The organism is Pseudomonas sp. GL_091 (assembly GCF_057837725.1).
The window spans coordinates 3,346,218-3,461,560 of sequence record NZ_CM174451.1 but is presented as its reverse complement, the minus strand read 5'-3'; the positions used below and the strand labels follow the sequence as shown (position 1 = coordinate 3,461,560).

97 protein-coding genes and 1 pseudogene (2 of these 98 cut by a window edge) are annotated in these 115,343 nt (G+C 59.3%); 55 read left to right on the top strand and 43 right to left on the bottom strand.

All coding sequences use genetic code 11. The features are described from left to right. Positions 1–34: the 3' end of a MalY/PatB family protein gene (locus tag AC3ITY_RS15810; RefSeq protein WP_489310564.1), read on the top strand. It extends 1,121 nt beyond the left edge of the window; 34 of the gene's 1,155 nt are visible here — the last part of the coding sequence; its start codon lies off the left edge, out of view; its stop codon occupies positions 32–34. Positions 35–47: 13 nt separating this feature from the next. Here AC3ITY_RS15810 and AC3ITY_RS15805 read toward each other — a convergent pair whose 3' ends face one another. Together AC3ITY_RS15805 and AC3ITY_RS15800 are read right to left on the bottom strand one after the other, a co-directional pair. Then, on the bottom strand, positions 48–2,390 hold the full coding sequence (locus AC3ITY_RS15805) for an ATP-dependent DNA helicase (RefSeq protein ID WP_489310562.1): 2,343 nt from the start codon (positions 2,388–2,390) through the stop codon (positions 48–50). Next, on the bottom strand, positions 2,387–4,054 hold the full coding sequence (locus AC3ITY_RS15800; RefSeq protein WP_489310560.1) for a VRR-NUC domain-containing protein: 1,668 nt from the start codon (positions 4,052–4,054) through the stop codon (positions 2,387–2,389). The genes AC3ITY_RS15805 and AC3ITY_RS15800 overlap by 4 nt, the downstream gene beginning before the upstream one ends. A gap of 196 nt (positions 4,055–4,250) precedes the next feature. Between AC3ITY_RS15800 and AC3ITY_RS15795 the strand changes: the two genes are divergently transcribed. Further along, complete coding sequence (locus AC3ITY_RS15795; RefSeq protein WP_489310558.1) at positions 4,251–4,475, top strand: YgdI/YgdR family lipoprotein; 225 nt, start codon at positions 4,251–4,253, stop codon at positions 4,473–4,475. A 137-nt stretch (positions 4,476–4,612) separates the two neighbouring features. Beyond that, entirely contained in the window at positions 4,613–5,284 is a 672-nt protein-coding gene (locus AC3ITY_RS15790) for an MliC family protein (protein ID WP_489310883.1), read from the top strand. A 46-nt stretch (positions 5,285–5,330) separates the two neighbouring features. Here the strand turns inward: AC3ITY_RS15790 and AC3ITY_RS15785 are convergent, their stop codons facing one another. Genes AC3ITY_RS15785 through AC3ITY_RS15770 form a run of 4 tightly spaced genes read right to left on the bottom strand, consistent with a single transcriptional unit; the run spans position 5,331 to position 9,133 of the window. Continuing rightward, the gene (locus tag AC3ITY_RS15785; RefSeq protein ID WP_489310556.1) at positions 5,331–6,416 is read right to left on the bottom strand and encodes a polyamine ABC transporter substrate-binding protein; all 1,086 of its coding nucleotides are present in this window, start codon (positions 6,414–6,416) and stop codon (positions 5,331–5,333) included. Positions 6,417–6,475: 59 nt separating this feature from the next. Further along, complete coding sequence (locus AC3ITY_RS15780; RefSeq protein ID WP_489310554.1) at positions 6,476–6,817, bottom strand: cupin domain-containing protein; 342 nt, start codon at positions 6,815–6,817, stop codon at positions 6,476–6,478. A gap of 43 nt (positions 6,818–6,860) precedes the next feature. Continuing rightward, positions 6,861–8,267, bottom strand: a complete 1,407-nt coding sequence (locus AC3ITY_RS15775; protein ID WP_489310552.1) for an NAD(P)/FAD-dependent oxidoreductase — start codon at positions 8,265–8,267, stop codon at positions 6,861–6,863. A gap of 50 nt (positions 8,268–8,317) precedes the next feature. After that, positions 8,318–9,133 carry a helix-turn-helix transcriptional regulator gene (locus AC3ITY_RS15770; protein ID WP_489310549.1) on the bottom strand — a complete coding sequence of 272 codons (816 nt, stop codon included), beginning with the start codon at positions 9,131–9,133 and terminating at the stop codon, positions 8,318–8,320. 265 nt (positions 9,134–9,398) lie between these two features. Between AC3ITY_RS15770 and AC3ITY_RS15765 the strand changes: the two genes are divergently transcribed. Next, entirely contained in the window at positions 9,399–9,671 is a 273-nt protein-coding gene (locus AC3ITY_RS15765; protein ID WP_095942234.1) for a DUF1652 domain-containing protein, read from the top strand. A 102-nt stretch (positions 9,672–9,773) separates the two neighbouring features. On the opposite strand, the gene AC3ITY_RS15760 is transcribed toward AC3ITY_RS15765, so the two are convergent. Further along, positions 9,774–12,248, bottom strand: coding sequence for a UvrD-helicase domain-containing protein (locus AC3ITY_RS15760; protein ID WP_489310547.1), 2,475 nt, complete (start codon positions 12,246–12,248; stop codon positions 9,774–9,776). Between the two features lie 279 nt (positions 12,249–12,527). On the opposite strand from AC3ITY_RS15760, the gene AC3ITY_RS15755 reads away from it, so the two are divergent. After that, entirely contained in the window at positions 12,528–13,223 is a 696-nt protein-coding gene (locus AC3ITY_RS15755; protein ID WP_489310545.1) for a pirin family protein, read from the top strand. Positions 13,224–13,333: 110 nt separating this feature from the next. Here AC3ITY_RS15755 and pgm read toward each other — a convergent pair whose 3' ends face one another. The 4 genes from pgm to AC3ITY_RS15735 form a co-directional block, all read right to left on the bottom strand. After that, positions 13,334–14,980, bottom strand: coding sequence for a phosphoglucomutase (alpha-D-glucose-1,6-bisphosphate-dependent) (pgm, locus tag AC3ITY_RS15750; protein ID WP_489310543.1), 1,647 nt, complete (start codon positions 14,978–14,980; stop codon positions 13,334–13,336). Positions 14,981–15,093: 113 nt separating this feature from the next. Next, positions 15,094–16,494, bottom strand: a complete 1,401-nt coding sequence (locus AC3ITY_RS15745) for an aminotransferase-like domain-containing protein (protein ID WP_489310541.1) — start codon at positions 16,492–16,494, stop codon at positions 15,094–15,096. 40 nt (positions 16,495–16,534) lie between these two features. After that, entirely contained in the window at positions 16,535–18,025 is a 1,491-nt protein-coding gene (locus tag AC3ITY_RS15740) for a hypothetical protein (RefSeq protein ID WP_489310539.1), read from the bottom strand. Positions 18,026–18,576: 551 nt separating this feature from the next. Then, the gene (locus AC3ITY_RS15735) at positions 18,577–19,599 is read right to left on the bottom strand and encodes a zinc-dependent alcohol dehydrogenase family protein (protein ID WP_489310537.1); all 1,023 of its coding nucleotides are present in this window, start codon (positions 19,597–19,599) and stop codon (positions 18,577–18,579) included. A 269-nt stretch (positions 19,600–19,868) separates the two neighbouring features. Between AC3ITY_RS15735 and AC3ITY_RS15730 the strand changes: the two genes are divergently transcribed. The 4 genes from AC3ITY_RS15730 to AC3ITY_RS15715 all read left to right on the top strand — a co-directional run bounded on the left by AC3ITY_RS15730 (position 19,869) and on the right by AC3ITY_RS15715 (position 26,973). Further along, positions 19,869–20,786, top strand: a complete 918-nt coding sequence (locus AC3ITY_RS15730; RefSeq protein ID WP_090455287.1) for a LysR family transcriptional regulator — start codon at positions 19,869–19,871, stop codon at positions 20,784–20,786. A 320-nt stretch (positions 20,787–21,106) separates the two neighbouring features. Further along, on the top strand, positions 21,107–22,360 hold the full coding sequence (gene mexE / locus AC3ITY_RS15725; RefSeq protein ID WP_223453876.1) for a multidrug efflux RND transporter periplasmic adaptor subunit MexE: 1,254 nt from the start codon (positions 21,107–21,109) through the stop codon (positions 22,358–22,360). Between the two features lie 12 nt (positions 22,361–22,372). Next, entirely contained in the window at positions 22,373–25,552 is a 3,180-nt protein-coding gene (locus AC3ITY_RS15720; RefSeq protein WP_489310534.1) for an efflux RND transporter permease subunit, read from the top strand. Next, positions 25,552–26,973, top strand: a complete 1,422-nt coding sequence (locus AC3ITY_RS15715) for an efflux transporter outer membrane subunit (protein WP_489310532.1) — start codon at positions 25,552–25,554, stop codon at positions 26,971–26,973. The genes AC3ITY_RS15720 and AC3ITY_RS15715 overlap by 1 nt, the downstream gene beginning before the upstream one ends. Positions 26,974–27,187: 214 nt before the next feature. On the opposite strand, the gene AC3ITY_RS15710 is transcribed toward AC3ITY_RS15715, so the two are convergent. The 4 genes from AC3ITY_RS15710 to AC3ITY_RS15695 all read right to left on the bottom strand — a co-directional run bounded on the left by AC3ITY_RS15710 (position 27,188) and on the right by AC3ITY_RS15695 (position 34,768). After that, positions 27,188–28,135: an HlyD family secretion protein gene (locus tag AC3ITY_RS15710; protein WP_489310530.1), complete on the bottom strand. Its 948-nt coding sequence runs from the start codon at positions 28,133–28,135 to the stop codon at positions 27,188–27,190. 4 nt (positions 28,136–28,139) lie between these two features. Continuing rightward, the gene (locus AC3ITY_RS15705; protein WP_032829912.1) at positions 28,140–28,340 is read right to left on the bottom strand and encodes a DUF1656 domain-containing protein; all 201 of its coding nucleotides are present in this window, start codon (positions 28,338–28,340) and stop codon (positions 28,140–28,142) included. Beyond that, positions 28,330–30,465, bottom strand: a complete 2,136-nt coding sequence (locus AC3ITY_RS15700; RefSeq protein WP_489310528.1) for an FUSC family protein — start codon at positions 30,463–30,465, stop codon at positions 28,330–28,332. The genes AC3ITY_RS15705 and AC3ITY_RS15700 overlap by 11 nt, the downstream gene beginning before the upstream one ends. A gap of 109 nt (positions 30,466–30,574) precedes the next feature. Continuing rightward, positions 30,575–34,768, bottom strand: a complete 4,194-nt coding sequence (locus tag AC3ITY_RS15695) for a hypothetical protein (protein WP_489310526.1) — start codon at positions 34,766–34,768, stop codon at positions 30,575–30,577. Between the two features lie 200 nt (positions 34,769–34,968). Here AC3ITY_RS15695 and AC3ITY_RS15690 point away from each other — a divergent pair, with 200 nt between their 5' ends. Both AC3ITY_RS15690 and AC3ITY_RS15685 read left to right on the top strand, forming a co-directional pair. Next, the gene (locus AC3ITY_RS15690) at positions 34,969–36,024 is read left to right on the top strand and encodes a tetratricopeptide repeat protein (protein WP_489310524.1); all 1,056 of its coding nucleotides are present in this window, start codon (positions 34,969–34,971) and stop codon (positions 36,022–36,024) included. Positions 36,025–36,250: 226 nt separating this feature from the next. Beyond that, positions 36,251–37,921 (top strand): ATP-binding protein, encoded by a 1,671-nt coding sequence (locus tag AC3ITY_RS15685; protein WP_489310522.1) that lies wholly within the window; start codon positions 36,251–36,253, stop codon positions 37,919–37,921. 4 nt (positions 37,922–37,925) lie between these two features. On the opposite strand, the gene AC3ITY_RS15680 is transcribed toward AC3ITY_RS15685, so the two are convergent. From AC3ITY_RS15680 to AC3ITY_RS15660, 5 genes are all read right to left on the bottom strand, one after another. Further along, entirely contained in the window at positions 37,926–38,303 is a 378-nt protein-coding gene (locus AC3ITY_RS15680) for a response regulator (RefSeq protein ID WP_007970583.1), read from the bottom strand. A gap of 77 nt (positions 38,304–38,380) precedes the next feature. Then, positions 38,381–39,562 carry a hybrid sensor histidine kinase/response regulator gene (locus AC3ITY_RS15675; protein ID WP_489310519.1) on the bottom strand — a complete coding sequence of 394 codons (1,182 nt, stop codon included), beginning with the start codon at positions 39,560–39,562 and terminating at the stop codon, positions 38,381–38,383. Then, on the bottom strand, positions 39,556–40,149 hold the full coding sequence (locus AC3ITY_RS15670) for a chemotaxis protein CheB (protein ID WP_489310517.1): 594 nt from the start codon (positions 40,147–40,149) through the stop codon (positions 39,556–39,558). Before AC3ITY_RS15670 ends, AC3ITY_RS15675 begins: the two co-directional genes overlap by 7 nt. Next, entirely contained in the window at positions 40,146–40,979 is an 834-nt protein-coding gene (locus tag AC3ITY_RS15665; protein WP_489310515.1) for a CheR family methyltransferase, read from the bottom strand. Before AC3ITY_RS15665 ends, AC3ITY_RS15670 begins: the two co-directional genes overlap by 4 nt. Further along, positions 40,979–44,470 carry a response regulator gene (locus AC3ITY_RS15660; protein ID WP_489310513.1) on the bottom strand — a complete coding sequence of 1,164 codons (3,492 nt, stop codon included), beginning with the start codon at positions 44,468–44,470 and terminating at the stop codon, positions 40,979–40,981. The genes AC3ITY_RS15665 and AC3ITY_RS15660 overlap by 1 nt, the downstream gene beginning before the upstream one ends. A 257-nt stretch (positions 44,471–44,727) precedes the next feature. On the opposite strand from AC3ITY_RS15660, the gene AC3ITY_RS15655 reads away from it, so the two are divergent. The 13 genes from AC3ITY_RS15655 (at position 44,728) to AC3ITY_RS15595 (ending at position 57,748) form a co-directional block, all read left to right on the top strand. Then, a complete protein-coding gene (locus tag AC3ITY_RS15655) occupies positions 44,728–45,090 on the top strand; it encodes a response regulator (RefSeq protein WP_489310511.1) in 363 nt (120 codons plus the stop codon). Between the two features lie 74 nt (positions 45,091–45,164). Next, positions 45,165–46,463 (top strand): glycosyltransferase, encoded by a 1,299-nt coding sequence (locus tag AC3ITY_RS15650; RefSeq protein WP_489310509.1) that lies wholly within the window; start codon positions 45,165–45,167, stop codon positions 46,461–46,463. A gap of 109 nt (positions 46,464–46,572) precedes the next feature. After that, the gene (locus AC3ITY_RS15645) at positions 46,573–47,478 is read left to right on the top strand and encodes an AraC family transcriptional regulator (RefSeq protein WP_489310507.1); all 906 of its coding nucleotides are present in this window, start codon (positions 46,573–46,575) and stop codon (positions 47,476–47,478) included. A gap of 53 nt (positions 47,479–47,531) precedes the next feature. Then, positions 47,532–47,993 carry a hypothetical protein gene (locus AC3ITY_RS15640; RefSeq protein WP_477783892.1) on the top strand — a complete coding sequence of 154 codons (462 nt, stop codon included), beginning with the start codon at positions 47,532–47,534 and terminating at the stop codon, positions 47,991–47,993. Positions 47,994–48,185: 192 nt separating this feature from the next. After that, a complete protein-coding gene (locus tag AC3ITY_RS15635; RefSeq protein WP_477783891.1) occupies positions 48,186–49,496 on the top strand; it encodes an ABC transporter substrate-binding protein in 1,311 nt (436 codons plus the stop codon). Positions 49,497–49,679: 183 nt separating this feature from the next. Next, the gene (locus tag AC3ITY_RS15630) at positions 49,680–50,606 is read left to right on the top strand and encodes a carbohydrate ABC transporter permease (protein ID WP_489310504.1); all 927 of its coding nucleotides are present in this window, start codon (positions 49,680–49,682) and stop codon (positions 50,604–50,606) included. Between the two features lie 8 nt (positions 50,607–50,614). Further along, positions 50,615–51,445 carry a carbohydrate ABC transporter permease gene (locus AC3ITY_RS15625; RefSeq protein WP_223461317.1) on the top strand — a complete coding sequence of 277 codons (831 nt, stop codon included), beginning with the start codon at positions 50,615–50,617 and terminating at the stop codon, positions 51,443–51,445. Between the two features lie 132 nt (positions 51,446–51,577). After that, positions 51,578–52,681: an ABC transporter ATP-binding protein gene (locus tag AC3ITY_RS15620; protein WP_489310502.1), complete on the top strand. Its 1,104-nt coding sequence runs from the start codon at positions 51,578–51,580 to the stop codon at positions 52,679–52,681. Between the two features lie 16 nt (positions 52,682–52,697). Beyond that, on the top strand, positions 52,698–54,170 hold the full coding sequence (locus AC3ITY_RS15615) for a mannitol dehydrogenase family protein (RefSeq protein WP_489310500.1): 1,473 nt from the start codon (positions 52,698–52,700) through the stop codon (positions 54,168–54,170). 74 nt (positions 54,171–54,244) lie between these two features. Further along, complete coding sequence (xylB, locus tag AC3ITY_RS15610; protein ID WP_489310498.1) at positions 54,245–55,741, top strand: xylulokinase; 1,497 nt, start codon at positions 54,245–54,247, stop codon at positions 55,739–55,741. A gap of 13 nt (positions 55,742–55,754) precedes the next feature. Beyond that, positions 55,755–56,699, top strand: a complete 945-nt coding sequence (locus AC3ITY_RS15605; protein ID WP_489310496.1) for a carbohydrate kinase family protein — start codon at positions 55,755–55,757, stop codon at positions 56,697–56,699. A 295-nt stretch (positions 56,700–56,994) separates the two neighbouring features. Continuing rightward, positions 56,995–57,261, top strand: a complete 267-nt coding sequence (locus AC3ITY_RS15600) for a DUF2790 domain-containing protein (RefSeq protein WP_489310494.1) — start codon at positions 56,995–56,997, stop codon at positions 57,259–57,261. A gap of 91 nt (positions 57,262–57,352) precedes the next feature. Continuing rightward, positions 57,353–57,748, top strand: a complete 396-nt coding sequence (locus tag AC3ITY_RS15595; protein WP_489310492.1) for a hypothetical protein — start codon at positions 57,353–57,355, stop codon at positions 57,746–57,748. On the opposite strand, the gene AC3ITY_RS15590 is transcribed toward AC3ITY_RS15595, so the two are convergent. After that, complete coding sequence (locus tag AC3ITY_RS15590; protein WP_489310490.1) at positions 57,745–58,011, bottom strand: DUF1652 domain-containing protein; 267 nt, start codon at positions 58,009–58,011, stop codon at positions 57,745–57,747. The genes AC3ITY_RS15595 and AC3ITY_RS15590 overlap by 4 nt on opposite strands. A 278-nt stretch (positions 58,012–58,289) precedes the next feature. Here AC3ITY_RS15590 and eco point away from each other — a divergent pair, with 278 nt between their 5' ends. Further along, positions 58,290–58,772 carry a serine protease inhibitor ecotin gene (gene eco / locus AC3ITY_RS15585; RefSeq protein WP_489310488.1) on the top strand — a complete coding sequence of 161 codons (483 nt, stop codon included), beginning with the start codon at positions 58,290–58,292 and terminating at the stop codon, positions 58,770–58,772. An 89-nt stretch (positions 58,773–58,861) separates the two neighbouring features. Here eco and ilvA read toward each other — a convergent pair whose 3' ends face one another. The 4 genes from ilvA to lpxO all read right to left on the bottom strand — a co-directional run bounded on the left by ilvA (position 58,862) and on the right by lpxO (position 62,791). Beyond that, the gene (ilvA, locus tag AC3ITY_RS15580; protein ID WP_489310486.1) at positions 58,862–59,875 is read right to left on the bottom strand and encodes a threonine ammonia-lyase, biosynthetic; all 1,014 of its coding nucleotides are present in this window, start codon (positions 59,873–59,875) and stop codon (positions 58,862–58,864) included. A 204-nt stretch (positions 59,876–60,079) separates the two neighbouring features. After that, positions 60,080–61,243, bottom strand: a complete 1,164-nt coding sequence (locus tag AC3ITY_RS15575; protein WP_489310484.1) for a PQQ-dependent sugar dehydrogenase — start codon at positions 61,241–61,243, stop codon at positions 60,080–60,082. Positions 61,244–61,310: 67 nt separating this feature from the next. Continuing rightward, positions 61,311–61,658, bottom strand: coding sequence for a hypothetical protein (locus AC3ITY_RS15570; protein WP_489310482.1), 348 nt, complete (start codon positions 61,656–61,658; stop codon positions 61,311–61,313). Between the two features lie 233 nt (positions 61,659–61,891). After that, positions 61,892–62,791, bottom strand: coding sequence for a lipid A hydroxylase LpxO (lpxO, locus tag AC3ITY_RS15565; protein WP_489310480.1), 900 nt, complete (start codon positions 62,789–62,791; stop codon positions 61,892–61,894). Positions 62,792–63,279: 488 nt separating this feature from the next. Here lpxO and AC3ITY_RS15560 point away from each other — a divergent pair, with 488 nt between their 5' ends. Both AC3ITY_RS15560 and AC3ITY_RS15555 read left to right on the top strand, forming a co-directional pair. Beyond that, positions 63,280–64,866, top strand: a complete 1,587-nt coding sequence (locus AC3ITY_RS15560; RefSeq protein ID WP_489310478.1) for an ABC-F family ATPase — start codon at positions 63,280–63,282, stop codon at positions 64,864–64,866. 226 nt (positions 64,867–65,092) lie between these two features. Then, entirely contained in the window at positions 65,093–66,280 is a 1,188-nt protein-coding gene (locus AC3ITY_RS15555) for an MFS transporter (RefSeq protein WP_489310476.1), read from the top strand. 21 nt (positions 66,281–66,301) lie between these two features. Here the strand turns inward: AC3ITY_RS15555 and AC3ITY_RS15550 are convergent, their stop codons facing one another. After that, entirely contained in the window at positions 66,302–67,339 is a 1,038-nt protein-coding gene (locus AC3ITY_RS15550; protein ID WP_489310474.1) for an alpha/beta hydrolase family protein, read from the bottom strand. Between the two features lie 168 nt (positions 67,340–67,507). After that, positions 67,508–68,119 carry an FMN-dependent NADH-azoreductase gene (locus tag AC3ITY_RS15545; RefSeq protein WP_489310472.1) on the bottom strand — a complete coding sequence of 204 codons (612 nt, stop codon included), beginning with the start codon at positions 68,117–68,119 and terminating at the stop codon, positions 67,508–67,510. Positions 68,120–68,250: 131 nt separating this feature from the next. Between AC3ITY_RS15545 and AC3ITY_RS15540 the strand changes: the two genes are divergently transcribed. Together AC3ITY_RS15540 and AC3ITY_RS15535 are read left to right on the top strand one after the other, a co-directional pair. Further along, the gene (locus AC3ITY_RS15540; protein ID WP_223457124.1) at positions 68,251–69,159 is read left to right on the top strand and encodes a LysR substrate-binding domain-containing protein; all 909 of its coding nucleotides are present in this window, start codon (positions 68,251–68,253) and stop codon (positions 69,157–69,159) included. Further along, the gene (locus AC3ITY_RS15535) at positions 69,156–69,515 is read left to right on the top strand and encodes an MmcQ/YjbR family DNA-binding protein (protein ID WP_223457121.1); all 360 of its coding nucleotides are present in this window, start codon (positions 69,156–69,158) and stop codon (positions 69,513–69,515) included. Before AC3ITY_RS15540 ends, AC3ITY_RS15535 begins: the two co-directional genes overlap by 4 nt. Positions 69,516–69,526: 11 nt before the next feature. On the opposite strand, the gene AC3ITY_RS15530 is transcribed toward AC3ITY_RS15535, so the two are convergent. Continuing rightward, on the bottom strand, positions 69,527–69,955 hold the full coding sequence (locus AC3ITY_RS15530) for a DUF1294 domain-containing protein (RefSeq protein ID WP_489310469.1): 429 nt from the start codon (positions 69,953–69,955) through the stop codon (positions 69,527–69,529). After that, the gene (locus AC3ITY_RS15525) at positions 69,952–70,782 is read right to left on the bottom strand and encodes an undecaprenyl-diphosphate phosphatase (RefSeq protein ID WP_223533437.1); all 831 of its coding nucleotides are present in this window, start codon (positions 70,780–70,782) and stop codon (positions 69,952–69,954) included. Before AC3ITY_RS15525 ends, AC3ITY_RS15530 begins: the two co-directional genes overlap by 4 nt. A 415-nt stretch (positions 70,783–71,197) precedes the next feature. On the opposite strand from AC3ITY_RS15525, the gene pnuC reads away from it, so the two are divergent. The 8 genes from pnuC (at position 71,198) to fapF (ending at position 77,465) form a co-directional block, all read left to right on the top strand. Next, the gene (pnuC, locus tag AC3ITY_RS15520; RefSeq protein ID WP_489310467.1) at positions 71,198–71,761 is read left to right on the top strand and encodes a nicotinamide riboside transporter PnuC; all 564 of its coding nucleotides are present in this window, start codon (positions 71,198–71,200) and stop codon (positions 71,759–71,761) included. Next, positions 71,758–72,282, top strand: coding sequence for an AAA family ATPase (locus tag AC3ITY_RS15515; protein WP_489310465.1), 525 nt, complete (start codon positions 71,758–71,760; stop codon positions 72,280–72,282). Before pnuC ends, AC3ITY_RS15515 begins: the two co-directional genes overlap by 4 nt. A 356-nt stretch (positions 72,283–72,638) precedes the next feature. Next, positions 72,639–73,076, top strand: a complete 438-nt coding sequence (locus AC3ITY_RS15510) for a hypothetical protein (RefSeq protein WP_489310463.1) — start codon at positions 72,639–72,641, stop codon at positions 73,074–73,076. Between the two features lies 1 nt (position 73,077). After that, a complete protein-coding gene (gene fapB / locus AC3ITY_RS15505) occupies positions 73,078–73,659 on the top strand; it encodes a fibril amyloid subunit FapB (protein WP_489310462.1) in 582 nt (193 codons plus the stop codon). 64 nt (positions 73,660–73,723) lie between these two features. Next, a complete protein-coding gene (locus tag AC3ITY_RS15500) occupies positions 73,724–74,575 on the top strand; it encodes a heme utilization protein (protein ID WP_489310461.1) in 852 nt (283 codons plus the stop codon). A gap of 67 nt (positions 74,576–74,642) precedes the next feature. Beyond that, positions 74,643–75,323, top strand: a complete 681-nt coding sequence (locus AC3ITY_RS15495) for a C39 family peptidase (RefSeq protein ID WP_223457100.1) — start codon at positions 74,643–74,645, stop codon at positions 75,321–75,323. Positions 75,324–75,349: 26 nt separating this feature from the next. Continuing rightward, complete coding sequence (fapE, locus tag AC3ITY_RS15490; protein WP_223457098.1) at positions 75,350–76,111, top strand: fibril amyloid subunit FapE; 762 nt, start codon at positions 75,350–75,352, stop codon at positions 76,109–76,111. A 46-nt stretch (positions 76,112–76,157) separates the two neighbouring features. Continuing rightward, positions 76,158–77,465, top strand: coding sequence for a fibril amyloid transporter FapF (gene fapF / locus AC3ITY_RS15485; RefSeq protein WP_489310458.1), 1,308 nt, complete (start codon positions 76,158–76,160; stop codon positions 77,463–77,465). A 60-nt stretch (positions 77,466–77,525) separates the two neighbouring features. Here the strand turns inward: fapF and AC3ITY_RS15480 are convergent, their stop codons facing one another. Next, a complete protein-coding gene (locus AC3ITY_RS15480; protein WP_223457094.1) occupies positions 77,526–78,851 on the bottom strand; it encodes a sigma-54 dependent transcriptional regulator in 1,326 nt (441 codons plus the stop codon). 342 nt (positions 78,852–79,193) lie between these two features. Between AC3ITY_RS15480 and AC3ITY_RS15475 the strand changes: the two genes are divergently transcribed. The 3 genes from AC3ITY_RS15475 (at position 79,194) to nhaB (ending at position 82,617) form a co-directional block, all read left to right on the top strand. Beyond that, positions 79,194–79,460, top strand: a complete 267-nt coding sequence (locus AC3ITY_RS15475) for a hypothetical protein (protein WP_007970062.1) — start codon at positions 79,194–79,196, stop codon at positions 79,458–79,460. A 286-nt stretch (positions 79,461–79,746) separates the two neighbouring features. Then, a complete protein-coding gene (locus AC3ITY_RS15470) occupies positions 79,747–81,036 on the top strand; it encodes an NHL repeat-containing protein (RefSeq protein ID WP_489310456.1) in 1,290 nt (429 codons plus the stop codon). Positions 81,037–81,114: 78 nt separating this feature from the next. Further along, a complete protein-coding gene (gene nhaB / locus AC3ITY_RS15465; protein ID WP_489310454.1) occupies positions 81,115–82,617 on the top strand; it encodes a sodium/proton antiporter NhaB in 1,503 nt (500 codons plus the stop codon). A 77-nt stretch (positions 82,618–82,694) separates the two neighbouring features. Here nhaB and AC3ITY_RS15460 read toward each other — a convergent pair whose 3' ends face one another. Genes AC3ITY_RS15460 through gnd form a run of 3 tightly spaced genes read right to left on the bottom strand, consistent with a single transcriptional unit; the run spans position 82,695 to position 86,013 of the window. Then, complete coding sequence (locus tag AC3ITY_RS15460) at positions 82,695–83,516, bottom strand: HAD family hydrolase (RefSeq protein WP_489310452.1); 822 nt, start codon at positions 83,514–83,516, stop codon at positions 82,695–82,697. Continuing rightward, a complete protein-coding gene (gene zwf, locus AC3ITY_RS15455) occupies positions 83,513–85,036 on the bottom strand; it encodes a glucose-6-phosphate dehydrogenase (RefSeq protein WP_489310450.1) in 1,524 nt (507 codons plus the stop codon). Before zwf ends, AC3ITY_RS15460 begins: the two co-directional genes overlap by 4 nt. Further along, entirely contained in the window at positions 85,033–86,013 is a 981-nt protein-coding gene (gene gnd / locus AC3ITY_RS15450; RefSeq protein ID WP_223457085.1) for a phosphogluconate dehydrogenase (NAD(+)-dependent, decarboxylating), read from the bottom strand. Before gnd ends, zwf begins: the two co-directional genes overlap by 4 nt. A gap of 272 nt (positions 86,014–86,285) precedes the next feature. Here gnd and AC3ITY_RS15445 point away from each other — a divergent pair, with 272 nt between their 5' ends. Beyond that, a complete protein-coding gene (locus AC3ITY_RS15445) occupies positions 86,286–86,468 on the top strand; it encodes a DUF6026 family protein (protein WP_046042083.1) in 183 nt (60 codons plus the stop codon). Positions 86,469–86,669: 201 nt separating this feature from the next. After that, positions 86,670–86,879, top strand: coding sequence for a hypothetical protein (locus AC3ITY_RS15440; RefSeq protein WP_223457083.1), 210 nt, complete (start codon positions 86,670–86,672; stop codon positions 86,877–86,879). A 64-nt stretch (positions 86,880–86,943) separates the two neighbouring features. On the opposite strand, the gene AC3ITY_RS15435 is transcribed toward AC3ITY_RS15440, so the two are convergent. The 3 genes from AC3ITY_RS15435 to zapE all read right to left on the bottom strand — a co-directional run bounded on the left by AC3ITY_RS15435 (position 86,944) and on the right by zapE (position 89,279). Beyond that, positions 86,944–87,435: a GNAT family N-acetyltransferase gene (locus AC3ITY_RS15435; RefSeq protein ID WP_489310447.1), complete on the bottom strand. Its 492-nt coding sequence runs from the start codon at positions 87,433–87,435 to the stop codon at positions 86,944–86,946. Positions 87,436–87,552: 117 nt separating this feature from the next. Further along, positions 87,553–88,134: a DinB family protein gene (locus AC3ITY_RS15430; RefSeq protein WP_489310445.1), complete on the bottom strand. Its 582-nt coding sequence runs from the start codon at positions 88,132–88,134 to the stop codon at positions 87,553–87,555. A 26-nt stretch (positions 88,135–88,160) separates the two neighbouring features. Further along, complete coding sequence (gene zapE, locus AC3ITY_RS15425) at positions 88,161–89,279, bottom strand: cell division protein ZapE (RefSeq protein WP_489310443.1); 1,119 nt, start codon at positions 89,277–89,279, stop codon at positions 88,161–88,163. A 159-nt stretch (positions 89,280–89,438) separates the two neighbouring features. Between zapE and AC3ITY_RS15420 the strand changes: the two genes are divergently transcribed. Continuing rightward, a complete protein-coding gene (locus AC3ITY_RS15420) occupies positions 89,439–90,491 on the top strand; it encodes an aldo/keto reductase (RefSeq protein WP_489310441.1) in 1,053 nt (350 codons plus the stop codon). 115 nt (positions 90,492–90,606) lie between these two features. Here the strand turns inward: AC3ITY_RS15420 and AC3ITY_RS15415 are convergent. The 3 genes and pseudogenes from AC3ITY_RS15415 to AC3ITY_RS15405 all read right to left on the bottom strand — a co-directional run. Then, a pseudogene (locus AC3ITY_RS15415) lies at positions 90,607–90,822 on the bottom strand (arginase family protein); the annotation flags it as partial. A 247-nt stretch (positions 90,823–91,069) separates the two neighbouring features. Then, positions 91,070–92,608 carry an FAD-dependent monooxygenase gene (locus AC3ITY_RS15410; protein ID WP_489310439.1) on the bottom strand — a complete coding sequence of 513 codons (1,539 nt, stop codon included), beginning with the start codon at positions 92,606–92,608 and terminating at the stop codon, positions 91,070–91,072. Continuing rightward, the gene (locus AC3ITY_RS15405) at positions 92,598–93,212 is read right to left on the bottom strand and encodes a class I SAM-dependent methyltransferase (RefSeq protein ID WP_489310437.1); all 615 of its coding nucleotides are present in this window, start codon (positions 93,210–93,212) and stop codon (positions 92,598–92,600) included. Before AC3ITY_RS15405 ends, AC3ITY_RS15410 begins: the two co-directional genes overlap by 11 nt. A 609-nt stretch (positions 93,213–93,821) precedes the next feature. Here AC3ITY_RS15405 and AC3ITY_RS15400 point away from each other — a divergent pair. From AC3ITY_RS15400 to AC3ITY_RS15355, 10 genes are all read left to right on the top strand, one after another. After that, entirely contained in the window at positions 93,822–96,740 is a 2,919-nt protein-coding gene (locus AC3ITY_RS15400; protein ID WP_489310435.1) for an amino acid adenylation domain-containing protein, read from the top strand. Beyond that, positions 96,665–96,910, top strand: a complete 246-nt coding sequence (locus AC3ITY_RS15395) for a phosphopantetheine-binding protein (RefSeq protein WP_489310881.1) — start codon at positions 96,665–96,667, stop codon at positions 96,908–96,910. Before AC3ITY_RS15400 ends, AC3ITY_RS15395 begins: the two co-directional genes overlap by 76 nt. Positions 96,911–96,923: 13 nt before the next feature. Next, positions 96,924–100,115 (top strand): non-ribosomal peptide synthetase, encoded by a 3,192-nt coding sequence (locus tag AC3ITY_RS15390; protein WP_489310433.1) that lies wholly within the window; start codon positions 96,924–96,926, stop codon positions 100,113–100,115. Between the two features lie 3 nt (positions 100,116–100,118). Then, positions 100,119–104,417, top strand: a complete 4,299-nt coding sequence (locus AC3ITY_RS15385) for an amino acid adenylation domain-containing protein (protein WP_489310431.1) — start codon at positions 100,119–100,121, stop codon at positions 104,415–104,417. Between the two features lie 28 nt (positions 104,418–104,445). After that, entirely contained in the window at positions 104,446–105,498 is a 1,053-nt protein-coding gene (locus AC3ITY_RS15380) for a hypothetical protein (RefSeq protein WP_489310429.1), read from the top strand. Positions 105,499–105,563: 65 nt separating this feature from the next. Continuing rightward, positions 105,564–105,749: an MbtH family protein gene (locus AC3ITY_RS15375; RefSeq protein ID WP_489310427.1), complete on the top strand. Its 186-nt coding sequence runs from the start codon at positions 105,564–105,566 to the stop codon at positions 105,747–105,749. Positions 105,750–105,810: 61 nt separating this feature from the next. Next, the gene (locus tag AC3ITY_RS15370) at positions 105,811–106,878 is read left to right on the top strand and encodes a methyltransferase (RefSeq protein ID WP_489310425.1); all 1,068 of its coding nucleotides are present in this window, start codon (positions 105,811–105,813) and stop codon (positions 106,876–106,878) included. Between the two features lie 84 nt (positions 106,879–106,962). Then, the gene (locus AC3ITY_RS15365; protein ID WP_489310423.1) at positions 106,963–108,006 is read left to right on the top strand and encodes a methyltransferase; all 1,044 of its coding nucleotides are present in this window, start codon (positions 106,963–106,965) and stop codon (positions 108,004–108,006) included. Positions 108,007–108,091: 85 nt separating this feature from the next. Continuing rightward, positions 108,092–108,631 carry a dihydrofolate reductase family protein gene (locus AC3ITY_RS15360; protein ID WP_489310421.1) on the top strand — a complete coding sequence of 180 codons (540 nt, stop codon included), beginning with the start codon at positions 108,092–108,094 and terminating at the stop codon, positions 108,629–108,631. Between the two features lie 58 nt (positions 108,632–108,689). Then, positions 108,690–110,207, top strand: a complete 1,518-nt coding sequence (locus AC3ITY_RS15355) for a M28 family metallopeptidase (RefSeq protein WP_489310419.1) — start codon at positions 108,690–108,692, stop codon at positions 110,205–110,207. 67 nt (positions 110,208–110,274) lie between these two features. Here the strand turns inward: AC3ITY_RS15355 and AC3ITY_RS15350 are convergent, their stop codons facing one another. The 4 genes from AC3ITY_RS15350 to AC3ITY_RS15335 all read right to left on the bottom strand — a co-directional run bounded on the left by AC3ITY_RS15350 (position 110,275) and on the right by AC3ITY_RS15335 (position 113,304). After that, complete coding sequence (locus AC3ITY_RS15350) at positions 110,275–110,601, bottom strand: hypothetical protein (RefSeq protein ID WP_489310417.1); 327 nt, start codon at positions 110,599–110,601, stop codon at positions 110,275–110,277. Then, the gene (locus AC3ITY_RS15345) at positions 110,588–111,106 is read right to left on the bottom strand and encodes a DUF4158 domain-containing protein (protein ID WP_489310415.1); all 519 of its coding nucleotides are present in this window, start codon (positions 111,104–111,106) and stop codon (positions 110,588–110,590) included. Before AC3ITY_RS15345 ends, AC3ITY_RS15350 begins: the two co-directional genes overlap by 14 nt. A 126-nt stretch (positions 111,107–111,232) precedes the next feature. Beyond that, positions 111,233–112,192: an agmatinase gene (gene speB, locus AC3ITY_RS15340; protein WP_489310413.1), complete on the bottom strand. Its 960-nt coding sequence runs from the start codon at positions 112,190–112,192 to the stop codon at positions 111,233–111,235. A 20-nt stretch (positions 112,193–112,212) separates the two neighbouring features. Beyond that, positions 112,213–113,304 (bottom strand): polyamine ABC transporter substrate-binding protein, encoded by a 1,092-nt coding sequence (locus AC3ITY_RS15335; RefSeq protein WP_489310411.1) that lies wholly within the window; start codon positions 113,302–113,304, stop codon positions 112,213–112,215. A 101-nt stretch (positions 113,305–113,405) separates the two neighbouring features. Between AC3ITY_RS15335 and AC3ITY_RS15330 the strand changes: the two genes are divergently transcribed. Further along, a complete protein-coding gene (locus tag AC3ITY_RS15330) occupies positions 113,406–114,299 on the top strand; it encodes a LysR family transcriptional regulator (RefSeq protein ID WP_489310409.1) in 894 nt (297 codons plus the stop codon). Positions 114,300–114,463: 164 nt separating this feature from the next. Beyond that, positions 114,464–115,343: the 5' portion of an enoyl-CoA hydratase/isomerase family protein gene (locus AC3ITY_RS15325; RefSeq protein ID WP_489310407.1), read on the top strand. The gene runs 227 nt beyond the window's last position; only the first 880 of its 1,107 coding nucleotides appear in the window; its start codon is at positions 114,464–114,466; the stop codon falls past the right edge of the window.

The following is a 115,343-nucleotide window of genomic DNA, read 5'->3' as shown; positions in this document are numbered from 1 at the left end:
GATGGAGCGCAGCTTGCGCCATCTCAAGGCCTGATACTCCCCTCAGGTCAAAGGCAATCCCTTGTGGGAGCAGGCTCACTCCCACAGGGCGGCAACCCGATGCTGTGATGCTCCGAATCATTGAACCGATGTGAGCCTGCTATGGCCCACCAACGCGGCAGCAACTGCCTGACCTTGCTCTCGCCAAAACGGTCGTCGATCAACATCACCACCCCTTGATCCTGTTGGGTACGGATGACCCGTCCAGCGGCCTGCACCACTTTCTGCACACCGGGAAACAGGTAGGTGTAGTCATATCCGGCACCGAAAATGGCGGCCATGCGCCGTTTCAGTTGTTCGTTCACCGGATTGAGCTGCGCCAGCCCCAGCGTGGCGATAAACGCGCCGATCAACCGGGCGCCGGGCAAATCGATGCCTTCACCGAAGGCCCCGCCCAGCACCGCAAAGCCGATACCCTTGCCGTCGGCGTGGAACTGATCGAGAAACGCCTGACGCTGCGCTTCGCCCATGCCTCGGGACTGTGACCACAGAGTGATGTGCGGATGTTTCTCGGCCAGCAACTGCGCCACCTGCTGCAAATAATCGAAGCTGCTGAAAAACGCCAGATAATTGCCAGGGCGCTCGCAGAACTGTCTGGCGATCAAGTCCACGATCGGTTCCAGAGACGACTGGCGATGCACGAACCGCGTGGAGATCTGGTCGACGATGTGCACTTGCAGTTGATCGGCGTGAAACGGCGACTCGACGTCGATACACACCGTGTCCGCCGGTGTTCCCAGTAAATCCGCGTAATAGTGCCGGGGGCTGAGGGTCGCGGAAAACAGCACCGTGCTACGCGCGGCGGTCAGGCGCGGGCGGATGAACCCGGCGGGGACCACATTGCGCAGGCACAGTTGGGAGAGGTTGCGCTGGCGCTCGAGGTCGCGCTTGCTGATGTCGAACAGGAACTGCTCATCGAACAGTTCGGCGACCCGGCAAAAGTGCAGCATGTCGAAGTAGAACCCCTGCAGTGCGCTATCCAGGCCTTGTGGGTGATCGTTGAGGTAGTCACCGATGCTGGCGCTGCACGATGACAGTGCCTGAAGGAGCTTTTCCGGCGCCTTGTCATAGGCCTGATAGGCGCCGGTTTGCGTGTTATGCAGGGCATTCCACTCGCGGTTGACCCGCTGCAGCGGTTTTTTCAGCACTTCCGGCGCGGTTTTGCGCACGCCGTTGAAGGTCGCCTGATCAAGGCTGGCGCTGTACATCTGCCGGCCGCGTTCCACCAGGTTGTGGGCTTCGTCGACCAGCACCGCGACCTTCCAGTTGTTGGCCTGGGCCAGGCCGAACAGCAACGCGCTGAAATCGAAGTAATAGTTGTAGTCGGCAACCACCACGTCGGCCCAACGCGCCATTTCCTGGCTCAGGTAATACGGGCAGACATCGTGCGCCAGGGCAACCTCGCGCAAGGTGCTCTGGTTCAACAGGCTCAATTGACTGGCCGCCTGCCGTGCGGCGGGCAGGCGATCGTAGAAACCCCGTGCCAGTGGACAGGACTCGCCGTGGCAGGCTTTGTCCGGGTGTTCGCAGGCCTTGTCCCGGGCGATCATCTCCAGCACCCGCAACGGTGGCGCACCGGCGCTGGCAAGAATCACTTGCGCGGCGTCCAGGGCCAGTTTGCGTCCCGGGGTTTTCGCCGTCAGGAAGAACACTTTATCCAGTTGCTGCGGCGCCAGGGCCTTGAGCATGGGGAACAAGGTGCCCAGGGTCTTGCCGATGCCCGTGGGCGCCTGGGCCATCAGGCAGCGCCCCGTGCTGACGGCCTTGAACACCGACTCGGCCAGATGACGCTGCCCCGGTCGAAAACCGGCATGGGGAAAGGCCAGGCCCTGGGCGGCAAGATTGCGCCCTTCTCGATGGGCGACTTCCTGTTCGGCCCATTGCAGGAATAGCGCGCAATGCCGTTCGAAGAACTGTTGCAGCTCGGTGGCGTCGAAAGGCTCGACCAGGCAGGTCTCCTTTTCGCTGACGATGTCGAAGTACACCAGCGCGAGGTTGATCTGCGGCAGATCCAGCTTCCGGCACATCAACCAGCCATAGATTTTCACCTGGGCCCAATGCAATTGGCGGTGGTTGGCCGGCTGTTTGCTCAAGTCGCCGCGGTAGGTCTTGACCTCTTCCAGGCAGTTTTGCCCGGGGTCATAGCCATCCGCCCTGCCCTTGACCGTCAAGGTCTGATACTGGCCCTCAAGGGCGACTTCGCTTTGATAGCCCTCGCTGCGCCGCGAGGCCACCGTACGGTGCCCGACGATGCCTTCCTGCGCGGTCGGTGACGGCGTGAAGCGCAGATCGAGGTCGCCGACCTTGGCGGTGAACTCGCACAGCGCCCGCACCGCAATGCTGTAGCTCAATCGCCCTGCTCCGCCCATTGCACGTAGCACACGGCGATCGGCATCTGGTGTTCATGGCAGAACTCCAGCCAGCGCAACTGGTTGTCCTGCAAGCGATCGCCTGGGCCTTTGACTTCGATCATGCGGTAGGTCTTGTGCTGCGGCCAGAACTGGATCAGGTCGGGCATGCCGGCGCGATTGGCCTTGATGTCCAGCAACAGGCGGTTGAACCAATGCTTGAGGTGCTCGGCCGGGAGGCAATCGAGGGCTTGCTCCAGCAACTCTTCGCTGAGCACGCTCCAGAACACGAACGGCGACTGCACGCCCCACTTGGCGGCATAACGTTCGCGGATGGTCTGCCGATAGCGCCCGTCGTCGAGTTCGGCCAGGCACGCCTGAAACAGTTCGGCCCGGCGGACCTGGAAGTCTTCGCTGAGCAGGTCCACCGGCCCGCGCTGGAACGGGTGAAAAAACGCTCCCGGCAAAGGCGCGAAAATCGCTGGCCAACACAGCAGGCCAAACAGTGAGTTGACCAGGCTGTTTTCCACGTAGTGCACTGGCGCCGACTCTTGCGCCAGGTGCGCCTGAACGTAGAACTCCACCGATAACGCCGGGTCTGTCCTGGGCAATTGCAGGTCCAGGCGCTGCATTTCCCGCGGTGCTGTCCGCTTGATGGGCGGCCCGCCGAGCTTGCGCCGCAGGCGTGGCAGCACGCGGAGCAACTGCTGGTGTTCGGCGGCGCTTTGCGGTGCCTGTTCGGCCTGCTCGGCCAGGTCCAAGGCCTGCTCAAACTGGCCGCTGCGTTCCAGCACGCGAATGAGCCGCGCACGCGCACCCGGATAAGCGCATTCACGGTAGAGGTTCAGGGCCATGGAGAAATCGGCGATGCGTTCGCAGTACTGGGCCATCTGGAACAGCAGCTTGCCGCGCCGGCGTTGCAACCACGGATTATCCAGCGCCAGGCCCTTGATCCGCTCGGCCACCTCTTCCAGTGCTTCACCGGCCTCGAATTGTTGCTGGTACGCGTGCAGAAGGACGCAGGCATCCACGTCTTCGCGGCTACGCAAGCCACGGGACTCGGCGCAGAATTCGACTTTTTCGTAGGTGTAGATACCGAGGTCGGCGAGCACGAACTCCGACCAGTCCTGATACAGGTTGCCGAAAAACATCAGCCGCAGGCGATCACACAATTGCATGATGGTCAGGCTGAACAGGCGCTCGTCCAGGGTCGGGCACCAGTCGTTGAAGCTTTGTACCTGGGGAAACTGTTCGCACAGCGCTGGCAACCAATCGGCCTTCTTGCCTTTGGGTTGATCGATTGCCGGGCCAAAGGCCTGGAGGATTTCACCCTTGAGCAGCACCTCGAACAGCGTTTCGATCGCCAAAGGCATTCGCTCATCGACCCAACCGAGCGCTAACAGCGGCCCGACGGCGCTGCCGGTATCACCAATTTCGTCGTAGTGCAGTTTGCCCGCCCTGAAATGAACGCCCTTGCGCATCACCATTCTGACCAGCAGTGCCTGCGATTCACGGGGCAACCGCTTAAACTCATGAATGAAACACTGCTCGTCGACGCTCAGCACATCGGCAAAGCGCTGCTCAAGCCAATCAAGCACTTGCATGAAGTTGTTCAAGTAATAGAACGGATCGTCGAGGGGATTTGCGGTCACTGGAAAATGGGCCATGGCGAGCGGATACTGGTTATGCGTACAGATACCAGTTCTACGCTGCGCGGTGCAATCGGAAAAGGATAAATGGCGGCGCTGTACGGAATTTTCCCCAGGCAGTCGAACTTTCTGCCCCCTGGCGGCACCAACCGCCATACAGGTGCAGTGACAGCCTCGGGCTGATGGCGCTGCTTTAAACGAACGGGAGGTGATCATGGACATCAAGACTTTGGGCTTGCCCCTGGCTGCAGCGGCCCTGCTGGCGCTAGCCGGTTGCTCGACGCCAACGGTAGTGACACTGCAGAACGGCACTCAATACCTGACCAAAGACATGCCGAAAACCAAAACCAAGGACGGGTTCTTCGAGTTTGAGGACATTTCCGGTGCGACGGTAAAAGTCAGGGCCGATGATGTGGCGACGATTCGCGAGGAAGACTGACGTTTCTCCTGGCACGATGTGGCAGGTTTCGAGCACTGCTTTACACTCGATAGACCCCGTGCGACCGAATGACTGTGCAACGCTTCGACACAGGCGTTGCAATACGGGCATCACGCAAAGACTCAGGTGACGCCGAAATGAAAATGGTCATGCCACTTCTGGCCTCTGTGCTCGCCGTCAGCGCGTGCGTGACGGCGAGCGTGTGTGACGCCGCCAAAAAGGCCAAGCCAAAGCCCTTGCCAACATACAAAACCAGTTTCGATTGCGCCACGCCCCAGGCATCCGCCGAAAAGCTTATCTGTCACGACGCTCAACTGGCGCGCATGGACCTGGAACTCAATCGCCTTTATCTCCTGGCGCTCAGCGACGAACATTCAGTGCCGCGCCCGAATAAAGTCGAGATTGATCAGCGGTTCTGGCTTGAGTCGCGTAACCAGTGTGATGGCGGGACTCAAGCCAAGGCGTGCGTCGCGCGAAGTTATGCCGAGCGTGCGTTCCAACTGCGCCAGGGTTCGGCCATTGCGAGAACCAAGGACCCAAGCCGGCTCACGGAAGGCCCGTTGGCTTATCGTTGCGCAGGGTTTAACGCATTGGTTGCCGCTACCTTCTTTACGGTCGAACCGGGCGTGGTGTTCCTGAAATGGGCCAACACCTCGGTGACGCTGAACCAGGTGCCGAACAATTCCGGAACCCAGTACACGGGCAAGGATTACAAAGGCAGCTACAGCTTCTGGCAAATCGACGATGAGGTTTTTTTCCAGATACCCGGCTCAGGGCAGATGAGTTGTGCTGCTGAGCCGACCGGTTGATCACTCTGGCAAGGGGACGTCCTGTCCCGATGACCAGATCAACCCTTTAGCTGCCGGTGCGAATCTTGTTCCACACTCGCGTGCGAATCCGGTCGATACTCAACGGCATAGCTTGCAGGGCAAACAGCTTGCCCATCATTTCCGGGCTTGGGTAAACCTTGGTGTCGTTCTTGATGGCCGGGTCGATCAGGCTGTCGGCCTGTTCATTGCCATTGGCGTAATGCACATGGTTACTGATGCTGGCCATGACGTCCGGACGCAGTAGGTAGTTCATAAAGGAGTAACCGGCCTTTTCATCCGGGGCATCGGCCGACATGGCAACCATGTCGAACCAGATCGCTGCGCCTTCCTTGGGAATCGAGTAGCCGATGTCGATGCCGTTCTTGGCTTCCCTGGCGCGGTTTTCCGCCTGCAGGATGTCACCGGAGAAGCCGACCGCGACACAGATATCGCCATTGGCCAGGTCGCTGGTGTACTTGGACGAGTGGAAATAGCTGACATACGGCCGCACTTTCATCAGCAGGGCTTCGGCCTTCTTGTAGTCTTCCGGGTTCTTGCTGTGATGCGCCAGCCCGAGGTAGTTCAATGCGGCCGGCAGCAACTCCGGACCGTTGTCGAGGATGGCCACCCCGCACTTCTGCAACTTCTGCATGTTCTCGGGCTTGAAGATCAGGTCCCAGGAGTCCACCGGGGCGTTGTCCCCCAGCACAGCCTTGACCTTGGCAATGTTGTAGCCGATGCCGGTACTGCCCCACAGGTATGGGAAGCCGTGCTCGTTGCCCGGATCGTTGGTCTGCAACGCCTTGAGCAACACAGGGTTGAGGTTCTTCCAGTTCGGCAGCTGACTCTTGTCGAGTTTCTTCAGCGCGCCGCCTTCAATCTGCCGGGCCATGAAGTGGTTGGACGGGAACACCACGTCGTAGCCGGATTTGCCGGTCATCAACTTGCCATCGAGGGTTTCGTTGCTGTCATAGACGTCATAGGTGACGTCGATGCCGGTTTCTTTCTGGAAGTTTTTCGTGGTGTCTGGCGCGATGTAATCCGACCAGTTGTAGATCTTGACGGTTTCGGCGGCCTGGCTGATCGATGCAACCAGCATCAGCGGGGCCAGAGTCAGTGTCTTTCGGAGCATGAGTCGATTCCTGTAGGTTTTTTTTGTTGGCAGGCAATCAAAGGATCAAAAATGAATATTCAAAAAATCAGCACGTAGGTCTTGCGCACGGTTTCCTGGATGTCCCAGATGCCGAGGCTGTTGGCCGGCAACATCAGTGCGTCTCCGGCTTCTATGTGCAGGGGCTCGCCGCCGTCCGGGGTGAAGGTGCAGCGGCCCTGAATGAAGTGACAGAATTCCTGGGCGACGATCTGCCGGCGCCAACGCCCGGGGGTGCATTCCCAGACGCCGGTCTCGACGCCGTCGTCGCGTTCGACGCTAGTGGTCGACGCCACGGCCACGAGGGTACCCAGGGGCACGGCGACCGGATTGGATTCTTCCAGCTTCAGGGTTGCGGAGTTCTTGAATTGCGTGATGCTCATGGGAATACCTGTCGATGTAGCCTGTAGATGAAGAGCGCGCCGTTTAGTGCATGAAACCTTCCATGAAACCGGCCACCCCGCTGGCCAGCTTGCGCCGCCAGGGCGCAGTGGCCGGGTTGGCCAGGGTCTGGTCCTCATGGACAAAGCTGCGGATGATCGCGTTGTAGCCGAGCCAGCGGATCGGCTCCGGCTCCCAGGCCCGCAGTGCGTCGAGGCCACGCTGGGGGATGACCCAGGGCTGGCGCACCAGGTCGGTGTCGCGCCCCAGGATCAGGTCGGCCAGCGTGCGGCCGCCCAGGTTGCTGGCGCCAACGCCCTCCCCGCCATAACCGCCAGACAGGGCAATGCCGTTGGCCTGATCGCAAAGCATGTGCGGCTGGAAATGCCGGGACATGCCCAGGTTGCCGCCCCAGGAATGGGTGACCTGCACGTTCTTCAACTGCGGGAATAGTTCACCGAACAGGTAGCGCCGCAGGTGTATTTCGTCAGCAGTCAGGTCGAAGTCATGCCGCAGCTTGCCGGCGAACTGGTACCCGCCCCGGGCGCCAAAGATCAATCGATTGTCAGCGGTGCGCTGACCGTAGGTGACCTGGCGACTGGCCTCGCTGAACGCCTGGCCGCGACTCAGGCCGATTTCGTCCCAGGTGGCCGCAGACAATGGTTCGGTCGCGACAATCAGGCTCTGCACCGGCATCTGATAACGCCCCAATGGCGGCAGCGTGACCGAGTAGCCTTCTACCGCCGGCACCACCCAGCGACCGCGCACCGAAGCTTTCGCCGTGCGCAGGCTACCGGACTGCCAATGGGTGACCGGGCTGTTTTCGTAGATTCTGACGCCCAGGCGCTCCACCGCCCGGGCCAGCCCTCGTACCAGCTTGGCCGGGTGGATGGTCGCCACGTGCGGCGCGTAGATACCGCCGTAGGGTTTGGCGACGCGGATCTGTTGCGCCAGTTGCTCCGGGGTAAGCCAGCGATAGTGGCTGTCGTTGAGGCCCTGGCGATGGAGATCGTCCAGGTAGTGACGAAGGCTGGTCTCCTGCTCCGGATAGCGTGCGGCGCAATACAGCACCCCGCCTTTACGGTAATCGCAGTCGATCCCCTCACGTTCGAGGACAATTTTCACTTCATCCGGAATGCTGTGCAACAAAGCGTAGGAGGCGCGGCGCTCTTCGGCCGACAGATTGGCCAGCAGGCGATCTTCACCCAGCAAATTGCCCATCAGCCAGCCGCCATTGCGCCCCGATGCGCCGAAACCGGCGGTTTGCGCTTCGACGATGGCGATGTTCAGGTCTGGTTTGTGTTGCTTGAGGTAGTACGCGGTCCAGAGACCGGTATAACCCGCACCGATGATCGCCACGTCGACATCCAGGTCCCGCTCCAGCGCCGGACGCGCCAATAGCGGCTCGTCGAGCTGGTCCATCCACAAACTGATAGTGCGCCACGCCGGCATGCAAGACTCCGCCACTCAAACTTCGATGGCGTCGATCCTAGTGCGTGGGCTCAGGCGCTGTCTTGCGCGCGTGCACGCAAAGAAATTTGTTTGACGTAGGCCTTGGGGGACTGGCCGGTGTGCTGGCGGAAACAGCTGTAGAACGCCGACAGCGAATTGAATCCGGCAGCGAAGGCCAGCTCATCGATGCGCAGTGGCGGTGTGGCGGCATCCAGCGCTGCAAGCAAATGTTGCAGGCGTGCCTGGTTGACGTAGCGGTAGAAGCTCTGGCCGAGCACCTGATTCAACAGGTAGGAAATCTGATTGCGGCTGTAGCCACACTCCTTCGCCACTCGTTGCAGATCGAGCTCCGGGTCCAGATAGGGCTGTTGACCCTGGAAATACTGCTGCAGGTCATCGGCCATGAAGCTCAATTGGCGCGGCGACAGGCCGAGCCGGCTAACCGCCGGGCGTTGGTTGTTGGAAGCTTTGTTGCCGGGTTGTTCGTGAACCAATGAAGCATACTCATTGACCCGCCAGATCAGCCCGTCCTTGACGGTGATCGCTTCGCTGGCGCGAAACGACACCAGCCCTTCACCGCCGCGCAGGGTGATGCGGTACTGAATGAACGCGGTGTTGCCGTCCAGTCGAATGCGGTCGGAATGCTCCAGCGCTTCATCCGGATCCCGGGGCATGCTGCTGCGCACGTACTCGCGCAACTCGGCCAGGCCCATGACCCGGTTCTGGAAAAAGTCGTTGTACTGGACTTCAGGGTGATAAAGCGCCATGACGCCATCCAGGTCCCGGTGCTTCCAGCGCAAGTGATAGCGCATGACCGTCTCGCCCGTGGCCTGGGTTTGCAGCGGGCCATCATCATCGGCGTGCATTGGACATCTCGACGGGAAAACACCGAGCTTGCCCAACTTGCGCTTTGTCTTCAACGACTAAACCGATGAAGGCTGGTGCGCGCAAGTTGCCGATAGGAGTGAGCCGAATCAAAAAAATGTCGGCAATCGCCAAACGACCTGAAAACTCCACATTATTTTCACATCCGGATGCTACTTTTAAAAACTGTCACTGGTTGAACCAATGAAGGTTCTTCCCTCCTACCATGAGCTAATGGACGCGCTCGATAATGAAGGCGGGCAACACATGAATAAAGGGTTCAGTAAGGTCACGTTTCCAAACGCCTGCCAGCTGATGCGCTGGCATTTTCATCCCATGGGTTTCGAGGCGAGCATGGACGCGCCGGGCAGCATGATTGCCCGTCTGTTTGATCGTGCCACTGGCGAGACCATGATCGCCATTGCCGGTATTCCGTGCGCCACCGTCATGAATGCTGCGGATGTAGAACTGATAATCGAAGCGGTGGAGGATGAACTTGAAGCCTTCGTACCACCACAAGCCCTCCGGAGTTATGCCTGAAGGCTCAGATGTTAAAAAAGCCCACTTCAAGTGGGCTTTTTGTTGAGCGCCGTTCCGTGTAGGAGCGAGCTTGCTCGCTCCTACAAAGTCCCGATTCAGAAGTCAGGCGCTGATTTGGCTTTTACGATGGTCGACAAAGAACGCTTTGCCCTTGCCGATCCGGTCGGAGGCCTTGGGCATGTTCGCGGCCTGGGTGTCCTGTGCATCGACGTACCAGTAGCAATGGCTGACGGCGCGGGTAATGCCCACGTAGGCCAGTCGCAGGATCTCGTCCTTCTGGGCGTTGTCGTAGGGTTCGCTGTCGCCTGCCTTGCCCAGGCCCGCCATCCGGTAGACCTGATTCTTGTAAGGCGAACTGGTCAGGTGCTGGCAGTCGCCCAGCAAAAACACCGCATCAGCCTGGAGGCCCTTGGCACTGTGATACGTCAGTTGCTTGAGTCTGCGAGACTCATACGGCAAGCTCGAATCAACATTAACTACAGCCTGAATATGCTCTGTTATCAATGATTTATCGCTACTTTTTCGATAAAGCATCAAGATCGAATCGCCCTTTCGGTAATGTTCCATCAGGCGTTGGGCCATGCCCTGGTCATCACGATCGAGGACGTTCACCGGCAGCAATGCCTTGGGTTCACCGCTGGCCTTGGCTTTCTTCCCGGCAATGGCCGGTGCTGCACGCACGATGTGCTCGGCGGCATCGATGATGTACTGGTGGCTGCGGTAGTTGTCGCTGAGCATGACCTTGGTGGTGCTTGGTGACGGGAACTCCTTGTTGAACTCCATGAAGTAGGTCGGCGAACTGCCGCGCCAACCATAGATGGACTGCCAGTCATCGCCCACACAGAGCAGCGAGGAACGCTGGGCTCCGCGCCCGACGTGCATGGCCGGTCCGCGACTGCGGATCTCTGCCAGGCTGGCCCTGATCCAGGAGACGATCTGCGGCGAGACATCCTGGAATTCGTCGATCATCAGGTGTGACAGCGGCCGCAGCAGATCATCGCCGAGCAGTTTGAGGTTCTCCGGCGAATGCTCGCTGAACAGGGCGAACATCCGGTTGTAGGTCATGATCGGCGGTTTCTGATCCAGCAAGTGATCTTCCAGCGCCCGCCAGTAGAGACTCAAGGCTTCGAAGAAGAACCGGTCGGGATCGTCCTTGGCGAAACTCATCTGAGCCACGGCGCCCGGCACATCCAGCCCGAGGTTTTCGATGAACCCGGCGGCGGCGACAAAGCAATCGAGCAGCGGCGCTGAAGCGAGCTCGCCCTTGACCTTGTAATCGAAGCCCGGCCCGGCGCTGGCATCGCCGGCGAGCGAGGCCAAGACGCGTTTTGATGATTCATAACTATCCAGCCATATCAAAGGCTTACGACAGAAAGCTTGAAACAGGGTGCGTTTTACTGCCCACTCTGCGCGCACCGTCAGCTTGGCGTTTGGTCGCGTGACCTGCGGGTTTTCCCGAGGATCGAACCCCAGCACCACCCAGGCATCCAGGGACGGGATGTAGCCGTGACAATGGAATGTGGAACCGTTGATATCGAACGACTGGCGATTCGGTTCGATGCCCTTGATGGGCCAGGCACCGGCGCGAAACCACAGGTCCTCGATGGCGTCGCACAGTTCTTCATCGCGTTTGGCCGCCAGTTCGGTAACGCCCATGCGTTTCTGCACATCCGGGTGATCGCGCTCCAGCTCCTTGAGTTGCAGGGCATGCCGGGACAACGGCTTGATCAGCGCGCGAAAACGTTCATCGTCACTGTGCAGACGGTGATAGCAGGCGTTGAGCTGCTGGCGTTGAGCGTCGTTGATGCGCAGATCGAACGGATTGCTGTCGGCCTCCTCATCACCCTGTGCGGCCCGCAGGCTGAGGTTCTCGAAAGCCTGCAAACGCTCGAAACCGGGAAGGCTGCGCACCATCGGCAGGATCCGCGAGTGAAAGGTGCGCACCAGATCCCGCGCCTCCTTGAAACTGATCGCGCGGCCCCAGAGTGCAAACAGTTCGATCAGCTTGTTGATGAAGTCCTTGCGCGACTCGCGGGTGAAGGTCACCACCGTCATTGAACTCAGTTCAAAGCCCAGGTAATGGGTCAACAGCAAGATACGCAGCACCAGGGTGGTCGATTTGCCTGCACCGGCACCCGCGATCACCGAGGTGGATGGGGTGTCGCTGAAGATCATTTTCCACTGTGCGGCGCTGGGTTGGGCATGGGCCGGCAACAAGCGGGCTACATCGGCCTTCATGCGCTTCTTCAACTCGGCGCTCAACGGCAGGCGCCAGTCGTCGAACAGCAGGTCATCGACATTCGGCGGTCGGTGTTCAGTGCTGCGCGAGTCGCGGATCAGCAGGACCTGCCGACCCTCCTCCAGCCCTTCGAGCTTGCCTTCCTTGTAGCCGTAATCGACCCCGGCGCTGTGACCGCTGCGAAAACCGTCGGCCTGGCCATGCAACCACGACGCACGATGCTGTGCGTGCAGGCGGGTCAGGCTGTAGCCGAAGAATCGGGCGAGCAAGCGCTTGATCAGCGGCATCTCGGCCAGGGGGCGAAGTTCAGGAGGAAGATCGGGGGTGTGTTGCGGCACGCGGACTGACTCCAGGGTGTGAGGCTGTTGAACGCTATGGTGTCTGCATTTGCCGTCGAGTTCTAGTCAATTGCTTATGACTCATTGGCTTATGCGATGAAGTGAAGGCTGGATGAGAACCTTTTCAGGTTATTTAACATCAAACAATTCGATGGGAATGCTGCATTTTTTACGCTTTTTATCGATTGTTGCCTGTTGGATGATTGCCGTCATCACTCACCGGTCTCGCTTCGTGGCTCAGGCACCTGGCCCCATGACGAACCTTTTCTGGAGACGATCATGCTTGAACTCAGACCTTTCAACTCGCTCGGCGGCGCTCACCACGGCTGGTTGGATGCTCACCACCATTTTTCGTTCGCCGAATACTACGATCCCAAGCGCATGAACTGGGGCAACCTGCGGGTCTGGAACGACGACGTGATCGCTCCCGGCACCGGTTTCCCGCAACACCCGCACCGTGACATGGAAATCATCACCTATGTCCGCGAAGGCGCCATTACCCACCAGGACAACCTTGGCAACAAGGGCCGGACCGAAGCCGGTGACGTCCAGGTCATGAGTGCCGGTACCGGGATCGCCCACAGCGAGTTCAACCTGGAAGCCACGCCGACCAGGATTTTCCAGATCTGGATCATCCCGAACGAGTCTGGCCTGGCCCCGTCCTGGGGCGCCAAGCCGTTCCCGAAGGGCAACCGCGAAGGTTTTGTCACCCTGGCCAGCGGCAAGGAAGGCGACGATCAGAGCTTGCGTATCCGCGCCGATGCCCGGCTGGTAGCGGCTAACCTGAAGGCCGGCGAGTCCGCCGAATACCCGCTGGACAAGGGGCGTCGTGCGTACCTGGTGCCGGCCACCGGGGTCATTGAAGTCAATGGCTTGCGTGCACAAGCTCGAGATGGTGTCGCGGTTGCCGATGAGCAGGTTTTGCGAGTGACTGCCATCGAGGACAGCGAGATCGTTCTGGTGGACCTGGCTTGATCTGCTGAGCGCAATTGCAAAAAAGGGGCGACCGTATTGGTCACCCCTTTTTTCGATGCTTGAAATCCTTTGTGGCGAGGGGGCTTGCCCCCTCGCCACAGTGCCTGCGATCACTTCGCGGAAATGGCACCATCCACCAGCGTTTGCGCCTCGGCCACCAGTTGCTTGAGGTGGTCGTCGCTGACAAAGCTTTCGGCGTAGATCTTGTAGATGTCTTCCGTGCCCGACGGCCGTGCCGCGAACCAGCCGTTCTCGGTCATGACCTTGAGACCGCCAATGGCCTGGTCATTGCCCGGTGCGTGGCTGAGGATGCTCTGGATCGGCTCGCCGGCCAGTTGGGTCGAGGTGACCTGTTGTGGCGACAGCTTGCTCAACAGTGCTTTCTGCTCCGGATTGGCCTTGGCGTCGACCCGCACCGAGAACGGCTCACCCAGTTCGTCGGTCAAGGCACGATACGCCTGGCTCGGGTCGCGACCGGTCCGGGCAGTCATCTCGGCGGCCAGCAGGGCCGGAATCAAACCGTCCTTGTCGGTGCTCCAGACGCCGCCGTCCTTGCGCAGGAACGAGGCACCGGCGCTTTCTTCGCCGCCGAACCCCAAAGAGCCATCGAACAGGCCGTCGGCAAACCATTTGAAACCGACCGGCACTTCGTACAGGCGGCGACCCAGGCGCTTGGCCACGCGATCGATCAAGCCGCTGCTGACCACGGTTTTACCCACGGCAGCATCGGCGCGCCATTGCGGACGGTTCTGGAACAGGTAGTCGATGGCAACGGCAAGGTAGTTGTTCGGCGCCAGCAAACCACCGGACGGCGTGACGATGCCATGGCGGTCGTGATCCGGATCGCAGGCAAACGCCACGTCGAAGCGTTCTTTCAAGCCGATCAGGCCTTGCATGGCGTGGCTGGACGATGGGTCCATGCGGATCTGGCCGTCCCAGTCGACGGTCATGAAACGGAAGGTCGGGTCGACCTCTTTGTTCACCACATCCAGGTCCAGGCGGTAATGCTCGGCAATCGCCGACCAGTAGCGCACCCCCGCTCCACCCAGCGGATCGACACCCAGGTGCAGCTTGGCATCGCGGATGGCGTCGAAGTCGATCACGTTGATCAGGTCGGCGACATAGGTATTGAGGTAATCGTGACGATGGGTGGTGCTGGCCTTCAGTGCCTGCTCGTAGCTGATGCGCTTGACGCCAGCGAGCTTGTTGGCCAGCAGTTCGTTGGCCTTGGCTTCGATCCACTTGGTGATGTGGGTATCGGCCGGACCACCGTTGGTTGGGTTGTACTTGTAGCCACCGCTTTGCGGCGGGTTGTGGGACGGCGTGATGACAATGCCGTCGGCCAGGCCTGTGGTGCGACCGCTGTTGTAGCAGAGAATCGCATGGGAAATGGCCGGTGTCGGCGTGTACTCGTCGCCAGCGGCAATCATCACGGTCACGCCGTTGGCCGCCAGCACTTCGAGGGCGCTGGCGCCGGCCGGTGTGGACAGCGCGTGGGTGTCGATACCGACAAACAGCGGGCCATCGATGCCTTGAGCTTCGCGGTACAGGCAGATCGCCTGGCTGATCGCCAGCACGTGCCATTCGTTGAAACTCAAGTCGAACGAACTGCCCCGGTGCCCGGACGTGCCGAAGGCAACGCGCTGGGTCGAAATCGCAGCATCAGGCTGGCCGGTGTAATAGGCCGTTACCAGTCGCGGGATGTCGACCAACAATTCTGCCGGTGCCGGTTTACCCGCAAAAGGACTGAGTGTCATGCAAAACCTCTGGAATAGAGTGGTTCAGGAATTGGGTCGCAGTTTACTGGCAGTTTCACCACAAGGCGATGGGATCGATCCAACGGAGTCAAGGGTGTTATTTTTTGTCTCACTCACTCGATCGATTCCAGTCGCAGCGCATCCCCCAACAAGCCAAGTGCGACAGCCAGATTGTGATCGCCGCCGAAGGTATGACTCAAGCGCAAATGCTGTCCGTGCAGACCGTGAAGGCTGAACAGTTCGCCCGGCGCGATGACCACTTGATGGGCCAGCAGGCGCTGGAACACACGACGGACATTGACCCGACGCAACGAGCACACCCAGATCGTTGCTCCGCCTTCAGGCTCGACGAAATGCAAGGCATCTCCCAATCGCTCCTGCAATAGCAGGGTCATTTGACTCTTGCGCTCCTTGAGTAACCGCCGCAGCACCTGCAGGTGCTGATCAATGCGACCGCTGCTGTACAAACGGGCGATGGCTTTCTGGCGAATCGGCGAGAGACGGAAGGAACGCAGCAGAAAGTGCCGTTGCAGTTCAGCGCTCAAATGCCTTGATAGCAGATAACCATAGGGCGCTTCAGGCCCGATGATTTTCTCGAACGTGGAAAACACCATCAGCCGTTGAGGGTCCAGCAAGTCGCGAAAGCGCACGCCGCCCAGGTCGAATCCGAGTTCGCCATAACAGTCGTTCTCCAGCACCCAACTGTCATGCGCGGCCAAAAGCCGGGCAATGGCCTGCCTGTTTTCGTCAGGCGCCAGGCTGCCGCGGGGCATATTCAGGGCCGATGAAAGCATCACCAACCTTACCGGTTCGGTATCCAGCAGCATGTTGAGCCGTTCCGGATCCAGGCAGCCATCGGCTTGCACAGGCAATTCAATCACCCGCACGCAGGCGGCTTGAAACAAACGCAGGATCGTCCAGTCGCACGGCGATTCGACCACCACTGTGGCATCTTTCAAGCCCAGCACGGCGATCAGGATTTCCAGTACACCGCGAAGGTCGGCGCCGATATAGACATCATCGGCGTGCCAGTAACGCATGGGAGACGTGGTGTAGCGGGCTGCCAGGGCGGTGCGCAATTCGAGCTCGCCGCAGGGTTGCGAAGGCGACTGCGGCTGGCGGGGATACTGGCGCAGCAGCTCTCGCTCCAAAAGCAACAAAGGACTGTCGAGCGGCTGCAGCAACGCCGGTTCATCGGTGCTCAGGACCAGCATCCCCGGGCGCCTGGCATTGACATAGACGGCTTCCAGCAGATCGCTGCCGCTGTCCTGCAGGTTGATCGAGGACACTGGCAATGCGTAGTAACCGGACTTGGCCACCGAATAGACGCGCCCTTCTTTCTCCAGCAGCGAATAGGCGTACTGAATGGTCGAGATCGACACATTGAGACGTTCCGCCAGATGCCGCAGCGACGGCAGGCGGATGCGCGAATCCCCTTCAGACTCGTTGATCAGGCTGACCAGGTATCGATAAACCGCCTGATAGGCAAAATCCGTTTCTCGTGGACCTTTCATGGGCGAAGGCCAACCGCACTGGCTGAAAATCCGCCCACGCTCAGTGACCCGCTGACCATTCATCCACCAACGTGATGCCGGCGTCAGGATCGCCCGCAGTATTTTGCGACGCGCCCCTCTGGATGGGTGCTTCAGGCGCCCCGCCAGCGCTTGCGGGCGTCCACGCCATGCGATAAAGCTGGCCAATCAGGCTGACGGGCAATCCGCTGACATCAATCATCCATTGCATGATCTGTTCGGCGACCGGATGCCCCTGCATGGCCCGATGCAACTCGGGCATGGCCACCAGCATGCCGGGATGGCACTGACGCAGGAAACGCTCAAGCCCCGCACCTTTTTCGATGAAAGGAGAAAAAAGCAGGCACACCAGCTGTGCTTCGCTCAGGCCCAGGTTCTTTTGCGCTTCGGCCGCCGCTCGGGCGCGCTGCTCGGTCAGTGTCGCCGGGTTGCCGAAGACCTCGATGGCCTGCTCGCACAAACGCTCGGGCAAGTGCTTGCGGCGCATCATCACCAAAGCGCGTTGCAGGTATTGCGCAATGCCGGACTCGTAATTGCGGCCCTGTACGTAGCACGCCTGCAACCCCCTGACGTGCGCCGAGATCAACGGGCTGACGAATTCGTTGTCGCTGATCTGCGCGGACAGTTCGTCCGGCTGGAACCGGAGAAACTCAGTCAGCAATGGCCAGCGCTCTTCCAGGTTGCTGACCAGCAGGTCGTGAATGTCGATGCAGGCCGTACGACGACAGGTCTCAAAGCGCTCTTGCGGGCGCCACGGGGCCTGGCCGTAATCGGCGTAGAACGCGTGATAACAGTCGCTGCCCAGTTCATCGAGCAATGCAAACAATCCCGCATAACCGGCCTCGCCCGCGGGCGAAGGCTTGAGCCCTGCCTTGGTGGCGGCACGCTTCAAACCGTCGATGAACTGCTTCTGCTGACGCGGCGTGTCACTGATGAGCAACGCGTCGACACCACCGTCCCAGCGGGCGATTTGTCCATAGAACTCTCCCGTGGCCAGATAACCGTCATCCCACAGGTCGAACCCATCCCGCCACTCCCGGCGATGGCCGATCAGCAGCAGGTTCAGGCGACTGTACTCGCGACCGGCGTCGGAGATCAGCGTCAGGGGGTTGAACGGCAAGACTTCCCGATCATCGACCATCAACACCTCGACCCGGGGATCGTCATAGACAAACAATGCGCTGTTGGTCCGGTGCATGTTTTCCATGGCCGCGCCGTTTGCCCCGTTCAACCGCAACGAGGCTATGCGCAACTGGAATGTCGCCGGCGACCGAGTGGCAATGGTCAACTGCGCAGCACGCAGCAGCGCCAAGGTGTAGCAGTTGTCACGGGCCCCGGACTGGATCGCCAGCACCTTGTAATCGCCAATGCGCTCCATACCCCCCGCCGCTACCGCCAGACGCTGAATCAACAATTGCAATGCAGTGCGTTCGGCACGGGAGAAAAAACCCAGCAATCGCTGCAGCACTTGTTGATAGACATAGTTCATCGCTTGGTCATGGATGCTGGTCATCGTTATTTACCTGATACTCGTAAGTTCAACATCGCGCAGACAGCAAATCCCGTTGGACTGTCTGCACGAATGGAGTCATGGACTTTATTGCCAAATGCTAACACTTGAATTTTCTTGAAATCATTTGAAACGATCGCAGCGCCTCCTCGGTTTAACGACGAAGGCAAGGCTGTAGCGCCCGGCTGGCAGGGGTTTACCCGATTGAAAGCGGAGTCCTAGGAAATGTCCGACAAAGTCCCACAGACACTTAATACAAGAAATAAAGAAGGAAGTTGTCGCTGTGTTTTTGGCAACTAAACAACAACAAACTAATTTGGAGATTTGCACCGATGGCGCACATTGAAAAGTTTCAGCCTGACACTCAGCCATGACTCATTCCTTGAGATGAAAGTAATCATTCAATTATCAGGGCTTAGTGGCTGATTAGAAGCTACAGATTACGAGCAAAAACCAGTTCAGTTGCTGGACCGGCCTGCGGATCGACGGGTTTCGGAGGCTGAAACGAAAGAGTCCGTGTGGGCACGGACTCTTGGAGGGCTCTCGGGTAAGTATTACGCCGGTTCGACCTGCAGCGCGACCCGTTCGCGACACGGACATTCGTCCATGTAGCGGTGTGCTTCGACAAACTCGGCAAACGGGAAGACCCGAGTCTTGAGCGGCAGCAGAACGCGGTCGGCGGTCAGCTGATTGATGTCGCGCAAGGCACGTTGCAGTGCGACCTGGTCCTGGGTGATGCCCAGTTCCGGCTTGCCAGTGAAGTTGCCGATGCAGTGCACGAAGAACTGAATATTCTTCTGGAACGCTGCGCAGGCCGGGAAAGGCGTCTGGTTGCCACCTTGCAGGCCGTACAGCACCAGGCTGCCGCGAGGTGCCAGCACATCGCCAAGCAACGACATCTGCGGACCGCCCAAACCATCGAACACCACATCCACGCCGCGGTTATCGGTGATTTTGTTGACCCGCATCAGCAGATCTTCTTCCTCGGTAACGATGACTTTCTCGGCCCCCAGCGACAGCAGGTACTCACGCTCTTCTGCTGACTTGGTTGCGGCAATCACTCGAACACCCAAGGCCTTGCCCAGTTGTACGAACGAAGGTCCGGCGCAATGGCTGGCGTCGGTCACCAGGGCAAACTGCCCGGGTTTGACCCGTGCCAGATCCGCATAGGCGAAATAGGCAATCAACAACGGCGTGTAGTGCACGCTGGCTTCAATCGGGCTGAGAATGTCCGGATAACGGGTGACCGCCGAGCGCGGCAGAACGATCTGTTCGCCGTAAACCGGGTAGTCGTTCGGGCTTTGGGCCGGAAAACTGGCAACCTTGTCACCGACTTCCAGGTCATCGACGCCATCACCGACAGCGGTGACGATACCGGCCATCTCCTGACCAAGGCCTGATGGCAGTCGGGCATGGGACGAGGCCAGGTTCTGGCGCCAAAGGGTGTCATACCAACTGATGCCGATCGCCTCGACGCGCACCTGCACTTCGCCCGGTGCAGGCAGAGCCGCCGCATGCTCTTCGCATTTGAGCACCTCGGCTGGACCAAACTTGTGAAAACGGATCGTGCGGGACATCGCAAACCTCGCCAAATGAACCTCTAATGCCTTGAACTCTAGCTGGGCTTTCAACCCAACACTATCTGTGGCTATTAATAGTCGACATGCCTGTCATTGATTCCGCAGCAGCGGCAACATCGTCAAATGTCGTACGAAACTGGAGCTGCCTTTGCAGGAAATCTGAATTACCCGGTGCAGAGTACCAGCCTTTCCCCGTAATATTCCTGCTGGCCATTGTTCTCATATGGCCGCCCACGTCAAGTTTGCTGACTCTGCCAGGACTCCAGATGAATCGTAATGACCTGCGTCGTGTCGACCTGAACCTGTTGATCGTTTTCGAAACATTGATGCACGAACGCAGCGTGACCCGTGCTGCGGAAAAACTGTTCCTCGGCCAGCCAGCCATCAGTGCGGCGCTCTCGCGCCTGCGCGGCTTGTTCGATGACCCATTGTTTGTGCGTACCGGCCGCAGCATGGAGCCGTCCGCCAGGGCGGTAGAGATCTTCGCCCTGCTCTCGCCGGCACTGGATTCAATTTCCACCGCCGTCAGCCGTGCCGCCGAGTTCGATCCTGCCACAAGTACCGCCGTGTTCCGCATCGGCCTTTCGGACGATGTCGAGTTCGCCTTGCTGCCAATGCTGCTCAAGCGCCTGCGTGCCGAATCGCCGGGGATTGTGCTGGTGGTGCGCAGGGTCAACTACATCCTGATGCCGGGGTTGCTGGCATCCGGCGAGATATCCATTGGCGTCAGCTACACCACCGACCTGCCGGCCAACGCCAAGCGCAAGGTACTGCGCCGCAGCCAGCCGAAGCTGTTGCGCGCCGACACCGTGCCGGGGCCGTTGAGCCTGGATGATTACTGCGCCCGCCCTCATGCCCTGGTGTCGTTCGCCGGCGACCTCAGCGGCTTCATTGATGAAGAACTGGAAAAGCTCGGGCGCAAACGGCATGTGGTGCTCGCAGTGCCGCAGTTCAACGGCCTGAGCACTCTGCTCGCGGGTACTGACATCGTGGCTACGGTGCCGGATTACACCGCCGATGCACTGACTGCCGCGGGCGGTGTGCGGGCCGAAGATCCGCCGTTGCCGGTGCGCAGTTTCGAACTGCACATGGCTTGGCGCGGGTCGCAGGATAACGATCCGGGGGAGCGCTGGTTGCGCTCGCGGATTCAGATGTTTTTTGGGGATCCGGACAGTCTGGCCTGATCCTGTTTTTGCATGAGGGCTTCTGGCCCTATCGCGAGCAGGCTCGCTCCTACATTGGGCTCAGGGTGCTCACAAACCTCCTGTAGGAGCGAGCCTGCTCGCGATGGCCGCACCTCGGGCTCCCGCCAAACTATTGCATCCAATGCAACACACAATTGTCATCAGTCCAGTTGATCACGACCGAACGCAAGGCGCAGGCTAGAGGGCTGGCTTGGGTCTCATATCATTCCGAATGATAGTTACCTTCGCCCCATTCGATTCGTGAGATACAAACCCGCCGCGCATCATTCGCCAATCTCAACACATTGGCGGATGCATCCATGGAACAGTCACTCAAACATTTGCGCTTCCCGTTGGCTTTGTTGGCCGTAGTGGTGATCAGCGCTTGCGGCAAGGCCCCGGAAACCGCCGCCAGCATGCCAGCAGCCAAGGTCAGCGTGGCCAAGGTGCTGGAACAACCGGTCAACGAGTGGGACGAATTCACCGGCCGCCTCGAAGCGCCGGAAACCGTCGAGATTCGTCCACGGGTCTCCGGCCAGATCGATGAAGTGGCGTTCACTGAAGGCGCCCTGGTCAAGAAAGGCGACCTGCTGTTCCAGATCGACCCGCGTCCGTTCCAGGCTGAGGTCCGCCGCCTCGAAGCCCTGGTTGCACAATCGCGCGCCAATGCCACCCGTAGCGAAAACGAAGCCCAGCGCGGTGAGCGTCTGCGTACCAGCAACGCCATTTCCGCCGAACTGGCCGACTCGCGTACCAGCGCCGCCCAGGAAGCCCGCGCCGCCGTCGGTGCCCTGCAAGCGCAACTGGATCTGGCCAAGCTGAACCTGAGCTTCACCCGCGTCACCGCACCGATCAGCGGCCGCGTCAGCCGTGCGGAAATCACCGCCGGCAACCTGGTGACCGCCGATACCACGCCACTGACCAGCGTCGTTTCCACCGACAAGGTGTACGCCTACTTCGACGCGGACGAACGTGTGTTCCTCAAGTACACGGAGCTCGCTCGCCAGGGCAAACGCGGCGCCACCACCCCGGTCTACATGGGCCTGTCCAACGAGGACGGCAACCCGCACCAGGGCGTGATGAACTTCGTCGACAACCAGGTCAACCCGAAGACCGGCACCATCCGTGGGCGCGCCGTGTTCGACAACAGCGATGGCAGCTACACCCCGGGCCTGTATGCACGCCTGAAACTGGTGGGCAGCGGCACCTACAGCGCCATGCTGATCAACGATGAAGCGGTCGGCACTGACCTGGGCAAGAAGTTCGTGCTGGTGATGGATGGCGACAACAAGACCGCCTACCGCGCGGTGGAGCTGGGTCCGAAGATCGAAGGTCTGCGCATCGTGCGCAACGGCCTGAACAAGGACGACACCATCATCGTCAAGGGTTTGCAACGGGTACGTCCTGGTTCACCGGTCACCCCTGAAGTGATTCCGATGGCCAGTGAACAAACCCTCGCGGCACTCGCACAACAACGCCAAGCGCTGGAAGCCAGCAACCTGCCCCAAGTCGCGCCTGCCAAGGTTGCGCCGGGTACGGCTGTGAAACTGGCTGCCACGACCCCACGCGGTTAAGGGATTTTTACGATGAATTTTTCCCAATTCTTCATTTCGCGGCCGATCTTCGCAGCGGTGCTGTCGCTGCTGATCCTGATCGCCGGTGCGATCTCGCTGTTCCAGCTGCCGATCAGCGAATACCCGGAAGTGGTGCCGCCGACCGTGGTGGTCCGCGCCAACTTCCCGGGTGCCAACCCGAAAGTCATCGGCGAAACCGTGGCCGCTCCGCTGGAGCAAGCCATCACCGGCGTCGAGAACATGCTGTACATGTCCTCGCAATCCACCGCTGACGGCAAGATCACCCTGACCATCACCTTCGCCCTGGGTACCGACCTGGACAACGCCCAGGTGCAGGTACAGAACCGTGTGACCCGGACCGAGCCGAAACTTCCCGAGGAAGTGACGCGCATCGGTATCACCGTGGACAAGGCGTCGCCCGACCTGACGATGGTGGTGCACTTGACCTCGCCGGACAAACGCTACGACATGCTGTACCTGTCCAACTACGCCCTGCTCAACATCAAGGATGAGCTGGCGCGCCTGGGCGGTGTCGGTGATGTCCAGTTGTTCGGCATGGGCGATTACTCGCTGCGGGTGTGGCTCGACCCGAACAAGACTGCTTCGCGCAACCTGACCGCGACCGATGTGGTCACCGCTATTCGTGAACAGAACCGTCAAGTGGCGGCCGGCGCACTGGGTGCACCTCCGGCACCGAATGCCACGGCATTCCAGTTGTCGGTCAACACTCAGGGCCGTCTGGTGTCCGAGGAAGAGTTCGAGAACATTATCATTCGCTCTGGCGACAACGGTGAAATCACTCGCCTCAAGGACATCGCCCGCGTCGAGCTGGGCTCCAGCCAATACGCCCTGCGTTCGTTGCTGAACAACCAGCCGGCGGTGGCGATCCCGATCTTCCAGCGTCCGGGTTCCAACGCCATCGAAATCTCCAATGAAGTCCGGGCCAAAATGGCCGAACTGAAGAAGAGTTTCCCCGAAGGCATGGACTTCAGCATCGTCTATGACCCGACGATCTTCGTGCGCGGCTCCATCGAGGCGGTGGTTCATACCCTTTTCGAAGCGCTGATCCTCGTGGTGCTGGTGGTGATCCTGTTCCTGCAAACCTGGCGTGCCTCGATCATTCCATTGGTGGCGGTGCCGGTATCGCTGATCGGTACCTTTGCCGTGATGCATCTGTTTGGTTTCTCGCTCAACGCCTTGTCGCTGTTCGGCCTGGTATTGGCGATCGGTATCGTGGTGGACGACGCCATCGTGGTGGTGGAGAACGTCGAGCGGAACATCGAGCTTGGATTGACCCCGGTTGAAGCCACCAAACGCGCCATGCGTGAAGTGACAGGTCCGATCATTGCGACGGCGCTGGTGCTGTGTGCGGTGTTTGTTCCGGCGGCGTTCATCTCCGGTCTGACCGGCCAGTTCTACAAGCAATTCGCCTTGACCATCGCGATTTCCACGGTGATCTCGGCCTTCAACTCCCTGACCCTGTCGCCGGCTCTGGCCGCGGTATTGCTCAAGGGCCATGACGCGTCGAAAGACCGTTTCTCCAAGGTGCTGGACAAGATTTTCGGTGGCTGGCTGTTCCGTCCGTTCAACCGCTTCTTTGAAAAGGCCAGCCATGGTTATGTCGGCACCGTTGCCCGCGTGATCCGCTCCAGCGGTATCGCCCTGCTGCTGTATGCCGGCCTGATGGTCCTGACCTTCTTCGGCTTCTCCAGCACTCCGACCGGTTTCGTACCGGGCCAGGACAAGCAATACCTGGTGGCCTTCGCGCAACTGCCGGATGCCTCGAGCCTGGACCGCACCGAAGACGTGATCAAGCGCATGTCCGACCTGGCCCTGAAACAGCCTGGCGTGGAAAGTGCCGTGGCCTTCCCTGGCCTGTCGATCAACGGCTTCACCAACAGCCCGAACGCCGGCATCGTGTTCGTGACCCTGAAACCGTTCGACGAACGTAAAGACCCGAGCATGTCCGCCGGTGCGATTGCCGGTGCCTTGAACGGCCAATACGCGAACATTCAGGAAGCCTACATGGCGATCTTCCCGCCGCCGCCGGTACAAGGCCTGGGCACCATCGGTGGTTTCCGCCTGCAGATCGAAGACCGGGGCAACCTGGGCTACGAAGAGCTGTACAAGGAAACCATGAACATCATCAACAAGAGCCACAACGTGCCGGAACTGGCCGGCCTGTTCACCAGCTACACGGTGAACGTGCCCCAGGTCGATGCCGCCATCGATCGGGAAAAAGCCAAGACCCACGGCGTGGCCGTCAGCGACATCTTCGACACCCTGCAGATCTACCTGGGTTCGCTGTATGCCAACGACTTCAACCGCTTCGGTCGCACCTATCAGGTCAACGTTCAGGCCGAGCAACAGTTCCGCCTCGAGTCGGACCAGATCGGCCAGCTGAAAGTGCGCAATAACAAGGGCGAGATGATTCCGCTGGCGACCTTCATCAAGGTCAGCGACACCTCAGGTCCCGACCGCGTGATGCACTACAACGGCTTCATCACTGCTGAAATCAACGGTGCCGCCGCCCCCGGCTACAGCTCCGGCCAGGCCGAAAAAGCCATCGAGAAACTGCTCAAGGAAGAACTGCCCAACGGCATGACCTACGAATGGACTGACCTGACCTACCAGCAGATCCTGTCCGGCAACACCGCGCTGTTCGTGTTCCCGCTCTGTGTGCTGCTGGCGTTCCTGGTACTGGCGGCCCAGTACGAAAGCTGGAGCCTGCCGCTGGCGGTGATCCTGATCGTACCGATGACCCTGCTGTCGGCCATCACCGGTGTGATCGCTTCCGGTGGCGACAACAACATCTTTACCCAGATCGGTTTGATCGTATTGGTGGGCCTGGCCTGTAAGAACGCGATCCTGATCGTCGAGTTTGCCAAGGACAAACAGCTGGAAGGCCTCAACCCGCTGGCGGCGGTCCTGGAAGCTTGCCGCCTGCGTCTGCGGCCGATCCTGATGACCTCCTTCGCGTTCATCATGGGCGTTGTGCCCCTGGTGTTCTCCAGCGGTGCCGGTGCCGAAATGCGCCACGCCATGGGTGTAGCGGTGTTCTCCGGGATGCTCGGGGTGACCTTCTTCGGTCTGTTGCTGACGCCAGTGTTCTACGTATTGATTCGTAACTTTGTCGAGCGCGGCCAAGCGCGTAAAGCCGCCAAGGCCGCCCTGAAGCTGGAGTCGCACTGATGAGTTTGAAAGCCTTCCTGCCGAGCCTGCTGGTACTGGCCCTGAGTGCCTGTGCCGTGGGCCCGGACTACAAGACGCCAACCACCGAGCCGGCCCACATCACGGCCGTCACCGATGGCGCCGCCGGCCAGAAGAACTTTGACCGTTCGCGTTTCGAAGGCATCTGGTGGCAGCAGTTCGAAGACCCGACCCTCAACCAGCTGGTGACGCAATCCCTGCAAGGCAACCGTGATTTGCGCGTCGCCTTCGCCCGCTGGAAAGCCGCACGGGCGATCCGCGACGACGTCAGCAACGACGCCATGCCGACCATCACCAGCCGCGTCAGCAGTGACCTGGGCAAAGGCCAGATTCCGGGCCAGAGCACCGACCGGGTCAACACTGAACGCTATGACCTGGGCCTGGACATGGCCTGGGAAATTGATCTGTTCGGCCGCATCCAGCGCAACCTGGAGTCGGCCAACGCCGAGCAACAGGCGTTCGAGGCCGATCTGTACCAGCTGCAAGTCACCATGATTGCCGAACTGGTGGATTCCTACGGTCAACTGCGCGGCGCGCAGCTGAGGGAAAAGATCGCACTGGCCAACCTGCAGAATCAGCAGGAGTCGCGCAAGATCACTGTCAGCCTGCGTGATGCCGGCGTCGGCGATCAGCTCGATGTGGAGCGCGCCGATGCGCGACTGGCGTCGGTTGAAGCCAGCGTGCCACAACTGCAGGCCGAACAGGTTCGGCAGAAAAACCGTATCGCCACCCTGCTGGGTGAACGTCCGGACAAGCTGACCGTGGACCTGAGCCCGAAAGACCTGCCGGCGATCGCCAAGGCATTGCCGATCGGTGATCCGGGTGAATTGTTGCAACGCCGTCCGGACATTCGCAGTGCCGAGCGCCAATTGGCGTCGGCCACGGCACGTATCGGCGTGGCCAAGGCTGATCTGTTCCCACGGGTCAGCCTCAGTGGCTTCCTTGGCTTTACGGCCGGGCGCGGTTCGCAGATCGGTTCCTCGGCGGCCAACGCCTGGGCACTGGGCCCGAGCATCACTTGGGCAGCGTTTGACCTGGGCAGTGTCAAGGCCCGGTTGCGCGGAGCCGACGCCGATGCCGAAGGCGCCCTGGCGACCTACGAGCAGCAAGTGTTGCTGGCCCTGGAAGAATCGGAAAACGCCTTCAGCGACTACGGCAAACGCCAGCAGCGCTTGATCTCGTTGATTCGCCAGAGCGAGTCCAGCCGCTCGGCTGCCGACCTGGCGGAAATCCGCTACCGCGAAGGCACGGCCGATTTCCTCGTGTTGCTCGATGCCCAGCGGGAACGCCTGGCGGCCGAAGACACCCAGGCCCAGGCCGAAGTCGACCTGTATCGAGGCATCGTCGCGATCTACAAGGCCCTCGGTGGCGGCTGGCAGCCGGAGACGGTCGCGAGCAATTAACCCGATGTGTTGAAGTGCTCCTTTGGTTGGCCGCAACCAACCAATTTCTTTGCCCTGCGTCTCATTCGGTCGCGGGGCTTTTTTTCCTCTCAAAAACACCGCCTGCCCCTTGTAGGAGCGAGCCTGCTCGCGATGGACGTCAACGATGACGCGACAAACCTGATTCGCCTCGTCGTCATCGGGTTTGTCGCGAGCAGGCTCGCTCCTACAGGGGTTAGCGGTGTTCTTCGACGGTCACAGTGGCCGTGGTCCCCGCCCTCAGGTTGTTTTTACCCGCATAGTCGGCATCGATCTCGATCCGCACCGGCACCCGCTGCGCCAGTTTGATCCAGGTGTAACTGGGGTTGATGTTGGCCAGCAGGCGGCCACCGGGCAGGTTTTCCCGGTCGGCAATGGCGAAGGCAATGCTCTGCACTTTGCCGCCGAACGTTTCGCCACTCATCAACTCGATCTTGACCCGGTCGCCTTCTCCGATCCGCGGCAACTTGGTTTCCTCAAAGTAACCGCTGACATAGAACGAGTCGCTGTCCACCAGCGCCAGCAATGGACCGCCGGCCGTGGCATAGTCGCCCTCCCGGGTCAACAGATTGGTGACATAGCCGGTCACCGGCGAAACGACGTGGGTACGCTGCAAATCGAGCTCGGACTGGGTCAACGCCGCGATGGCCAGTTGCACATTGGCCTGGGCCAACACCAGATTGGCCTGATTACGCAGCAAGTCAGCCTGGGCCACCGACACATCGGTGTTGGCCTTTTCCCACTCTTCACCGGAAATCGCCGAACGATCCTTGAGCGTGCGCCGGCGCTGCTCCTCGCTCTGACGTTGTTTGAGCAAGGCTTCGCTGGCGGTAATGGTCGCCTGGGCCTGCCCGAGCGAGGCTTTCGCCACCTCTACCGCGCGTTTGGCATGCTCCACCGCCAGGATGTAACGCGCCGGATCGATCTCCAGCAGCGCCTGGCCTTGATTCACATGTTGGTTGTCCTGCACGGCCAGACTGACGATTCGCCCCGAAACATCGGCGGACAAGGTCACCACATCGGCACGCACCCGGGCATCCCGGGTCCAGGGCGCGCGGGTGTAATGCTCCCAGGCGAACCACCCCAGGATGAAGGCCAGCAGGACCACCGCCACCGTCGTGAGTCGGGAAAGGATGTTCTTCAAGGCATCAGGCTCCCATGACCAGAATCAACGTGGCGCAGACGCAGGCGTACAACGCGCCTTCGAACAATGCCTCGTGCCAGACAAACTGCAGCACACCGAGGCGCCGCAACGTCCAGTCCAGCAACAGAAAAATCGGCAAGCCCAGCAGCAGCGCCTGAGCAATCGGGGGCAGATAGGCACCCCCCACTTCCAGATCAATGGGCAAGGACAGGGTCTCCTTCAAGGCCTGAGGGTTGAAAGTAGCCACGATAGCGTTCCACGAACGACACCACGATCAACAGCGCCACACGCATCCGGAACACCGACCACAAGCGCTCATGAACATCGGTATGCAGGGCATCCAGGTCGTCGCCCAAGGCGTGGAGGCTATCAAGCACCTGCGCCACTTCGACCCCGGGGCGACCGGCGACCAGCCTTCCCGTTTCCCGGACTGTCGAAAACAGGCGACGTTGCAGATCCGGACTCAGTAGCGTGTTGTTCTGCCCCTGCTGCCTGAGCTGATTCAAGGCAGTACCCAGTGCCATGCAGCCCAGGCTGACCTGGAACCGCTCACGTGATTGTGGCTCCCGGGTCGCCGGCAGCAACCCCAGCATCATGGTCAGGCGATCTACCATGCGGCTCTCGAAGGCAAACTGCTGCTCATCGGTCGCCGGGGTTTTCAGCAAGGCGTACACCTGCTCGCAGTTCTCTTTATGGAGCCGGCGCATGCGCAAATCAGGCATGAACGGAAAGATCAGCGCGTAGACACTCAATGCCAGCACGGTCGCGCAGGTATAGGCACCAGCAAACTCGAACCACTGGATGGCGGTGTTTTGCCCAATCCCCACGTTCAACGGGCCGAGCAACAGAAAGGTCGTGAGCCCCAGACCAATCCCGGTACCTGTTGTGGGTGGACTGGCCAGCCCCACCGCAACCGCGTAGAGCAAGGGCGCCAGCAGCAAGGCAAGCATCTCGAAATTGCTGATCATCGGCACAAACATGAACTGGAGGAGCGCCGAGGCCACCAGTGCCAGCCCGAATCCCCTCGCGTAGCTTTGAACGGCCAGCAGCGGCCGTGGAAACGTCGACATCAGCGAGCAAAGGATGCCCACCAGCACCATCCCGCCTCGCGCACCGTCCCAACCGGTTTCGATCCAGATCAGGCCTGCGATCAACAGCGCGGAAAAGGCCCGGACGGCATTCATGGTCGCCAGGGTGAAGTCCAGGTGCAGCGGGTTTTCCCGCCCGCGAAACACGCTGCTGGCTGGGCGCCCGCTCTGGATGGCATCGCTCAATTCCAGAATCTGCTCCAGTTGCTGCAGCAGGCGCGCCTGCTCCCAGCGCAGCGACCAGGCCAGCGAACGCAAGGTGGCTGGCAGTGGCTCAGTCAATTGTTCGGCCCTGTAGGCCAGCTCATCAAAGCGATGTTGCAGCGAAGTGAAATAGTGGCGCTTGTCACTGGACAGCGAACGCCCCTCCCGCGCCAGTTCATCGAGAAAGGCCAGTTCTTCGGCACGCAGCCGTTGAATTTCTTCAGGCAACTCGCCCTCCCAGCGCTCGGTCAACAGCAGCCGCTGGTGGCGCAAGGCGGTCAGCCGTGCGGTCAATAACACCAATTGGTTGCCCAGCAGTTGCACCAGACCGTTGGCACTGCGTAACCGTGGCGCATCGAAGTACATGTGTCGGCGCACGCCCTCCAGGCCGCTGATCTGCCCCAGCAGTTGCATTTGCCGCTGCTGGAAATCGGCTTCGCTCTCTTCGGTGCGGATGACGGCGCTGGCATGGGTGGCCAGCAACCGGGTGATTTGATCGATCCTGGCGAAGTAATCCCGGGCCACGGCTTCGGGCCTGGCGGTAAGCAGGCTGACCACGCACACACAGGCAACCGCCAGCAGCGTCTCGGTGACGCGGGTCACCGCCAGCAAAAACATGCCGTCCTGGTCCGGCACCGCCAGCAAGGCCACCACCACGGCGGTGTAGCCGCTGAGGACAAACGCCCCGGAACTGGTATAGCGCAACAAGGTGCCACCAGCGGTGCACAACGCCAGCCACAACGCCAGGGTGGTGATGAACGGCAGCGGCGCCTGGGGAAAGATCGCCATGATCAGCACCGCCACGGCCGCGCCCGTCGTGGTGCCGATCACCTGGCCAAAGCTGCGCGCCAGCACCATGCCGCCCAGTGGCTGGCTGATGATGACCACGGCCATGATCGACCACTTGGGCTGGTCCAGATCGAACAAAAACGCCAGGTACAAGGTCAACAACCCGGCCGCCATGGTTCGCAAGGCGAACAGCAACACCCCGGACCCGGGGTTGAGCATGGCCTTGAAGTACTGCAACAACGCTTGCATGGGAAGGCTCTTGAAAACATCTCCTGCAAGCGTAGTCACTGCTTGGGGGCAACGAGAGGTTTCGGCTTCGGCGAAATCTCTCATCAGCTTCGTTTATCAGTGTCTTGAGTTACTTTGGCTTATGGGGTAATGAGGTCGAGTTACCCTTCGGTAAATGCTTGAGCAATCGACCCTTGCTGAGATCCAGATCACCGATACTTTGCTTGACACTGTTTTCCAGTGCCTTGGGGTTTGGGAAGAAAACACCTTTGCTGTCGTACGCTCCCAGTATCCTGCCAGCCGGGATGTCCTTGCCGTAGTTGATTTCCAGCGGCTTGAAGCCAAGTTTGGATGGATTGGCGCTACCAAAATTATGATTTTTATACAGGTCGTAGCCCTTGAGCTTCCTGCCATCGATTACGTATGTGTAACCCCCTCTACCGCCGCCATAATGAAAAGCGCCTGCGCCACTGTCCTTATAGTAAGCAGACGTTGAAATGCCCATGCCGTCCATGTCCAGCGCGTCTTTGCCACCCCCAAAACCGCCTTTCATGCCATTGACCTGTTTGACATCGGTAATAGGCGTGCGCAATTTGAAGCCATTTTTAAAAACCTCCTGGGGCGGTCGCATATCACCCCGCATGACAAATCCTTTATAGACATAGCCATCTTTGGCACCCGAAAAATAGACATGCCGCGCTTTATTCATCAGTTTTTGAGCGATATGCGGTCCATCACCCAAATGATTCAGCCTATTGATGACTTGTGCGTTTTTAAACTTGAGTTGCATGCTACGCAGCGTATTTGAATAGTCCTTGAACTTTGGCGGAAGCCATTTCGGAATTCCCTTGGATTGCTTGACGATAGTTTTAGACAAGCCTTTTGCGCTGAATCGTTGAAGGACGCTTCGAGCAATGCTCAGGCGGCTGAGCCTGGACAGTGACTTACCCACTATCTTCCCCGCCAAGGGGCCGGCGAATTCGGATACCGCACCGAACAGCGCGTTTGTCCTGTGTTCCTCCGCAATCGCCGGATCATCCGCGACGATCGCGCGCAACGCATCCATCCCCGAAGACGCAATGCCCAACAATAACGCGGCAGCTGCACAAGCGGCGGCTGATACAGCGGTTCCAACCATGGGTATCAAACCGACTCCGATGGAGATGGCTTGAAGCAAGTGACCCGAAATGGTCAACACGGTATCCGTCAAAAGCTCCCCGCTCGTGGCTACCAACGCATCGATATCAAGAAGGACCTTTTCCACCTGTATGAGGTGAAGCCGATCCATGACCGCCTCGGGCGGCGTCTCTGTCGTAATAAAGGGTTCGTACCCCGGTTGCGATGCTTTAGCTGACGGGACTGAAACATAATCGTCGTCGACACGATCATGGTTGTACTTAAGGGCGATGCGTTGCCAGATGTCTTCTTTCAGTGTTGCTAACGCTTCGGGGGTGTATTTCGGCGCCGAATCATAGGACAACTCGACAACTTTGCCTTCCCCACCCAGCAATACCAACAAAGCCTTGTGAGGGCCTCCGGCGAGATAAACTGCGTTGGAAATCGGGACGGCTGCATAAAAACCACGCCTGGAATTGGCAATCGCCAGGCTCGGACGAACATTACCACTGAGAAAGTCATTGGCGATTTTAGCCGCGCCAGCAGAGCAGTTGCCGGTGCTCAGATGCTGTTTAACAACACTCTCGATTTCCTGTTCCTTCGTCAGTTTCCAGAGTTCAGCGACATCCGGGCGATTTAACGTCGATGAGATGAATGTTCGGTAGCTTTCCTGAAAGTCCGCGTTTTCTATGGCAGTTTTCAGTTGCTCGGACATGCCATCCGGCCAAATGATCGATGGCAGTTCCAGGAGCGGAACACCTTTGCGATGTGCCTTGATACACAGATCGGTCAACGTGAAATTATTGGTTTCAGGTACCCCCAGTACTGTGCGCAGATTAGCCCCCTGATACTTCACATCAACAACCGTATCCGGATTGATTCCAGCCTTTATATCCGACGCAGTGCCGGCTTCGGAAAACAGGGCTGAAGCGGCATTTTTTATGTATGTGACAGGGTCAGCCATTTCAGCGGCGGCTTCAAACGTGGCGTAAATCTTTTCCACGGTCTGTTCAAGGGTAAAACCGGGCGCGATTTCCTCCTTTGAGTGCATGGCAACACTGGCGCTGACCTCGATTGCGCCATATTCAATCACCGCTCTGACTATTTTCTTATCGACACTGCCTGACTCCAGGCTTCGTTTCACGCGAGCCCCCGACATGGCCACATTATCCGGGAACGAGCCAAGCAAAACGTCAATCGGTGCTTCAGTCGCGACGTCGCTTTCTTCAGCCGATTCATCGGCTGCCTCCTGCGCCTCTTGTGCCGCAATCGCCTCCAGGTAACTCAGATAGGTTGCACCTGGGATGCCCGGAAAGGGTTGCTGCAAAAGCGCCTCGATATCTTCAGAAAGTTGAGGATCGTCGCTTGGGTCAAGGTATTCGGACTGGTTGACAAGCTGCGCAACAGCCTCGGCAAAATCAGGTTCGTCGTCAAACAACTCCTCGACATCATTGAGAATATCGGTGGGGTCTTGCTCGATTATGGTCACATCAGAATGCTCGGGCTCGACCGCTTCTGGTTCAGGCAAAAACCACTGGGCGTAAAGATTGGTCAGCGCCACGTACAGACTGAATGCGGCGACAGAACGCCCCGGATTGCGCTCGATCAATTCACCAGTACGGCTCATGACTGCGACGCCGGTACTGACCAGGGTACCGCTCATTCGGCCAAGCCAGTTTTGCAAATGTTCTTTGAAATCCTCCATTGAGGGCAGCCTGTTGCCGAGGGAACCGGGCGGCCCGCCCTCTAACGGAGCGGTTGTTAGCTGATTCACCTGCGTGGGCGCCAACAAGTCCTCCATTTCCACTATTACAGTGGCATTAGCACTGTCCCACGGCATCATTTTCCCGACGATCTGGTGAACAACGTCATCGAGTTGCGCTGCGAACTGACTCAGTGACGCTGGGAGCTCTTGCTGTTGCTCCGGCAATGGAATGAATGGCTGCGCCGGAAGCTCGCTCGCGCCATTTTTCCAGGCTGGCTGGTTCGGTTCGGGATTAGGACGAGAGCTGGGACTGGGGCTGGGGCCAGATGTCGAAATATGACTGTGGTCCAACTTCAACGCCCCGAAGGCATCGAGCACGTTGCAGGCGTATAAAAACTTCCCGGCAATACCTTTGGGGATTCGTGGGCCGTCAAGGGTGATGTTCGAGAAAAAATCGGCGTTACGCTCGATGGTCTGCAAGTGCGACAGCAATGTTGGGCCACGCTCGGCCGACGGTCGCTCCGTCTCTCCTTTTGAGCTAATCATCATGACCAGGAATGCGCCCGCCCCTTGGGAAAAACTTTCCAGCAAGCAGGGGCCGGCGAGCCACTCCAACCAGGCCTGTGGGGGCACTTCAGCAGGCCTTATTTGAGCAAGGACGGATTCGACTCTCTCTGGAAACTTTGGGTGCCAACGCTTGCGCACGTCGTCCGTAGGGTTCTTGAGTTCCTCTATGAATTCGGACAGTGCCTGGCGTGCTTCTTCAGGGGTGGGGCGTACGATACGCATGTCTTCGAGCATCATCAGCTTGCCGTCAAGCGTGCTACCGCTTGCACGGATATCGGAACGCGCCCGTTTGGCAATCTGCTTGATGGCTTCCCATTGGCTATCCTCCACCAGGCCGCCGTTTGCAATCCGTTCATCCCGGTGCTTACTTGAATGGTCCAGCTGTTTCTGGATAACCCCTGCAACGCCCTCTGTACTGGGTCCACTGATAAATCTTGTGTTTTCCCCGAATGCGGATTGCCATAGAGCGGGTGGCAAATGACAAATCACGTTTACGATTTCTCGCAGTCGCGTGTGTGTCAGCTCCCCAACCGGACTTATCGAGCGCACTATCGCGTCAGCCAATAACCCGGCAAGCGCCTTACCTGTCTCTGTTTGCAGGATGCCACTGCTCAGTACTTCCAGCACATCCTGCTCGCAAAGGCTTGTAGTTCTCAAATAGTCCTTGAGCGCTGACCATTCGCGATCAAGGTGCGCCTGATCGGCAAAATCCCCATAGGACTCAATAAATGCCGGGCATGCCAACACTGGCGCTGCCAAGTCGGCATTCAACCCTGGAGCATTTGCCTGGGGCTCGATGTTGATGTTCAGTGTCTGCGATCCATTACTCGCGCCTGAATACTCCTGAGAGAGTCGGTTTTGCGGCTGCTGGTCGTTAAACAGGAAATGCAACCTCGGCGAACCCGAGACAGACGTGGCATTACTGGAAGGCAGCATCGAATTTTTTCCGTTGGGGCAGGACTATTTCCGTCCAGCTTAAATAGCTGCCTCCCGGACTTCTTTTAAAAAACGCCTATTGCGTTACGCTGCCGAATAATCAATCGAGGGCACCCTGCCCCGACTCAAGGTTTGACTCAAAGCCTGGCCTGACCGAAGCTGGCGTCTTTGCAAAAGCTTGCCAGCTTCCGGATTCCTGCATGCCCAAGTCCCGCCGCTATCTGTTTATCAGCCTCTTCGCCCTGCTCGTCATCGGTCTTGCGTGGTTTTCCCTGCGCGGTACCACCCCGGTGGTTCCCGAAGCCATCCAGCATGGCTACAGCGAAGCGCTGGCGGCAGCCCGGGCCGGCAAACCAGGTGCCGCGCGGGTGCTCTATCAGCAACTGGCCCGTCCGGACCTGTCCCCCAAGCGTCGTGTCTGGTTGCATGCCGAACTGCCCAACTACCCAAGTTCGGTGGCCCTGAAACTGGCGGATGCCGACTTGCAGAACGAGTCGCCCGAAGTGCGTATCGCAGCGATCAGGAGCATCAGCGGCCTGGTGCCGAATGGCCAGCGCAGTCTGCTGCTGGGGCCATTGCTCGATGACAGCGAACAAAGCGTGCGGTTGGCGGCCATCAATGCGCTGCTGGGGTTGTCACCGGATGACCTGGGTTTGTATTTCGGGCCACTCGAGCAAGCCATCGATGCCTGGGAGCAAGTGCTCAAGAGCGCGCCGCAAAGCGCCGAAAATCAATACCAACTGGCCCGGCTGCACCTGCACAATGCCGAGCTAAAGGAAGCGCAACAGGCGCTGGACAACACCCTGCGCCTGGCGCCGGACAACCTGCCGGCGCTGGTGCTGCAAATCGAGGTGCTGGATAAACAGGGCCAAAACGACACCGCCCGGCAACTATTGGCCAGGCAACTGCAGGCACAGCCCAACTCAGCCTACTTGCAACACGCTTTGGGGCTCTGGCTGCTGCATCACGAGCAAAGTGAATTCGCCCTGCTCGGCCTGTCCAAGGCCGTTGAACTTGAGCCCAATAACCGGGATTACCGCTACGACCTGGCCACCACGTTGCACGGTGAGCAAGAGCTCGAAGCGGCACAGAATCAGTTGCAGGAAATCGTTCAGCGCCATCCGAACGATCGCAAGGCTCGGGTGCTGTTGATCAATTACTGGAAAGAAAGCGGGCAGTTGCAAAACGTGCAGATCCTGTTGGCCCAACTCGAACAGATGAACCCCGATGATCCGTCGTTGCAACAAGGGCTTTGACCCCGCCTGAAATTTCGTTGAACCGTCGTCCCGGCCCAGGGTCAAGTGAAAAGGCAGCCCGTTGCGGCACTTCGCAGCGGCTGCCTCGTTGACCCTGGCCATGTGAGGACGCTTGCTTGTCTCTATCCAACGATTTGAACCGAGCCAAGGCCGCCACCGGTATCGAAGGTCTGGACGCTATCCTCGACGACGGATTGTCCCTTGGATGGCAGCTGGACAATATCCCGTGAAGGCCGTGCAAGCGACACCCGAACGCGCCATCATCCTTGCACCGCGGGCACGCGACGGCCAGATGACCTTGATGATGCTCAAAAAGGCAGGGCTCCACGGGGTGATCAGTCGCGACCTGCCGGGATTGTGCGTCGAGCTGGAACAGGGTGCCGGCCTGCTGCTGATCTCTTACGAGGCGCTGCTGGGTGCTGATCTCGAACCGCTGGTCCGGCTGATTGAACAGCAGCCCGCGTGGTCGGACCTGCCGATCGTGTTGATGACACACCATCGTGGCCCGCAACAGAACCCGGCATCACGCTTCGGCGCGCAATTGGGCAACGTCACCTTCCTCGAACGGCCTTTTCACCCGGTCACACTGATCAGCCTGGTCACCACCGCCTTGCGCGGGCGTCGACGACAGTACGAAGCCAGGGATCGGCTGATCGACCTGAGCCAGAGCGAGTTGCGCCTGCAAAACACTCTCGAGACCCTTGAGCAGCAGGTGGAAGAGCGCACCGCGCAATTGCGCCACAACGAAGAAGCGTTGCGCCAGTTGCAGAAAATGGAAGCCGTCGGCCAGCTCACCGGCGGCATCGCCCATGATTTCAACAACATGCTCACCGGCATCATCGGCAGCCTGGAATTGTTGCGTCGACGCCTGGCCCGGGGGCGAACCGAAGACCTGGACAGCCTGATAAATCTGGGGGTGACTTCGGCCAACCGCGCGGCGGGCCTGACTCACCGCCTGCTGGCGTTTTCCCGCCGCCAGTCGCTGGACTCCAAACCCGTGGAGATGAACGCCCTCGTGATCTCCATGGATGAACTGCTGCAGCGCAGCATCAACGAAAGCATTCGTCTGGACATGCAACTGGACGAGCAACTGTGGGTGGCCGAAGCCGACCCCAATCAACTGGAAAGCGCCCTGCTCAACCTGGTGATCAATGCCCGCGATGCCATGCCCAATGGAGGCAGACTGGTGGTCTCTACCTCGAACCAGCACTTTGATGAGGACTTCACCCAAGGCCAGAGCAATCTCGATGCGGGTGACTACGTGGTGCTCAGCGTGACCGACACCGGCTGTGGCATGCCACAAAGCACCATCAACCGCGCCTTCGACCCGTTCTTCACCACCAAGCCCATCGGCCAAGGCACCGGCCTCGGGCTATCGATGATCTACGGTTTCAGCAAACAGTCGGGTGGCCACGTCGCCATCCACAGCGAAGTGGGCAAAGGCACCACGGTGAGTCTGTTTCTGCCGCGCTTTGGCGGTGACCTGCCCCGGGACCATCCACTGGACGTCGAACATTCGCCCATCGCCAATAATGGCGAGACGGTGTTGATTGTCGAGGACGATCCGGCGGTGCGGGTCCTGGTCAGTACGGTGTTGAGCGATCTGGGTTATGCCTTCGTCGAGGCCTGTGATGGTGATAGCGCCGTGCCGATACTCGATTCGCCTCAGCGCATCGACCTGCTGATCAGCGATGTCGGCCTGCCCGGCATGAATGGCCGGCAACTGGCGGAAATCGGCCGGCAACTGCGGCCCGATCTCAGGGTGCTGTTCATCACCGGCTACGCCGAGCACGCCGCGGTGCGCGGCGGGTTCCTCGATCCGGGCATGCAGTTGATCACCAAGCCGTTTACCTTTGATCTGTTGACGGCGAAGGTCAGGGAGATGATCAGCGCCTGAACACTTACGAAAGCATGTCCTGCATCAATTCCTGCAATTTATCCAGATCGAACGGTTTGTCCAGGATCGGCGCCTTGCGCGTGATCGGGCTGTCGGTCTCACGGATTTCCTGGGCATAGCCGCTGATGAAAATCACCTTGAGTTCCGGTCGCAGCTTCACGGCGGGCTCGGCGATCTGCACGCCGGAGATTCCACCGGGCAGGCGGAAGTCGGTGATCATCATGTCCAGGTGCGGTTTGCTCGCCAGGATTTCAAAAGCCTGTTCGCCGTTTTCGGCCTGCAACACGCGGTAACCCTCGCCCGACAGATAAGCGGACAGCACCATCAGAATCGAGGGATCGTCCTCGACGACGAGTACTACATCTTGTGCATCTTCGCTCATGGGAAGCCTTTGTTCGGTCAATTGCTGCTGATACGACCGTGGGGTCGATCAGAGGTTGCGTTTATCTGGCTGTTTTCCTACAGCGGCAGACAAACGCGAAACAAGGCGCCTTCGCCAATCCTGCTCTGGACGGTAATAGTACCGCCATGGGCGGTGACAATCTGTTCTGAAATAAACAATCCCAGGCCCAGCCCGGCGACGGCATGCTTGGCCGATACCCGCTCGAACTGCTGGAAAATCCGTTTCTGGTTTTCTTCGCTGATGCCGATCCCTTGATCCTGCACGTCCACCAGCGCCTGGCCACCTTCACTGTAGACCTTCACCGAGATCGGGCTCTTGGCCCCGTAGCGCAAGGCGTTGGTCAACAGGTTGGATATGACCTGTTCAATACGAAATTCGTCCCAGTTTCCGATCACCGGTTGCGCGGCATCAAGGGTGACCGACGCCTCGGCGGCGTCGATCTGCTGGGAAAAGTTATGTAACAGGTGGCGAACCAGCGTCGAAAGATCGATGCGCGTTGGCCGGATCGACAAATTTCCGGTGCGAATGCGCGAGACATCGAGCATGTCTTCAATCAAGCGAATGAGGCTTTTGATCTGCCGCTCGTCGCGGTCGACCATGGCATGCATCTTGTCCAGGGTGAAGGCGGCGGCGTTGTCCCGAGCCAGGTGCATCTTGCGCAACTGGGTTTCAAGGATCAGACCATTGAGCGGCGTGCGCACTTCGTGGGCGACGATGGACATGAAGTCATCGCGCATGCGCACCGCCTGTTCCAGTTCCAGCTGGGTGTTTTGCAGCTGCTTGAGCAGGGTCTCCTGTTCACGGCGACTTTGCTCAAGGGCCAGCACTTGTTCCTTCATCGCCTTGCTTTGGCGATACAGGTCGACGAACACATTGACCTTGCTCTTGACCGCCTGGATGTCCAGCGGTTTGTGCAGGAAGTCCACGGCACCGCTTTCATAGCCCTTGAACGCGTAGTTCAGTTCACGCCCGGCGGCGCTGACGAAAACGATCGGAATGTTCCTGGTTTTTTCCGTGCCACGCATCAACTCGGCCAGCTCGAAGCCATTCATATCGGGCATCTGCACATCGAGGATGGCCAAGGCGAATTCGTGTTGCAACAGCAGGGATAAGGCTTCGTCAGCGGACAGCGCCTTGTAGACGATGCGGTCCTCACGCTTGATCAGCGCTTCAAGCGCCAGCAGATTCTCTGGCAGATCGTCCACGATCAGCAGTTTGGCCTGAATATTACTTAGCATGCGATTCGTTCCAGCTCGACAAGCAAACGGCCGATGCCGCGTACAGGAAGTATGTGATCCGGCTGGTGCATATCCAGCGCAGCCTGGGGCATGGTGGCGACCTGAGCCTCTTGCGGGTCTTGCACGATGGTCAAGCCACCGCGCAGCTTGACCTGAGCCAGCCCACGCGCGCCATCGCGGTTGGCGCCGGTGAGCAATATCGCAGCCAGATTGGCGCCGTACGCATCGGCGGCCGATTCGAACAGGTAATCGATAGCGGGTCGCGAATGATGCACACGAGGCTCCAGGCTCAGGGAAAAGCTGCGGTCCTGCTCCACCGACAGGTGATAACCGGGCGCCGCGAAATACAGCGTGCCGGCCTCGACCGGGGTCTTGTCGCACGCCTCCAGCACCGGCAGGGCAACCCGGCGGGAAAACACGTCCGCCAGCTGGCTGCGGCGCTCGTCCGGCAGGTGCAGCACAACAATGATCGGCAGTGCGAAGCCTTCGCGCAGCGGGCCGAGGATACTCAACAGCGCCTCGACGCCACCGGCGGAGGCACCGATCACGATCGCTTCGATAGCCGGCAATTTCGTTGCACTGTTCATGATTTTCGATAGATCCGTTCTTGTTTGACCAGCGGCTCGAACTGATTGCCGAAGGCTGAGAAATCCGGGGTTTCCTTACTGCCCAGCACCAGAAAACCGCGATGGCAGAGGGACTCATGAAACAGTCCGAATGCCCGATCCTGAAGTTTTTTATTGAAATAAATCAATACGTTACGACATGAAATTAATTGAGTTTCGGAAAATACGCTGTCCGTTGCCAAACTGTGATCGGCGAAGGTCACGTTCTCGCGCAGGGTCTTGTCGAAAATCGCGTACCCATAGGCCGCCGTATAGTAGTCGGCAAACGAGCTCTGGCCACCGGCCTGCTGGTAATTAGCAGTGTAGGCGCGGACGTTCTCCATCGAGAAAATCCCTTGCTTGGCTTTTTCCAGTGAGCGCGGATTGATGTCGGTGGCGTAGATGATGGTACGGTCGAGCAGGCCCTCTTCGCGCAGCACAATGGCCATCGAATACACCTCTTCACCGGTGCTGCATCCGGCGATCCAGACCTTGATCGAAGGGTAGGTTCGCAGCAGCGGCACCACTTCCTTGCGGATGGCCAGGAAGTGCGAGGGGTCGCGAAACATCTCGCTGACCGGAATGGTCAGCAATTGCAGCAGTTGCATGAACGCGGCGGGATCGTGCAGGACCTTATCCTGCAATGCCGAGATGGTGTTGCACTCGAACTGACTCAACGCATGGTTGACCCGGCGCCTGATCGAGGCGCCGGAGTAATCGCGAAAATCGTAGCTGTACTTGAGATAGATCGCCTCGATCAACAACCGCAATTCGATTTCGCTGTTTCGCTCCACTGAAAAATTGCGCTCCACTAGATCCGTTCCATCTTCGGTAACCACACACGAATCAGCGAAAACAGGCGATCGAGGTCGATGGGCTTGGCCAGGTAATCGTTGGCGCCGGCCTGCAGGCAGCGCTCCTGATCGTCCTTCATGGCCTTGGCCGTCACCGCGATGATCGGCAGCTTGCGCCAGCGCGGGTCCTTGCGGATTTCAACGGTGGCTTCAAAGCCATCCATCTGCGGCATCATCACGTCCATCAACACCAGATCGATGTCTTGCACCTCATTCAATCGTTCAATCGCTTCACGGCCGTTGCGGCCAATGACCACGACTGCGCCCTTTTGCTCCAGCGCGCTGGTGAGGGCGAAAATGTTGCGCACATCGTCATCCACCAGCAGCACCTTGCGGCCCTCGAAGACCTTGTCCCGACTGCGGGCGACCTTGAGCATCTTCTGCCGTTCATGGGACAACCGTGATTCGACTTTGTGCAAAAAAAGCGTCACCTCATCCAGCAAGCGCTCCGGCGAGCGTGCGCCCTTGATGATGATCGACCGCGAATACTTGCGCAGTTCGGCCTCTTCATCCCGGGTCAGGTTGCGCCCGGTATAGACGATGACGGGCGGAAAGGAGCAGATATCTTCGGTGGACATGCGCTTGAGCAGGTCATTGCCGAGCATGTCCGGCAGTTTGAGATCGATGATCATGCAATCGAAGACGGACGTGCGCAGCAGGTCCAGCGCCTCCTGCGCCAGGCCAACGGCAGTGATCTCGATGTCATCGTCGCCGATCAGGCGGGCAATGCTGTCGCGCTGCAAGTCGTCGTCCTCGACCAGCAGCACGCGCTTGACCTTCTGGGTCAGCTTGGCCTCGAGGCGTGCAAAGACGTCCTTGAGTTCCTCGCGGGTGGTCGGTTTGACCGCATAGCCAATGGCGCCCATGTGCATCGCCGCTTCGACCCGGTCCTCGACCGAAATCACATGCACCGGGATGTGCCGGGTTTCGGCGTGTTCCTTCAGGCGTTGCAGCACGGTCAGGCCGGAATGATCCGGCAGGCGCATGTCGAGCAGGATCGCATCGGGGATGAACGCCTTGGCCAGGTCGTAGCCTTCGTCGGCGCCGTGGGCCACCAGGCACTGATAACCCAGTTCATGGGCCAGGTCGTAGAGGATGTGCGCAAAGTTCGGTTCATCCTCCACCACCAGAATGCAGCGGCTGGTGAACGGCCCCTTGTTGCGATCGTCGTCGAAACGCGGAATGTCGACTTCGGCCACCAGTGGCGACAACGTGGGCGGCAATACACTCGACGTGGCTGTCACAGGAACGGCTCGCATCGGTTCAACAGGCACTTCGCCCGGTTCCACGTACTGCCGTGGCAAGACCAGGGTAAACACACTGCCCTGCCCCGGCGTGCTGCTCACGCTGATGGAGCCGCCGAGCAAGGCCGCCAGGTCACGGGAGATCGACAACCCCAGCCCGGTGCCGCCGTAACGCCGGTTGGTGGTGCCATCGGCCTGACGGAACGCTTCGAAAATGCTTTCGTGCTGATCCGTTGCAATTCCGATCCCGGAATCGCGGATGCTGAACGCGATGCCGTCGTTCGGCGCAGTGTCGACGGACAGGCTGACGCTGCCCCTTTCAGTGAATTTCACCGCGTTGGACAACAGGTTCTTGAGGACCTGCTCCAGGCGCTGGCGGTCGGTGAACAGCATCAGCGGCGCACCGTCCTGCATATCCACCTGGAAATCCAGTTGCTTGTCCGTGGCCAACGGCTGGAACACGCCGCGCAGGCCATCCACCAGACGCACCACGCTGGTGTTCTCCGGACGGATTTCCAGCTTGCCGGCCTCGACTTTGGAAATATCCAGAATGTCGTTGATCAGGTGGAGCAAGTCATTGCCGGCGGAGTAGATCGACTCGGCGAATTTGACTTGCTCGTCAGTGAGGTTTTCCTCCTGGTTTTCCGCCAGCAGCTTGGCCAGGATCAGCGAGCTGTTCAGCGGCGTGCGCAGCTCATGGGACATATTGGCGAGGAATTCGGACTTGTACTTGCTCGAACGCTGCAATTCTACTGCGCGCTCTTCGAGCTGAATCTGGACCTGATTGAGCTCGGTATTCTTCAGATCCATGGCGTCGCGTTGCTCGGCCAGTGCTTCTGCCTGCTTGGCGAGTTGTTCGTTGGTCTGCTCCAGCTCCACCTGCTGGGTTTCCAGGTGCGCCTGGGACTCCTTGAGAATCCGCGACTGCTCTTCGAGCTCTTCGTTGGCGGTCTTGAGTTCTTCCTGCTGAACCTGCAATTCTTCGTTGAGTTGCTGGGTTTCGGCCAACACCTCCTGCAAACGCTGGCGATAGCGTGCCGCCTCGATCGAGGTGCCAATGTTGCCGGCTATCAGCTCAAGCAATTCAACGTCACGGTCCGTCAGTGGACGCAGAAAGCCCAACTCGATCACGCCGTTGACCCGCTCGTCGTCGCTGGTTGGCACCACCAGCACACTGCGCGGCAAACCGTCACCGAGGCCGGAGCTGACCTTGAAGTAATCTCCCGGCACATCGTCCAGGCGAACCAGCCGTGCCTGCTGCGCCACCTGGCCGACAATGCCTTCGTCGCTGTGGATCTGCTGTTCACGCTCCTCCTGTTCGCGAGAGAAGCCGTAGGTAGCGATGCGGTTGAGGCCACCGTCGTCTTCGCGCACATAAATAGCCGCCACGACGGTGCCCAGGTACTGCGCGCAAAATTGCAGGATGTTGCGACCCAGCATGTTCAGGCTCAATTGCCCCAGCACCTGCTCGGCCAGCTCGGTCTGGCCGTTGCGCAGCCAGGCCTGCTGCTCCAGACGACGGGCGCTAGCTTGCTGGGCGGCAAGGTTGACGCTGTAGTTCTGCGTCAGCGTCAACAAATCGCGGCGCCCGACATACGCCAGCAACCCGCTGACCCCGGCAATGAACAACAGGTAGAGACTGATGCTCACGACGGTGGTACGTCGCACTTCATCATTGCGCGATGCGCGCAACTGTTGCTCGGCGTCGATCACCTCCTCGAACTGCTTGCGAATTTCATCGGTCAGCCGTTTACCGCGTCCGGCCTTGACCACAGTGCGATAGTCCCCGCTGCGGCGCTGCAAATCGATCATCGATTGTGCATAGTCGCTCCACTCCTGCTGCAAGGCCTGCAACCGCAACAAGCGATCGGTCTGCAGGGGGTTGTCGGCGGTCAGTTCGAGCAAGGTGTTGAGCGCCACGGCGATGCGCGGCTTGGCGGTTTCGAAGGGATCGAGGAAATGTTCGTCGCCACTGAGCAGGAAACCGCGCATCCCGGTTTCCAGATCCACGGTCAGCTTGACCGCTTCATTGGCGTTATTGATCACCCGGTCGGTGTGCTCCACCCACTGGATCGTCGACAGTAAATAGGTGATCAGCGACACGAAGAACACGGCGCTGATGAGACCCAGGCCCAAAGGCAGGCTGATGTTGCGGCTCAGGAGTTTACGAAATCGTTGTTCATCAACCGAGGACGCGGAGGACATGGGGCAGGCCTTGTCGAACTGTCAGAATGCAAGGAGTTTGCCCCAAAACCGGCACATTGATCCAATTTTCTGACATGTTTGCGCGCAAGGTCCTACATTGCGCTGCGCCCGTTCCAAGCCACGGGTTATCCTTGCGTGGCCTGCACTGCAATTCTTTTTTACAACGTTGGGAACTTGTCGGGATCCGCCACTTACTCATGCAAGAGGCCGACGATTTCCAGCGACCGGCAAAGCCAATCTTTTTCGAGAGTTCGACTATGTCATCCGCCAACGCCTCCACCATCCTTGTCGTCGAAGACGATGCCATCGTGCGCATGCTGATCGTCGACGTACTGGAAGAACTGGAATTCAAGGTGCTGGAAGCCGATGGCAGCGAACAGGCGCTGGAGACCCTCAAGGATGTGAACCAACACATTGACCTGATGATGACTGATGTTGGCCTGCCGGTCATGGACGGCCGCGAGCTGGCCAATCAAGCACGCGCGTTACGTCCAGCCCTTCCAATTCTGTTTGCCAGCGGGTATGCCGAAAACATCGACGTGCCTCAAGGCATGCACTTGATCGGCAAACCCTTCTCCATTGATCAGTTACGCGACAAGGTCAAAAGCATTCTCGGGTGACACTGCGCTGCGCTGTGGTTTAATGCGCGCCTTTTTCGTCCCTGCCCTGTCTTCGCTTCAAGGAATTCCCGTACATGATTGAGCCCTGCGCAACCAAAGTCCTGGTCATTGGTTACGTCTGGCCCGAGCCCCGCTCTTCGGCGGCCAGCGGGCATGTCATGCAGATTCTCGACGTTCTCCTGGAACAAGGCTGGGACATCACGTTCAGCAGCCCGGCAGGCTTCGGCGAGCAACGCGCAGACCTGACGGCGTTGGGTATTCGCGAAGTCCCCATCGAGCTGAACAACAGCAGTTTCGACGCTTTCATCAGTGAACTGGCGCCGGACATCGTGCTGTTCGATCAATTCATGATGGAGGAACAGTTCGGCTGGCGGGTCGAGAAGTATTGCCCCGATGCCTTGCGTGTGCTCGAAAGCTGCGACCTGCAAAGCCTCCGGCAGGGTCGTCATCAACGTCTCAAGGAGCGTTTGAAGGCCAGTGACGACAACAATGACTTCAGCGACCTGTTCGCCCAGGCGTCGCGCGAAGAATTCGAACATATGGCCAATACCGATATGGCGAAGCGCGAAATCGCCTCATTTTATCGTTGTGATTTGACGCTGATGGTTTCCGAAGTGGAAATCGAATTGCTGGTCGAGCAGTTCAGGTTTGCGCGCAACCTGTTGCACTGGTGCCCGTTGATGGTCGATGTTCCGACCCGTGCGCCGGTACCGTTTGAAGACCGCGCACACTTTCTTCATATCGGTAACTTTCGCCATGCGCCCAATTGGGATGCCGTGCTCTGGTTGAAAACCGCCATCTGGCCGCTGATTCGCGAGCAGATACCCGGCGCTCAATTGCATATCTATGGTGCCTACACACCACCCAAGGCAACTGCCCTGCATAACCCTGCCCAGGGTTTTCATGTGATGAACTGGGCAGAAGACGCCCTGCAAGTCATGTCGTCGGCGCGGGTATGTATGGCGCCTCTGCGTTTTGGCGCGGGAATCAAGGGCAAGATTGTCGATGCGATGCTCTGTGGCACACCGAATGTGACGACGCCAGTGGGTGCCGAGGCGATGCATGGCGAAGAGGCATGGCCCGGTGCAGTGACTCGTTCGGCACGCGAGTTCGCCGATCATGCCGTGCAACTCCATAACGACAAGACGCGCTGGCTGGACGCCCAGGCCCACGGGCAAACCCTGCTTGTCGGCCGTTACCAGAAATCCGTTCATGGCCCGGCGCTGATCCAGCGACTGGTCGATTGCCAACGGGATCTGGCCAACATCAGACGAGATAATTTTACCGGCAGCATGCTGCGTCATCACCAGCACAAGAGCACTCAATACATGGCGCAATGGATTGAGGCGAAGAACCGCCTTAATCTGGAGTAGCCCACCCTCCTTGCGCGCACCTTGCATGAACAGACGCACCGGCGGTAGTAGCGTTAGCCCTGCGGCAAGAGGCATGATCGGGGCGGGATAACAACATAAGCGCCCTGACATGACCCGCACCGCCAGAGTCACCGATCCTTCCTATGAGTTGATGGACGACCACAACGGCTTGTCCATCATCTACCGCCAGCATGGTTTCCCCTGCCCCCTGGTGCGCTGGCATTTCCACAAGGAATACGAACTGCACCTGATCGTCGCCAGTTCTGGCAAGGTGTTCATCGGCGACTACATCGGCAACTTCTATCCTCAGACACTGTTTCTCACCGGCCCCAACCTGCCCCACAACTGGATCAGCCAGGTAGCCGAGGATGAAGTGGTGCCCAAGCGCGACATGCTGGTCAACTTCACCGACGAGTTGTTCGACAGCGGCTATCAGGTATTCGGCGAACTCAAGGCCCTGGCGCCGTTGCTGGAACGCGCGCAGTACGGCATCGAATTTCGCTGCAAGCACACCATTGGCAAGGCGATGGATCTGATGCAGCGCATTGCCGACACCACCGGTGTGACCCGGCTCGGGCACTTTTTCATTCTGTTGGAATTGCTTGCGGCCACCGACGATTACCAATTGCTCTCTGGCGCCACGACCCCGCAACTGGCCGACGAGCACAACATCGATCGCACCAACCGCGCAGTGGATTACATTTTTGCCCACTACGCCCGGGACTTGACGCTGGAGGAAGTCGCCGATCATCTGGGCATGAAACCGACTTATTTCAGCCGGGTGTTCAAGCAGGCCACCGGACGCAATTTCATTGAATTCGTCAATCGCCTGCGTATCAGCAAGTCCTGTGAACTGCTCGCCGATGGCGACAAGCCGGTCACTGACGTGTGCTTCGAATCGGGCTTCAACAATATTTCCAACTTCAACCGGCGCTTCCAGCAACTCAAGGGCATGACCCCGTCGCACTACCGGCGGTTGGTGGTGCAGCGGTTGACTGAGCAAAACCAGGGATAGCCGCTGGTCGGAACTGGTAGTTTTGACAGTGGTTTGGCCGTGATGGGTTATCCATGCTTGCAGCAACCCAGCCATCCACATCGAGACCTCAGACCATGTGCCCTGATTCCTCACAAGATTGCGCCGCCTCAACAAACATCGACGAGAACGCACGCTTCGACACGCCGGGAGAAACCCTGGGCTGGACGGGCGAAGGTGAAATAAAACAGGATGACATCGCCAACAAGTACTGCTGGTTTTCAAAGGATGCCCGGCGGGATTTTGGGCAACAACTGCCGCCGTCGATTGATGTCCGGGTGCTGATCCGGCTTCGCGGTCTTTTGGCCGACGAAATATTGATTGCTAGGCATCCCGCTGGTGTCCGCGAGATCAAGGAGGTGTCCGTCCAACAGCACAGCTTGTACCAGATTGAAGGTGCCAAAGCCGGTGCGGATGGAGTATTTTTCGTGCACTTTAGCTTGACCAGCGGACGAACCATGTCGATTGAGTCGATCCAGGTACGAGCGCCCGTGTGAGGAACGCAAAGCAAGGGCTGGCATTTCAGCAAAACTCCATCAGTGCAAAATAGTATCAGCCAAAGTGCTGCCAACGCTTTGTCATCGTCCGTATTGAAGGTTGTAATCAGTGCACATTCTTCCTGTCTTCGGAAGACACAAAAACAATAACTGTCCTTCTGTATCCCGCCGGGTGCAGAAAAGGAGTGCACGATGCAACCTTCGGTAAAAGCTCTGCTTGCCCTCACCTGCATGACCCTCAGCAGCGTCAGCCTTGGCGCACAGACCCTGACCATCGCCACCGTCAACAACAGCGACATGATCCGCATGCAAAAGCTCTCGAAAACCTTCGAGGCCGAGCATCCGCAGATCAAGCTCAATTGGGTGGTCCTCGAAGAAAACGTCCTGCGCCAGCGCCTGACCACCGACATCGCCACCCAGGGCGGGCAGTTCGATGTGCTGACCATTGGCATGTACGAAGCCGCACTCTGGGGCGCCAAGGGCTGGCTGGAGCCGATGAAGGATTTGCCGGCCAGCTATGCCCTCGATGACGTGTTCCCGTCGGTGCGCGAAGGCCTGTCGGTCAAAGGCTCGCTGTACGCCCTGCCGTTTTACGCCGAAAGCTCGATCACCTACTACCGCACCGATCTGTTCAAGGACGCCGGCCTGACCATGCCCGAGCGCCCGACCTGGGAGCAGATCGGTGAATTCGCCGCCAAATTGAACAAACCCGAGCAGGAACAGTACGGCATCTGCCTGCGTGGCAAGGCCGGCTGGGGCGAGAACATGGCGCTGATCAGCACTGTGGCCAACGCCTATGGCGCGCGCTGGTTCGATGAAAAGTGGCAGCCGGAATTCAATGGTCCCGAATGGAAAAACGCGCTGAACTTCTATGTCGACACCATGAAGAAATCCGGCCCGCCGGGGGCGTCGAGCAACGGTTTCAATGAAAACCTGGCGCTGTTCAACAGCGGCAAATGCGCGATCTGGGTCGATGCCAGCGTCGCCGGCTCGTTCGTCACCGACAAGTCCCAGAGCAAGGTCACCGATCACGTCGGCTTCACCTATGCGCCGCATCAAGTCACTGACAAGGGCTCGGCCTGGTTGTACTCCTGGGCGCTGGCCATTCCGACCAGTTCCAAGGCCAAGGACGCGGCGAAAACCTTCAGCGCCTGGGCCACGTCCAAAGAATACGGCGCACTGGTCGCGGAAAAAGACGGCATCGCCAACGTGCCGCCGGGCACCCGGGCCTCGACCTACAGCGAGGCGTACATGAGCGCCGCCCCGTTCGCCAAGGTCACGCTGGAGTCGCTCAAAGCCGCGGACCCGAGCAAGCCGGGCGCCAGACCTGTGCCGTACATCGGCATCCAGTTGGTGACCATTCCCGAGTTCCAGGGCATTGGTACCCAGGTCGGTAAATCCTTCTCTGCGGCGCTGATCGGCCAGACTACGGTCGACCAGGCCCTGGCGGCGGCCCAGCAAACCACCGAGCGCGAGATGAAGCGCGCGGGTTATCCCAAGTAACCCATCAGCACTCATTTTGTGGCGAGGGAGCTTGCTCCCGCTGGGCTGCGAAGCGGCCCCAAACCCAGCAACGGTGTTTTTTCTGACAGGACACTTTCGCCAGGTTTACGACTGCTTCGCAGCCGAACGGGAGCAAGCTCCCTCGCCACAAGTAACTCGCCGAATATCGAGCAAGTGATCACCATGAATACATCAACTGCCAAAGCTCACATGGACATTGCCCAACCCCAGCGCAAAAGCCGAGTGGCCAATCCTGGCTGGTTTCTGGTCAGCCCTTCGGTGGCATTGCTGCTGTTGTGGATGATCGTACCGCTGGGTATGACCGTCTACTTCTCGACGATTCGCTACAACTTGCTCAACCCCGGCGAGAACGAATTCGTCGGGTTGGAAAACTTCACCTACTTCCTCACCGATTCGGGCTTCCTGCCCGGCGCCACCAACACGCTGTTGCTGGTGGGCAGCGTGCTGCTGATCAGTGTGGTATTGGGTGTGCTGATCAGTGCTTTGCTTGAGGCCAGCGAGTTTTTCGGTCGCGGTGTCGTGCGGGTGATGCTGATCTCACCCTTCTTCATCATGCCCACGGTCGGTGCGCTGATCTGGAAGAACCTGATTTTCCATCCGGTGTCAGGGATTCTCGCCTACGTCTGGAAGCTGTTCGGCGCGCAACCGGTGGACTGGCTGGCGCACTACCCGCTGCTGTCGATCATCATCATTGTCTCGTGGCAATGGCTGCCGTTCGCGATCCTGATCCTGATGACCGCCATGCAGTCCCTCGACCAGGAACAGAAAGAAGCCGCGCGCCTGGACGGTGCCGGGCCTGTCGCGATTTTCTGGCACCTGACCCTGCCACACCTGGCGCGGCCGATCGCGGTGGTGGTGATGATCGAAACCATCTTCCTGCTCTCGGTGTTCGCCGAAATCTTCACCACCACCAACGGCGGCCCCGGCTACGCCTCGACCAACCTCGCCTACCTGATCTACAACCAGGCGCTGGTGCAGTTCGACGTCGGCATGGCCTCGGCGGGCGGCCTGATCGCCGTGGTCATCGCCAACATCGCCGCGATCATCCTGGTGCGGATGATCGGCAAAAACCTGACCGACAAAGCCTGAGGCCTGCCATGACTCTTCAACAATCCCGTCGTCTGCAAAGCCTGCTGCTCGGTACGCTGGCCTGGGCCATCGCGATCGTGATTTTCTTTCCGATCTTCTGGATGGTGCTGACCAGTTTCAAGACCGAGATCGATGCCTTCGCCACGCCGCCGCAATTCATCTTCATGCCGACGCTGGAGAACTACCTGCACATCAACGAGCGCAGCGACTATTTCAGTTTCGCCTGGAACTCGGTGGTGATTTCCTTCAGCGCCACGGCCCTGTGCCTGCTGATCGCGGTGCCGGCGGCCTACTCCATGGCGTTCTACGAAACCCAGCGCACCAGGGGCACCCTGCTGTGGATGCTCTCGACCAAGATGCTGCCGCCGGTGGGCGTGCTGATGCCGATCTACCTGCTGGCCAAGAGTTTCGGCCTGCTCGATACGCGGATCGCGCTGATCGTGATCTACACGCTGATCAATCTGCCGATCGTGGTCTGGATGATTTACACCTACTTCAAGGACATCCCCAGGGACATCCTCGAAGCCGCGCGGCTGGACGGCGCAACGCTGGCCCAGGAGATGCTCCGGGTGTTGCTGCCCATCGCCAAGGGCGGCCTGGCATCCACGGTCCTGCTGTCGCTGATCCTGTGCTGGAACGAGGCGTTCTGGTCGCTGAACCTGACCTCGTCGAAAGCCGCACCGCTGACCGCATTGATCGCTTCGTACTCAAGCCCCGAAGGGCTGTTCTGGGCCAAGTTGTCGGCCGTCTCGACCCTGGCCTGTGCGCCGATCCTGATCTTCGGCTGGATCAGCCAGAAACAACTGGTACGCGGCCTGTCGTTCGGCGCCGTGAAATGAAGATCCCTGTAGGAGCGAGCTTGCTCGCGATGGACGTGAACGATAACGCGTGCAGACAGGAAGAACGCTCCGCCTACAAATTTATCGCGAGCAAGCTCGCTCCTACAGAAAAACAAACGGAGGCCCATCACCATGGCCAACCTGAAAATCAAGAATCTGCAAAAAGGCTTCGAAGGCTTTTCCATCATCAAGGGCATCGACCTTGAAGTGAACGACAAGGAGTTCGTGGTCTTCGTCGGCCCGTCGGGCTGCGGAAAGTCCACGCTGCTGCGGCTGATCGCGGGACTGGAGGAAGTCAGCGGCGGCACCATCGAGCTCGACGGTCGCGACATCACCGAAGTGAGCCCGGCCAAGCGCGACCTGGCGATGGTGTTCCAGACCTACGCCTTGTACCCGCACATGAGCGTGCGCAAGAACATGTCGTTCGCCCTCGACCTGGCCGGCGTGGCGAAAGCCGAAGTGGAGAAAAAGGTCAGCGAAGCGGCGCGCATCCTCGAACTGGGGCCGATGCTGGAGCGCAAGCCCAAGCAACTGTCCGGCGGCCAGCGCCAGCGCGTGGCGATTGGCCGGGCCATCGTGCGCAACCCGAAAATCTTCCTGTTCGACGAACCGTTGTCCAACCTCGATGCCGCCCTGCGAGTGCAGATGCGCCTGGAACTGTTGCGCCTGCACAAAGAGCTACAAGCCACGATGATCTACGTGACTCACGACCAGGTCGAAGCGATGACCATGGCCGACAAAGTGGTCGTACTCAATGGCGGCAAGATCGAGCAAGTCGGCTCGCCACTGGATCTCTATCACCAGCCTGCCAACCTGTTCGTCGCCGGTTTCCTGGGCACGCCGAAAATGGGCTTCCTCAAGGGCAAGGTCACCCGCGTCGACAGCCAGGGCTGTGAAGTGCAGCTGGACGCCGGAACCCGCATCAACCTGCCCTTGAGCGGCAGGCATCTGAGCGTCGGGAGTGCGGTGACACTGGGCATTCGCCCGGAGCATCTGGAGCTGGCCAAACCCGGCGACTGCACCTTGCAGGTCACCGCCGATGTCAGCGAACGCCTGGGCAGCGACACCTTCTGCCACGTCCGGACTGCATCCGGCGAAGCGCTGACCATGCGCGTTCGCGGCGATCTGGCCAGCCGCTACGGTGAAACCCTGAGCCTGCATCTGGATGCGCAACACTGCCATTTATTCGATGCCGACGGCGTGGCGCTGACCCGCCCGCTGCGCGTTGCTGCCTGATTTCAGAGAGCCTGCGATGAAACTGAACAAACTCAACCTCAGCCGCCTCGCCCCTGAAGTGGTCCTGCCTGCCTACGCCCTGGGCGAGACCCGCCAAGGCATCGCGCATATCGGGGTCGGCGGTTTCCACCGTGCCCATCAGGCGTACTACACCGACGCCTTGATGAATACCGGCGAAGGCCTGGACTGGGCCATCTGCGGTGTCGGCCTGCGCGCTGAAGACCGCCGTGCCCGTGACGATCTCAAGGATCAGGATTATCTGTTCACCCTGTTCGAACTCGGCGACAGCGACGACACCGAAGTGCGGGTGATCGGCGCCATCCGCGACATGCTGCTGGCCGAAGACGACGCCCAGGTGTTGATCGACAAACTGGCCAGCCCCGAGATCCGCATCGTCTCGCTGACCATCACCGAAGGCGGTTACTGCATCGACGACAGCACCGGTGAGTTCATGGCGCACTTGCCGCAGATCCAGCATGACCTGGCGCACCCGGACGCGCCGAAAACCGTATTCGGTTTCCTCTGTGCCGCACTGGCCAGGCGCCGCGCTGCTGGCACAGCGGCCTTCACCCTGATGTCCTGCGATAACCTGCCGCACAATGGCGCAGTCACCCGCAAGGCCCTGCTGGCCTTCGCCGCCTTGCACGACAGCCAATTACGCGACTGGATCGACGCCAACGTCAGTTTCCCCAACGCCATGGTCGACCGTATCACGCCGATGACCAGCACCCGGCACCGCCTGCAACTGGCGGACCAGCATGGCGTGGACGATGCCTGGCCGGTGGTCTGCGAACCCTTCGCGCAATGGGTGCTGGAAGACAGGTTCGTCAATGGTCGCCCGGCCTGGGAAAAGGTCGGCGTACAATTCACCGACGATGTCACGCCCTATGAAGAAATGAAGATCAAGCTGCTCAACGGCAGTCATCTGGCGCTGACGTACCTGGGGTTCCTGAAGGGTTACCGCTTCGTCCACGAGACCATGAACGACCCGCTGTTCGTGCGCTACATGCGCGCCTACATGGACCTGGACGTGGCGCCACAGCTGCCGGCGGTGCCGGGAATCGACCTGTCCGAGTACAAGAACACCCTGGTGGCGCGTTTCTCCAATCAGGCGATTGCCGATCAGCTTGAACGGGTGTGTTCGGACGGCTCATCGAAGTTTCCGAAGTTCACCGTACCGACCATCAACCGCTTGATCGCCGATGGCCGCGAAACCAGGCGCGCGGCGTTGGTGGTGGCGGCGTGGGCGCTGTACCTCAAAGGCGTGGATGAGCATGGCGAGACCTACACGATTGCGGATCCGCGCGCAGCGTTCTGCCAGGCACTGGTGGCCGATGATGTGCTGATTACCCAGCGTTTGCTGGCGGTCGAGGAGATTTTTGGTACGGCCATTGCGCGCTCGCCGGAGTTTGTCGCGGCGTTTGAGTGGTGTTGCAATAGCTTGCGGGAGGTTGGGGTTTCGCGGACGTTGGAGCGGGTGCTGGCTTAAGGTCGGTGGTGTAGCGACTGCCGTCTTCGCGAGCAGGCTCGCGATAAGGGTTTACTGATATCCAAGGATCCTGCATGACAACCCAACAACTATTCCTCGGCATCGACTGCGGCACCCAGGGCACCAAAGCGGTGATCCTCGACGCCGTCAGCGGCGAGGTGCTGGGCCAGGGCGCAGCCACCCACACGATGATCAGCGGCCCCAACGGCCGTCGCGAACAGGACACCGGCCAGTGGCTGGAAGCCTTCGCCACCGCCACCCGCCGCGCCTTGCTCGCGGCCAAAGTCGATGGCCAGTCTATTCTCGGCATTGGCGTGTCCGGCCAGCAACATGGCCTGGTGCTGCTCGACGATCAGGGCAAGGTGTTGCGCCCGGCGAAACTCTGGTGTGACACCGAAACGACCCCGGAGAATGACCGACTGCTCGCGCACCTGGGTGGTGAAAAGGGTTCTCTGGAACGCCTCGGCGTGGTCATCGCGCCGGGCTACACCGTATCCAAGCTGTTATGGACCAAAGAGCAGCATCCCGAGGTGTTCTCCCGGATCGCCCGCATTCTGCTGCCCCACGACTACCTCAACCATTGGCTCACCGGCCGCAGTTGCAGCGAATACGGCGATGCCTCGGGCACCGGGTATTTCAATGTGCGTACGCGCCAGTGGGATGTGCAATTGTTGCGTGACATCGACCCCAGCGGACGCCTGCAAGCCGCGCTGCCGGAGCTGATCGATGCCCATCAGGCGGTCGGCACCATTCTGCCGGGCATCGCCGAACACCTGGGCATCAACCCCCGGGCACTGGTGTCCAGTGGCGGTGGCGACAACATGATGGGGGCCATTGGCACCGGCAACATCCAGCCCGGTGCAATCACCATGAGCCTCGGTTCGTCGGGCACGGTGTACGCCTACGCCGATCAACCGAACGTCGCCGCAGATGCCGCGGTAGCCACCTTCTGTTCTTCAAGTGGCGGCTGGTTGCCGTTGATCTGCACCATGAACCTGACCAATGCCACCGGCCTGATTCGTGACCTGCTGGACCTCGACATCGATCAGTTCAACGAACTGGTTGCCCAGGCGCCGATCGGTGCCGAAGGTGTGTGCATGCTGCCGTTTTTCAATGGCGAACGGGTGCCTGCCCTGCCCCATGCCAGCGCCAGCCTGTCGGGTTTGACCATGACCAACCTGACCCGGGCCAACCTGTGCCGCGCGGTGGTCGAAGGCACGACGTTCGGTTTGCGTTACGGACTGGACCTGCTACGCCGCAATGGCTTACAAAGCCGCAGCATTCGGCTGATCGGCGGCGGGTCAAAAAGTGCGGTCTGGCGGCAAATCGTCGCCGATGCCATGAATACACCGGTGATCTGCACCGAACAAAGCGAGGCCGCAGCCTTGGGTGCGGCGATTCAGGCGGCCTGGTGCGTATCCCGGGCGAACGGGCGCGAACACAGCCTGGCGCAATTGTGTGAGCGCTGCGTGAAACTCGACCCGGCCAGTGAAACCCTGCCGGTCGCCGACAATGTACAAGCCTGTCAGCAGGCGTATGAACGCTATCAACAGCATGTCGCAACCCTTTAAAGAGTGAACAACTATGTACCTGGTGTGTGGCGAAGCGCTGTTCGATTTTTTCAGTGAAAACGACGCCAGCGGTCTGGCGTCCAAAGTGAATTTCAAAGCCATTGCCGGTGGCTCGCCGTTCAACGTGGCGGTGGGCTTGCGCCGGTTGGGCGTGGACGCGGCGCTGTTGGCCGGGTTGTCCACTGACTACCTGGGCCGGCGCCTGCTGCAAGTGTTGCAAGATGAAGGCGTGCGCCAGGACTTCCTGCTGGACTTTCCCGCGCCGACCACCCTGGCGATGGTCGCGGTCGGGGCCAATGGCTCGCCGCAGTACAGCTTCCGTGGCGAAGGCTGCGCGGATCGACAATTGCAACCGGAGCACCTGCCGACACTCGGGCCTGAGGTACGCGGCCTGCATATCGGCTCGTTTTCCCTGGTGGTGCAGCCGATTGCCGACACGCTATTGGCATTGGTGCGCCGGGAAAGCGGCAAACGCCTGGTCAGCCTCGATCCGAATGTGCGCCTGAACCCGGAGCCGGACATCAACCTGTGGCGTAACCGGGTCGCGACCCTGGTGGAGTTGGCCGACCTGATCAAGGTCAGCGACGAGGACCTGCATCTGCTGTACCCCGGCCAGGACCCGGCGCAGGTGATCGACGGCTGGTTGCAGCACCGCTGTCAGCTGGTGTTCCTGACCCGGGGTGGCGAAGGCGCGAGCGTGTTCAGCCGGACTCACGGCTCGTGGTCGACTCCTGCCTGTGGGGTAAAAATCGCCGACACTGTGGGCGCGGGCGATACCTTTCAGGCGGCGCTGATTACCTGGTTGACCGAACAGCAACTGGACTCGGTAGAGGGTGTGAAGCAACTTGGCCGCGAGCAGATCGACCGCATGCTGAAGTTCGCGGTGCAGGCGGCGGCGCTGACGTGCAGCAAGACCGGGCCGGATTTGCCTTATCGCAAGCAACTGGATTTGCGCTGAGCTCGAGGGCCTCTTCGCGAGCAGGCTCGCTCCTACAGTAGACTCATGTCCGACAGCGATCCAATGCAGGAGCGAGCCTGCTCGCGATAACTTTCCATCAGGCGCCCGATGGTCTTAACTGATACACAGGATCGCGCATCCGCGACAAGCGGCGTTCAGCCGGGTTAACCCTCGTTTAACCGTGCGGTCCAACACTTCACTGGACCGCACGCCCTCAGACTGTTCTGACGCCCAGTGCGGCAAGTTCGACAAGCGACACATCGAACTGACATTCCGTCCGCACCGGAGATCGCTGATGAACACTCGCACCCTGCTGGTTACCGCCGCCCTCGCCTGCACCGCGTTTACCGGCCTGGCTCAGGCCAATGACACCCCGACCTCTCAAGCCGTGCCCTATCACTACGGCATGCCATTGCATGTCAGCAAAGTGATTTCACTGACCGAGCCGGACACCCTGGAGTGCAAAGTGGTGAAGGCCGAGATGAAGTACATCGATGACACGGGAAAACTCGCAGAAATTTCCTACCGTAAACTTTCCGACGCCTGCGAGAACCAGAGCTGACAGAAAAGTCTGATTTGGCACCTGGCGGTATGCCTTTGAGGGTTACGGCGCTATGCTCTAGCGCCTCCCTCTCTGCCCGCAAGGATTGGCCATGCAGTTGTCGTTTCGCACGCTGTCGACGTTTACCGCCGCCTTATGTCTTTTGCTGAGCCTGGTTTGGGGCTTTGCACCGCAATGGTTATTGTCGTTCTGGGATATCGAGTTTTCATTCGCGGCGGGATTGGTCGCGCGACGCACCGCCGTGCTGTTTGGGGCGTTGAGCGTGATCTCTTTTCTGGTTCGCAACGAGCCCCCTTGCGCAACCCGCAATGCGCTGAGCCTCGGCTTCGTCGTCGGCTGTTGGGGATTGGCTGTGCTGGGTTTTGTCGAATGGCTCGACGGCCATGTCGGGCCGGGCATTTTGCTGGCGGTCGGGGTTGAACTGGCGCTGGGCCTGGCGTTCTTCCAGACCCGGCGCGTGTCCGTAGAACTCGAAACGGCAAGCTAGAGCGCTTTGCCCAGCATAGAGTGCGGCTCGACCTCGACGTGATGCTGTCTGGAGCGCAGTTGGGCAATCAACTCGTTGATTTCCCGACAACCATTGAGCCCGGAAGCATCGATGCCAGTGACCAAAAGATCGAGATGATCGGTTTGCCCGTCGGCATAGACCTTGACGGTCATCGACAGATCCGGTGACAGCGTGCACTGGCAGCGCTTGGGCAGAAAACTGCTTTCGATGATATTGCGAATTTCCAAGGCAGAAAGAAACATGGCGACTCCCTCCTTTGTGAGACTGCCCGACGATCAATGCTCGCTCATTTGAAATCCCGGCAAGCTTCAAGGATAGCTACAGCATAAAACATACCCTGAGTTTCGCGGTGCAGCTCATCGGCAATTCAAGTATTTAGACGAATCACCTGTAAACCTGCCATACCGTTTGCAATAAGCGCCTCTGGCGAGCCTGCAATTTGCACACTGGGCATCCCGGGTTTGCATTCACTGCAAACGACCGTGAGAATGCCGCCCTTCACTTCAAGCAAGGAGGCGCCATGAGTTCTTTGACCGTTAACGCTTGCGCAGCGCTAGTCGCACTGGGGCTTGCCGGCGTGGCGCACGCCGCCAAACTCGAAGACACCGCGCCCTATCCGAAGGCCGAAAGCGGGTTTACCCGCCAGGTGATTCACCTCGCGCCACAGAGCCGGGAAAACGACTTCCAGGTCGAGATCCTGGCCGGCAAGACGATGACCGTCGACTGCAATAACCCGCGTCTGGGCGGCATTCTCGAGGAGAAGAACCTCGAAGGTTGGGGCTATCCGTTCTATCGCCTGGAAAAAGTCATTGGCCCGATGAGCACGCTGATGGCCTGCCCGGGCGGCACCAGCAAACAGGGTTTTGTACCGGTGGTCGGTGACGGCTTCCTGCTGCGTTACAACAGCAAGCTGCCGCTCGTGCTGTACGTGCCCAAGGACATCGAAGTGCGCTATCGGATCTGGTCGGCATCGGCCAAGGTCGAGAAAGCCGTTCAGGAATAACCCGGCGTCCGGCGGACCCTCGCGGCGCCTGCTTGCGGCGCCTGCTTGCGGCGCCCGCTTGCGGCGTCCGCTGTCGGCCTGCCCAAGCGTCATGCCGGGGCGCCACTCAACGCGGCGCGCTCGGCCACGTACCCCAGGCTGTCGAAGTTGATATTGGCACCCGAGTCGATCGCCACCAGGGTCTGCCCCAAGGCACCGGTTTGCGCGACGTATTTCTTGATCCCGGCCACCGCCAGCGCGCCGGAAGGTTCGGTGATCGAGCGGGTATCGTCGTAGATATTCTTGATTGCGGCGCAAAGTTCATCGTTGCTGACCGTCACCACGTCATCAACGCAGAACCGGCAGACCTCAAAACCATAAGCGCCGATCTGCGCCACCGCCACCCCATCGGCGAAGGTGCCGACGCTGGGCAGTACCACCCGCTCGCTGACCAGCAACGCCGCTTGCAGGCAAGCGGAATGTTCCGACTCGACGCCGATGATTCGAACTTCCGGCCGCAAATATTTGACATAAGCAGCGATACCCGCGATCAGCCCCCCGCCACCCACCGGCACGAAGATCGCATCCAGCGGCCCCTGATGCTGGCGCAGGATCTCCATGGCCACCGTGCCTTGCCCCGCGATCACCTCCGGGTCGTCAAAGGGCGATACAAAGGTGCGACCGGTTTCCCCGGCCAGATCCAGCGCATAGGCCAGCGCAAACGGAAAGCTTTCGCCGTGCAACACCGCATCGGCGCCGCGACTGCGCACCCCGACGACCTTCAATTGCGGCGTCGTACAGGGCATGACGATGGTGGCGTTGATCCCCAGTTCCCGCGCCGCCAGTGCCACGCCCTGCGCATGATTGCCGGCAGAAGCCGTGACCACGCCGCGAGCCTTTTGCGCCTCGCTCAGTTGTACCAGCTTGTTGTAGGCGCCGCGGATCTTGAAGGAAAAGGTCGGTTGCAGGTCTTCGCGCTTGAGCAGGATCTGGTTGCCCAAGGCTTCGGACAAGGCCGGTGCCGGTTGCAAAGGCGTGCGCACGGCCAGTTCATACACCGGCGCGACGAGGATTTTTTTGACGTAGCGTTCCAGCAGGGCCTGTTGATCAGCGGTAAAACTCATGGTCGTCTCCTGACATTGATCGGGGCCCGGGAGACAGAAAGTAAAAACCCGCCTCCAGGGCGGGTTGGGTGCTGCAGTCGTGAGCTAGCCCGCCAAATGGGGAATGGCGGTAATAATGCTTGGCTGGCAGCGCAATACAGTGGAAGTCATGGCTGGAAATTAGCCGGGCGTTGATGGCAAGTCAACGGCAAGTTTTTAGATACCTTAGTCAGCAGGCAACTTCAAACCCACCTTGTACAACCCGCCGTTCTCCTCATCGGTCAATACATACAAGTAGCCATCCGGCCCCTGCCGCACATCGCGAATGCGTTGTTTCAGCTCCCCGAGCAAGCGCTCCTCGTGGATCATCTTGTCGCCATCGAACTCCAGGCGAATCAGTTCCTGACTGACCAGCGCGCCGATAAACACGTTGTGCTGCCAGGCCTTGAAACGATCGGCATCGTAGAACGCCATGCCACTCAGGCCCGGGGACTTTTCCCAGACGTGGTTCGGGGCAACGGTGCCTTCGACGGTCTCACCCTTGGCTTCGGGAATCGGTTCACCGGAGTAGTTGATGCCATGGGTGGCCAGCGGCCAGCCGTAATTCTTGCCGCGCTCGATGATGTTGACTTCATCGCCGCCCAGGGGGCCGTGTTCGTTTTCCCACAGCGTGCCGTTCCACGGGTTGAGCGCCGCGCCCTGCGGGTTACGCTGCCCGTAGGACCAGATCTCCGGGCGCACGTTTGCCTGGCCGACAAAGGGGTTGTCCTTGGGCACCGTGCCATCCGGGTAGATGCGCACCACTTTACCTTGCAGCTTGTCGAGGTCCTGGGCGGTCGGACGGTCGTTGTTTTCCCCCAGGGTCACGAACAGATAGCCGTCGCGATCAAACACCAGCCGCGAGCCAAAATGGTTGCCGACCGAGAGTTTGGGTACCTGCCGCAGGATCACCTGGAAATCCTTGAGCGCCGTCATATCGTCGGAGAGCCGGCCGCGGCCCACCGCAGTGCCGGCCTTGTCGCCCTGAGCGTCACCCTCTGCATAAGACAGATAGACCATCCGGTCCTGCTTGAAATCCGGCGACAACGCCACATCCAGCAAACCGCCCTGCCCCTTGGCCCAGACCGTTGGCACGCCATTGAGCGGCGCCGACAGCTTGCCATCGGCGGTCACCAGCCGCAGATTGCCGGGCCGTTCGGTCACCAGCATGCTTTTATGATCCGGCAGGAATGCCAGCGCCCAGGGGTGCTCCAGCCCCAACACGACGGGGGTGACCTCAAGGGTGCCGTCTTCGCTTTTCATCGTCTGGGTGGGCGCGGAAAGCACAGGAACGGTGGCGCTGATCAATACGCCGGCACAGAGGGTTGCCAACAGGTTTTTACGCAACATGCAGGATTCCTTTTCTGATGGAAATGGGGCCTGGTGAAAAATAGCGGGCAGACGTGATGCCTGCCACTCAACGGTTGCTGGTGCCGGTGTCTCGTGGGGGAGGATTGGGAATGAATTTCGGTGGGCTGGCTGGCGCTGTCCGGTCGGGATAGCGATTGCCGATGCCACCGTTGTCCAGCGTCGGCGGGCGCGGGACCGGCACGGTATTGGGTCCGCGTATTGCCGGGGCACTGGGTTGGGTACCTTGCATGCTGTTGGGATTGGCCCGGTGAATCGGACTGTTGTAAGGGTTGTTGCGGGTGCTGCCCGGCAGGTTCTGGGCCAACTGCAACGAAGCAAGGGCATCGGCCTGGGCCAGTGGGCCCAATACGGTACTCAAGACCAGCGCAATGGCGCCAAACACGTATCGGTTCATGGGGTACCTCTCTGCGTCCACGTGGATAAGGACTTCGATACCACGCTACGCCCGAGGTTCGGATTTGTTAACCAAAAACTCCCCGGTACGATGTAATACGACGTTGATCCGGCCTCTTCGCAAGCAGGCTCGCTCCCACAATGGACGGTGGGCATTCATGACATTTGTGGTTGGCTCAAAACCTGTGGGAGCGTGGCTTGCCCGCGATGAGGCCTGCTGCCCGAACACTCGGCTCAGATCAGAATGAACACCACCAGCAACCCGGCAAAGATCGACCACTTTTCGAGGTAGTAAAGCTTGCGATTGCGCTTTTTCAGTTCCTTGGCGCGCAGGCGAACCTTGTAGACCTTGCTGAACAGTCGGTTGAGCCCGCCGGTCCGGTCTCCGTCCTCGTTCGGTGCACCTGCCGCCGACATGACATGGCGACTGAACCAGCGATTGAATGCCGCTGCCCACCGATATTTCATCGGCCGCTCGACATCGCAGAACAAAATGATGCGATTGTGCGGCGTGGTGTTCTCTGCGTAATGAATGTAGGTCTCATCGAACATCACGGCTTCGCCATCGCGCCAATGGTAGTTCTGGCCATCGACATTGATGTAGCAACCGTCGGCGTTGGGTGTGTCCAGCCCGAGGTGATAACGGTACGAACCGGCATACGGGTCGCGATGGCGCACCAGTCTGGAGCCCGGTGGCAACTCGGCGAACATCGCCGCTTTGATCGAGCCAATGCCCTGTACCAGTTCGGTGGTGCGCGGGCAGAGTTTCATGGCCGACGGGTGGCTGTCGCCGTACCACTTGAGGTAGAAGCGCTTCCAGCCGGTCTTGAAAAACGAGTTGAAACCGACGTCATCGTATTGGTTCGAACGCTTGATCTCGCCGGCGTGAAGCAAGTTCTGGCCTTCGGCACGGATTTCTTCCCAATGTGCCAGCAGTGGGCTCAGGTCGGGGAAGTCGGCCGGGTCGAGGTACGGTTTGTTGGGGATTGTCGAAAACAGATAAAGAAAGCAGTTGATCGGTGCCAGAAACGTCGAGTGATCACTCAACTGGCGACCCAGCTTATGGCGCACTTGACCACGCAGATGGACATACGCGATAGAGACAACGTAGAGAACAGCAATGATCAGTTTCACGAAAATCGTCACAGGTCGGAAGTAAACAAACTGCGCCCCTTACCGGCATGCCGGTCTCCGGGTCTTGTGCAGCGATTGATTACGAAACAGCGGCCCCGTAGTGCCAACGAGCCTTACCGATGGTCGGTTTCCAGCTCCTGGATGGCATTTTAGCCACAGTTTGTAACCAATAGTTAACCTGCAACTGTGAAAATGTGTGCGCAAAAACCGCCAAAGCGTTGCAGAGGCCTCATCGCCCTATCGTTTAAAGAGCCAGACCAGTACAATCGCCGCCAAACTTTACGCGCCCCCAGGTTGAGAGCGGGAAAAATCCCCTTTTAGCCCACGTTGACTCGGGCCAGGCGCGCCACATGCTGCTGTCCACTTAAATGCCAGATGGATCTTCCACTGCTGATCGGGATGAATGTCCCGGGTCCGAACAGTGGAACGGGTACTGAACCGGTACTGCCGCAACCCTAGCTACTCTGAATGCTTCGCAGGAAAAACCTTTGATTTCTACAGCTAACATCACGATGCAGTTCGGCGCCAAGCCGCTCTTCGAAAACGTTTCGGTCAAGTTCAACGGTGGCAACCGTTACGGTCTGATCGGCGCCAACGGTTGCGGCAAGTCGACCTTCATGAAGATTCTCGGCGACGACCTCGAGCCGTCCGGCGGCCAGGTCATGCTGGAGCCGAACGTGCGTCTGGGTAAATTGCGCCAGGACCAGTTCGCCTACGAAGAATTCACCGTGATCGACACCGTGATCATGGGTCACGAAGAGCTGTGGAAGGTCAAGGCCGAGCGCGACCGCATTTATTCGTTGCCGGAAATGAGCGAAGCAGACGGCATGGCCGTGGCCGAGCTGGAAACCGAATTCGCCGAAATGGACGGCTACACCGCTGAATCCCGCGCCGGCGAACTGCTGCTGGGCCTGGGTATTCCCCTGGAACAGCATTCCGGCCCGATGTCCGAAGTCGCTCCAGGCTGGAAACTGCGGGTATTGCTGGCCCAGGCGCTGTTCTCCGATCCGGAAGTGCTGTTGCTCGACGAACCGACCAACCACCTGGACATCAACACCATTCGCTGGCTGGAAACCATTCTCAAGGCGCGTAATAGCACCATGATTATCATTTCCCACGACCGTCACTTCCTCAACAGCGTCTGCACCCACATGGCTGACCTGGACTACGGTGAGCTGCGCCTGTTCCCGGGCAACTATGACGAGTATATGACTGCGGCAACCCAGTCCCGCGAACAGTTGCTGTCGGACAACGCCAAGAAGAAAGCCCAGATCTCCGAACTGCAGACGTTCGTCAGCCGCTTCTCGGCCAACGCCTCGAAAGCCAAGCAGGCCACCTCCCGCGCCAAGCAGATCGACAAGATCCAGCTGGCCGAAGTCAAGCCATCGAGCCGCGTGAGCCCGTTCATCCGCTTCGAACAGACCAAGAAGCTGCACCGCCAGGCCGTGACCATCGAGCAGATGTCCAAGGGCTTCGACGGTAAGACCCTGTTCAAGAACTTCAGCTTCACCGTCGAAGCCGGCGAGCGCCTGGCGATCATTGGCCCGAACGGTATCGGCAAGACCACCCTGCTGCGCACTCTGATGGGCGAGCTGACCCCGGACGCCGGTTCCGTGAAGTGGACCGAAAGCGCAGAACTGGGCTACTACGCCCAGGACCACGCCCATGACTTCGAAGACGACGTCAGCCTGTTCGACTGGATGGGCCAGTGGACTCAGGGCGAGCAGATCATTCGCGGCACCCTGGGCCGCATGCTGTTCTCCAACGACGAGATCCTCAAGTCGGTCAAGGTCATCTCCGGTGGTGAGCAAGGTCGCATGCTGTTCGGCAAGCTGATCCTGCAAAAGCCGAACGTACTGGTGATGGACGAACCGACCAACCACCTGGACATGGAATCCATCGAGTCGCTGAACCTGGCGCTGGAAAACTACCCGGGCACGCTGATTTTCGTCAGCCACGACCGTGAGTTCGTATCGTCCCTGGCCACCCGCATCATCGAGTTGAGCCCTAACGGCGTGACCGACTTCAGTGGCACCTACGACGACTACCTGCGCAGCCAGGGTGTGGTGTTCTAAAACAACCTCGCTGCACTTGTAGGAGCAGCCGGTCGACGCTCGATCGCTCGCGATGGACGACAACGATAACGCGTGCAACCTGAATGAACGCGTTATCCAGACGTTTTTCGCGAGCGAGCTCGCTCCTACAGTCAGGTTGCCCATTAAATATCGTTAGCCTGCTTTCTTTTATCCCACCGCCGCGCCATGATGCAGTTCTCCCGCCGCCGCCCGCGAACGAGCCATCATGTCTGTGCAGCAAGTGCCTCCGCAAAGCTCCATGGCGATCACCCTGCAGATCGTCTCCATCGTTTTCTATACCTTTATTGCCTTCCTCTGCATCGGTTTGCCGATTGCGGTATTGCCGGGTTATGTCCACGAACAACTCGGGTTCAGTGCCATCGTGGCCGGGTTGACCATCGGCTCGCAATACCTCGCCACCCTGCTCAGCCGTCCCATGGCCGGTCGGATGTCCGACAGCGTTGGCACCAAGCGCGCAATCATCTATGGCTTGTCAGGGATTGTGCTCAGCGGCGTGCTGACCTTGCTGTCGACCCTGTTGCAAGGCTTTCCCTTGCTCAGCCTGCTGATCTTGATCGCCGGGCGCTTGCTGCTGGGGATCGCCCAAGGGTTGATCGGCGTCGGCACCATCAGTTGGTGCATGGGTCAGGTGGGCGCCGAGCATACCGCGCGCTCGATTTCCTGGAACGGCATCGCGTCCTATGGGGCGATTGCCATTGGTGCACCGCTGGGCGTGGTCATGGTGCAACAACTGGGTTTCGCCAGCCTGGGCATCGCCCTGTCGCTGCTGGCCCTGGCCGCACTGTTGCTGATTCGCAACAAGCCCTCGGTGCCGGTGGTGCGCGGTGAGCGTTTGCCGTTCCGGGCGGTATTCGGGCGCATTGTGCCGTTTGGCGCGAGCCTTAGCCTGGCTTCCATTGGCTACGGCACCCTGACGACCTTTATCACCCTGTACTACGTCAATCGCGGCTGGACTGGCGCGGCCTACTGCCTGACCGTGTTTGGCGTGTGTTTCATTCTGTCGCGGCTATTGTTCATATCCGCCATCAGTCGTTTCGGCGGGTTCACGTCGGCCATTGTCTGCATGTGCATTGAGACGGTTGGCCTGGTGCTACTGTGGTTGGCACCTTCGACCGGGTATGCGCTCATTGGCGCCGGCCTGACCGGATTCGGCTTGTCCCTGGTGTATCCGGCGCTGGGTGTCGAGGCCATCAAGCAGGTGCCCAGCTCCAGCCGGGGCGCGGGCCTGAGTGCTTATGCGGTGTTTTTCGACCTGGCGCTGGCCATCGCAGGCCCGTTGATGGGCGCAGTGGCGTTGAACCTGGGTTATGCGTGGATTTTCTTCAGTGCGGCGTTGTTGTCGGTGACGGGGTTGGGGCTGACCCTGCTACTCAAGCGCCGCGCGGCGGCTTAAACCTGTGGGATATCTGGCGTATTACTGATCAGCCGTTTGCATTCCCGCACGGGTCGCCCTGCCCAGTGTGCGCGAGAAGAAGCGTCCGGCTTCAGAGATCAGATTGCGGTGGATGTCTTGCCGATCGACGCCATCGGCATCGGTGCAAAGTGCGGGCATGATCACGATCTGCTCGTCATTGCATGGCGCCATGAACACGAAGTGCCCTGCCCCCGCCAGCAGCTTGAAGTCAGGCGCCGTCGGCAGTTTGCGCGCCAGTGCCGCGGCGTTCTTGTCGACAGCCACCAGCTTGTCGCCATCGCCGCTGTAAAGCAGCACCGGCACATGCACATCGGCCAGGGTGTGGCGGCCGAACTTCAGGCTCAACGGCGCCATCAGCATCAAGGCGTGGACGCGAGGATCAGGCACCGGTTGCAGGTCGTCGCGGTCGACAATCAACTCGCCCTGGGTATTGCAGGCATCGTGGTCATCCGGGCGTTCCTGACAGTAACGGCGCAGGCGATCCAGGTCCGGGGTGGCGCCGGACAGAATCAATGCGGTCTCGCCACCGGCCGAATAACCGATGACCCCCACCTGGTCGGCGTTGACGAACGGCGACAGCATACGGTCGCCCAAGGTAGCGGTAATGGCTTCGGAAATCTGGATCGGCCGGCCGTACAGGTTACTCAAAGTACCGAGTCGGCTGTGGTCCCTGGAGTTGTCACCGGGGTGAATCACCGCCACCACGACAAAGCCTTTGCGCGCCAGTGACGTGGCGAGGTCGTGCAGGGCCAGTGGGGTACCGGTGTTTCCGTGGGACAGCATCAGCATCGGGAACCGGCCAATGGCGACCTTGGTGTCCTCTCCGGCTTCGACGGTGTAACCCTCGAGCTTGCTGGCGTGCTCCCGATCACTGGAAGGATAGAAGGCGATGGCGCGCATCGGCTGCAGGTCCAGCGGGTCGAGAAAAGTCATCTCATGGAAGCCGACGCTCCAGTGAGGATGCGGTGCAGGCGCGGCGTGCACTGTATTCAGGCTGCTGAGCAGGCAAATCAGTAAAGTTGCACAAAGACGCATCATCGGATGCCCCACCTTGTTACCGGACTTGTGACGTGAACCCTGACTGCATAAGTCAGGCCACAATCTGAAACGACCAGAAACAAAAAACTCCGTAGCTGGTACTTGCGTAACCAGACTACAGAGTTTTTTGGGGCTTTACCTGTACGGTTGCCTACTTTTACGCAAGCCTTACGCTGCGGCGAACAACTGCTCGCTGATTTGTACGTGGGCAGCGCTCATGGCTTTGTTGCGAACGTCGTCACCGTAAGCCAGGCCTTCGGCGCGGACGATTTCGATGTCGGTGATGCCGATGAAACCGAACAGCAACTTCAAGTACTCTTCGTGGGCAACACCGCTTGCCTGACCGGCGTGCATGCCGCCGGAGGTCGAAACGATCACGACTTTCTTGCCACCACACAGGCCTTCAGGGCCGGCTTCGGTGTAACGGAAGGTCTGGCCGGCAACGGCGATGCGGTCGATCCAGGCCTTCAATTGAGTCGGAATGGTGAAGTTATACATCGGTGCGGCAATCACCACGGCATCGGCGGCGAGGAATTCGGCCAGGGTCGAGGCGCTCAGTTCGGCTTCGTGCTGTTGTGCGGCGTTGCGCAGTTCAGCGGTGGTGCCGGCGGCGACCAGGGTGGTGGCGGAGAAGTGGCTGATGGCGTCGGCGGCCAGGTCGCGGTAGGTCACCACGGCGGTTGGCTCGGCGGCTTGCCAGGCCTTGACGACTTCACCGCTCAACTGACGGGAAGCCGAGTTGTCGCCCAGGATGCTCGAATCGATATGCAGCAGTTTCATGTGGGATCTCCAAGTGAGGATCGCCCACAAGGGCGATCTGATGGGACTAATCCTACAGACGAAACCAATAGCTGATTAGACGGCAACAATGCGATAGTTCGTCCCACAGATAGAACAATCGGATTCATATCATGCAAGACCTCAACGACCTGTATTACTTCGCCAAAGTCGTGGAAGCCGGGGGATTCGCGGCGGCCGGGCGTTTGCTGGGCATCCCCAAGTCTCGACTGTCACGGCGCATCGCCGAACTGGAAGAACGCCTTGGCGCACGATTGCTGCAACGCACCACCCGACAGCTGAAGCTGACTGCCGTCGGTGAACGCTACCTAAGGCACTGCCAGGCCATGCTGCTGGAGGCGGAAATGGCCGACGAGGCCGTGGCCAGCATGTCCAGCGAGCCCCGCGGGCGTTTGCGGGTGTCCTGCCCGGTTGGGCTGGCCCACGAAATATTGCCGGGGGTGATCAGCGACTTTCTGGAGCGGTTTCCGCAGGTCCAGCTGGAGGTCATGCTGCTCAACCGGCGGGTTGACCTGGTGAACGAAGGCATTGACGTGGCCCTGCGTGTGCGGGAGCTTGGCGACGAAGACCCGCTGCTGGTCACCCGCCGTCTGCGTCAGGCGCAGATGCTGATGGTCGCCAGTCCTGGCTTCCTCGTTGGCCGTGAGATCAACCATCCCGAGGATCTGAAAAGCCTGCCGGTGCTCGGCGCCCTGGAAGCCGACCGTATGGTGCACATCCGCCTGCTGGATCAAAAAGGCAAAAGTTATGAACTCGCGCTCGAGGCCCGGCTGGGCATCGATGACTTTATCGTGCGCAAGGCCAGCACCCTCTCTGGTCTGGGCTATACGATGCTGCCCATGATGTATTGCGAGCAGGAACTGGAAAACGGCTCACTGGTGCAGTTGTTGCCTGACTGGTCGTTGCCCGGTGGCTGGCTGCAAGCGGTCTATCCTCATCGACGCGGGGTCATGCCGGCGGTACGCGCCTGGATTGACCACTTGGTCGAGTCATTCAATGCCTGTGGGGAACGCTTGTTATGAAAGCCGGACGGATGAGCGAAGAGGATGTCGCGAAATTCTGCCTTACCCTGCCCGGAGCGCGGGAAGACTATAAATGGGGAGGCGTGCGGGTGTTTTCGATTGCCGGGAACAAGATGTTCGCCTTGCAGGGCCTGCGGGGTGATTCCCTGGCCTTCAAGGTCGACAAGGATCTGTTTCTCGGTCATTGCGACCGCCCGGGAATTCATCCGGCGCCTTATCTGGCGCGCGCCCAGTGGATCATCATGGAAACGCCCTACCCGCTCGGCAGCGAAGAACTGCAGGGATTGCTGCAGCGCTCCCACCAATTGGTGGTCAGCAGACTGCCAAAGCGCACTCAAGTCGGCCTGTTGCTATAGAGCCTTGTTTATCAGAACAAGGCGAACAGGTGCGCGCCGAGGAACAGGTGGTCGATCCAGAACACCTGGTGCATTAGCACGATGATCCAGAACACCAACTGGTACGAGACTTTGCGGGTTTTGTGCCGGAACACTTGCTGGGCCAGCAACGCACCGGGCCAGCCACCGGCGAGTTCCAGCGCATGCAGGACATTCTCCGGCGTCCGCCATTGCTCGGCGCGGGCCTTGCGCTTGTCGCTCCAGTACAGCAAAAACGTCACGACGCTGACGATGCCGTAGGCCGCCAGGGGAATCAGCGACACCCCGTGCAGCCATGACGACACCGAACCCGACAGCGGCAACGCGCACAGGATTGCAAACACCAGCCACTTCAGCCGTGAATGGCGGATCTGTCCCCCGGGCTGGCGCCCGGGGTTATTGCGCGAGCTTGAGTCACTCACGGCTTGACCGCGCTCCAGTCGACCCAACCGAATTGCCAGGTCGCCAGGATGATCAGGCCGAACACAATGCGATACCAGGCAAACGCCGCATAGCTGTGGTTGGCGATGAACTTGAGCAGCCCGCGGACCGCGATCATTGCGAAGACGAACGCCGTGACGAAGCCGATCGCGAACACCGGGAAGTCCGCCGGGACAAACAGGTGACGGTATTTATAGCCCGAGTACACCGCTGCGCCGACCATGGTCGGCATCGCCAGGAAGAACGAGAACTCGGTAGCGGTCTTGCGCGACAGGCCGAACAGTAGCCCGCCGATGATCGTCGAGCCCGAACGCGAAGTGCCCGGAATCATCGCCAGGCATTGGGCGAAGCCGACTTTCAGGGCATCTTTCCAGGTGATGTCATCCACCGTTTCGGCGTGTACTTCATGCTGACGGCGCTCGGCCCACAACATGATGAACCCGCCCACGACCAGCGCCGTTGCCACAGTGATCGGATTGAACAGGTACTCGTGAATCAGGTCGGCGAAGATCACACCCAACACCACGGCCGGCAAGAACGCGATCAGCAGGTTCGCGGTAAACCGCCGCGCACCCGGCTGGGTCGGCAGACCGATGACCACGTCAAAGATCTTGCGTCGAAACTCCCACACCACCGCCAGGATGGCACCCAACTGAATAATGATGTTGAACGCCATCGCCCGCTCGCCCCCGAAGCCGAGCAAGTCGGCCACGATGATCTGGTGGCCGGTACTGGAAATGGGCAGGAACTCGGTCAGCCCTTCTACAACCCCAAGAATCAATGCCTGAAAGGCGGTCCAAAGATCCATCAATCCCCCAAAAGGCTATGCGCGTCGGCATGCCCCGTTAGTATTTTTCAAAAGCTTGAATTGCGATCAGCGTAGCTGAAGCCCCACGCATCAAGGATCACCACTGAACCGTAAAAATCCTGTGAAAAAACAACCCTGATTCGGGGTTTACCCGTGCGGGGCCGAAATCCTATCAGACAAGTCCGATTGGCGCTGCCGCGTTATCGGTCGCCGCTCGCACAGGCTCGTGCGGCAAAGCGTGGCTGGATGCTGGCAATGATTTATGACAGGAACAAGAATCCGCGGCTGTACCCGCAAGATCACGAACGATTTCAGGACTGCTTCGCGCGCCAATGAAGCACACCCTGCGCCGCGGGATTCCCGACGCCAATCCGGTTACAATCCGCTCCCTCTTCGATTTCCCCAAGGAACCTCCATGTCCGGGCTTGAACTGTTTGCCGCCGCCCTCGGTGTCATTGCCGTCTGGCTGACGGTCAAACAGAATCCCTGGTGCTGGCCCATCGGCCTGGTCATGGTGCTGCTTTATAGCTGGATCTTTTTTGAGGTGAAGCTGTATTCGGACATGCTGCTGCAAGTCGTTTATGCCGCCTTGCAGCTTTACGGCTGGTGGCAGTGGACGCGGTTTGGCGAAACGACCCATGGCCGCGAAGTCAGTCGGCTCGATACCCGGTCCGTGGCGTTGAGCCTTGCCATCGGTGCAATCGGCAGCCTGTTGCTGGGGGCGGCCATGGCCCACTGGACCGACGCCGCGCAACCCTGGCTCGATGCGGCGTTGACCGGGTTCAGCCTGGTGGCGCAGGTCTGGATGGCGCAAAAACGTGTCCAGTGCTGGCCGCTGTGGATCGCCCTGGATGTGATTTTCGTCGGGCTGTTCATCTATAAGGACCTGTACCTGACCGCCACCCTGTACGGGTTGTTCACCGTTATCGCCGTGCAGGGCTGGCGCGAATGGCGCGCCGATGCGGCATTGCACGCATGAAAGTCCTGGTACTCACTGGCCCCGAATCCAGCGGTAAAAGCTGGCTGGCGGCCGAGTTGCAACAGCGTTTCGGCGGGATTCTGGTCGACGAGTATGTGCGCTGGTTCATTGAACAGAATCCGCGGGACACCACCTTGGCCGACATTCCGCAGATCGCCCGCGGTCAATTGGCATGGGAGGACGAAGCACGGGCGCAACAACCGTCTTTACTCATCCTCGACACGCACCTGCTGAGCAATATCCTCTGGAGCCAAACCCTGTTTGGCGACTGCCCCGCCTGGATCGAACAAGCGCTACTGGCCCGGCATTATGATTTACACTTGCTGCTGTCCCCGGAACACGTCGACTGGACGGATGACGGCCAGCGTTGCCAGCCCCGACTGAGTGAGCGCCAGGCATTTTTCGAGCAGACCCTGGCCTGGCTCGAGCGCCACGCACAACCGGTTCAAGTACTGCACGGAGATTGGGACGAACGCCGATTCCAAGCACTGGACGCCGTGACCCGATTGCTCGATGCCTGACCGGCCTTTGGGGCAATTTCCCCACCATCCCCCCCTGTTTTTGGGGGAAAGTGTCCGATCCTGAAACACCCTCTCTGTCTCAAACCACCCATTTCAGCGCCTTTCATCGTTTGGTCATCGGTTTTGTTAAGTCATTGATACAACGTCGCTGAAACCCCTGTTCCAGAGCGGTTTATCCGCATTTGCGGGTTGCCTGCGCAGGGTTTTGTCTCACCTTTGAAACATTCTCGGCAAAGGGTTCCCGGAAAAAGTCTGCAAGCCATTGAATCAACGCGATATTCAAAAACCGGCACAGGTTTCGCTCTATTCCTTAAACAGCTGACCAGGGACGGCCGTCAAATGAAGGAATAACCGTCGTGGGGATATTCAACAAAAAGGGCTTGGCGTGCCTCCTGCTGATCGCGAGCGCAGGTGGCACGATACTCAGTTTCAACGCTCAAGCCGAAGGCAACGGTGTCATCGTGCTTGATCGTTCTGTTCACCCGACTCCCATCGGTCGCAGCGGCGGCAGGGATCCGAACCCGAACACCATCAATGCCAACCCATCAGCCCGCGTCACCGGCGAACTCAGCGACGCCGACATTGCCGGAGTAACCACCGGAACGGCCCTTCGTAACAGTAACGGGCAAAGCCTGAGTGGAATGCAAGGCCTCAACGTCATCACCAACCCCAATGGTTTGCCTGGCATGTCCGTCGGCCACGGTGGCGGCAGTGGCGGTGCCATTTCCGGAACCATCAACCGCGCCATGAGCAGCGGCCTCGGCTCACTGGGCAGAATGGCGGGAGGTCAATGAGATGAGTCGATCCCTGCTGTTATTACTTGCCCTGCTCGGCTGCACCAGCGTGATGGCCGATTCGGGCGTCAGTTCGGTGAACAACGCCACCCTCCAGGATTCCGGCACTCAATACCGTGGCAACTTCAACGTCAACCAGGCGGCTGGCAATCAACAGCAGCAGGCCAACGTCCGCGCGATCGCCATTGGTACCGAAGCAGGTGCGACCACCAGCGTCCAGCAGAAAATCACCACGCCCGCCAATCCGTCGATGGATGCAACGGCCACTATCGGCGGCGCCGCCTTCAGTAATGGCAATGGCGTACTGGGCGTCAACCAGGGCGCCGGGGCGAACAACCAGATGGCCAACGCCATGCGCATCAGCATCAGCGCTGCACCGCAAGCCATCGACGATAGTGCCCTTTCTCAACAGAACGTGGCGTTGTTACCGAACTCGGGAGCAACTGGCACCCCAAACGGCAGTCGCCAGGTCGTGACAAGCGACCAGGCCTTCACCGGCAGCCGGGGAGTCATCCAGGTGAACCAGAGTGCCGGGGTGGGGAACCGAATGGCTAACACCCTGAGCATCCGGGTCGCTGACTGACCCCATTACAGTGCGTTTAGGGACGTACCAACACTTGACCAACTAATGAGCACGGAGAAACACCATGAACCCGATAACTGCTCTCAAACCTCTGGCTTTCGCTCTGGCAGCAGTGATGGCATTCGCAGCCCAAGCAGGCGGTATTGATGGTCAAGGCAACGGTCAGGGCACTGAGCAAGGCAACAACCTTCAGCCTGAAGGCCCGACTCTGGATCAATTTCTGCAGATTACAGCAGGCGCCGGGGCCGCCGTGCTGGACTCGCAGAACAGCAGTCACAATTCCGTATCGAACCATGGCACCCAAAACGACGCTAAAGTCGATAACTCCCTGAACAACTCCAACGGCAACATGGGTGCCAACGTTGCAGCCGGTGACGGCAACCAACAAGACAACGCCGCCGCCCTTGCCACTGCTGACGAAAGCTTTATTTTTGGCACTGCCGTCGCCGTCTCCAGCGCGACACAGAGGAGCAACGGCAACACCGCCAGGAACCGCTCCAACACCAACAACACAACGCTCAATAACGCCGGCAACAGCGGTTCCGGCAACATCGGCATCAACGTGACCACCGGCGCCTTCAACCAACAGAAAAACAACCTGGCGATTGCCGTTTCGGGCGGCCGTGTAGCACTAGCGGCGGCAGCGGCCAACCAAAGCACGTCCGGGATGAAGGTCACCAACAACGGCAATTCCACGACTGATTTCGTAGCCGTGGGTGTATTCGGTCTGGCTGGCGTAACCACTCAACAAGTGATGACTCCAGATAGCTGGAAACCCCCTGTAACCAACAATGCTTCGATAACGGGCTCGATGAACAACTTCTCCGGCAACGGCGGAGCGAACGTATCGTCCGGCGTAGGCAACCAGCAAAGCAACTCGCTGTCCATCGCCGCAGGCTGCAAAACTTGCCAGTAATCGCGATCGCAATCGCAATGAAAGCCCCGGCGACGGGGCTTTTCTACAGCCCCAAGGCGTATCGATCATGCGTAAGACTGTCCTTTTCGCCCTGCTCTGCCTGTCCGGCCTGACCCAGGCCGCACAGATGCCGGTTGCCGCCCTGCCGGGTGGCGTGCTGGTGTACAAGCACGTACAGAGTTTGCGCGAGCGCAAGTTCAGCGACATCGTCGAACAAAAAACCGATTTCAGCTGCGGCGCCGCCGCGCTGGCAACGATACTGCGCCAGGCCTATTGGCTCGACGTCGATGAGGAGCACATCATCAAAGGCATGCTGGTCACCGCAGACCAGGACCTTGTGCGTACCCAGGGCTTTTCCATGCTGGACATGAAGCGCTACATAGAACGCATCGGCATGCGCGCCCGGGGCTACAAGATCCCGCCGGAAAGACTCGATGCAGTGACGATTCCGGTGGTGGTACTGATGGAAATTCGCGGCTACAAGCACTTCGTGGTGTTGCAGCGGGCGGACAAGCACTGGGTCTATATCGGCGACCCGGTACTCGGACACAAACGCTACTCCCATGATGACTTTGTCAAAGGCTGGAATGGCATTATCTTCGCCATCGTCGGTCCCGGTTACGACAAAACCAATGCGCTACGCAATCCACCGGAACCGCTGACAGCCAAGAACAAGATGGATAACTTCAACCCGGTCAAAGATGCTGAATTGATGGATTTTGGTTTCATACAGAGCGACTTCTTTTAATCGCCAATAAGATGATAGGGGGCAGGATGCTCCGGGAGCAGCAAATGAAAACCTCGTATTGGGTGGTCGCTGCCTGTCTGGCAGCGACCACTTCAGGTTTTGCTGATGAGTTCAGACCCATCGAAATCAAGGACCAGGAACTGGCCGAGTTGCGTGGCCGGTATGTGATGCCGGGGCGGGTCATCAGCTTCGGTGTTGTCATGAGCAGCACCTGGCGCAATGCCAGTGGTGATCTGATCGGAGCCTCCAGCTCGATGCAGCTTCAAGCCGCAACGGTCAAACCCGAGTTCTATGTTTCAACCATCAAGCAGTCCGGTCATGGCGGTTCGCCCAAATCGGGTAGCGGTCACGTGTCGGGGGGCGATGGGCTGAGCACTTCCCGGGGCATAACCCAGGTCACACGGGCCGCAGGCGATGGCAACAGCGCAAACAACAACATCGCCATCAACGTCAAAGAGGCCAGCACGGCCCCTGCACTGGTGCCGAGCCAGGGTCAGGCGCTGATAGCCGGTCAAACCATTACCGGCAGCAATGCCGCAGGCAGTGTCGCCGTATCCGCGACCAGCGGCGGCGTTCAGATGGCCATTACCGCCAACAACAATCAGGGCTCAAGCCTGCAACAAGTCGCCCAAGGCGGGTTGCTGCAAAACACCCGATTGCTGGGCAGCAGCAATGTGGTCAACAACATGACTCAACTCAACGTGGTGCTCAACAATAATGGCCCTGGTGCTGGTGTATTGGACGGCAATCTGAGCCAACTCGCTGCATTACGGACCTTGGGGTATTGAACTACGCTGAGATACGACTGTTGGGCACAAATGGACGGCTTATTTCATGTACCGATCGGTATCACTGCGTGCAGTCGTATGCTTGAGTGCTCTACTTCCGGCGACGATGTTGCAGGCAGCACCTGACCCGGAAATGGAGGCTCTCAAACAAGAGCTTCTGGAGTTGAAACAACGATACGAAGTACAGCAAAAAGCCCTGGCGGTTCTCGAACAACGGGTCCGCCAGGTTGAGGACCAGCCCGCTTCACCCCCTCCCAAACGCCTGGCCAAGTCGCCAGCGGACCTCAAGGGCAATCCGAAAGTCGCCACCGGCACCGGTGCCGCGGCGGCTTCTGGGGGCGCCGCCGGGGGTAGCGGCAGTTCTTATGGACAATCGCTGGCCGATGACTCACAACCGGCGCAAAGCGTTTCAAACCTGTATGACGAGGCCAGCGGGTTCTTCGGCGGTGGCAAGTTCAGCTTCGAAACCGGGATAACCTACTCCCGATACGATACACGCCAACTTGTCCTCAACGGTTTTCTCGCCCTGGACTCGATCTTCCTGGGCGCCATCAACCTGGACCGGATCAAGGCCGACACCTGGACGCTTGACCTCACCGGCCGCTACAACTTCAACAATCGCTGGCAGTTCGATCTGAACGTGCCGGTGGTCTACCGTCAGTCCACCTACCAGTCCGGCGGCGGCAATAACGGTACCGCAAACGTCACGACCGAAGATTCCGTCAAGGAAGACCCGAACATAGGTGACGTCAACTTCGGTATCGCCTACAAATTCCTCGACGAATCGGCCAGCACGCCGGATGCCGTGGTGACTTTGCGCGTCAAGGCCCCTACCGGCAAAGACCCGTTCGGCATCAAGCTGGTTCGGGTGGCCGATAACTCAAACCTGGCCGTGCCTGAATCCTTGCCTACCGGTAACGGTGTCTGGTCGGTTACGCCGGGGATCTCGCTGGTCAAGACGTTCGATCCGGCAGTGCTGTTCGGCAGCCTGTCCTACACCTACAACATGGAAGAGTCTTTCGACGACATCAGCTCCAACCCGGCGGTCAAGACACCGGGCAAAGTACGCATTGGCGACAGCTTCCAGATTGGCGCCGGTATTGCGTTCGCCTTGAACGAAAAGATGAGTATGTCGTTCTCGGTCTCTGACCTGGTGCAGCGCAAAAGCAAGCTCAAGGAAGATGGCGGGGATTGGCAATCGGTGGTTTCCAGCGATGCCAACGCCGGTTACTTCAACATCGGCATGACCATTGCAGCCACCGACAACCTGACCATTGTCCCCAACCTTTCCATCGGCATGACGGACGATGCCCCGGACTTCCAGTTCAGCCTGAAACTCCCTTACTACTTCTGACCCGAACAAAAAAACCGCTGCAATTGCAATCGCAACGGTTTTTTGGTTTCAGGCTGCGGTTCAGCGAATCTGGTGCTTGTGCAACAAGCGGTAGAAGGTTGGACGCGACACACCCAATACTTTGGCGGCGACACTCAGGTTATCGCTGTGGCGGTTCAATACATCGCACAATGCCTGGCGTTCGGCCCGGCTCTTGTATTCTTCGAGGGTGCCCATCGGCGCGGCGCTCGTATGCTGACTGATCAACCCCAGATCACGGGCCTCGATTTGCCGGCCTTCGGCCAACACCAGCCCGCGACGAACGCGATTGGCCAGTTCGCGAACATTGCCTGGCCAGTCGTGTTTGCCCATGGCAATCAACGCGTCGTCGCTGAAGCTGCGTGGGCGGCGCCCGGTTTCACGGCTGTAGAAATGGGAGAAGTGGTTGGCCAGCGTCGCCAGGTCGCCATGGCGCTCGCGCAGCGGAACGGTCGATACTTGCAGTACGTTCAAGCGGTAATACAAGTCTTCGCGAAAGCGTTTCTTCGCGATGGCCGCTTCAAGGTCGACGTTCGTCGCCGCCAGAACCCGCACATCCACCGGAATCGGCTGACTGCCGCCCACCCTTTCGATGTGTTTTTCCTGGAGGAACCGCAGCAGGTTGGCCTGCAACTCCAGTGGCAGGTCACCGATCTCGTCGAGAAACAGAGTGCCACCGTTGGCGGCCTCTATCCGCCCGACCTTGCGTTGGTGCGCGCCGGTAAATGCACCTTTCTCATGGCCAAACAGCTCGGACTGGATCAGATGTTCGGGAATTGCACCGCAATTGATCGCGATAAAGGGTTTGCTGTGACGCTGGGACAGTCGGTGCAGGGTTCGAGCGACCATTTCCTTGCCGGTGCCGCTTTCACCGCGAATCAACACTGGAGATTCGGTCGGAGCCAGTTTATTCAACAGTTTTCGCAGTTCACGGATAGGTTTGCTGTCGCCCAGCAATTCGTGCTCGGGCTGGTCAACATGGACCGTGCCCTGACCGCGCAACCGCGCCATGCCAAACGCCCGGCCCAGCGTTACCTGAACCCGGGACACATCGAACGGTAAGGTATGAAAGTCAAAAAACCATTCACAGACGAAGTCGCCGACATTTTGCAGTCGCAGCACGTCCTGATTGAGTACGGCTATCCACTCGGTGCCGCTGCGACTGATCAACTCTTTGACAGCCTCCGGGTGCTCAAGGTGAAAGGGCTGCAAACGTAACAAGCCCACGTCACAGGTTCGGTCGGCGGCGTTCTCCAGCGTGCAGCTGTCAACGTCCCAACCGATAGCGCGCAATCCAGGGAGCAGACGATAGCAATCGTCACAGGGGTCCACCACTAATAAACGTCGTAAGGCAGGCGCATCGCTCATGACTGTTCCTTGGCGCCAAATTTACAAAAATTTATTAAAAACAGTCATTTGGCGGACCTGACTGTAACATTAGCAAGAATTTGACAGGGGCTTGTACCGTTTGACTATAGGGATGCAATGCAACCAGTTATAAGTTGCGATTATGTTAGTTACCTAACGACTCTTTCCTTTCATTCAGCTTTCAATGACAGGCTCATTCTTGAGCCTGTGAAATAAACTTGAAATTTCTTTTGATTGTGTGTGACCCAAACCCCGGTTGCGGGCATCAGTACAAGTAACCAGCCGAACGGTAAGCCCAACCGGCGGCACATCACTTGATTGGGCATACAGAGAGAAGACCCTATGAACGCCCCGCTGCGTATCAACGAAGCACTTCTGATTGCCGACCGCGCATTTAAACCATTCAAATGCGTGGCCTGGGCTCCACAAGACGGTAATGGCGAACTCAGCCTGACCGTTATCGACCGCACCAGCACCAGCATTGGCCGCAAGCAGATCCCAAGCAGCGCTTATTCCGATCCCGCACAACTCGAACTGCTGCTGGAACAGGCCCGCGCCGAATTGAGCGAGGAAGGTTACACACTGCAGTCGTGGTCGATGCCGCACTGATCGTTTTGCGGATTACTCCGGAGTAATCCGCGCCCTCCTCCTGTCTTTAGCTCGCAGGTTTTTTCTGGCCGCGCGCACTCGTTGACACTGTTTAATTCGAACTTTGCATACGCCTGATACTTTGCAGCCTCGCCATTGGTTCGAAAAGACACTGTTGTGGCACACAGCGACCCTCCGTCTGTTAGTTCTTACCGTTGCGCATCCTTTCATTCAGGGATTGAATATTGTCCTTACAAGTCGCCACCCAAACTTCTGGACCAGGACGACTCGCAAGGAGATGCGGCGAATGTCTACCCAGTCCGCTTTTGCCTACCCCGCCACCCGGAACAACGCCGGGGCCCTCGATACGACGTTTGCCGCCAGCGGCAAAACCCAGGTCTATTTCGCCGACAGCCTTTTCAGCCTGGCCAATGGCGTTGCGATCGATGCGCAAGGTCGCTTGCTGGTAGCCGCAAAAGTCGCCATGGCCGATGGCAGCCGCTTTGGCCTGGCCCGCTTGCTGAAGGATGGTTGCGCAGACCTCGCGTTCGGCAAACAAGGAAGCGTCATCGGGCAATTCGAGCCGGGGTTCGAAGCCATGGGCGCCAAGGTCCTGATCCTGCCCAACGGCAATATCCTGTTGGCCGGCCTGCAATACGAAAACGCGCACCGCACGCTCCCGGCCCTGGCATTGCTGGATCAAGACGGTCGCCTGGTTCGAAGCTTTGGCAATAATGGCCGCCGTGTCGTGCGATTGCCTGGCGGTCTGTCCCTGGGCATGCGCGATAAATGGCTCCCTCCCGGTGTGCCAGGCGCTGAAGCCTGCGATGTCGACGTACAGCAAGACGGCCGGATCCTGATCCTGGCCAACCATCACTACGAACTGGCCGATCACGCCGGTATGTTGATACGGCTGGATGTCGAAGGCTCGCTGGACTGCTCGTTCAACGGCCGCGGCTTCGTGGTGGTCAGGCACCTGCTGATGAATACCTGGCTCAGCAGCCTGACGGTACAACGTGATGGCCGAATTCTGGTCGGTGGATCGATCAACCTCCCTGAAGAAGGCTTGCTGGCACGCTATTACCCGGACGGGCGCCTCGACGACCGTTTTGCCGTGGATGGATTCATGACCTTCAAGGCGCAAGGGCATGGCGTCCGGGTCAGCCAGGTGGTCCAGCAGAACGAAGGCGGCGTCCTGTGTTTTGGCAGCAGTCGCGAGCCAATGCACTGCCTGGCATTTAAAATGCACAGCAACGGCCGACCCGACAATCATTGCAATGGAGGACACCCGCAGCGCCGGGAAATCGGACACAGCGGATGCCAGTGGACCGCCGCGCAGTTGCAGCCCGATGGCGCTGTGCTGACGGCGGGCGCCACCATTGGCGGCGTCGAAGCAGACTTCATTCTCGGGCGATACCTGCCCAACGGCCTTCCCGATCGCCGTTTTGGCAAAGGCAGCGGCTATACACGTACCCGCCTCGGCCCCAGCCTGGATACCGCCACCTGTGTCGCCGCGCAAGCCGATGGCAACATCGTCGTGGGAGGCTATTCGCTGCAAGGAAACTACAAGGCGGTCATCGCTCGCTTCCAGGGATAAACACCGGCATTTTTCCTGCGCTTGATCTTCTGGCGCGCTTACGGCAAGTTGCGCGCTTCTCAAGACAAGGAGCAGCCGATGTCCGGTTCAATGGCCCAGGCGTTCGCGCACAACTTTCTCGGGCACTCGCCCCGTTGGTACAAGGCCTGCATCGTCAGCTTTCTGATTCTCAATGCCCTGGTGCTGTGGACCGCAGGCCCGGTGGCTGCCGGCTGGCTGTTGGTGCTGGAGTTCATCTTCACCCTGGCCATGGCGCTCAAGTGCTATCCGCTGATGCCCGGCGGCCTGCTGTTGATTGAAGCCCTGCTGCTGAAGATGACCACGCCCCAGGCGCTGTACGACGAGTTGCTGCACAACTTCCCGGTGATCCTGCTGCTGATGTTCATGGTGGCCGGTATCTATTTCATGAAGGACCTGTTGCTGTACCTGTTCTCGCGCCTGCTGCTCGGGGTCCGCTCCAAGGCCCTGCTGGCCCTGATGTTCTGCTTTTTGTCGGCCTTTCTGTCGGCGTTCCTCGATGCCTTGACCGTGACTGCCGTGATCATCAGTGCCGCTGTAGGCTTTTACTCGGTGTATCACCGCGTTGCCTCTGGCAACGATCCACGTCAGGACTGCGAGTTCAGCGACGACAAACATCTGCCCACCCTCCACCACGGCGATCTCGAACAGTTCCGCGCCTTTCTGCGCAGCCTGCTGATGCACGGTGCCGTGGGCACCGCACTGGGCGGTGTTTGTACGCTGGTTGGCGAACCGCAGAACCTGCTGATCGGCCATGAAATGGGCTGGCACTTCTCCGAGTTCTTTACCCGGATTGCGCCGGTATCCCTGCCGGTACTGGTTGCCGGGCTGGTAACCTGTTTCCTGCTGGAAAAACTGCGCTGGTTCGGATACGGCACGCTGCTGCCGGATAACGTCCGTGCGGTGCTGGCCAACTACGCCGCCGAAGACGATGCCGAGCGCACCACGCGCCAACGTGCAGCGCTTTTGGTCCAAGGCTTTGCCGCATTGATTCTGATTGCCGGGCTGGCGTTTCACATCGCCGAAGTGGGTTTGATCGGCTTGATGGTGATCGTGTTGATCACCGCCTTTACCGGCATCACCGACGAACACCGTCTCGGCAACGCGTTCAAGGATGCAATGCCGTTCACCTCATTGTTGGTGGTGTTTTTCGCCGTGGTCGCGGTGATTCACGATCAGCAACTGTTCACCCCGCTGATCCACTGGGTGCTGACGCTGCCGGCAGGCCAGCAACCGGGCATGCTGTTCATTGCCAATGGCCTGTTGTCCGCCATCAGCGACAATGTGTTCGTGGCGACCATTTACATCACCGAAGTGAAGCGCGCCTTCATGGCGGGCGAGATGACCCGTGAGCATTTCGAAACGCTGGCCATTGCGATCAATACCGGCACCAACCTGCCCAGCGTGGCGACGCCCAACGGTCAGGCGGCGTTTCTGTTCCTGCTGACCTCGGCGATTGCACCGCTGGTGCGCCTGTCTTACGGGCGGATGGTCTGGATGGCATTGCCGTACACCGTGGTGATGGGCTTGCTCGGGTGGTATGCGGTGAGCTACTGGCTCTGACACCGGAACGAAATGTGGGAGCCTTGTGGCGAGGGGGCAAGCCCCCTCGCCACAAGGCTCCCACAGGAGGGGCGTAGTCATCGAGGGAGGATGTATTGCTCGATCGCCTGCGCCGCACCGTCCTCGGTATTGGCCCCGGTAACCACATCGGCCTGACGCCGCACCGCCTCCTCCGCCTGCCCCATGGCGATCGACAACCCGGCAACCTGAAACATCGCCGGGTCATTGCCGCCATCCCCGATCGCCGCCGTCTGTTCCAGCGGCACGCCGAGATGTCTGGCCAGCGTCACCAATGCCTCGCCCTTGTTGGCTTGCATGGCGGTCACATCCAGGTACACCGGTTGCGAGCGCGATACCTGTGCCTGGCCTACTACCTGCAATAACAGTCGCGCCTCAAGTTCGATCAACAATTGGGTGTTGTTGCTCGCGGCGACAATCTTGTCGATACGTTCCAGATACGGCTCGAAACTGTCGACTACCACCGGCGGATAGCCCAGGCCGTGCTGTTCGCGAGGCACCATCGGGCCGTTCGCATCCTTGACCAGCCAGTCGCCGCCACTGAACACCCATACCTCGACATCAGGCAGGTCGCAAAGCAGCGTCAATGTGGTTAACGCGGTAGTCGCGGGCAAATAGTGCGCGACCAGCAAGCTGCCGTCCGGATTGACGATCGTCCCGCCATTGAACGCCGCCGTCGGCAGGTCGACGCCCAAGGCTTCAATGACTTGCAACATGGCTTTGGGTGGTCGGCCAGTGGCCAGGCTGAACAATACACCTGCCTCGCGCAACGAGCGGACCGCCTCGATGGTCCGCTGACTCAGGCTGTGATCGGGCAGCAGCAAGGTGCCGTCCATGTCACTGAGCAGAAAACGGATGGGCCGTTGCGAGGTTTCCTTCATCCGAGTCGGTGCCAGACGCGACCGTCACGGGTGAGCAATTCTTCGCCGGCCTTGGGGCCGTTTTCCCCGGCGGCATAGCGCTGCACGGTGGAATCCTGCTGCCAGGCATCCAGGAACGGTTGCACCGCGCGCCAGCCGTTTTCGATGTTGTCGGCGCGCTGGAACAACGTCTGATCGCCCGTCAGGCAATCGTAGATCAGGGTCTCGTAGCCAGTGGACGGCTGCATCTCGAAGAAGTCCTTGTAGGCAAACCCCAGCTCGATATTGTCCATTTTCAGGGCTTGGCCGGGACGCTTGGCCAACAGGTCGAACCACATGCCTTCGTTCGGCTGGATCTGAATGCGCAAATAGGTCGGCTGCAGCTCATCGACCTCGGTATCGCGGAACTGCGCATAGGGCGCCGGCTTGAAGCAAATCACGATCTCGGTGTCACGCACGCTCATGCGCTTGCCGGTACGCAGGTAGAACGGCACGCCGACCCAACGCCAGTTATCGATCATGACCTTGAGGGCCACATAGGTTTCGGTATTGCTCTCAGGTGCGACGTTGTTTTCCTGGCGATAGCCCGGCAGTGCCTTGCCATCGATCTCACCCGCGGCGTATTGGCCGCGTACCGAGTTGGCGCGGGCCTCCTCGACCGTCCAGGGCCTGATCGCACCAACGACCTTGGCTTTCTCGCCGCGCACCGCATCGGCGCCAAACGCAGCCGGTGGTTCCATTGCCACCATCGCCAGCAACTGGAACAGGTGATTGGGCACCATGTCCCGCAGCGCGCCGGTGTGCTCATAGAAACTGCCACGGGTTTCCACGCCGACGGTTTCGGCGGCGGTGATCTGCACGTGGTCGATGTAGTGATTGTTCCAGAACGCTTCGAACAGGCTGTTGGAGAATCGGCTGACCAGGATGTTCTGCACGGTCTCCTTGCCCAGGTAATGGTCGATCCGGTAGATCTGCTTTTCCGTCATCACCTTGAGCAGGCAAGCGTTCAAGGCTTCGGCCGTATGCAGGTCGGAGCCGAAGGGTTTTTCGATCACCACCCTTCTGAATGCCTCGGGGGATTCTTCCAGCAAGCCGGCCGAACCGAGGCGGCGCACCACTTCACTGAAGAAACGCGGCGCGGTGGCCAGATAGAACACCGCATTGCCAGTACCGCTGTCGGCGATTTTCGCCGCCAGCGCTTGATAAGTGCTGTCGTCCAGGAAATCGCCCTGGACGTAGCTGATGCCTTTGGCGAGCTTGGCCCACAGCGCCGGGTCAAGGGCTTGATCGCCCTTGCCGGTCCTGGTGGCCACCTCGTTGCGGATGAAGTCTTCGAGTTTTTTCGCGAAGCCTTCATCGCTGATGGCGTTGTGGTCAACGCCGATGATCCGCAGTCCATTCCCGAGTAAACCGTCACGGCTGAGGTTGTACAGCGCCGGCATCAGCAGGCGCTTGACCAGATCGCCGTGTGCGCCGAACAGGAACAGCGTGGTCGGCGGCGCGGGTTCAGCCTTGGATTTTCTGCGGATCGCGTGGGTCATTTTTTCGAGGTCTCCACATGGCCGCCGAAGCCGAAGCGCTGGGCCGAGAGAACCTTGTCGCCAAAGGTCCCTTGCCCACGCGAGCGGTAGCGAGAGAACAGCGAGTTCGACAGCACCGGCACCGGCACCGCCTGTTCCATGGCGGCTTCGATGGTCCATTGTCCTTCACCGCTGTCGGCCACGGACCCGGAGAAACCGTCAAGCTTCGGATCGCTGGCCAGGGCGTCGGCAGTCAGGTCCAGCAACCACGAGGACACCACGCTGCCTCGGCGCCAGACTTCGGCGATGTCGGCGACGTTCAGGTCGAAACGCTGGTCTTGCGGCAGGCTCTCGCTGTTTTTGGTCTTGAGGATGTCGAAGCCCTCAGCGAAGGCCTGCATCATTCCGTATTCGATGCCGTTGTGGATCATCTTCACGAAATGCCCGGCGCCAGCGGGACCGGCGTGAATGTAGCCGTGTTCGGCGCGCTCGTCGTCGGACTTGCGGTCCTTGGTACGCGGGATGTCGCCCAGGCCAGGGGCCAGGGTTGCGAACAGCGGGTCGAGGCGTTTAACGGTCTCGGCATCGCCGCCGATCATCATGCAGTAACCGCGATCCAGGCCCCAGACGCCGCCGGACGTACCGACGTCGATGTAATGCAGGCCTTTTTCCGACAGGGTCTTCGCCCGGCGGATATCGTCCTTATAGAAGGTGTTGCCGCCGTCGATGATGGTGTCGCCGGCTTCGAGCAAGGTGCTCAGGGTGTCGATGGTTTCTTCGGTCGGTGCGCCTGCCGGCAGCATGACCCAGACCGCACGCGGCCTGGCCAGGCCAGCGACCAGCGCTGGCAGATCGGTGACGCCAGTGGAGCCTTCTGTGGCCAGGGCTTCGACAAAGGCGGTATTGCGGTCATAAACAACGGTGGTGTGCCCGTTGAGCATCAGGCGCCGCGCAATATTGCCGCCCATGCGGCCCAGTCCAATAATCCCGAGTTGCATGTGCTGATGCTCCCTACTACAAATAAATGTGTGTCAAAGGTTATAGCCCAACGCGACTCATGAGGTTAGTCCAGAGCGTTGGCGTGAAGTTTCCGGGCATTGTGCCCGATCCTGATGGATAACGTCGGGAATCAAACCGAAGACACAACGACCATGAAAAATAAAAAAGTTCCCTTCGGGGGCAAAAGAAATCAAAATTGGCGCCGATAGTAGATCAGCCGTCGATTTCGAGGCGGTTCTACAGTTGAGACACGCCATTTGCGAGGTGAGCAATGGGCACAGTACATACCGCACTGCCAGCACAAACCCTTTACGTCACAATCCGTCGCGATGAATTGCGCCAGTTGAAGGACGAACGCGATCAATTGAAACAAGAACTGGCGCACTTGCGGCTGCTGCTGCAAACCGGCCAGACGCAGCCCCTGGCTGTGACGCAACGCGCCCCACTCGCCTGACCCCCTCCTTTCAAGCGGGAGCAGTCTGTACTGCTTCCGCGCCGGCTCGCGAACTTCTCCGAGCAGGCTTCCCGCGCTAGCCATGAAGGCCGTTGGTGAAGTTAATTCCCAATTAACGGATTCGGCGGATAATGCCATTTCGACACTGCTTCATTGATTCATGGACGAAAGGCATCCGACATCTGTAGTGGGAGGCAAACCATGAAACGCACCGCATTGATTCTCGCCGGCCTGATGGCTTTGGGCTCAACCAGCGCTTTTGCCGAAGGTGGAGCCGAACGCATGCGCTATTACTACGAAAGCCTGCGACTGGCCCAGCAACAAGCCTTGGGCCACCCCATCCAAAGCACTGAGCTGCGGGTTCCGGACGATCAAACCGCACAAATGACTGAAACCTACAGACCGAAATGATCCATGGCCCCCTGTCTGCGGCTCTAGGGGCGTCTTGATGGACGCCCTTTTTTTGCCTGTTGAGTCAGAGGCTCTTGGTCCAGAACAGCATCCGCCCATGGGTCGGGTCGAACATGCCGGGGGCGAAACCGGCTTTTTCATAGGACCCCTGGGCCACGGCATTGCCTTCCAGCACTTCCAGGGTGAGCTTGCAGCAGCCACGCTGACGGGCGATGTCCTCGACCTTTTGCAGCATCTTCTGGCTCAAGCCCAGGCCGCGAAATTTTTTCACCACCACCACATCATGCACATTGACCAGCGGCCGGCAGGCGAAGGTCGAGAATCCCTCAAAGCAATTGACCAACCCGGCCGGTTCACCGCCAACAAAAGCCAACACACTGAAAGCGTGGGGACGCCGGGCGAGCTCTGCCGGGAGTTGCGCCAGTACATTGGCTGACAACGGCTGGCCGCCCCCCATCGGGTCCTCGGCGTAGTGGTTCAACACCAGACAAATAGCCTCGGCATGCACCGGATTGGTGTAGCTGGCCTGAAGCACAAGAATTTCTGCGGAGTCCATTTCCATCCTCGATCACACATGAAGTAGCCCCCAGCATGTACTTCACGCTGAAGTGCCCGCTGACCATAGCGCGAGCACCGTGTTACCGACAATCGCAACCGCGCAAATCTTTGGCGCTCAAGCGCCCCAGATCAATGCCTCCGTCCATCCCAGCTCGGCAAAATCCTTAGCCCGCAAATGCGACTCACCGACGCAGAAAAACTCGTCGAGTTGCGGTGGCTTGATCGAGGTGCCGCTGAGCATGGCGTGAACCTGGCCGCGGTGATGGATCTGGTGTTCAAACAAATGGGACAGCAAGCGCAAGCGACTGTCGTGTTGCGGGGTGTCGCGGGCGATGGTCACGATTTTGCCGAGGTCGGCATCGCGCATCTGCTCGCAGTAGGCGATCAGCCGGCGGTCGACGTGGGTCTGTTCGCCAACCAGGTCCGTCGCCATGAGGCAGGGCTCGTCCTCCTTGAAAAACACCCGGTAATTGGGATGCGGATCGTCGCCGCGCAGTTCGCGCTCCAGGGCGTCCACATAAAACCAGTCACAGGTGAGGATGTGGTTGAGCGTGGCGCGGATAGTCGGGAAGAAGCTGACCCGGGGCGCGCTCAGTTCCTGCGGACTCAACTGATGCCAGGCCTTGGCCAGTCGGTGATTGGCCCAAGCGTTCTGATAGGCCATGGTCAGCAAATGGTGTGACAGGGGCTGATTCATGTTCGCTGCTCCCGATCAAATCCCGATCAAACTTCGGCAAAACGCTGCAGTTGCATTTCCTGCAATCGACTGAGGGTGCGGCGGAACGGGAATTCCAGATAACCCTCGGTGTAAAGCGATGCCATCGGCACCTGCGCCTCAAGGTACAGCGGCACTTTGCGGTCGTAGCACTCGTCGACCAGGGCAATGAACCGTCGCACACCGTCGTCATGCACCGACAACTGCGGCAACTCGCGATCCCCCGCTTCCACCCGTTCGACACCGTCCTCGGTGCCGCGGGCAATGCGCCCGGCGCGTTTCTGTGCGCTGAGGTTGGGCACGTCACTCAACAGAATAGCGCCGTAGGTATCACACAGGGCGATGAAATCCATGGCCGCGAAGGGTTGCTCGCACAGCGCGGCGTAACGGGTCCAGAGCACAGTCGGGCCGGCCTTGACCACCTCAAGGGAACGGTAGCCGACCTGGATCGGCTCGCTCGATACTGACTGGCCGACGCTTAATACCTGGAACACTTCATCCAGCGCGCCGGGCCTGCCGGGCTCGGCCACCCAGTAGCGTTGCGAGCCGGCCCCCGGATGCAGGCGATGATCTTCCCCGCCATCCACTGCAATCACCTGCATGTGCTGCTTGATCGCCGCGATGGCGGGCATGAAGCGGTCGCGATTGAATCCGTCGGCGTACAACTGGTCCGGCGGCAGATTGGACGTGCAGACCACCACCACGCCCTGTTCGAACATCACCTGGAACAGGCGCCCGAGAATGATCGCGTCGCCGATGTCGTTGACGAACAACTCGTCGAAACACAGCACGCGCACTTCTTCGGCCAATTCACGGGCCAACGCCTTGAGCGGATCGGCAGTGCCGGTCAGTTGAAACGAGCGCTGGTGCACCCAGCCCATGAAGTGGTGAAAGTGCTGGCGCCGCGCCGGTACCCGCAGGCTTTGGTAGAACTGGTCCATCAGCCAGGTCTTGCCCCGCCCCACCGGCCCCCACAGGTACACGCCGGAAATCGGGGATCGGCCTTCGTGCAGCGCTTCGTGGCATTTTTGCAGGGCCCACACGGCATGTTCCTGGGCCTCGTCCTGGACGAAGCCCTTTTGTTCGATGGCATGCTGCCAGGCGCTTAAGGGGGAATCGATAGTCATGGGCGGCAGTATGCCATTGCGCATGAATAACGTGACCAGTGATCGGCAGTTTTATGCAGGAAGGAAAAGCGCCTTGACGCATTAGATTACTAGCATCATATTTATTAAATGTTGTTAATAATCTATTAAGCCCTGTCGCCATCCCTCTGGAGTCATCCCATGCATTACAAAGTTTTCGGTCGTAAAACCGGCTTGCGGGTTTCCGAACTGGCGCTGGGCGCCGGTAATTTCGGTACCGGTTGGGGCCATGGCGCCGAGCGTGACGAAGCCAGGCGCATTTTTGATGGCTACCTGGAAGCCGGCGGCAACTTCATCGATACCGCCAATGGTTATCAGGGCGGACAGTCCGAGGCCATGCTCAGCGAATTCATTGCCGCAGAACGGGATCGCCTGGTCATCGCCACCAAATACACCCTCGGCACTACACCGGCAGCCGGCATTTCCCACACTGGCAACAGCCGCAAGAACATGGTGCGCGCCGTCGAAGAAAGCCTCAAACGGCTGAAGACCGAGCATATCGACCTGTTCTGGGCGCACATGAGTGACGGCGTCACGCCCATGGAAGAGATCCTGCGCGGCTTCGACGATCTGGTCAGTGCCGGCAAGATTCATTACGCCGGGCTGTCGAACTTCCCTGCGTGGCGCATCGCCCGTGCCGACCTGCTGGCCGAGGTACGTGGTTTTGCACCGATTGCCGCGATCCAGGTCGAGTACAGCCTCGCCGAACGTACTGCTGAGCGTGAACAACTGCCGATGGCCGAGGCCCTGGGCCTGGCCGCGACTTTGTGGTCGCCACTGGGTGGCGGCTTCCTGACTGGCAAATATCGCAACAGTGAGGGCGACAATCGCGCGAACAAACTCGGCGTGTTGATCCACGCCGAAAAAAGCGCCCGGGAAACCGCCCTGCTCGACACCTTGATCGATGTCGCCGCAGAACTGGACGCCAGCCCGACCCACGTGGCCATTGCCTGGTTGCGGGAAAAGGCCAGGCGCTCGACCACGGCGCTGATTCCGATCCTCGGTTCCCGGACCCGGGAGCAACTGGACGCCACGTTAGGCGCGCTGAATGTGCAGTTGAGCACCGAGCAACTGGCACGACTCGATGGCGTCAGTGATGTGGCCAAAGGCGTGCCGCACGAATCCATTTCCGGTTCGTCCGCACGGTTCAGCGGTGGTCAGATCCTCGACTTGCCAATCGTTCCGGTGGCCTGATACCCATCAAAACTGTGGGAGCGAGCTTGCTCGCGATGGCGGTCTTGCATTCAACATCTCTGTTGGCTGGCAGGGCCTCATCGCGAGCAAGCTCGCTCCCACAGGGTAGGGTGTTTTACTTATTGACCTTATGTTTGGCCGCATACAGACACAGCATTTCCATCGCCAGCGTCGCCGCCGCCAGTGACGTGATCTCCGCGCTGTCATAGGCCGGAGCCACTTCCACCACGCCCATGCCCACCAGGTTGATCCCGCGCAGACCGCCGAGAATCTCCAGCGCCTGCACCGTACTCAAGCCGCCGCACACCGGTGCTCCGGTACCCGGGGCGAATATCACAACGATGAATCATTTTGCCATTACGACTTCAGTTACCCTGGTGGGACTGGGCAAGGCCCATGGCTCGTGGGTGTATGTTCTGTGCAAACAAACGGCACTTGACGGATGCGATTGTGCAAAGTCATGAGCGTCCACAATGGAATGTGGACACACAAGAAAGGCTCTCTTCAAAAAAATCAATCGATTCGAGAGCAAGGCCGCTTTCACGTACGATCAGTTTTTCCAGCGTTTTAGCGGATTGTCAGCTGTTCCAGATCAGCTTCTGACGCGCGTAACCAGAATCGTCCAGCAGCCAACCACCCAAACGTTCCTTGGCCAAGGTCGATTTTTTACCGACCCAGATCACCACACCATCCGGCCTGACGATGACTCCCTCGCCAGCGGACAGCCTGTTATTGCGTGAATCCTCGCTGATAGACGCCGTTTGCAATCCCGGAAAATCACGTCGAAGATCGGCGGCCAGCCCATCGGCACGATGATGCACCAGGACAAACCGCCCCCCTCGCAGTAACTGGGTCAAGCTCTGTCGTGGTAATCGCTCGCCCTCAGGAAGCAGGCTCAGCAGGGGTAGGCGTCGGCCCACCAAGCGATGATCGCCTCGGTGCCGCACACTGCCATAGCGCACGCCCTCTCCTGCCAGTGAACTGACCACCTTCTGCGCCACATACGGGGTCCGCGTCGCCTGCAACCCGATCCAGTGAATCAGACGGCCTACCGGGCCGGAAGCCGTATTGAAGCGGAAAAGCAGATCCGTGTTGCGCAATGCCGCCGCCGCGATAGGCTTACGCTCGGCCTCGTAACTGTCCAGGATATACATCGGCAATGTGCCCTGGATCACACCCGCCAGCTTCCAGGCCAGGTTCGCCGCGTCACCGATCCCCATCTGCAGACCTTGTCCTCCCGCGGGGACATGGGTGTGGGCGGCATCTCCCAGCAGAAATACCCTCCCCTGACGGTAATGAGCAGCCAGGCGCTGCTGGCTGCGGTAACGAGCGCTCCACAGCACATGCGCCAATCCGAAATCGCTTCCCAGGATGTCCCTCATCCCACAGGCAATTTCCTCGTGGGTGACCGGCTGTTTGACCGGAGTATCCATGCGCTCGTTGTCTTCGATACTGACGCGATAACTGCCATCGGGTAATGGAAACAGGGCGACCAGCCCCCTGGAGACCGACCTTGCATGGACCGCGGGTGAAGGAGGATTTCTCAAGACAACGTCCGCAACCACCAACGAATGCTTGTAGTCCTGTCCGACAAACGAAATATCGAGAAGCTGACGGACAGAGCTGTTGACCCCGTCAGCCCCCAGCACCCAGTCGTAGCAGCTGTGCTGCACACTACCGGACTCATTGTGTTCCAGGGTTACCTCAACCTGTGCATTGCCGGTAACCAGAGCCTTTAGCGCATACCCACGCCTCAGATTCACCCCCAAGCGATTGACCCAATCGGTCAACACCGACTCGGTCTGAGACTGCGGGATAATCACCATGTGGGGATACTCACAAGAGAGTTTGGAAAACGAGAGCGTCCTGCCCGCCTTGTCACCCAGCGGCGCGCTTGCCCAGACGATCCCCCGGCGTATCATCTCATCTGCCACGCCCCAAGCATTGAGCAGCTCCAGGGTGACGGGCTCCAAGCCAAAGGCCCGGGAATGGGGGGAGGCAACCGGTCTTTTATCGATGAGATCAACCGCTATTCCCAACTCGGCCAGGGCTGCTGCCACAGCCAACCCGACGGGGCCCGCCCCCACGACAAGGACCTGTTCGTTTTTAACGACCATGATCACCCACCTCTCCACAGCAGGGGCGGAAAGTGGCGACAATGACGTGCAGGTCGGTGACTCTCGTTTCCATGCTCTGCAGCCCGGCCGTTTGCGCGAGCTGGATCACCTCATGCTCTGATCGATAATCTGCCAGTGAACCCAGCAGCCAGTTGATTAACGAGGTCAATCCCCAACCCGCGGGCTGGTTCTCCACCAGGCAGAAAAGGCCCTGAGGCTTGAGCACGCGACGGACCTCATTCAGGCCGGCAGACTTGTCGGCCCAATGGCCGAACGACATCGAGCAAACCACCAGATCCATGCTTTGCGAGGGGAATGGCAAGGCTTCGGCAACGCCATTGACGAACGAGGCGAAGGGACGTCGTTTGGCGCCCTCGTCCACCATGCCTTGAGCCGGGTCGATGCCCTCGAAGCGCGCATCGGGCCACTGAGCGAACATGCGTTCGATCAGTGCGCCGGTACCACAACCGATGTCCAGAACACCCTCCGGGCTCGAGCTGCACATCCATCGGCTCAACATTCGCAGACATTCGTCATGTGCCTGGCTCAGTTTGGTACCGTACTTCTCTTCATAAGTCGGCGCAATACGGCTGAACGTATGCACAAAGCCTGGATTTCCATTCCCTTTTCCGCCAGAAAACACGCTAGACATTATTGAGCATCCATATATCAATAGTTATCCATTACGGACCTTAGTAGCGAAACCCATCCCATACAAATAAAATAAAAATAAAATAAAATAAGCAGCCACCAAGCAAACAACATCCGCCCCTGACTAGTGTCCTGACTCAAAAATGAACCTCCCATTTGAGCTAATCCTAAATAGTCTGGAGCGCCCTAAAGAAACTCTAAAAAAACCCACTCTTTTGCAAAATATCTGTCTGGAGCCCCCGCATTTCCAGAACTTGTTTTTTGGATGCTGGAGTTCTTCAGAACAATCCTACAGCTCATTCCTAAAAGTTGGCTTCCTATTCCAATTTTTGGGCCTCGCAATATTTTGTTACTTTTTTATCATTTGATTTGCAATCTAAATGGCCAATCATAAATCCAACTTCAACAACCGAACAGCGCCTAAAACTCAAAGTTAAAAATTCAACTGCATCTTGTAATCAAGGACACTTTACAAGCAGCATTAGACATAAAGCTCCGCTGCTTCGCCGTATCAGCACGACAAGTAAAAACGCTTATCCCACGACCAAGGAGATGGTATACGGTGCAAGCTTCATTACGCCAAAAAGTTCTCTGCTTACAGCAGGCTATCGACCCCAGCCTGCCTGGCCTGTTACTTGAAGTCGCTTTTCACGTGGTCACCGATCTTTCCACTTCGCAGTTGGTATCGCGTATCGAAAGAGTGGCCGAGCGGCATGCCTCTTTGCGGCAGCGCTTTGTCATGCGCGGTGGCACTTACTGGATTGAACAGGTCCAACCGCAACAGCGACGCTACTGCCTGGTGCGCACCTGTAATGAGGCATCAACCAATGCACTGCTGGCGCCGAGCCGCGAGCACATCGGGGTTGAGTCTGAGCAACTGTTCCGCGCCGAAGTCGTGGAGCGCAGCGACGGACAACGCTACCTGGTCTTCCGAATCCATCACACCATCGCCGACCTGTGGTCTGTCGGCCTGCTGATTCGTGATTTTGCCAAAGACTGTAAAGACCGCTCCAGCGTCACCCTGATGCCAAGGCCGATTGCCCCGGTGATCGACCGTGAGTTCTGGCGGCACCAAATGTCGCAGGACATGCCGTTTTCCTTGCCCATGGCCTCCCAGGAGCAGCGCACGAACCGCCGCATGGTGCTGTCCTCCTTTGTTATCGACCAGGAAAGTACCGCCATCTTGGCGCGACTGGCCACAGCATGCGCGGTGACCCCCTACGCCGTTCTGCTCGCCGCACAGGTACTGGCGCTGTCCAGAATCGGCCAAAGTCGCCGTCTGTCGCTCGCGGTGACGTTCCATGGCCGCAATCGGGGCAACAAGGACGCGGTGGGTTACTTCGCCAATACGCTTGCCGTGCCTTTCGATGTCAGCGAAAGCAGCGTGGGCGAGTTCGTCAAACGCACCGCTCAGCGCCTGGATGAGACGTCAAAAGCCAGCGTCGGTGCCGGTTATCCCGAATTGGCAGAGTTCATGGCACCACAGGGATGGGCACCGACCGTCCCGTCTAGTGCGGTGATTTTCCAGCAGGATATGCCAGGCATGCCAAGAGGATTGGCGGCAGCCCTGCTGGGACTGGGCACGGTGCAATTGGGCGAGATGGCGCTGACCGCGGTACAGGCACCACCCAGCATCGGCCCCTTTGCCACTGCGCTGCTGCTGACGCGCCATGACGGCCAGTTGCATGGCCGGGTCGAGGTCGATCCTGCGCAGCATCCCGGTTGGCTGGCAGATGCGATAGCCGGTCAGTTCGCCGTGATCCTGAGGAAAATGGTGCGTGATCCACACGCCAGGCTGTCAGCCGTGCCTGCGTGCCTGTTGCACCCGCCAAAAGCCCAGGGCCAAGCGAGGCCGGGGCCCGCGTCAGAGACGTTGGTTGCCGCCTTTCTCCGGCAAGTCGCCATCGCGCCGGACAAACCCGCGCTGCTTACGCCCCAGGCCACCATCAGCTATGGCGAATTGGCCAGTCGAGTTGCCAGGCTCTCGGCAGCCATGCGCCTGCGCGGATTCGAGCCTGAACAAACCCTGGCGATACTCTTGCCTCGCGATATCCATCTCGTCCCGGCCCTGCTGGCGGTCATGGCCTGCGGAGGCAGTTATGTGCCCATTAGTGAAGCGAACCCTGTCGAACTCAACCGTTCGATTCTGGCCAAGGCCCGCTGCCGGGCGATCCTCACGGACCAGGAGGGCGTGACCCGTTTCGCCCACCTGGCGCCCTGCTGGTCCTTGAGCGACCTGCTGTCGATGCCCGACGCCCCGCTGCAGGACCACTCCAGGCTTCAAGCCAAGGCCTACATCCTGTTCACCAGCGGCTCCACCGGGGAACCAAAAGGTGTGGCGATCACCCATGCCAATGCCGCCAACCTGCTGCGTTGGGCGGCTCAGGATTGTGGCCCCGAGTACCTGGCGCAAACACTGGCGGCAACCCCGACGACGTTCGATCTTTCGATTTTCGAGATGTTTGCCCCTCTTGTGGTCGGTGGCTGCGTCCGGCCCGTCTCCTCGGTCATGTCGCTGATCGACAATCCGGCCCTGCTGACCGGCACCACACTGATCAATACGGTGCCGTCGGTAGCCGACGCCTTGTTGCAACATGATGTGTTGGGTCCCTCCCTGCGCATGCTCAACCTCGCGGGAGAACCGCTGAGCCGGGATCTTTACCTAAGGCTTCAGGAAAAGCTGCCCGCCACACGCATCGTCAACCTCTACGGCCCGACGGAAACGACAACCTATTCCACCGCCCTGGTGATCGAACCCGCTCAACAGGAGATCACCATCGGTTTTCCACTGCCTGGCACCTGGGCCGATGTCGTGGATGAAAACATGCAAAGCGTCGGTATCGGTGTGCCTGGCGAACTGATCATCCATGGACACGGCGTGGCGCAAGGCTATGTCAGCGACCCCGTGCGTAGCGCCGCCTCCTTTTTGCCAGCACCCGATGGCTTGCGTTGCTACCGCACGGGAGACAGTGTCCGCTGGTTACCCGATGGCCGCCTGGACTTTATCGGTCGACAGGATGATCAAGTCAAAGTCCGCGGTTTTCGGGTCGAGCTGGGGCCCGTTCAGGCCGCACTCCATGCCATTGAAGCCATTCGTGAATCCGCAGTGGTCGTTGTCGCGAAAGGACAGCAGCGCAACAACGTGGCTTTCGTCTCCCTGAAAGAGCCGAGCGAAGATGAATCTGTGCAACGCAATGGCATAAAACAACACTTACTTGGCGTACTCCCCTATTACGCAGTACCGGACAAATTTATTTTTCTTGAAGCACTGCCAAGAAACAAACATGGAAAGATCGATAGAACCCTGCTCTTGAAACATGTGCCCCAGACTGCGCAAAAGCGCAAAAGCGCAAGATGCGAGAAGCGAGCGACCTCGAACAACGGGTTGCCAACTGCTGGCAAACAATCATCGGCCATCATGTCCAACTCCACGAGAACTTCCTGGAAGTTGGAGGCCACTCGCTTTCCCTTACGCATTTAACCGGTCTATTGAGAAAAGAATTCAATATTCATATTTCACTACATGACCTCTGGATCAGGCCAACCATAGAACAACAGGCAAAATTCATTCACAAGTTGCAAAGTTCGGCACTGGCAAAGCCTGCCGCCGCGCCAATCCCACGACTTGACCGAAAGATCTCTCATCTTTAATCAGGAGTACCGCATGAGCGTTGATACATGCCGGACTGCAGCTTTCCCCGCGTCATACGGCCAGGAACAGATCTGGTTTCTGAACGAACTGAACCAGAACTCCCAGCTGGCTTATACCATGGCGATGAAAGTATCTATTGTCGGGAATCTGAACACACTGCGGTTGCAGCGCGCGGTCAACCAGGTCGTGGCCTCCCAGGAAGTTTTGAGAACCTCCTTTGCCTATAATAACGGGAAGTTGAGCCAAGTCATTTCACCCTCCGCCACACTGCCCATTCGCTGCGTGGAATGCATTGACGATGTACCTGCGCTGCAACGCCTGATCAACATGGAAGTCCAGCGTGGCTGGTCGCTGAGCAGCGCGCCGCTGTACCGCCTGCTGCTGATAAAAACCGGCGACCAGCAACATGAGCTGGTCATCTGCACCCACCATATCGTCTGCGATGGCATCTCGCTGCAACTTCTGCTGCAAAAAATAGTCATCGCCTATCAAGACCAAGGCCATGGACGGGCGCCCACAAACCCGAATGAAGAGGCCCTGCAATTCGTAGACTATGCGGCCTGGTCAAGACAGCACGAACATGCTGGACTCGAGTACTGGCGCAAGCAGCTGGCCGATGCCCCGACGATCCTGGACATTTCGACAAGGCCCGGCCGAAGCGAACAACAGACATTTGTCGGCGCGCGAATTCCCGTCGAGTTCAGCCACCACCAATGGCAGGTACTGCGCCAGACGTTCAGACCCCAGGGCATCTCCTGCGCGGCGGTGTTCCTGGCCGCCTACTGCGTCGTCCTGCACCACCTGGCCGAGCAGGACGACATTCTGATCGGGCTGCCAACCTCAAATCGCCTGCGCCCGGAGTTGGCACAAGTGATCGGCTACCTGTCCAATATCTGCGTGTTTCGCAGCCAATATGCTCAGGACCAGAGCGTTACGGACTTTCTTCAACAGGTTCAGCTGACCCTTACCCATCTGATCGAGCATGGGGAAACCCCTTTCTTGCAAGTTTTGCAAAGCGTTGAGCATACACGGCAAGCCGGTATGACTCCGTTGTTCCAGGTGCTGTTTGGCTATGAGCAGGACGTTCAACGCACGCTGGATACCGGCGACCTGCAATTGACGGTCTCGGATGTCGACACTGGGGCCGCACGCCTCGATCTGTCGCTGTTCCTGTTCGAGGACCACGACCTCAACGTCAAAGGCTTTCTGGAATATGCCACGGACCGTATCGACGCCGCGGCTGCCGAAAACATGGTCGGTATGCTCACCAGAGTGCTGCACGAGTTCGTCACGGCGCCGCAGGCCCCGCTGAGCGCTGTACAGCTGGGGGCGGCGGACTCCGAAGAGCAGACACCCGCAATCACGCCGACTTTCCCAAGCGTGCCAGCCCGCCTGTTCGCCTTGGCAGACAGCCACCCCAGTGCGACCGCGCTGCGTGACGAGCAAGGCGAACTGACCTATGCGCAGTTGCGCCAGCAGATCATGCAGGCGGCGGCCACCTTGCACACCCAGGGCGCGAAACCCAGTACCCTGATCGCGGTCATCGGCGAGCGCGGCATCCCCTGGGTGGTCACCATGCTGGCCATCTGGCAAGTCGGGGGCATCTACGTTCCGTTGTCCAAGGACCTGCCCGAACCGCGTCTGCAAGGCATCCTGGCGGAACTCGACGGGGCCATGCTGATTACCGACGACAGCGCGCCGGAACGCTTCGGGCAACCTGTGACGCTGGCCATGGACGCGTTATGGGCCGATGCCGTAACGCAACATGAGCAGCACGCGACGGACGCCCGCCTCCAGTCCGGTTACATGATGTTCACCTCCGGATCGACCGGCAAACCGAAAGGCGTGCACGTCAGCCAGGCCAACCTGGTCGCTACCCTGAGCGCATTCGGCCAGCTGCTGCAGGTGAAGCCAAGCGACCGGATGCTCGCGCTGACGACCTTCTCCTTCGACATTTCGCTGCTGGAACTGCTGCTTCCCCTGGTGCAGGGCGCCAGCGTGCAAATAGCCGCCCCACAGGCTCAACGGGACGCGGAAAAGCTCTCGGGCTATCTCGCCGACCCCCAGATCACCCTTGTCCAGGCCACGCCAGTGACCTGGAGGCTGCTACTGTCGACAGGCTGGCAGCCACGGGAAAGCCTGACCCTGCTGTGCGGTGGCGAAGCGCTGCCACAGGATCTGGCGGACAGCTTGTGCCTGCCCGGCATGACCCTGTGGAACCTCTACGGCCCGACCGAAACGACGATCTGGTCCACGGCCTGTCGCCTGCAACCTGGCGCCCCGGTGCAACTGGGCCATCCCATTCCCGGTACGCAAGTGGCCCTGGTGGATCGGAACCTGCGCAGCGTGCCCAGAGGGGTAATCGGCGAATTGCTGATCTGCGGTCCCAGCGTCAGCCAGGGCTACTTTCGCAACCCAGTTGAAACGGCGAAGCAGTTCGTACCGGACCCGGTTGCTGCAGGTAGGCGCGCCTATCTGACCGGTGACAGGATGCGCATGCAGCAGGACGGTTCACTGGTCTATATCGGTCGACGTGACGACCAGATCAAGCTACGCGGCCATCGTATCGAGTTGGGAGAAATCGAGGCAGCGTTGCGAAAACTGCCCGGGGTACGGGATGCCGTCGCCCAACTCCATGGCCACGACCCAAGCCGGGGCATACAGGCCTTCGTCCAGCTTGACGCAACGGTCGATGATAGCCGCATCGATATCGTGCACTGGCTAGAGACACTGCGCCAAACGCTGCCTGAGGCGTGGCTACCGACGGAGTATTACAGGATCGATGGCATTCCCCTCACCTACAACGGTAAGCGGGACAGGAAACGCCTCCTGCCCCAGGCCGTCAGGCTGCAAACGCCCAGCCAGCGGGTCGCCCCCGGGAGTGACACCGAGACCCAGGTTCAGCAGATCTGGTGCGAGCTGCTCAACCTCGAGGATATCGGCGTTACGGATGATTTTTTCCAGTTAGGCGGCCACTCCATTCTGGTTGCGCGCATGGTCGAACGCATCGAAACCACGTTCGGACGGCGCGTACCTATCGCAGATATCTATTTTTCTCCGACGATCGCCCGTGTGGCGGCGACGCTGAATTCCATGACATTCGAAAGAGGACTGGCTGCACACAGCATGGAAGGCGATTGGGAGTTCACCGCCATCAACCTTCAACACAACCCCGACAGCACAGCCGCCGTTCAGGAAAGATAAAACATGCAAAGCCCCAACATCGATTCTTTCGAGGCAGCACTGCGCTCGCTGCCCGCAGCCCGCGATGCACTCGGTGCCTATCCGTTGTCCAGCGAACAAAAGCGCCTCTGGTTACTGGCCCAATTGGCGGGCATGGCAACGTTGCCGGTAACGGTGCGTTATGAGTTCACCGGCACGGTGGACCTTGCTATCGTGCAACAGAACCTGAGCTCATGGGTCTCACACAGCGAGTCCCTGCGCAGCCTGTTCGTCGAAGTGCTGGGACGCCCCGTCAGGCTTCTGATGCCTACGGGCCTGGTGAAATTGGAGTTCTTCGATCACCCGCAGTCTGATGCCGACATGGCCGGGCACCTGGGAGCCGCCTTCGAACTCGACAAGGGGCCGTTGCTGCGTGCGTTCATCACTCGAACCACCGCGCAACACCATGAATTGCAACTGGTCGGCCATCCTATCGTAGTGGACGAACATGCCTTGCAACGCATTGCCCAGACCCTCTTCCAGGCCGAACCCGATCATCAGCACCCTGCAGTCGGTGCGCTGGCCGAGGTGATCCAACGCGAACAGACGCTTGCACGGGATGCGCAGACCACCGAGCAATGGCAGCAATGGGGAATAAGCCTTCAGGCGCCTGCCGCCACAGAAATTCCGACAGAAAATCCCCGCCCCGACATCAAGGGTTCAGATCGTCAGGTACATGAAGTCCTTACCGCATGGGGCGACCGATCAGTAGCAGAAGCCGATATCGTCGCCAGTTGGCTGGCGGTACTGATGCGCTGGCAGGGATCGCAATCGGCGCTTTGCGCAATCAAGGTGCGCGACAAGGCGCATGCCAACCTGATCGGCCCGCTGCAAACCTACCTGCCGGTCCGCGTCGATACACCGGATGACAGCACCCTGGAACAACTGCGACGTCAGGTGGAAGAACAGCTCAACGGCAACGACCATCCCTCCTTCTCCACGTTGCTGGAAGTTTGCCCGCCGAAGCGGGACCTGAGTCGCACGCCCTACTTCCAGACCGGCCTGCACCTCATCGCGGACGATGTTCAACAGCGCTCCACCCGCGCGGGTAACCTGACGCGCCTGTCAACGAAGCAGCCCTGCAGCGACCTTGACCTGTTCATCTCCTACTGGATGAACGAAGGCACCCTTGGCCTGACGCTGGATTATGATTGCGCCGTGCTGAATTCGAGCCAGGTTGGGGTTCTGGCCCAGGCGCTCATCAGCGTATTGTCAGCGCCCGGCAAGCAGCCAATCGCAACCGTTGCGCTGATGGGCCAGCAAATGCAGCAAACCGTTCTAGCTCAGGCCCATGGCCCGCGTACGACATTGCCACAGCTGACGCTGAGCGAACTGGTCGGTGCCAGCACGGAAAAATCCCCGCAGGGCATTGCGGTTATCGACCACAGCCAGCAACTCAGCTACGGCGAGCTATGGGCAAGGGCCGCACTGGTGGCGGCGAATATCAGCCAGCATGTGCCAAAACCCGGGAGCATCATCGCCGTGGCACTGCCGAGGTCGGCCGAGTTCATTGCCGCGCTGCTGGGGGTACTGCGAGCAGGTCATGCGTTCCTGCCCATCGATCCCCGCCTGCCCACCGACCGCATCCACTTCCTGATTGAAAACAGTGGCTGCGAGCTGGTCATTACCTCTGACCAGCAATCCGTGGAGGGGTGGCCAGAGGTCGCCAGGATACGAATGGAGGCGCTTGATCCAGGCATTCGCTGGGCGGCGCCCAAGGGGCTCAGCCACCGCGATGCTGCCTACCTGATCTATACCTCCGGCAGCACCGGCGCTCCAAAGGGGGTCATTGTCGAGCACAGGCAAGTCGTCAACAACATCCTGTGGCGGCAACGAACCTGGCCGCTGACTTCACGGGACAACGTGCTGCATAACCATTCGTTCAGCTTCGACCCCAGTATCTGGGCGTTGTTCTGGCCGCTGCTGAGCGGTGGCGCCATCGTACTGGCGGATGTCAGGACCATGGAGGACAGCACCGCTCTGCTCGATCTGATGATCCGTCATCACGTCAGCGTGCTGGGTGGCGTACCGAGCCTGCTCGGCACCCTGATCGACCACCCGTTCGCCAATGACTGCCGGGCGGTCAAGCTGGTGCTCAGTGGCGGCGAAGTCCTCAACCCCGAACTGGCACACAAGATTAAAAAGGTCTGGCAGGCAGACGTCGCCAACCTCTATGGCCCCACCGAAGCGACCATCGATGCGCTGTACTTTGCGATCAACAAAAACGGCGCCGGCGCCATTCCAATTGGCTATCCAGTCGACAATACCGAAGCTTATATCGTCGACCCCGATCTCAATCCCGTCCCTCCAGGCGTTCCGGGAGAAATCATGCTCGCCGGCCAGAACCTAGCGCGTGGCTATCGGGGCAAACCTGGGGAGACCGCGCAGCGCTTCCTGCCCAACCCATTTGGCAACGGACGCTTGTATGCAACGGGCGATCTGGGACGACGCTGGTCATCGGGGGCCATCAGCTATCTGGGCCGACGCGACCACCAGGTGAAGATTCGCGGGCATCGCATTGAGCTCAATGAAGTGGCTCATCTGTTGAGCCAGGTGCTTGAGCTGAAGGAGGCCATCGTCTTCGCCCAGCACGCGGGAACCGAACAGGCACGACTAGTGGCGGCCATCGAGCAACAGCCCGGCCTGAACAGTGACGGCATCAAACAGGAATTGCTGCGCCATTTGCCGGCCTATCTGATCCCCAGCCAGCTCCTGCTATTGGACGAACTGCCAAGAACCGCCACCGGCAAGGTCGACATGCTCAAGCTGAATCAGTTGACGGCCCCCCAACTGAACGACGCCACGGCCACGGAATGCCGTGTACCACGCACCGACCTTGAACAGTCGGTCATGGAGGATTTCGCGCAAGTACTCGGCCTCGCGGCAGCAACGCCGGACACGGATTTCTTCGAGCAAGGCGGTAACTCGATTCTGCTCACGCGCCTGGCAGGCACCCTGGCGGCCAAATACCAGGTGCAGATCCCACTGCATGAATTTTTCCTGATACCGACTCCGGCAGCGGTGGCGCAGGCGATTGAAATCTACCGTCGCGAAGGCCTCACGGCCCTCCTGTCACGCCAGCATGCACAAACGCTGGAGCAGGACATCTACCTGGAAGAACACATCCGGCCGGACGGCTTGCCGCATGCCAACTGGTACCAGCCTTCTGTCGTGTTCCTGACCGGAGCCACCGGCTATTTGGGGCTGTACCTGATTGAACAGTTGCTCAAGCGCACCACGAGCCGGGTCATCTGCCTGTGCCGCGCGAAGAGTGCCGAGCATGCCAAGGCCAGGATTCTGGAAGGCCTGAAAACCTACCGCATCGACCTGGGCAGCGAACTGCACCGGGTAGAATGCCTCGAGGGCGATCTGGCTTTGCCGCACCTGGGCCTGAGCGAGGATCAATGGCAAACGCTGGCCGAAGAAGTCGATGTGATTTATCACAACGGCGCCCTGGTCAACTTCGTCTATCCCTACAGCGCGCTCAAAGCCACCAACGTGGGAGGCACGCAGACCATCCTGGAATTGGCCTGCACCACTCGACTCAAGAGTGTTCAGTATGTCTCCACCGTGGATACTCTCCTCGCGACGCATATCCCCCGCCCCTTCATCGAGGACGACGCCCCCCTGCGTTCCGCCGTCGGCGTGCCAGTGGGCTACACCGGCAGCAAGTGGGTGGCTGAAGGGGTGGTCAATCTTGGCCTCTGCCGCGGTATTCCGGTCAGCATCTTCCGCCCGGGGTTGATCCTGGGCCATACCGAAACTGGCGCCTCGCAGAGCATCGACTACCTGCTGGTGGCGCTACGGGGTTTCCTGCCCATGGGAATCGTGCCGGATTACCCGCGCATCTTCGACATCGTGCCTGTGGACTACGTCGCCGCGGCGATCGTGCACATATCGCTGCAACCCCAAGGCAGGGACAAGTTCTTCCACCTGTTCAACCCGGCGCCGGTCACCATCCGTCAGTTCTGCGACTGGATCCGCGAGTTCGGCTATGAGTTCAAGCTGGTCGACTTCGAACACGGTCGGCAGCAGGCATTGAGCGTACTGCCCGGGCACCTGCTGTACCCGCTGGTGCCCCTGATCAGGGATGCCGATTCGCAGCCTCACCGTGCGCTGGATCCTGACTACATCCATGAAGTGAACCCCGCGCTGGAATGCAAGCAGACCTTAGAGCTGCTGGCCTCCTCGGACATTGCCTTATCGAAAACGACAAAAGCCTACGCGCACACTATTTTGCGTTATCTGATCGACACCGGCTTCATGGCCAAGCCTGGCGCGTAGCGGATTGATCAGAGACAGGACGAATATCATGGAATCGATAGCCTTTCCCATTGCACATGCGCCCTTCATCCTGGGCTGCCCGGAAAACCTGCCGGCCACCGAGCGGGAGCTTGCCCCCTCTGCGGCGATGGCACGGCAGGTTTTAGAGTATCTGGAAGCGTGCCCCCAGCCGAAAAGCCTCGAGCAGTACCTCGGCACGCTCCGTGAAGTCATGGCGCAACTTCCCTGCGCTTCCACGGGGCTGATGACCGATGATCCGCGGGAAAACCAGGAAAACCGGGACAACGATTTCGCCTTCGGTATCGAACGGCACCAGGGCGACACTGTTGCCCTGATGATCAACGCCGCCCTCGATGCGGCGATTCAAACGGGCGAGTTGGTCCGGCGCAGCGGCACCAACCTGGATCATTCGGAATGGAGCGACATGATGTCCGTCGCGCAGGTGATCCTGCAGTCGATTGCCAGCCCCCGGCTCATGTCCGAATCCCGTGTGATGTACCAGGCACCGAAAGGCAAGGTCGAGGAGGATGACCAGGATCCCCTGAGACGCTGGGTGCGCGGCCACCTGCTGTTCATGGTCCTGTGCCAGGGCATGAGCCTGTGCACCAACCTTCTGATCAGCGCTGCCCACGATAAGGACCTAGAACTGGCTTGTGCACAGGCCAATCGGTTGATTCAACTGATGAATATCTCGCGCATGACGCTCGAGTTTGCCACCGACCTGAACTCGCAACAGTACGTCAGCCAGATTCGACCGACCCTCATGCCACCGATCGCCCCACCCAAGATGAGTGGCATCAACTGGCGTGACCATGTGGTGATGATCCGTTCGATGCGCCAGTCCACCGAGGCGTGGAACTTCATTGAACAGGCCTACCCTCAACTGGCTGAACGAATGCGAACCATGTTGGCGCAGGTCTACAGCGCTCATCGCGGGGTCTGCGAAAAATTCGTTGGCGAAGAGAACACCAGTTTGTTGGCCAAGGAAAACGCCACGAACACCGCCGGCCAGGTGCTGGAAAACCTGAAGGAATCAAGATTGAAATACCTCAAGACAAAAGGCTGCGCCGGTACGGGATAACGCCTGACTGCACCTCGTACCTCATTAAAACCGGTCCGATATACGGGAAAGCAAAGGAGAGAACCATGCCGACATTCCTGGGGGACGACGACGCAGTGCCATGCGTGGTCGTCGTTAACGCCGACAAACAATATTCGATATGGCCAAGCGCAAGAGACATTCCATCGGGTTGGTCCGAAGCAGGGTTCAAGGGGTCACGCGCAGACTGCTTGAAACATATCGCAGAGATCTGGCCAGAGCCGACGGCATAGATACGACGTGATGCAAAAAAGATTGCGTGAAAACATCCATTAGCCAAAGCAAGGAAGAAAAATGACTTTTACCCATCGCACCACCGATCAAGTCAAGCCTGCGGTACTGGATATGCCGGGTCTGTCGGGCATTCTTTTCGGCCACGCCGCTTTCCAATACCTGCGGGCCAGCTGCGAACTGGATCTGTTCGAGCATGTCAGCGACCTGCGCGAAGCCACCAAGGAAAGCATCAGCAGCCGACTGAAACTGCAGGAACGCGCCACCGATATTCTGCTGCTGGGCGCCACCTCCCTGGGCATGCTGGTCAAGGAAAACGGCATTTACCGCAATGCCGATGTGGTTGAGGACCTTATGGCCACGGACGACTGGCAACGTTTCAAGGATACCGTGGCCTTTGAAAACTACATCGTCTATGAAGGGCAGCTGGACTTTACCGAGTCCCTGCAGAAAAACACCAACGTCGGTCTGCAGCGTTTCCCTGGCGAAGGGCGAGACCTCTATCACCGCCTGCACCAAAATCCCAAACTGGAAAACGTGTTCTATCGCTACATGCGCTCGTGGTCCGAACTGGCCAACCAGGACCTGGTCAAGCACCTCGACCTATCGCGCGTGAACAAATTGCTCGACGCGGGCGGTGGGGATGCGGTCAACGCCATCGCCCTGGCCAAACACAACGAGCACCTGAACGTAACGGTATTGGATATCGACAACTCCATTCCGGTCACTCAGGGCAAAATCAATGAATCCGGACTCAGCAACCGGGTAAAAGCCCAGGCACTGGATATCCTGCACCAGCCCTTCCCCGAGGGTTACGACTGCATTCTCTTCGCCCACCAATTGGTGATATGGACCCTTGAAGAAAACACCCACATGCTGCGCAAGGCCTACGATGCACTGCCAGAAGGCGGGCGTGTGGTCATCTTCAACTCCATGTCCAACGATGAAGGCGACGGCCCGGTCATGGCCGCACTGGACAGCGTCTACTTTGCCTGTCTGCCTGCCGAGGGCGGCATGATCTATTCCTGGGAACAGTATGAGTGCTGCCTGGCGGAAGCCGGCTTCAAAAACCCCGTGCGCACCGCGATTCCAGGCTGGACCCCACACGGCATCATCGTGGCCTACAAGTAATTCTGCCTCCTCCGACCCCACTGAGGCCGGAGGAGTCATTTCAAAAATTCCGTATTGACGCCACCTGGCGATAGGGACACCAACATGGCACGGCCACCCGAGATAAATGTTGCGATGCCGCAACAGATAAGACAGCTTTTATACAGCCAACTTATTTCGCAATCGATTCAAACCTTCTGTGAACTGCGCCTGCCTGATGTCCTGCAAGCAGCCGGCCAGCCCACCTCCATCGAACGGCTGGCTGAGCAGACACACACCCATATCAGCGCCCTGTCACGCTTGTTGAAAGCCTTGAAGCCATTCGGGCTGGTGAATGAAACCGACGAAGGTTTTTCCTTGACCGCTCTCGGCGCCAGTCTGACCCATGACGCCTTTGCTTCCGCTCAGCCCAGTGCTCTGTTGATCAATGGTGAAATGGGCCAGGCCTGGCGTGGCATGGCGCACACGATCCGAACCGGCGAATCCAGCTTCAAGGTGCAATATGGCATCAGCCTGTTCGAATATTTTGAACAGCACCCGGAACGCCGGGCCATCTTTGACCGTTCCCAGGACATGGGACTGGACCTGGAGATCCCGGAAATACTGGAGAACATCAACCTGCATGACGGTGAGAGCATTGTCGATGTCGGGGGTGGTTCAGGGCATTTGCTGATGCATATGCTGGACAAATGGCCAGAAAGCAAAGGCATACTCTTCGATTTACCCGTCGCTGCAAAGATCGCGCAGGAACATCTGCACAAGAGTGGAAAAGCTGGCTGCTTCGAAATCGTCGCCGGGGACTTCTTCAAGAGCCTGCCAGACAATGGCAGCGTTTACCTGCTGTCCCATGTATTGCACGACTGGGGCGACGAAGACTGCCAGGCCATATTGGCCACCTGCCGGCGGAGCATGCCGGACAATGCGCTATTGGTTGTAGTGGACCTGGTGATTGACCAGGGTGAAAGTGCCCAGCCCGATCCCACGGGCGCAATGATGGATCTTTACATGCTGTCCTTGTTCGGTATCGCCGGTGGCAAGGAGCGCAACGAGGTTGAATTCAGAACCCTCATTGAACACAGCGGCTTTATCGTCGAACAGGTAAAGCGCCTGCCCAGTGGGAACGGCATTATCTTCGCCTACCCGAAATAAATGATCACCATCGACCCTCACCACTTTCCAGAGGGGCTCTTTATTTACGGGTCATTTCCCGCCTGCTTGATTACAAGGAAAACACATGTCGATGCTGGTCTATTACGTAGCCGCCACCCTGGATGGTTTTATTGCCACTCAACAACACAAACTGGATTGGCTGGAGAACTTTGCGCTTGGGGATGACGCAACGCCCTATGATGATTTTTATCAGACGGTCGGAGCGGTGGTCATGGGGTCACAGACCTATGACTGGATCATGTCGAACGCTCCTGATGACTGGCCCTATCAGGATGTGCCCGCCTTTGTCATGAGCAACCGGAATCGGTCAGTCCCCGCCAACCTGGATATCACCTTCGTACGCGGTGATGCCGAAGCCATCGCGGCCAGGGCCAGGCAAGCGGCGAAGGGCAAGAATGTCTGGCTGGTCGGTGGCGGCAAAACGGCAGCCTGTTTTGCTGACGCAGGGGAATTGCAGCAGCTGTTCATCACCACCATTCCGATCTTTCTCGGCACCGGCGTTCCCGTACTGCCCGTTGACCTTGCGCTTGAAGTCGTTCTCAGAAAACAGCGCACGCTGCAGAGCGGTGCCATGGAATGCGTCCTGGACGTGAAAGCGGATTAACGCCCGCAAGACGATCGTGTATCGAAACTCGCAGCGTCGGACCCCAAGGAAGAAACCAGTGAAGCGTTTGGTATTGAGTATATGTTTGCTGGCCGTTGTCGCTCTGGCGAGTGTTCATGGAACAGGGATGGTGAAACCCGCCGCCCTGACAGCCGCCGATGCTCGCGATATCGGCTATCTGAATGTACGCAATAACCTGGGCGTCATCGCCGCTGCACCCCACCCCACCGCGTCACCACGCCAGGCCGCTGTCAGGCATTACTTGCAGGAAACGATTGCGGGCATGGGTTACCAGGTGGTTGAGCAACCCTTTCGATTTACCATCGAAAGCATGGTGAACCGGCAGAAAATGCTCTACGCCGAGCTGAACGAGCACCATCGCCAAGCATTCGATGCCGAGCTGGCCCGGGTGGGCGCGGACAGTTTTGAAAAGGAAGTGCGAATTCGCTCCGGCCTGCTGGAAGGCGACAGCGGCCAGGGAGTCAACCTGATAGCCTCACGCCGCGTACAGGGAGCGACAGCGACGGTCCTGTTCATGGCGCATTACGACAGCGTCGGCACCGCCCCCGGGGCCAGTGACGATGGCATGGCCGTCGCCTCGATACTCCAGCTGATGCGGGAAACCATCACCCGCAGCGATGCCAAAAACAACGTTGTCTTTCTATTCACCGATGGCGAAGAACTGGGCCTACTGGGAGCGGAGCACTACGTCTCGCAGCTCAGCGCGCCGGAACGTGAAGCCCTCCGTCTGGTAATGAACTTCGAAGCCAGGGGTAACCAGGGCATCCCTTTATTGTTCGAGACCTCGCAGAAGGACTACACCCTGATCAAGAACCTGAACGCAGGGGTTCGGGGCATCATATCCTTCTCATTCACCCCCCTGATTTACAAGATGCTGCAAAACGACACGGACTTTACGGCCTTCAGGAAAAAGAACATCGCGGGGTTGAATTTTGCGGTCGTGGAGGGTTTTCAACACTACCACCACATGAGCGACACGGTGGAGAACCTTGCGCCAGAGACCTTGTTTCGCTACCAAAAGACAGTGCGTGAAGTGGGCAACCACTTTATCCAGGGTATCGACCTCTCCTCCCTGAGCGCTGACGAGGACGCAACCTATTTCCCACTGCCAGGCGGCACGCTGCTGGTACTCCCTTTGCCCGCGATGTATGCGCTGGGCATCGCCTCGTTCGTGCTCTGCGGTCTTTGGGCGCAACGCTGCCGCACTCGCCGCCAGCATCAGGGCAAGAATTCCGTGATGCGACCCATGGCCATTGTCCTGTTCGGCATTGCCTGCGCAACACTTGCATTCTACGTCCCCAGCATTGCCTATCTGTTCGTCATCCCCGGTCTGCTTCTGGCTTGCGCCATGTTGTTGCGAAGCCTCTCCATCTCCTATTCGATCATGCTGCTGGGCGCTTATGCCTGCGGGATACTCTACGCGCCTATCGTCTACCTGATTTCATCAGGCCTTAAAATGCCGGTCATTGCCGGGGTAATTGCACTTCTCCCCCTCTGCCTGCTGGCCGTGGGACTGGGCCCAGTGTGGGCGAAGCTACAATTTGACGACATTTAGCTTTGCTGGGGTTCTTGATCGGTCTCACGCAAAGCGTCGTAGAGCGTCGTCTTCCCGATTTTGAGCCCTATACCACTTCACGAACGTTGCCCCCCTGTGTCAGCAGTACCCTCGCTATTTGCAATATACGGATCGATTCGGCCACACAGCGTTGCCGGAATTGGTCGATAAATTTGGCGGGAATGTCCTGAAACACTGCCGGCGCCAAGCCAATATCGTTGAGGCACTTGAGCTTGGCGATGGCTACCAATACGCTGTCCAAGCTGGCCTTGCCGGGATCGGTCTTGAGATTACTGAACGAGATGGCAGTAGCTTGCTCGCTGCGCGTGTCGTCGGGGTCGACTTCCTCGTCGCCCAGCAGTCGGTCGAGAGCCGCCTGGTCATCTGCACTCAAGCGCGTGAATGATCGCTTGCTGCCTGGTTTCGTAGCTGCGCACGGAAGAACGGATGACACGATCAAGGTGATCGCCGGCAGGTGGCTCCAGGCGTTGCGCACGAAACCAGTCATGCGCCATCTCGCGACCATGGCGGGCTTGTGGATCGAAGGGTAATACCTCCTCGCCTAGCCACTTGCCTATTCGTTGTAGGTCAGTTCCATTTGTAGGCCGGAAATCAAGAACGGCGCGGATGGTGCGCCGATGTCGTTGGCCCTGTCTGCCGCCAAATTCATACGAGGCTAACATTTCGGCCGTCGTACTGAGCTGTATGGCCAGCCACTGCACGGCGTTTGGATCGAGTTCGTTGTGACACTCCGGAAATCTGCCGTGCAATTCCATACATTTGAGTTGAACCGCGAAACCGATCCGACCTTTATCGGTCATGCCGGGCAGCAACGCGACCTCTTCAACAGTAAGAGTCCACAAGTCCTGATTGTCTGAATCATTCCATGAATACGCCACGGCAAGCCCTTCCATGTGTTGGTTGGGTGACGTACATGAAAATGGCGACCGTTTGGGCGGTGACGGGAAGTCTAAATGTCGTCAAATTGTAGCTTCGCCCACACTGGGCCCACATTGGGTTTTGTACTACCGATCGACCTTATGCCTGGCCGCATACAGACACAGCATCTCCATCGCCAGCGTCGCCGCCGCCAGTGACGTGATCTCCGCGCTGTCATAGGCCGGAGCCACTTCCACCACGTCCATGCCCACCAGGTTGATCCCGCGCAGACCGCCGAGAATCTCCAGCGCCTGCACCGTACTCAAGCCGCCGCACACCGGTGTTCCGGTGCCCGGAGCGAATGCCGGATCGAGGCAGTCGATGTCGAAGGTCAGGTACACCGGGTTGTCGCCGACCCGAGCACGAATCGCCTCGACAATCGCCTCGCAGCCACGGCGATGCACCTGCCGCGCGTCCAGCACCTGAAAGCCTTGATGATCGTCGTTGGTGGTGCGCAAGCCGATTTGTACCGAGCGCGACGGGTCCACCAGCCCTTCGCTGGCCGCGTGCCAGAACATGGTGCCATGGTCGATGCGCTTGCCCTCTTCGTCCGGCCAGGTGTCGCTGTGGGCGTCGAAGTGGATCAGCGACAGCGCCCCGTGCTTGCGGGCATGGGCCTTGAGCAGCGGATAGGTGATGAAATGGTCGCCGCCAAAGGTCAGCATCGTCGTGCCGGCGTTGAGGATGTGCTCGGCGTGGGCCTCAATCATTTCGGGCGTCGACTGCGGCGAGCCGTAATCGAAATCGCAATCGCCGTAGTCGATGACCGCCAGATGGTCGAACGGGTCAAACGTCCACGGCCAGTGCCGCTCCCAGGCGATCCCGGCAGAGGCGGCGCGAATGCCTCGTGGTCCGAAGCGGGCGCCGGGGCGGTTGCTGGTGGCGGTGTCGAACGGCACGCCACTGACGGCCACATCAACGCCACGCAGGTCACGACTGTAGCGGCGACGCATGAAACTGGTGATACCGGCGTAGGTACTTTCGGCGGCCGTGCCGTATAGGCTGTCACGGGTAAGGGCTTGATCGTTCTGCATTGGGACGTCCATTGAAGGCTCCTTCTCTTTTCTTATTGGCGGCTACGGAAAGTGGTCCACAAGCGGGTGCGCTGGCGCATGTCCTTGAGGCTCATGCTGCGGTCGGCGTACAGCCGTTCCCGCACGTCGGCCAGCGGGTAGATGTCCGGGTCGGTACGCACCGCTTCATCCACCAGCGGCGTAGCGGCCTGGTTCGCCGTGGCGAAGAACAAGGTGTTGGTCAGTGCGGCCACGGACTCGGGGCGCAACATGAATTCGATAAAGGCGCGGGCGGCTTCGGGGTGTGGCGCGTCCTTGGGGATCGCCAGGTTGTCCTGCCACACGAGGGTGCCTTCCCTGGGAATCCGGTAGGCGATTTCATAGGGTTTGTTGGCCTTGCGTGCCTGGTCGGCGGCCATGCTCGCGTCGCCGTTGTAGGTCAGTGCCAGGCACACGCTGCCATTGGCCAGATCGCTGATCTGCCGCCCGGTAGCGACGTACAGTACGTTCGGCTGTAGCTGATGCAGCAACGCCTCGGCGGCTGACAGATCGTTCTTGTCCGTGCTGTAGGGATCTTTACCCAGATAATGCAGCGCCAGCCCGATCACCTCCTGGGGCGAGTCGAGAATAGCGATGCCGCAGTCCTTCAACTTGCTCGCGTACTCGGACTTGAACAGCAGGTCCAGGCTGTTGAGCGGCGCATCCGGCAAACGCTGCTTAACCGCCTCGACGTTCATGCCCAAACCCAGGGTGCCCCAGGTGTAAGGCACGCCATAGCGGTTGCCCGGGTCGACGGCGGCGAGTTTTTCCAGCAAGTCCGGATCGAGGTTGGCGTAACCCTTGAGTCCTTCGTGGGGAATCGGTTTCAACGCCCCCGCCGCGAGCCCCCGGGCCAGCACGCTGGAGGACGGCACCACCACGTCATAACCGCTGCCGCCGGTGAGCAGCTTGGTCTCCAGTACTTCCGAAGAGTCGAAGGTGTCGTAGCGCACATGGATACCCGTCTCCTGCTCAAACCGTTGCAGGGTTTCAGGGGCTACGTAATCGGCCCAACTGTACAGATTGACCACCTTGTCCTCGGCCTGGGCCGAAACGGCGACGGCGAGCAACAGCGCGGGTAAACACAGCTTGAACATGGGAGCCATGACGAACACCTGACCAGAGGAAGTGGTTGCAGGATGCGTCGTCGGATACATTGGTGAAATACAAAGTTAATTAACCTGACTTTATGACGGAGTAATGTTTGATGCTCGGCCAACTGCATGATCTGGATCTGCAATTGTTGCGTCTGTTTGTCAGCGTGGTGGAGTGCGGCGGCTTCAGCGCCGCCCAGGGCGAGTTGGGGTTGAGCCAGTCGAGCATCAGCCAGCAAATGGCCAAACTGGAAACGCGCCTTGGCTATCGGCTATGCAGTCGCGGCAAGGGCGGGTTCCGGATCACGCCCAAGGGCGAACAACTGCTCAGCGCCACCCGTGGATTGTTCCAGTCCATCGAAGCCTTCCGTCATCAATCCAACGGCGTGGCCGGGCGCTTGATTGGCGAGGTGCGCCTGGGCCTGTCCGAGGCCCTGGATCAATCGGTGCTGCAACGGGTAGCCGAGGCGATCCGGCGCTTCCGTGAGCGCGACGAGTCAGTGCGCATCGAACTGATCAGCGCCATGCCCGGCGAGATGGAGCGCTTGTTGCTGCAACAGCGCCTGGACCTGGCCATCGGCTATTTCTCGCAAGTGCAAAGCGCCTTTGACTACCGCCAGTTGTTCATTGAAACCCAGCATCTGTATTGCGCCCCCGGCCATCCGCTGTTCACCAACCCGGCCCCCAACGATCAGGATCTGCAGGCCAGCGACCGGGTCGATCACCCCTACCGTTTCCTGCGCAGTGACGAACCCTTCCAGGGCAAGTTGTGTTCGGCGCGCTCCGAACAAGTCGAAGGCACCCTCGCCTTCATCCTTTCCGGCAAGCATGTCGGTTACTTGCCCAACCACTTCGCCCGCGACTGGGAAGACAAGGGTTTGCTCAGGGCCGTGCGCCGAGCCGACATGAGTTTCGATGTCGCGTTTCATCTGGCCCGGCACCGGGCGCAGGTGGCCGGCGAGGCGCAGAAGGCATTCGAAGAGGATCTGCTCGCGGCGTTTGCCTGAATTCGCCTTGGTCTAAGCTGTAACAATACCGGACACCGACATGCAAAAATGCACAGACAACCTGCACTTATCCGGGTTGTACAAGGCAAATTTGCACTGATACGATCCGCCATCGCTCGCGCGCGAGCATCTCTATAAAGAACAATAAAAGCAGGGAGTTAGTGATGACTGCTCAGGTTTCTTCTCCCAGGACTCAGTCCATGGATGCCATGCAGAACGAAGTGCTGGCCGAGGTTCGCAACCACATTGGTCATCTGACCCTCAATCGCCCCGCCGGCCTCAATGCCCTCACCCTGGACATGGTGCGCAACTTGCACCGCCAGCTCGACGCCTGGGCACAGGATCCGCAAGTACATGCCGTGGTCCTGCGCGGTGCCGGCGAAAAAGCCTTCTGCGCCGGTGGAGATATTCGCTCGCTGCATGACAGCTTCAAAAGCGGCGACACCTTGCACGAAGATTTCTTCGTCGAGGAATACGCCCTCGACCTCGCGATCCACCACTACCGCAAACCGGTGCTGGCCCTGATGGACGGTTTTGTCCTCGGCGGCGGCATGGGCCTGGTGCAAGGCGCAGATTTGCGCGTGGTCACCGAAAAAAGCCGCCTGGCCATGCCGGAAGTCGGCATCGGCTACTTCCCGGACGTCGGCGGCAGTTACTTCCTGCCGCGCATCCCTGGTGAACTGGGGATTTACCTCGGTGTCACAGGGGTACAGATTCGCGCCGCCGATGCACTGTATTGCGGGCTGGCGGACTGGTACCTCGAAAGCGCCAAGCTGGGCACGCTGGACGAAAAACTTGACCAGCTCGAATGGCACGACACGCCGCTCAAGGACCTGCAAGGCCTGCTGGCGAAATTCGCCGTGCAGCAACTGCCCGATGCGCCACTGGCGACTTTGCGCCCGGCCATCGACCACTTCTTCGCCCAACCCGATGTGCCGAGTATTGTGAAGCAACTACGTCAGGTAACGGTCGCCGACAGCCATGAGTGGGCCGTCACCACCGCCGACCTGCTGGAAACCCGCTCGCCGCTGGCCATGGCCGTGA

Bases quoted from the DNA above. Each gene is read 5' to 3' on its own strand.
- AC3ITY_RS15800 (WP_489310560.1), bottom strand. From the start codon at position 4,054: ATGGCCCATTTTCCAGTGACCGCAAATCCCCTCGACGATCCGTTCTAT.
- AC3ITY_RS15795 (WP_489310558.1), top strand. From the start codon at position 4,251: ATGGACATCAAGACTTTGGGCTTGCCCCTGGCTGCAGCGGCCCTGCTG.
- AC3ITY_RS15790 (WP_489310883.1), top strand. From the start codon at position 4,613: ATGAAAATGGTCATGCCACTTCTGGCCTCTGTGCTCGCCGTCAGCGCG.
- AC3ITY_RS15785 (WP_489310556.1), bottom strand. From the start codon at position 6,416: ATGCTCCGAAAGACACTGACTCTGGCCCCGCTGATGCTGGTTGCATCG.
- AC3ITY_RS15780 (WP_489310554.1), bottom strand. From the start codon at position 6,817: ATGAGCATCACGCAATTCAAGAACTCCGCAACCCTGAAGCTGGAAGAA.
- AC3ITY_RS15775 (WP_489310552.1), bottom strand. From the start codon at position 8,267: ATGCCGGCGTGGCGCACTATCAGTTTGTGGATGGACCAGCTCGACGAG.
- AC3ITY_RS15770 (WP_489310549.1), bottom strand. From the start codon at position 9,133: ATGCACGCCGATGATGATGGCCCGCTGCAAACCCAGGCCACGGGCGAG.
- AC3ITY_RS15765 (WP_095942234.1), top strand. From the start codon at position 9,399: ATGAATAAAGGGTTCAGTAAGGTCACGTTTCCAAACGCCTGCCAGCTG.
- AC3ITY_RS15755 (WP_489310545.1), top strand. From the start codon at position 12,528: ATGCTTGAACTCAGACCTTTCAACTCGCTCGGCGGCGCTCACCACGGC.
- pgm (WP_489310543.1), bottom strand. From the start codon at position 14,980: ATGACACTCAGTCCTTTTGCGGGTAAACCGGCACCGGCAGAATTGTTG.
- AC3ITY_RS15745 (WP_489310541.1), bottom strand. From the start codon at position 16,494: ATGAAAGGTCCACGAGAAACGGATTTTGCCTATCAGGCGGTTTATCGA.
- AC3ITY_RS15740 (WP_489310539.1), bottom strand. From the start codon at position 18,025: ATGACCAGCATCCATGACCAAGCGATGAACTATGTCTATCAACAAGTG.
- AC3ITY_RS15735 (WP_489310537.1), bottom strand. From the start codon at position 19,599: ATGTCCCGCACGATCCGTTTTCACAAGTTTGGTCCAGCCGAGGTGCTC.
- AC3ITY_RS15730 (WP_090455287.1), top strand. From the start codon at position 19,869: ATGAATCGTAATGACCTGCGTCGTGTCGACCTGAACCTGTTGATCGTT.
- mexE (WP_223453876.1), top strand. From the start codon at position 21,107: ATGGAACAGTCACTCAAACATTTGCGCTTCCCGTTGGCTTTGTTGGCC.
- AC3ITY_RS15720 (WP_489310534.1), top strand. From the start codon at position 22,373: ATGAATTTTTCCCAATTCTTCATTTCGCGGCCGATCTTCGCAGCGGTG.
- AC3ITY_RS15715 (WP_489310532.1), top strand. From the start codon at position 25,552: ATGAGTTTGAAAGCCTTCCTGCCGAGCCTGCTGGTACTGGCCCTGAGT.
- AC3ITY_RS15700 (WP_489310528.1), bottom strand. From the start codon at position 30,465: ATGCAAGCGTTGTTGCAGTACTTCAAGGCCATGCTCAACCCCGGGTCC.
- AC3ITY_RS15695 (WP_489310526.1), bottom strand. From the start codon at position 34,768: ATGCTGCCTTCCAGTAATGCCACGTCTGTCTCGGGTTCGCCGAGGTTG.
- AC3ITY_RS15690 (WP_489310524.1), top strand. From the start codon at position 34,969: ATGCCCAAGTCCCGCCGCTATCTGTTTATCAGCCTCTTCGCCCTGCTC.
- AC3ITY_RS15680 (WP_007970583.1), bottom strand. From the start codon at position 38,303: ATGAGCGAAGATGCACAAGATGTAGTACTCGTCGTCGAGGACGATCCC.
- AC3ITY_RS15675 (WP_489310519.1), bottom strand. From the start codon at position 39,562: ATGCTAAGTAATATTCAGGCCAAACTGCTGATCGTGGACGATCTGCCA.
- AC3ITY_RS15670 (WP_489310517.1), bottom strand. From the start codon at position 40,149: ATGAACAGTGCAACGAAATTGCCGGCTATCGAAGCGATCGTGATCGGT.
- AC3ITY_RS15660 (WP_489310513.1), bottom strand. From the start codon at position 44,470: ATGTCCTCCGCGTCCTCGGTTGATGAACAACGATTTCGTAAACTCCTG.
- AC3ITY_RS15655 (WP_489310511.1), top strand. From the start codon at position 44,728: ATGTCATCCGCCAACGCCTCCACCATCCTTGTCGTCGAAGACGATGCC.
- AC3ITY_RS15650 (WP_489310509.1), top strand. From the start codon at position 45,165: ATGATTGAGCCCTGCGCAACCAAAGTCCTGGTCATTGGTTACGTCTGG.
- AC3ITY_RS15645 (WP_489310507.1), top strand. From the start codon at position 46,573: ATGACCCGCACCGCCAGAGTCACCGATCCTTCCTATGAGTTGATGGAC.
- AC3ITY_RS15640 (WP_477783892.1), top strand. From the start codon at position 47,532: ATGCTTGCAGCAACCCAGCCATCCACATCGAGACCTCAGACCATGTGC.
- AC3ITY_RS15635 (WP_477783891.1), top strand. From the start codon at position 48,186: ATGCAACCTTCGGTAAAAGCTCTGCTTGCCCTCACCTGCATGACCCTC.
- AC3ITY_RS15630 (WP_489310504.1), top strand. From the start codon at position 49,680: ATGAATACATCAACTGCCAAAGCTCACATGGACATTGCCCAACCCCAG.
- AC3ITY_RS15625 (WP_223461317.1), top strand. From the start codon at position 50,615: ATGACTCTTCAACAATCCCGTCGTCTGCAAAGCCTGCTGCTCGGTACG.
- AC3ITY_RS15620 (WP_489310502.1), top strand. From the start codon at position 51,578: ATGGCCAACCTGAAAATCAAGAATCTGCAAAAAGGCTTCGAAGGCTTT.
- AC3ITY_RS15615 (WP_489310500.1), top strand. From the start codon at position 52,698: ATGAAACTGAACAAACTCAACCTCAGCCGCCTCGCCCCTGAAGTGGTC.
- xylB (WP_489310498.1), top strand. From the start codon at position 54,245: ATGACAACCCAACAACTATTCCTCGGCATCGACTGCGGCACCCAGGGC.
- AC3ITY_RS15605 (WP_489310496.1), top strand. From the start codon at position 55,755: ATGTACCTGGTGTGTGGCGAAGCGCTGTTCGATTTTTTCAGTGAAAAC.
- AC3ITY_RS15600 (WP_489310494.1), top strand. From the start codon at position 56,995: ATGAACACTCGCACCCTGCTGGTTACCGCCGCCCTCGCCTGCACCGCG.
- AC3ITY_RS15595 (WP_489310492.1), top strand. From the start codon at position 57,353: ATGCAGTTGTCGTTTCGCACGCTGTCGACGTTTACCGCCGCCTTATGT.
- AC3ITY_RS15590 (WP_489310490.1), bottom strand. From the start codon at position 58,011: ATGTTTCTTTCTGCCTTGGAAATTCGCAATATCATCGAAAGCAGTTTT.
- eco (WP_489310488.1), top strand. From the start codon at position 58,290: ATGAGTTCTTTGACCGTTAACGCTTGCGCAGCGCTAGTCGCACTGGGG.
- ilvA (WP_489310486.1), bottom strand. From the start codon at position 59,875: ATGAGTTTTACCGCTGATCAACAGGCCCTGCTGGAACGCTACGTCAAA.
- AC3ITY_RS15575 (WP_489310484.1), bottom strand. From the start codon at position 61,243: ATGTTGCGTAAAAACCTGTTGGCAACCCTCTGTGCCGGCGTATTGATC.
- AC3ITY_RS15570 (WP_489310482.1), bottom strand. From the start codon at position 61,658: ATGAACCGATACGTGTTTGGCGCCATTGCGCTGGTCTTGAGTACCGTA.
- AC3ITY_RS15555 (WP_489310476.1), top strand. From the start codon at position 65,093: ATGTCTGTGCAGCAAGTGCCTCCGCAAAGCTCCATGGCGATCACCCTG.
- AC3ITY_RS15550 (WP_489310474.1), bottom strand. From the start codon at position 67,339: ATGATGCGTCTTTGTGCAACTTTACTGATTTGCCTGCTCAGCAGCCTG.
- AC3ITY_RS15545 (WP_489310472.1), bottom strand. From the start codon at position 68,119: ATGAAACTGCTGCATATCGATTCGAGCATCCTGGGCGACAACTCGGCT.
- AC3ITY_RS15540 (WP_223457124.1), top strand. From the start codon at position 68,251: ATGCAAGACCTCAACGACCTGTATTACTTCGCCAAAGTCGTGGAAGCC.
- AC3ITY_RS15535 (WP_223457121.1), top strand. From the start codon at position 69,156: ATGAAAGCCGGACGGATGAGCGAAGAGGATGTCGCGAAATTCTGCCTT.
- AC3ITY_RS15525 (WP_223533437.1), bottom strand. From the start codon at position 70,782: ATGGATCTTTGGACCGCCTTTCAGGCATTGATTCTTGGGGTTGTAGAA.
- pnuC (WP_489310467.1), top strand. From the start codon at position 71,198: ATGTCCGGGCTTGAACTGTTTGCCGCCGCCCTCGGTGTCATTGCCGTC.
- AC3ITY_RS15515 (WP_489310465.1), top strand. From the start codon at position 71,758: ATGAAAGTCCTGGTACTCACTGGCCCCGAATCCAGCGGTAAAAGCTGG.
- fapB (WP_489310462.1), top strand. From the start codon at position 73,078: ATGAGTCGATCCCTGCTGTTATTACTTGCCCTGCTCGGCTGCACCAGC.
- AC3ITY_RS15500 (WP_489310461.1), top strand. From the start codon at position 73,724: ATGAACCCGATAACTGCTCTCAAACCTCTGGCTTTCGCTCTGGCAGCA.
- AC3ITY_RS15495 (WP_223457100.1), top strand. From the start codon at position 74,643: ATGCGTAAGACTGTCCTTTTCGCCCTGCTCTGCCTGTCCGGCCTGACC.
- fapE (WP_223457098.1), top strand. From the start codon at position 75,350: ATGCTCCGGGAGCAGCAAATGAAAACCTCGTATTGGGTGGTCGCTGCC.
- fapF (WP_489310458.1), top strand. From the start codon at position 76,158: ATGTACCGATCGGTATCACTGCGTGCAGTCGTATGCTTGAGTGCTCTA.
- AC3ITY_RS15480 (WP_223457094.1), bottom strand. From the start codon at position 78,851: ATGAGCGATGCGCCTGCCTTACGACGTTTATTAGTGGTGGACCCCTGT.
- AC3ITY_RS15475 (WP_007970062.1), top strand. From the start codon at position 79,194: ATGAACGCCCCGCTGCGTATCAACGAAGCACTTCTGATTGCCGACCGC.
- AC3ITY_RS15470 (WP_489310456.1), top strand. From the start codon at position 79,747: ATGTCTACCCAGTCCGCTTTTGCCTACCCCGCCACCCGGAACAACGCC.
- nhaB (WP_489310454.1), top strand. From the start codon at position 81,115: ATGTCCGGTTCAATGGCCCAGGCGTTCGCGCACAACTTTCTCGGGCAC.
- AC3ITY_RS15460 (WP_489310452.1), bottom strand. From the start codon at position 83,516: ATGAAGGAAACCTCGCAACGGCCCATCCGTTTTCTGCTCAGTGACATG.
- zwf (WP_489310450.1), bottom strand. From the start codon at position 85,036: ATGACCCACGCGATCCGCAGAAAATCCAAGGCTGAACCCGCGCCGCCG.
- gnd (WP_223457085.1), bottom strand. From the start codon at position 86,013: ATGCAACTCGGGATTATTGGACTGGGCCGCATGGGCGGCAATATTGCG.
- AC3ITY_RS15445 (WP_046042083.1), top strand. From the start codon at position 86,286: ATGGGCACAGTACATACCGCACTGCCAGCACAAACCCTTTACGTCACA.
- AC3ITY_RS15440 (WP_223457083.1), top strand. From the start codon at position 86,670: ATGAAACGCACCGCATTGATTCTCGCCGGCCTGATGGCTTTGGGCTCA.
- AC3ITY_RS15435 (WP_489310447.1), bottom strand. From the start codon at position 87,435: ATGGACTCCGCAGAAATTCTTGTGCTTCAGGCCAGCTACACCAATCCG.
- AC3ITY_RS15430 (WP_489310445.1), bottom strand. From the start codon at position 88,134: ATGAATCAGCCCCTGTCACACCATTTGCTGACCATGGCCTATCAGAAC.
- zapE (WP_489310443.1), bottom strand. From the start codon at position 89,279: ATGACTATCGATTCCCCCTTAAGCGCCTGGCAGCATGCCATCGAACAA.
- AC3ITY_RS15420 (WP_489310441.1), top strand. From the start codon at position 89,439: ATGCATTACAAAGTTTTCGGTCGTAAAACCGGCTTGCGGGTTTCCGAA.
- AC3ITY_RS15410 (WP_489310439.1), bottom strand. From the start codon at position 92,608: ATGGTCGTTAAAAACGAACAGGTCCTTGTCGTGGGGGCGGGCCCCGTC.
- AC3ITY_RS15390 (WP_489310433.1), top strand. From the start codon at position 96,924: ATGAGCGTTGATACATGCCGGACTGCAGCTTTCCCCGCGTCATACGGC.
- AC3ITY_RS15385 (WP_489310431.1), top strand. From the start codon at position 100,119: ATGCAAAGCCCCAACATCGATTCTTTCGAGGCAGCACTGCGCTCGCTG.
- AC3ITY_RS15380 (WP_489310429.1), top strand. From the start codon at position 104,446: ATGGAATCGATAGCCTTTCCCATTGCACATGCGCCCTTCATCCTGGGC.
- AC3ITY_RS15375 (WP_489310427.1), top strand. From the start codon at position 105,564: ATGCCGACATTCCTGGGGGACGACGACGCAGTGCCATGCGTGGTCGTC.
- AC3ITY_RS15370 (WP_489310425.1), top strand. From the start codon at position 105,811: ATGACTTTTACCCATCGCACCACCGATCAAGTCAAGCCTGCGGTACTG.
- AC3ITY_RS15365 (WP_489310423.1), top strand. From the start codon at position 106,963: ATGGCACGGCCACCCGAGATAAATGTTGCGATGCCGCAACAGATAAGA.
- AC3ITY_RS15360 (WP_489310421.1), top strand. From the start codon at position 108,092: ATGTCGATGCTGGTCTATTACGTAGCCGCCACCCTGGATGGTTTTATT.
- speB (WP_489310413.1), bottom strand. From the start codon at position 112,192: ATGGACGTCCCAATGCAGAACGATCAAGCCCTTACCCGTGACAGCCTA.
- AC3ITY_RS15335 (WP_489310411.1), bottom strand. From the start codon at position 113,304: ATGGCTCCCATGTTCAAGCTGTGTTTACCCGCGCTGTTGCTCGCCGTC.
- AC3ITY_RS15330 (WP_489310409.1), top strand. From the start codon at position 113,406: ATGCTCGGCCAACTGCATGATCTGGATCTGCAATTGTTGCGTCTGTTT.